This is a genomic window from Rhizobium sp. PP-F2F-G48, assembly GCF_004342335.1.
Taxonomy (GTDB): Bacteria; Pseudomonadota; Alphaproteobacteria; order Rhizobiales; family Rhizobiaceae; genus Ferranicluibacter.
Genome location: NZ_SLVH01000007.1, coordinates 57672 through 153381, shown reverse-complemented (window position 1 = coordinate 153381; position 95710 = coordinate 57672). Strand labels below are relative to the sequence as shown.

The window sequence follows — 95710 nt, the reverse complement described above, 5'->3', positions numbered from 1 at the left end:
AACGACATGGTGCGCATAGCCGAGTTCATCAAGAATGATGAAGTCGAGGCGATTGAGATAATCCGCCGTTCGTCCTTGCTTTCCGCTGCGTGTTTCCGTTTCCATGCGGTTGACCAGATCAACGACATTGAAGAAGCGGCCGCGTGTTCCGTTGCGAATGAGAGAACAGGCAATGGCAATAGCCAGGTGGGTCTTTCCTGTCCCTGTGCCGCCGACGAGGACCACGTTACCTTGGTCGGCGACGAAGGTGGAAAAGCGCGCCGGTTCTCAGCTCGAAGACGCTGCGCTCGACGACATCACGCGACGTGATCACTTCTCGCCGCCGCCTTTGAAGGGCCTCTCGGTCAGATCCGTCGGTATTTCACGCTGGTTCCATTCGTTTCCGTCAAGAATGAAGTAGCGAAGGCCATAGTCGAAGACATAAAGTTTTTCGTCACGCCCAAAAACTGCCGAAGGCTGTACTCTTGGGGAACCAAGCTTGACGCGAACTTTGGGCGAGAACGGCGTTGTAAGATGGCCATCAAAACGAAGCAGTTCCGAACCCGCCACCAGGATCAGATCGCCCCGCCAGAAAGCGCCGCTGGAATAGTGCTTTTCACGATCGGGAAGCGACCCGATCTCGGAAAAATCCACTGAAGGCATGGCTTCCATTATCAGGCCATCGGAACCAAAAATATAGTCCCTCCCGGTCTTGCCGCTGACCTGACCGGAGACATAGGGATAGGCGGGCAGGGAGCTGGCTATCCGCTGCGGAAGTTCTTGCCGCTTCCAGGCGCCGGGCCGCCCGGTAAACAAGGTCGTCAGCATTGGATAGGTCTTCTGCTCCGCATAGAGCTTGGCCTGGAGTTCGTCTTCCTCGTCTTCCGACATGTCATCCCGGTAAAGCTCGTGGCCGGGATAAAGGTTGAAGTAGCGCGTGTTCGACATTTCGACGGCAATGACGGAGATGTCGCCATTCGCATTCGCACCGAGGATCGACCATTTGGGAGGGCTGTAAGGATATTTCGTTTCCAGCTTTGGAGCGACGTCTTCCCAGGTCGTTGACTTTCCGAGCTTCATCACCCCGTCGCTTCCCGAAACCAGCCAGTTATCCCCGACCGGAAAGATGGAATTAAACTCGATATCGGGCGCATCCTCCGATTCCGCTTGCGTTCGCGGAATGACAAAATGCTCGGATCCTGCGGGGCGCACGACGTAGATATCGCCGCTTCGGCTGATGGTCACATAAGAAGGATAAGCGTTGCTGTCGGACGACGGCAGCACGCGAATGTCGCGCAGCTCCCGCCTTACATCCGAGCGCGAAAAAGTCTGGCCAACGGCGTCCCGCGTCAGGATGATGGTATATGGATCGTCCCAGCGCGTTCCGCCGAGGAGAAGCGCAAAATAGCGGTCATTTTCCGCCATTGCGGCGGCGTAGAGTTTCGGCTCCCACGCGCCATAAAGCTCCTCGAAATTCCCCTCGTCGTCCATCACGTCCGTCATTGAGTTTATTCTCCCTTTGTTACGGGTAGCGTCCGGCGCGCAGGTCATCGGCGATCTTCCCGGTCGGCAGCGGCTTTTCTTTGATTCGGCCGGGCGCTCTCATGCCGGTATTGGCCTTGACCTGCGGCTCGGCGCGGGCATTGGCCGCTTTGGCGCAAGCCGTGTCAATTCCTTTGGTCGCAAGCAGCGCTTCCTGCGACTTCTTGAGGATTTGCCGCATCGAAGCAGTTCCCGGAAAGTGAGGATGGTCTATCCCCTTGAGCGCTTTCAACATATTGTCATGCACCCCACCGGAGCCGCCTTTTCGGGTGTGCTCAGACTGTGTCAGACAAATTGCTTCCCCCTCGCCTTCCGTTGGGGCATTGAGAACGCGGCCCTTTGTTTCCCTGCCCGGGCGATCTCCCAAGCGATAGGTCATGTCGGCAGCGACATGGTGCGCATAGCCGAGTTCATCAAGAATGATGAAGTCGAGGCGATTGAGATAATCCGCCGTTCGTCCTTGCTTTCCGCTGCGTGTTTCCGTTTCCATGCGGTTGACCAGATCAACGACATTGAAGAAGCGGCCGCGTGTTCCATTGCGAATGAGAGAACGGGCAATCGCAATAGCCAGGTGGCTCTTTCCTGTCCCTGTGCCGCCGACGAGGACCACGTTACCTTGGTCGGCGACGAAGGTGGACAAGCGCGCCGGATCTCAGCGCGAAGAGGCTTCGCTCGACGACATCACGCGGCGGGATCTTCTGGAGAGCGGCGTCCAGGGACGAGAGGAAGAGCGCCGGTCGGGTGGACTGGCACCAGACCGGCATCGCATCCATTCCCCGAGGGTGCTTGGTTCCGACTCTCAATCTTGACGGGAACGGCAAGGTGCCGGCGCTCCGACCTGCAGCGAGACGCGTGTTCGTCGGACGGGCGATGTGCGGTCGCGAGCCTGTTTCCTCGGAATGGGCACGGGCATAAGCACGCGGCGGAGGGCCGGGCGTTGACGGGTCGTTTTATCCGGAGACCACGACCAGCTTGCGCACCGGCCTGATCGGACGCAGGCTCGTGGCCGGCGCGGGGCGACCGACATAATAGCCCTGCATCAGGTCGATCTTCAGCCGGTGCATGAGCTCGAACTGCTCCTCGGTTTCGACGCCCTCGACCAGGATCGTCGCCCCACGGTTGCGGGCCAGGCGCAGGATATCGTCGAGCATGGCACAGCCACGCCGCGTGTCGCAATCGTGCAGGAACGACTTGTCGATCTTGATGCAGTCGAAATCGATCAGCCGCAGCCAGGAGAGGCCGGCAAAGCCGGTGCCGAAATCATCGAGCCAGATCTTGATCCCGAGGGCGCGCAGGTCGCTAATGCAGCGCAGAAGGCTCGAATGGATCTCCATGTCTTGCCCCTCGGTGATCTCGAAGGCCAGACGATCGCCCGAAATCCCGAACTCGTCCAGCGTCTCTGCCACGAAGGCGACGAAGCCGGGTGTCTTCAACTGGAGCGGGGAAACGTTGACGCTGGCGACGGGGGCGAGATTGGTGACGAGCAACTCCTCGCAGACACGCCGCAGAGCCCACTGCCCGAGGCCGACGATCGCACCCGACCGCTCCGCCGCGGGGATGAACAGCGCCGGCGAGAGAAAGGCCCCATCCGACATCTTCAACCGCATCAGGGCTTCATATCCACAGGTCTTGCCGGTCGTCACGTCCTGCAGCGGCTGATAGACCATGGACACGAGGCCCTGCGGCACCGCGATCTTCAGCAAGGCGGCAATGTTTTCGCCGTCGTCCCGATTGTTCGGATCGTTGATATGGAAGAGCTTGACGCAATTGCGTCCCGACGCCTTGGCGCTGTAGAGCGCGCGGTCGGCCTGATGGATCAGCTTCTCCACTTTCGACAGCGTGTGATCCGCGGTAAAGGCAGCGCCGACACTGACCGTGACTTTCGACGTGCCATCCCGTCGCTGCTCGTGCAGGAGCCCGAGGTCCTCCACGGCGCGGCGCAGCGCTTCGCAAACCTCGGCGGTCTGCTGTTCGGACTCGACATGGGCGAGCAGGATAAACTCCTCGCCCCCGAAGCGGCCGACAGACGCCTTATGCTTTTCGGCCAATGCGCGCAGAGCCTCCGCGACCAGCACAAGACACTTGTCGCCGTCCAGATGGCCGTAATAGTCGTTGTATCGTTTGAAGAAATCGACATCGACCAGGATGATCGCGAAGGTCCGGCCGGCTTGCTGCCATTCACGCCAGACATCGCGCAGACGATTGTCGATCGCGCGGCGGTTCGCAAGGCCGGTCAGAGGATCGGTGTGCGACAGGCGGAGCAACGCCTCGCCGCGTTCGGCAGCCTGCCGATGTTGCGCCTTGGCCTCCAGCGCATTCAGAAAGACGTTGAAGCGCTCCTGGTTCAGCTTCCAGTTCACATACGACGTGAAGATGAAGCAGGAGATACAAAACAGGCCGAACGTAAACTTGTAGCTGTAGCCGACATTCGGAAACCAGACGAGGCCGGACAGGAAGATCACCAGGATGATGCCGGAGGCCACCACGGATATCCGGAACGGGAAGTTGAAGAACAGGTTCACGCTCATCATGAAAATGGCGCCGAACACCATGTAATAGGACATGACGACCGAGTGTTCGCTCATCATGCTGGGAATGAGCCAGCCGACATAAGCACAGATCAGCGCGATCGCCGCCGTGCTGTCGATCGCATCGGCCGACGATGGCCTGCGCACCTGAAATTCCAGCGCAAACAGCATGATGATCGAGATCGTGAACCGGGCCGTGACGGTATAGGGCGCGACGTCGCCGATCAGCCAAATGTCGCTGATCGAAAAGACGAGATAGACGAACACGGCGGCCCACAGACCGCGGCGGGTCGATTGCTTGTGCGCGCTCTCGGCATGATGCCGATAAAGATCGCGAAGCGTAACCTCCGGTTGTCTCATCGGATCTTGCGACGCGCCGAACTCGATGGTGTCGGTCGACCTGTGCATCATGCACCCTCCACCGTTTTCGTTGCCTTACCGATGTCCTCACCGGCCGTTCGGCAGCCCGTCCCTTAAGCAGGATCCGGGCACTCCGTTCCAATGTCTTATCAGACTTACCAACGCTCCAGAAAACATTAGCGGAAGTAGCTTAACGGTTCATTTCCACAGCGCCGAACCCTCGTTGCGTAAGGGGTCTCCTGCGCCGTTAACCACCTTTCCTAAAGATCGATGCAATTCCCTACAATTTGAGTCATCTCTTACGCTCTCTGTTAACTTTTTGCTAACCAAAGGATGTAGCGTGAAAAAGCCAATCGACGCATTTGACGGGCAAAGCCTGATCACGCCTATCGCTGTCAACAGGGAGGTTTTCCCCTCGGGCGCCGCCGTCAGCGACCGGCTGCTGCGGATCGCCAGAGACGAGATTGCCCTGATCCTGCAGGTCGCCTCCCAGCAGATCCAGCTGGACCAGAGCCCAGCCCAGATCATCGCCCGCCTGATACGATCCCTTCACGAGGCCCGCGAAAAATACTTCGCCGTCTGGCCGCAGCTCATCCCGCTGGTCCAGGATCACCCGGTGGCTGACTATTTCCACAATGATCCCTTTACCCGCTGGTCGTTCGAAAAACCGCGTGGCTATTCCGGGGATGCGAGCCTGATCGACTTCATTTACGGGCACCCGGATAGTGCTGCCGATGTCAGGAACGCCTCGCCGCTCGGCCGCACGCTCTATGAGTACACCCGCAATGCCCCCTCCGCCGTTGCGGTGCGGGAGCGCCGCGATCTCCTGACCCGCACGGTTGATGAAACGGCTGCCAGACGCGGCCCGGGGACGGAAGTGCTTGCGGTGGCCGCAGGACATCTGCGCGAAGCCGAAGCGTCCGGCGCTGTACGGGAGGGCCGCATCAAACGCTGGGTCGCGCTCGATCAGGACCCTTTGAGCGTCGGACGCACGATGCGCGATTTTCGCGGGACGCCGATCGACGCGATGGACGGTTCCGTCCGGGGGCTCTTGAAGAACGACTACAGCCTCGGCCAGTTCGACCTGATTTATGCGGCCGGCCTCTACGACTATCTTGCCGACAAGGTGGCGGTGAAGCTGACCCAGACATGCCTCTCGATGCTGAAGCCGGGCGGCATGTTCCTGTTCGCCAACTTCTCGACCGAAGTTCCCGACGATGGCTACATGGAAACGATGATGAACTGGACGCTTCTCCTGCGATCGCAGTCGGAGATGTGGTCGATCATCGAAGCGAGCCTCGACGGACAGCGGGCGGAAAAGCGCGTCTTCTTCGGCGCCAACCGCAACATCATCTACGGAACGATCCACATGCCGCAGTAAGCGCCATAGCGGAACCGCTTTCGTTCGGCCGCTTCGGCGGCCGAATTTTCGACCTTGCCGACATCGCGAAGAGCGCGAACCTGAAACTCTTTGCGCTGGGCTTTCGTCTTCCTCCATTCGGTCTGGAGGTCAAATGCATATTACGAGAGCACAATGGCTCAACCTCGCATCGGAGCCTCATTCTCTCCGGCGCATCTACAGCCTCTGCCTGCTCGTCCAGGGCGGCGACGTCTTCAGCTACAAGGAACGGCACCTCGCCGGCCGGCTGCTCCAAAAACTGGAAGGCATCGTGCATCTGCCGGTGACGGCGAGCGACGAGTCCCAGGCCATTGCAGGGGAATTCACACAGCTGGAAACCCAGGTCGTCAAGCGGCTGGATCGTTTCCAGCCGCCGCGCCGGTAAGACGTCTGATCAGGCATCCTCGGCGCGCAGGCGCATCCCGGCGGGATCAAACAGGCGGATCGCCTCCGGCGTCCATGAGAGGACGATGCGGTCTCCCGGCTTCACCGGGACCGGAGACCGGTATTCGACCGTCACGGCCTGACCGTCCGAGAGCTGGCAATAGAGATATTGCGTCCCCCCGAGATACTCGGAAAAATCGACGATCGCCGAAAGGGACCGCCCTTCGATCATCTCGTGACCGACGCCGAGATGCTCCGGGCGAATGCCGAAGGTGACGTCGGGCTCGGCTTCCCCTGTGGATGCCGGAAACGGTGCGGCCAGCACCGCATCCGCAAGCCTCAGGCTTTGCCGGCCCACGCGCTGGCCCTTCAACAAGTTCATGCGGGGCGAGCCGATGAAGCCCGCGACGAAGCTGTTGGCCGGGTTCTCGTAGATCTCGCGCGGGCTGCCGACCTGCTCGATGCGGCCGTCGCGCAGCACGACGATCACGTCCGCCAGCGTCATCGCTTCCGTCTGGTCGTGCGTCACATAGATCATCGTGTTGCCAAGCTCGCGATGGAGCCGTGCGATCTCGATGCGCATGGAGACGCGAAGCTCGGCGTCGAGGTTCGAGAGCGGCTCGTCGAACAGGAAGACATCGGGTTTGCGGACGATCGCCCGACCGATGGCGACGCGCTGGCGCTGGCCGCCCGAAAGCTGCCCGGGGCGGCGATCGAGGAGGTGATCCGTCTTCAGGATGGCGGACGCCGCGGCGACGCGGCGATCGATCTCCTCCTTCGGGGTGTTGGCCATCTTGAGGCCGAAGGCGAGATTGTCGCGCACGCTCATATGCGGATAGAGCGCATAGGACTGGAAGACCATGGCGATGCCGCGATCCGAAGGATCGAGATCCGTCACATCGCGTCCCTTGATGGCGATTAGCCCGTCCGTGACCTCCTCAAGCCCGGCAATCATGCGCAACAGGGTGGATTTGCCGCAGCCGGAGGGTCCGACGAAGACGGTAAAGGCTCCCTCCGGGATTGTCAGATCGATACCATGGATGATGCAAAGACTGCCGAACGACTTTCGGACCCCCGACAGGCGGACGCCGCCTGTCGCAGTGCCGTCCCCGTCGTCCGGCGCAACGGCCCTGCCCTCCCCGCGATCCTGAGCGAGGCTCATTTCGCCTCTCCCACGCCATCGCGCATCCAGACGAGCATTTCGCCGGGCTCCCGATTGTCCCAGAGATGGTAGGGCACGAAGCGCGCGGTCACGGGCTTCGCCTCCGGCGGGGCCTCGCGATACAGCGTTTCGCCCCAGTCGGCCTCATCCCGTTCGGCTGCGATCTCGAGCGCGACGGCATGGTTGAGTCCGGGCATCGTTTGTTCGCGTGCGGAGGACGGTTCGCCGGTGATTTTCAGATGCTGCAGGCCGTGTCCATTGTCCGTTTCCTCCACGCAATAGACCAGCGGCCCGCGGACGAGCGCGACCCGGCCGGCATCCTGGCGGATCAGCGGGTTGGCCCGCAGCAGCCGCGGCGCCAGCGGCAGATCGAGGGCAATCTCGTCCTTGTCTGACCACTCCTTCTCGATCCGCGCATAGCCATCGACCATAGCCTCATCGAGATCGACCGGCGTGCCGTTCACCGAGAGCATCGCGCCCGTGCACCATGCCGGAATCCGCAGCGACACCGTAAAGCGCGACGGCGTCGCGACACCCACCTCGAAGCGGATCGCGCCGTTCCACGGATAGTGCGTCTCCTGGCCGAGCGTCACCTCGGCACCGGCAACCTCGAACCGCGCCTTGCCCTCGCCGTAGAGATGAACCGCAATCTCGTCGTCCGACACGGCGTACATATACGAGCCGATCGAGGCGAGCAGCCGCGCGATGTTCGGCGGGCAGCAGGGGCATGGATGCCAGGTCCAGCGATGATGCTTGCCGGCGCTTTCGAGCGGGTTGTCGTAGAAGAAGCGCGTGCCATCGAGCGACAGGCCAACCATCGCGCCATTGTAGAGCGCCTGCTCCATGATGTCGGCATAACGGCGATCCGGTCCGCGGCCGAGCATGCGCGCGGCCCAGAACACGATGCCCACCGAGGCGCAGGTCTCGTTGTAGGCACTCTCGTTCGGCATGTCGTAAGGGTCCGTGAAGCCCTCGTTGGCTGCGGACGGGCCGATGCCGCCAGTGACATACATCTGCCGGGTGACGAGATCGCTCCACAGCGTTTCCAGCGCCCGTGTCAGGCTGTCGTCGCTGTATTCGGTCGCGATGTCGGCCATGCCGGAATAAAGGTACATGGCGCGCACGGCATGTCCGACCACACGGGTCTGCTCGCGCACCGGCTGATGGGACTGGTTGTACTCGAAGCTGTGGAAGACGAATTTCCGGCCCTCGCGACCATCGCGTCTGGCTTCCTCGAGAAAGAAATGCGGCTCGGTGCCGCGCTCGTCGATGAAGTATTTGGAGAGGTCGAGGTATTTCTGCTCGCCGGTGACACGCGCAAGCCGGACGAGCGCCAGCTCGATTTCCTCATGGCCGTCATAGCCGGGGATCTGGCCTTCGCCATGGCCGAAGACGGTGATCATATAGTCGGCAAAGCGCGCCATGACGTCGAGCAGCTTGCGCTTGCCGGTCGCCTGAAAATAAGCGACGGCGCCTTCGATCAGATGGCCGGCGCAGTAGAGTTCGTGAAAGTCCCGCAGGTTCGTCCAACGACGGCCGGGCTGCACGCGCTGGAACCAGGCGTTCAGGTAGCCGTCCTCGTCCTGAAGTTTTTCGTAGAGATCGGCGATCTGGTCGACGCGGGCCTCGAGTTCGGGATTGGGCGAGCGGAACAGGGAATAGGCGACCGTCTCGATCGACTTGCCGAGATCGCTGTCCCAGAACATCTGGGTCGAACCGTCCCATGGCTGGATCGGCAGAACGACGCCGGGGCTCGGGAGGCTGACGTCGATGGCTTTCAGCATACCGGCTTCCACGCAGCGGTCGAGCAAAGTCTTCGCCGTTTTTGCGCAGATAGCATCCTGCCGCTCTCCGAAAAGGCCGCCTAGCGTAACGCTCGGGACCGGCAGTGGCCGGAACTTTCGATCCTTGCGGCTCTGTTTCTGATTTTGGTTCTCGGCGTGCGCTTTGCTATCCATGGCTTTCACTTTCGTAAACTATCGGCATCACTTGACGGCGCCGGCCATGAGGCCGCGCATGTAGTAGCGTTGGAGGAGAAGGAAGATGATGAGGCAGGGGATCGTCATGACGACGACGCCGGCCTGGACCGCGCCCCAGTTGATGGCGCCGAGTCGGCCCGCACGCACCGCCATCATCAGGACCGGCATGGTGTAGTTGTTGTTGCTGGAGAGAAGCACGAGCGCTGCGAGAAACTCGTTCCAGGCATTGAGAAATGCAAAGATCGCAACGGTCGTGGCCCCCGGCAGGACGAGCGGCAGCAGCACCCGCACCAGCAGCTTCAGATCGCGCGCGCCATCGATGCGCGCGGCCTCCTCGATCTCCTTCGGCACGGCGTCGAAGGCGTTGCGCATCATGAACACCGAGAAAGGCAGCTGCAGCGTGACATAGACCAGCACCAGTCCGAAGAGCGAATTGTTGAGCCCGAGCTTGGCAAGGATGATGAACAGCGGCGTCAGGACCGACTGGAACGGGATCATCAGCGTGGCGATGATGAGCACGAACAGCGTGTTCTTCAGCGGGAAACGATAGCGCGAGAAGCCGTAGCCCGCGAGCAGGCTGATGGCGACGGTCAGGACGACGGTCGCGAGCGACACGATCAACGAGTTCAGCGTGTGCTGCCAGATGCCCGCGCCGAACGTATCGAGCGAGCGATAGGAATCGAGGCTGAACCCGGTCGTCGGCCAGGGCGGCAGCGGCGGGGTCATGCCTTCTGTGCCGCTGCGGAACGAGGCGAGGAACGCAATCGCGAACGGCGCGAGAAAGAAGAGAACAATGGCCGCGCCAGCCGTGTGGTAGGCCACCGCGCCGTTGCGCTTGCGGCGTGCGCGGGCGGCCTTCGCGGCCTCGTTGGCGGCAGTCGTCGACGGTGTGCCCGTCGGGGTCGGGGTCGGGGTCGGGGTCGGGCCTCGGGCGAGAGCGGGTTGCATCATGGTCATGCCTTGTCGTCTCCGACCTTCAGCAGCCAGAGCTGCACGATGCTGATGGCAACGAGAATGGCGAGCAGCACGATGGAGAGCGAAGCGCCGTAGCCGAGATTGAAGGACACGAAGGACTGGTTGAAGATGTAGTAGACGACAGAGATCATCCGGTTCTGCGGCCCGCCCGCGGTCATGATGTAGAACTGGTCGAAGGCAAGGATCGAGCCGGTGACGGAGATGATCAGCGCCAGTGCGATCGTGCGGCGCATCAGCGGCAGGGTCAGGTAGCGAAAGCGCTGCCAGCGCTTGGCGCCATCGATGCGCGCAGCCTCGACGATATCGGACGGGATGGCCTGCAGGCCGGTGAGCAGGATGATCATGGTGAAGCCGGCGATCTTCCAGACGACCATGACGATGATGGTGAGAAAGGCGCTGTCGAAGGTCGCAAGCAGGTTGGGGCTGCGCTCCACGATGCCGAGCGCCTTCAGGAGCGGCCCGATGAAGCCGCTGTCCACATTGGCAAGCCACACCCAGAGCAGGGACGCGGTCGCAAGGCCGACGACGACGGGCAGGAAGATGACCGTGCGATAGGCGCCGACAAAGCGCCGCTGCTTTTCGACGAACAGGGCCAGGGGGAAGGCCACGGCGAAGATCGCGATGGTGGCGACGACGGTATAGAGCGCCGTGAAGCGGAGGGCCGACAGGAACCGCGCGTCGTGGATCATGCGAATGTAGTTGTTAATGCCGATCCAGCGCTGCGCACCCATCAGAGGCCAGGCATGCAGGCTCATCCACGCGGTCACGATAACCGGGATGACGAAGAAGAGGATGACGAGCGCCATGGCGGGCGCGATATAGAGAAGGCCACGCCAGGCCGACGATCTCGGCCTTGGACGCCCGGGGGCGCGCGACAGGGTGGAAACGACAGTCATGTGCAGATCTCGCAGTTCACGGACACCCGACGACGCTTCGTCATGGGCCGCGGTCGCTGAAGGAGCGGGCGGAGGGGGCGCTTCTCCCCCTCCGCCCTCAGGCGTCCAGGGGGAGGATCACTGGCCGCTGTCGATGATCGACTGCATTTCGGACTGTGCCGAGGAGAATGCGCCATCGACGTCGTCGCTGAAGATCGCGGCGTTGAGGAAGGTCGCCCAGGGTCCGTTCGCGCTGTTGATCAGATCGTTGAACTGCAGGGTATAGGGCGTCTTTGCGACCGCGATCGCCTTCATGCCCACTTCCATGCGGGGATCGAGCCCCTTCAGCACCTGCTCGGCGATATCGCCGCGGGTCGGCAGGCTACCGTACTTCGCCATGATCTTCTGGCCTTCTTCCGAATAGATGTACTGGATGAAGGCCTTGACCGGCTCGAGCTTGGTCGTGCCTTTGGTCACCACCACATTGTCGCCGCCGGCAAAGGACGAGGGAGATCCGTTGACGCCGGGTATGAGCGTGACGCCGAAGTCGATCGTCGGATGTTCGGTCACGAGCGTGCCGATGGCGAAGGCGCCGAGGCTCTGCTGGCCGATCTTGCCATTGGTAAAAGAGAGGAAATTGGTGCCGTTGTCGCTGGCAGCTCCCGCGGGCACCAGATCCCTCTTGACCATGGTGCGATAGATATCCACCGCCTTGCGCATTTCCGGCGTATCGAGCGTCGCTGTCTTTCCGTCGGCCGAGAGGATATCCACACCGGCACCCCAGACGAGCGGTGTGAAAGTGAAGATCATGCAACCGCCGCAGCCACCGCCCGAGAAATAGAAGCCGTAGGTATCGTCGCCCAGTGCGCGGATCTTCTCGGCATTGGCGGTGATCTCCTCCCAGGTCGCAGGCGCCTTTTCCGGATCGAGCCCGGCCTTGCGGTAGAGGTCCTTGTTCCAGGCGAAGACCGACGTTTCCACCGACAGCGGCAGCCCATAGATCTTGTCGCCATACGTGCCGAGGCGCACATGCGACGGCGACAGGGAGTTGAAGTAGGGCAGGCTTTTCGCCCAGTCGGTCAGGTCTTCGAGCTGCCCCGCCGCGGCGAAGGCCGGGGTATAGATCAGGTCCATCGACAGGGCGTCGGGCGCCTGGCCGCCGGCGATCGACGTCGCATATTTCTGCACGAGCTCCGAGAACGGCACTTCGGTCAGCTCGACCTTGTCTTCGTGGCCCGCATTATAGGCGGCAACCACATTCTTGAAGGCGTCGCCGACGCCGGTGCGCACCCACATGTTGATGGTCTCGGCCGAAGCCAGTCCGGGGCTCAAGGACAGCGCGAGCAGGCTCGTCGCAGCAAGAAGCTGTTTCATCATGGTCATTCCTCCCTTGTGGCGCTCCTCAGCGCCGTTGTTTTTCATCTCCGGGGCTCCCCGCCCCGACGGAGCCGCCGGCCCCGCATGATTGCCGAACCACCAGTCGGCACGGCAATGTTCTCACACCCGGCTCCACCGCCTGACCTTCCGCCAAGGCGAGGATGGTCAGGCCCGCCTGACGCCCGAGTTCCTTCAGGTCCATATCCACCGATGTCAGGGGCGGACGCATCTGGGCCGCGACAATCTCCCAATTGTCGAAGCCGACGATCGCAACGTCCTCGGGCACGCGAATGCCGCGCTCGCGAAGAGCGTCCACGGCACCGCGGGCGATCTGGTCGTTGCCGCAGAACAGCGCATCCGGCTTGTCGCCGACCGCTGACCAGATCCTGTCGACGGCATCCCGCCCCCAGGTTTCCGACCATTCCCCGAAAAGAACGGTTGCCGCCGCCCCGGCCACAGCCCGGAAGGCGCCGCTGCGCTCTCGAACCGAGAAGAAATCCTCGGGGCCGGTGACGTGCAGGATCCGCTGCCGGCCGCTCGCCTTCAGCCATTCCACCGCGAGCGTCGCGCCATGCGCATCGTCCGAGCGGAAGGAGACGCTCTGCGGTCCACCCTCGGTAAACGCGTAGACCACGGGAACCGGCACATCCGACAGGTCGATCGGCAGGCGACGATCGACGCGTTTTCCGGTCGCGATGATGCCGTCCACCTGCTTGTCGAGCATGGCATCCACATGCACCTGCCCCAGCGCCGGATCGTCTTCGATGGCGCAAAGGAAGACGGAGACGCCGCGATCGACCAAGGCTTCCGAAACGCCGGCCATGACCGGCAGGGTGAAGCGACCATAGGTATCGTTGGTCAGCAGGCCGATCGTGAAACTACGCTTCGACAACAGGCCCTGCGCCAGCGCGTTCGGCCGAAAACCGATCTCGCGTGCCACGCGCTTGACCCGTTGGCGCGTTTCCTCGCCCATCCGGCCGGTATTGTTCAGCGCCTTGGAGGCCGTGGAAATGCTCACCCCTGCCAGGGCCGCAAGGTCGCGGATCGTCTGCCGTCCTCCCTTACCGCGCATATCCAAAGCAGCCTCCCGCATCATTCTTGAAAACGAGAAAACCTTTTCTCAGGCGAATGGTCAAATGAGAAAACGTTTTCTCATGAATTATTTTGCAGTATCGCTTTGGATGTCCCGCCGACCGTTGTCACGACAGCGCGTTAACAGGGAAGCAGATTCAACGATCCCGAGTGAGTTGAGGCACCGACACGGCGTTATCGAAATGCTGCGCAAGGTCGAGTCGCTGATCAATCCGCCTTGGCGCTCCGCAAGCGGCAATGCGATGCCGGTCTCCATCCTGCTGTCGAAGGTGAGCGGACCGAAGGACGTGTTCATTAGCGCCGGAGGCGCTCGATTTTGATGTGATGCCGGAAGCCACAGCGAAAGATCTTGCCCTCCTTCGACTCCGCCCCGATCTCCTGCGCTATGCACCGGATGTGGCCGCCCGCTTCGGGCTGACCCCGTCGGACGCGGAAACCTTTGAGGCGGAGGAAAATGCCGTGCTGGAAGAGGTGGACGCCGGGAGCGGTGCCTGAGATCGCCTTGAAAGCAAATGTCAGGCGGCGGTGACGCCTTCCAGCAACCGCTCCAGTTCCTCGATCAGCACGGGCTTCGTCAGATGGTGCGTGAAGCCGGCCTCGAGCGCTTTTGCCTTGTCCTTGTCCTGTCCCCAGCCGGTCTGGGCGATGATGGTCGTCGCCTTGAAGGCCTCCTCGCGTCGAAAGGCACGGCAGACCTCGTAGCCGTCCATGCCCGGCAGGCCGATATCGAGGAGGATGGCGTCCGGGTGGAAGCGCCGGGCCGCATCGAGCGCCTCGCGCCCGTCATGAATGGCTTCGCACTGATGCCCGATATCCTCCAGCATCCATCCGAGCGCATCCGCCACGATGACGTTGTCGTCGACGATCAGGACCTTCAGGGGACGATGGCCGGAAGCCCCGTCGCTCTGCGTTTGCTGTGCCGAAGGATCGACGACGGGCGCCGGCACCGGTTCGGTGGCAGGGGGTGGAGCCAGCGGAATGCGAACCGTGAAAAGGCTCCCCTTGCCTGTGCCGGCGCTCGTCACCTCGACCGTGCCGCCATGCAGTACGACGAGCTGGCGGACGAGGGCGAGCCCAATTCCGAGCCCGCCCTGCGCATGCTCCAGATGGCCGTCCACCTGGGCGAAGAGCTGGAACACGTCGGATTGCAGCGTCTCCGGTATTCCGATGCCGTTGTCGGAAACGTCGATGATCGCCAAGCCGTCGAGCGCCCGCGCCGCGATGCCGATCTCGCCGCCGGCCGGCGTGTATTTCGCGGCATTGTTGAGGAGGTTGGCGACGACCTGCGCCATTCGGGTCGGATCGGCTTCCAGCCAGAGCGGCTCGCCGGGCACATCGACCGTCAGCCGGTGACCGGAAGCGTCGATCAGCGGGCGGCTCGCTTCGATGGCGGATTGGATGACGGTTCCGATCGCGACTCGCTCCTTGCGCAGACCGATCTTTCCCTGGCTGACGCGGGAAACATCGAGGAGGTCGTCGATCAGCCGGACCAGATGCACCATCTGCCGGTCCATCATCTCGCGGATGCTTTCTGCGGAAGTGCCCGTCGGGTTGCGGCGCAGGACATCGAGGCCGTGGCGCAGTGGCGCCAGCGGGTTGCGCAGTTCATGCGCCAAGGTCGCCAGGAACTCGTCCTTGCGGCGATCGGCCTCGCGGAGCGCCTTTGCCTGGACTTCGAGCGCATCGCGCTGCTCGGCGATCTGCTGGCGCTGGCGGTAGAGTTCGAAGAAGACCTCCGCCTTGCTGCGGAGAATATCGGTCTCGATCGGCTTCTGGATGAAATCGACGGCGCCGGCCTCGTAGCCGCGGAAACGGCGCTGGCCATCCGTGCTGCCGGCGGTGACGAAAATGATGGGCACGCGGCGCGTGCGCTCGTTGCCGCGCATCAGTTCGGCAAGCTCGAAGCCGTTGAGGCCGGGCATCTGCACGTCGATCAGCGCCAGCGCCACATCGTGCTGCAGCAGCAGTTCCAGCGCCTGATCGCCCGATCGTGCCTTGAGAAGCGTCAGTCCGTCGCGGCGCAGCAAGGCTTCCAACGAGAGAAGGTTTTCCTCGAGATCATCCACCAGCAGAAAGGTCACGGGACTCATGCGCATACGACCTTCTGAAGAGACACCGCGATCGCGTCAAGCGACATGACCCGCGCGCCGGGACAGCGTGCGATTGCACCTTCGGGCATGGCCGCTGCAAACGCCGTTTTCGGGTCCTGAACGATGGCCTGACCGCCCGCATCCGTAATCGTGCGCAAGCCCCGTGCCCCGTCATGATTGGCGCCCGTCAGCACGATGCCGACCAAAGCCGGGCCGAAGGCATCGGCAGCACTTTCGAACAGGACATCGATGGACGGTCGAGAGAACATGACGGGTTCGTCGCTGGAGAGTGACAAGGTTTTATTGGCTTCGACGAGAAGATGATAGTTGGGCGGCGCAAAATAGGCGGTGCCGGCCGCCAGCGGCTCCTTGTCCTCGACCTCCAAGACCTTGATTCGGCATTTTGCGCGGAAAAGTTCGGCCAGCACGCTGCGCTTGTCGCCCGGAATGTGAACGACGAGCAGAATGGGGACAGGGAAATCTTCCGGCAGAGCCGGCAGGATGGTCGTCAGAGCCTCCAGGGCACCGGCCGACGCACCGATGACGACGGCCTGCGGGCTGACGTCGCTCATGCGCCGACCCTCTGGTAGATCTTTTCCTCGCGCACGAAATCGCGAAACGCGCCGGCATGCTCGGAAAACCGGATGCTTTCCTTCGCCCCGAGGCCGAGGAAACCCTTTCGCGGCAGAGAGTCCTTGAACAGGCCGAGTGCGCGATCCTGCAGGGTGCGATCGAAATAGATCAGCACATTGCGGCAGGAGATCAGGTTCATCTCGCCAAACACCGCATCCGTGACGAGGCTGTGATCGGAGAACACGACGTTGCGCCGCAGCGTCCGGTCGAAGGAGACGCGACCATAGGCCGCCTGATAATAGTCGGAGAGGGACGATTTTCCGCCAGACCTGCGATGGTTTTCCGTAAAAAGCTGCATGCGATCGAGCGGGTAGACGCCGGCTTCCGCGATCTGCAGGGCTTCCTGGCTGATATCGGTGGCATAGAACAGGGTTCGCTCTTCCAGCCCTTCCTCCCGAAAAAGGATGACGAGGGAATAGAGCTCTTCGCCATGGCTGCACCCCGCCACCCAGACTTTCAGCGACGGGTAGGTCCGAAGATGCGGGATGACCTGCTCGCGAATCGCGCGGAAATAGTCGGGATCGCGAAACATTTCGCTGACCTGGACCGTGAGATAGCCGAGCAGCTGCGGCAGCATGTCCCGATCGTGCAGCAAGCGCTCCTGCAGGCTGGAGATCGTGGGAATGGCGAGCTGTTCCAGCGCCTGACGCAGCCGCCGCTTGACCGAGGCCATGGCGTAGCCGCGGAAATCGTAGTGGTAGCGTGCATAAAGCGCTTCCAGCAGCAAGCGGATCTCGATATCCTCGACTTTCTCCACCATCGACGGATCCCTCATCGCGGCATCCAGACGCGGACGAGCGACAGCAGTTTTTCGACGTCGAGCGGCTTTGCCATGTAGTCGTTGGCGCCGGCTTCGATGCAGCGCTGCTGGTCGTCGGGCATGGCCTTGGCCGTCAATGTGATGATCGGCAGCTTCTTCCACGCCGCGGTCTTGCGGATCTCCCGCGTTGCGGTCAAGCCGTCCATGACGGGCATCATCACGTCCATCAGCACGAGATCGATGGCGGCATCCGGCTCGGCCGTCGATTTCGCCAAAGCATCGAGCGCCTCCTGTCCGTTCCGGGCAATCTGGATGACCGCGCCGCGCGGCTCCAGAATGTTGGTCAGCGCATAGACATTGCGGACATCGTCCTCGACGACGAGGATGCGGCGCCCCTCCAGAAGCGCATCCCGGCTGCGCGCCTTGCGGATCATCTTCTGCTGCTCGGCGGGCAGGTCGGACACGACCTGATGCAGGAACAGACTGACCTCGTCCAAAAGCCGCTCCGGCGACTTTGCGCCCTTGATGATGATGGATTTGGAATAGCGGCGGAGCTGCAGCTCGTCATCGGCCGACAGCACGCGGCCGGTATAGACGATGACGGGCGGAAACGCCCTCTCGCTGTCCTGGCTCAGCGTTTCCAGCAGTGAATATCCCGAGGCATCCGGCAGCGAGAGGTCGAGGACGACGCAATCGAACGTCTGTTCCTGCAGCAGCCTCAGGCAGTCCGCCGCCGTGCCCGCCGTCACCGTCTCGACATCGTGCGAGGTCAGAAGCCGCGCCACGGCCTCGCGCTGCACGTCGTTGTCCTCCACGATCAGGACGCGGTGCACGCGCTGGGAAAGCTTCGCTTCGAGCTTCTGCAGCACTTCGACCAGCTGTTCCCGCTTCACCGGCTTCAGCATGTAGCCGACGGCGCCGAGCGAAAGCGCCGTCTCCGTATGATCGTCGCCGGACACCATGTGAATGGGAATATGGCGCGTCTGCACGTCGCGCTTCAGCCGGTCGAGAACCGAAAGCCCGGACTGATCCGGCAATCCGACATCGAGCACGATGGCGCTCGGCATGAACTGGCGGGCAAGCTCCAGCGCCTCCTGGGCCGTGCCGGCGACGAGCGTGCGGAAGCCCATCTCGCGCGACAGATCCCGCAGGATCGCGGCAAAGGTCACGTCGTCCTCGATGATCAGGAGAACGCGCTTGTTGTCGGAGGGCGCCGTCCGGTCGTCTGCCACGAGGCGTGCTTTGGCGATCGCCGCCGTCTCGCGGACCTCCGCCACGGGTGCGGCAACCGGAGCCGGCACGCTCGCGATCGATGCGGACGCCGGTGCAACGGCATCGCGCGGCAGCCGCGTGGCGACCCGTGCGGGATCGTAGGTTTCCGGAAGGGTGATCGTGAAGGTGCTGCCCTTGCCCGGCTGGCTCTCCAGATGGATCGCGCCCCCGAGCAGGCGGACGAGCTCGCGGGAGATCGACAGGCCGAGCCCCGTCCCGCCATAGCGGCGGCTGATCGTGCCGTCGGCCTGGTGAAACGCCTCGAAGATGTGGCGCTGCTGATCTTCGGCAATGCCGATCCCGCTGTCGGTGACGGCCAGCGTGATCTGCCCCGCGCCGTTGCTCGACTGAGCCCGCCGAATGGCGACCGTCACACCGCCCGCGGAGGTGAACTTGAAGGCATTGGACAGGAGGTTCTTCACCACCTGTTCCAGCCTCTGAAGGTCGGTCTCGATGACGGGCGGGCATTCCGGCGCGATCTCCACCGCGAACGCCAGCTGCTTGTTTTTGGCAACGGGATCGAAGACCTGTCGCAGGTTGTTGGCCAGCCGCTCGACCGACACCGCCTCCGGGCGAATGTCGATATGGCCGGCCTCGATCTTCGACAGGTCCAGGATGTCGTTGATCAGTGTCAGCAGGTCGTTGCCGGAGGATTCGATCGTCTGGGCATATTTCACCTGTTCGCCCGTCAGATTGTCCTCGGAATTGTCGGCGAGCAGCTTGGCGAGAATGAGCAGCGAGTTCAGCGGCGTGCGCAGCTCGTGCGACATGTTGGCGAGGAAGTCGGACTTGTAGCGGCTCGCCTGCTCCAGCTCGCGGGCCTTCAACTGCACGGCAGAATTGACGCGCTCCAGATCGTCGCGCTGAAATTCGAGTTGCCTCGTTTGCTCCTCGAGCTGCGAATTGGTCTGTTCGAGCTCCACCTGCTGCTGCTCAAGCCGCGCCTGGGACTCCTTCAGCGCGCGACCCTGCTCTTCCAGCTCCTCGTTGGAGACCCGGAGTTCCTCGCTCTGGACCTGCAGCTCTTCGGACTGGCGCTGCGTTTCGCCGAGCAGATTTTGCAGGTTGGTGCGGTAGTTTGCCGAACGGACGGCCGTTGCAACCGAGGCGGCCGCCTGTTCGAGAAGCGCAAGCACGCGCTCGTCGATCGCGCGGAGAAAGCCGAGTTCGATCACGGCGTTGACCTCGCCGTCGATGATGGCGGGCGAGATGACGAGATGGCGCGGCTTGTCCCGTCCGAGCGCCGAGCCGAAGGACAGGTAGCCGTCGGGAACGTCGGAGACCAGCAGGGCCTTCTCTCCGGCCGCGGCCTGACCGAGAAGGCCTTCGCGCGCCTTGAACTGACGCGGAATGTTCGCGCCCTCGGGAACGCCATAGGTCGAAGACCGCTGAAACGTGCCCTTGTCGCCGACATAGATCGCGCCTGCCACGGCGCCGGCATAGTCGGCGAGAAAGGTGAGAATGCTGTCGCCCAGCTGCTCGGTGCGTTGGTCGCCCATGACGGCGGCGCTCAGTCCGACCTGCCCTGCCTGCAGCCATTCCTGCCGGCGGCGCGCGAGGGTGGCCCGCCGAATGAGCACGCCGATGGCGGTCGTGAGGAGGACGCCGAGAATGACGGAGAGGATGCTGCTGACGAGGGCAGTGCCGTAAGCCTCCTCCATCTCGCTCAGCCATTGCTGGCGCTGACGCGTTTCCTCCTGCCCCATTTCGGAAAGCTGAGAGCGGATGGCATCCATCGCCGCCTTGCCGCGGTCCGAATTGACCACGGTCAGCGCGGCCTCCAGCCCTTGCGTGCGGCGAAGGCCGATCGTGTCCTTGAGTTCGGAGAACTTGGCTTCGACGCTCAGCCGGATCGCCTCGATGCGTCGCTCCTGCGTCGGGTTGTCCCGCACCAATCGGGCGATGTCGTTCAGATGCCTGGGAACCGCGAGTACCGCGACATTGTAGGGATCGAGATAGCGGGAATTGTCCGTCAGCAGGAAGCCACGCTGTCCGGTTTCCGCATCCTGCGTGCTCGACAGAAGCTTGCCCAGTGCCACGATGACCTCGTGGGTGTGGACGATCCTGTCATTGTTGACGCGCAGCGTATGCAGGTTGAGATAGGCGATGGCGCCGCTGATCAGGAAGAAGACCAAGGCCCCGGCAAGGCTGAAGGCGACGACGGGATCGAGACCGAGCTTGAGGCTCGATGTTCCGGGCTGCTGGCTATCTGTCATCGGGTTCTCGGCATGAGGTGGGTGCGGCGGCGTCCAGCGACGGGTTGTGGCGAGGTTGTCGCGCAACGCGCTGTATCATTCCAGACTATCGCAGCACAACGCGCCGCGTCATCAACTCTCTCCCCGTTGCACAGCTGTTTTCCAAAGCCTGAGACCATCGTCCGGAACATCCGTCCGCGCGCCGGCCCGTCATCAGGAGACGGCGGCGTCGGCGTTCGTTCCCGTTCACGGACATTTGTCGACAGCCGTTCGAAGGGTCAGGACGCCGTCGCCAGAGGCGCGATCATGGGGCCGAGCGTGAAGGACAGACCGGCATCCGGAGCGTAGGCCGCATTGTCGATCGCGTAGAGGCCGAGGATGTCTTTTCGGGTCAGCCTGCAAAGCGTGCCGGCGTCGTCGTAGTGCGCTTCGTCGTCGGTCAGCACCACCCGCCGTTTCTGCAGGAGGACGACCAGGAATTCACGGTCCTTCGGGTTTGCCACATCGTGCAAGGGCGGCGCGAACGGATTGGTGTAGCGGCTGTCCCGGAGCCAGGCATTCGAGACGAGTGGAATGAGTTCGCCCTCGATCCGGGCATATCGACCGTCCACCTCGCTGCTGATCTCCATTGCCATCCGACCTTTCGCTTGACCATGTCCCTCATCCGGAACGAATCCACAGGCCGTCTGTTATCACGAGAGCTACCCCCCGTTCCCGGCCTCTTGCAGACGATCTTTTGGATCGTCTCGTGACAAGGACACAGGGGGTTCGGCAGGCATTGAAGGTTGAGAGGATCGCATCATGGACGACAAGACCACGACACCATCCAAAAAGATCGCGGAGGAGTATCTGGCGCTCGGGGGCCGCCGCAAGGCAAAGGTCGATGACAACATCGTCAGCACCCGCGCCTGGGAAGACGATGCGCCGGAGGCGGCCGCTTTCTGGAAAGACAAGGTCGAGCCGATGAGCGACGAAGAACGCCGCGAGGTGGAACTTCACCTGCCGTCCATGTCGGATATCTGAGGATCTGGATCTGGTGCTTGACCGAACAGTCTACTGTCCAGACATGGGAACAGAGAGCGGCGCCGCGCATTATCTGATCAGACCATAGACGCGGCGCTGACATGGACTTTCCCGGCATATGACCGGATAGCGATTGCTTCAGCGCCGCGCATGGTTTCTCTTATGTTTTTGGTTTTCGCCAAGTCTCCCCGGCTAGAACAATGCGCCTCCGGTCAAAATCTCCTCTGCCTCATCCCGGCTCATGTCATAGACCTTGCGGCCGATTTCGAGACTGAACCCACCGCGGGCAAAGGCGGAGAGTTCCTTCATCTTGCGTTTCTCATCCGGCGGCTCTCTGCGGAACGGGCCGAAGGCGCGCTTGCGGGCGAGAATGACGGCGGCCTTAAGGTCGTCGACATCGGCCACAGCGGCCGTCGCCGTGTCGCGGTCAATCCCCTTCGTCACGAGCTTTTGCGATATGGCCCGTTTCGACCGGCCGCTCTGCTGGCCGGATCGGGTGGCGACATCCGCATAGGCGACATCATCGAGGGCCCTGTTGTCGTAGCCGAAGGCGACGGCGAAAGCGGAGAGGGCGGCGACCTGCTCGTCGCTGATCGCCTCGAATTTCTCGCGGGCTTTACGGGCAATGGCCTGGGACAGTTGCTTCTCCGTGTGCATCCGTTTCCCCAAGCGATACGCCGCCGAGTTGCGGGCCCAGGACAGCATGCGCGGTGTGGGAACGGGAGAGGACGGGGTTTCCTCATGCTCGTCCTGTCCCTGGTCTTCCGGCCCGTACACCTGGTCGATCCTCCCTCGTCATCGCGACATGGCCCATCTGGCGTGACGGCATCACGCGAACGGGCCGATGTCAGGGCGAAACATGCTTTGGCTTGCCCTTTTGCTTGGTCGAAGCCATGTCCTCAAGGTCTTTCTCGCTCATGGACCGTTCCATGCTCTTCGAAGCGCCCTTGAGGTCGCTCTTCTTGGCATCGCCGCGCTTGGCGGCCAAGGCCGCACCGGCGGCTTTCTGCTGGGCTTGGGATTTGGCAGGCATCGTATCCTCCTTGTGTCGAAAAACCTCGAACGCGATCGCCATCGGCTTGTTCCCGCTCTCGCCCTCCCGCGAGCAGCGCGGTCGTTGCGAGACGGGAAAGGCCGGCGGGCTTTGCGAGGATAGCATTTTCCCGCGCGCATTGCCGTGCTATGGACCGGCAAAATGCACGGGATGCTGCGGCCGGATATCCGGCCCGATCGTTCTCGGCATATCGTTGAAACCGAAGAAGGGCCGGCCTTGTGCCGGGCGAAGAAGCGCATGGCCAAAATTCCGGAAATGACCAAGCACCGCGGCTTTCCGGCCGGATTGTCGGGTACGCAGTGGCAGTTCACGCTGCGCCGGGCGAATTCCAAGGTGACCGTCCTCGGACAATGGCGCCGGCACCCGACGCTCGACAAATCCGTCGGTCTTGCCGATACCGCCTTCGTGCATTCGCTCTGGCATTATTTCGGGACGGAGCCGTTCGAGCGCGGCAATCTCGACGGCGAACGCCTCTCCCGCCTCTTTGGCCGAGAGATTCTTCCGGCCGAACGGGATTTCGACCCCGCATCCTATCAGGCCCTTCTGAAGCTCAACGAGCCGCTGGCCCGCAAAAATTTCCCCGACGCGTTCGTCGACGTCCTCGACGTCTGAACCCTTGCAGACGCAGAAAAGCCTGGCGCGGTGGCCAGGCTTTTGCCGTCAGATGACCGACGTGATCAGTCGCGGTGCTCAGGCATGTCCTTGAGCTGATCCTTGGTCCAGGACGTTACGGCATGGACGTCGCCGTCTTCGTCACGCATGAACTGCAGATCGCTCAGCGGCACGCCGACCGGCTTTGCGCCGATGCCGAGGAAACCACCGACATCGATGATGGCCTTGCCGCCCATTCCACTGCCATGAATATGGTCGAGCTTGCCGACCTTATGGTCGTCGGCGCCGTAGATGGTCGCGCCTTCCAGAATGGCCGGGGTCAGTTCGGTCGGGGAGAGGCGAACGTGATTGGTGTGGTCCATGGGGTAGTCCTCCTTTTTCATTGCTACAATGCTTGTTGTGAGAGCATAACCCCTTGCTTACTATGTTGTTCCCATGGGCAGGCGTTCATTTTACAGCGGGTTTGAAACCCATCACGAAGGCAGCGACTTTTGCCGATGACATCTCGCAGGGCTTGAGTAGGCCGCCGCCGCGGGTGGTGCGATACAGGTTGAAGCTGACGATGTCGTTTCGTCCCAAGGCTCTCGCAAACAGCCAGACACGACGGCCATCCGCCGATCGGCGAAGGGTGGCGCCCCAGGGCTGCCCCTCGAACGAGCCCTCGACATAGCCGGTCGGAAATTGTGCCAGAGCCTCATCGAACCCGTTTGCAAACGGGGCGGAGGCGCCATCTTCCCTCATCGCCTGCGCACCGGCTCCGTGCTCTCGCGCACGCGTGCGGCACGGCGCGCCGGCCGCAGCTCCTCGATCGTCGGCATCCACCAAAGCCTCCGCGGCTCCGGTATCGCCTTCACCGGCCATGCCGACAGCAGCTCGTCCAATGCCGGTGCGCGCCAGAGGCCCCAGACATCGTCTTCGCCCGCGCCGGGATAAAATTCCGAGACCAGATCCGGATCGACCACTTCGCCGGTGATCTCTGTGAAAACCACGATCCCATAGGAAATCGCCACGGGCACGCCGAGCGGCGGCAGGGCGTCGGAGGGCAGCGGATAGCGGCGTTTGCGACGCTCCGACGAGCGCGCCTTCGATTTCACCTCGTCTTCGGTGCCCTTGCGCTCTTCAGCGCGTCGGGCCCGCTCGGCCGGCTCGTTCCGGCGCGCGGCGACCTCGATCGCGGACCAGTGGCTGCGAAGCTCTTCGAAGGAGCGAAACGGAACGTGCCAGAGGCGCAGATCGCCGTCCCACCGCGCGAACCGGATTTCGCGAAGCTCCTCGACCACGGTTCTGGAATAGGGCGTGCGGATCTGGAAGCCGGCGCGCCCGATGTCGAGATAGGGGCTGACGATCGGGTCGAAGTCGAACGCGTCGCGCCCACGGGCGTCGGCATGCGCATCCGCGTCCGCCTCCTGTTCGGCGAGCCACTGGCCGATCCGTCGAGACGCAGTCTTCCCCGGCACCCACCACGCCTTGATGTCATCGCGCCAGCGGGCGCGCGGAAAGCGATGCCGGAACTGGTCCACCGTCATCCGGTCGTAGGGAAACGACACCACGCCTCCGGACGTCTCGTCGTCGGCCGGTTCCGGAGGCGCCTCGCTGACCCCTGCCCTGATTGTCTGCGGCTCGTCTGCCATGGATTTTCCGTTCGTCCTCAGCAAGCTCAGCGCGGAGCTTTCACGGCATAGCGGACATGGATCGCGCCATGATCGAGCACGTCGCAGGACATCAAGGACAGCTCGACCTTGCCGGCAAGGCCCTCCTCCCCGAAGGCGATGACCCTGTCGCTGTTGACGCGGCCTTCGAGCGCCGGCGCGATGACGAGACTGATCTCGTCCACCAATCCGGCAGCGAGCATCGATCCGTTCACGCTTGCGCCGCCTTCGAGCAGAATGCGGGTAATGCCGAGTTCCTGCGCGAGGAGCGCCAGCATCGCGCCGAGGTCCATCTCCTTTGTGTCCGAGACAATGTAGGAGACGCCATCGCCGGCCAGCTCTGCAAGATGACGGTCCGGAACGTCGGGACCGAGCAGCACGACGATATGATCGCCGAACAGTTCGTCACCCTGGAAATGGAGTTTGCCGCCCGGATCGAGCGCGATGGCGAAGGACGACGCGCCGGGTCTGGCGAAATGGTGCGGACGCTGCACCTCGACGGCACCGGCTGGCGGATGCGCCTCCGCCTTCGACATCTCCGCCATCGTCACCCGTCCGACCATCCAGGCATTGCCCGCATGCTGGGCGTGGATCTTCTCGTAGAGCGCCGTCCAGTCGGACCGCTCGCCATCCGGGCTCTTCGTCCAGCGACTGGGGTGAAGACTGCCGTCCGGCGAGGTGATCATCAGGCAGATAACATGGGGTTTCATGGCGCCGCGGTCCTTTCCGTAAATCTCCGACGGGTAGATAGGGTCCGATCGAGCGCGCGGAAGAGCCGAGGCGTCGCCGCTCGCCTGCGCCGGCTGGCTTGGCCGGCTGGCGGCAGATCGTCTCCCCTTTGCCAAATCGCTGCGCAGACAGTATGCCGGACGGGAAACGGCAGACGGATACCGGATGTGAAGACCATCGCCATCGATTTCGAAACCGCCAACGAGCAGCGTGGCAGCGCTTGCTCGGTCGGGCTCGCCTGGATCGACGACGGACGCGTCGTGCGGGTCGAGGAGCGGCTTATCCGTCCGCGCGACATGCGGTTCTCCTCCTTCAATATCGCCATCCACGGCATCCGGCCGGAGCATGTGGAAGACGCCGGCGAATTTCCCGAGGTGATGGACGAGTTTGCTGACGAGTTCCGCAACGCGACGATGATCGCGCACAACGCGTCCTTCGATTTCAGCGTCTGGCGCGCCTGCCTCGATCTCTACCGGCAGAGCTATCCGGACCTTTCCTATCTCTGCTCGGTCAAGATGGCGCAGAAGGTATGGCCGCATCTCGGCTCGCATCGCCTGAACATTCTGGCCGGTCATCTCGGCCTCACCTTCCGACATCACAATGCGGCCGAAGACGCGGCAATTTGCGCCGAAGCCTCGATCGCCATGGCCAATGCGCTCGAGGTTGCCCATATCCGGGACGTGCCGCTGCGGATCGGCATGCAGGCCGGGCGCCTCTTTGCCGGCGGCTACGACGCGTGCCGTTGCCGAAAGATCTGAAGAGCCAAGCGTCATGCAGGGAAGCGTCATGCAGGAAACGGGGTCCGCCCCGGAAAGGACCGGGATGGACATCGTGAATGAGCTGATCGTGGCGCTGGTGACGGCGTCGAACGATGTGGAGACCTTGGAGCGTCAGGATGCCCGCCGCTTGATCGAAGCGGCGATCCGGCAGATCGGAGATCTCCAGGCGCAGCAGGGTGTCGGCGACGACGGCGCTGCGACCGCGCTGGAGCGCGTTGCCTCGGACCTGGAGCGGCTGACACCGGACGCCTTGCAGCGCGAGCTTCGTCATGGCGCGGACATTCTGCGGCGGCTCCAGCCGACCATCGATCCCGAACCGGTGTTGCCGGCCCACCAGCCGGACGGCGGAGATGGCGGCAATTACTGATATGTGATCGCGGCTGACGGCCAAGTCCGCGCAGGCCGTGAATTCCGGCGTTGCCCTTTTGACCATGGCTTCCGTCTGCCGGGTATTCCGCTCGATGGATTACGGAGCGAGGCCCTTGCCGAGCACCGTCTCGATCAGGACATCGAGATCGGCATGGGGGATCATCTGCGTCATCGCGGACAGGCGCCCGTCAACGACCAGGGTCGCGAGCCCATGAACGAGCGACCAGCGGGTGGTGGCGCGGACGAGGTCCGGCATATCCGCCGCATATCCCGCGACGCCATCGTCTCGCTCTTCCTTCAGAAGGAACGCGAAGGCCGCCGGTCCCGCCAGATCGAGGGACGGCGCCGACCAGTCGAGACGCTCGGAGCGGAACATCAGGAGAAAGATCCCCGGATGCGCCCGCGCGAAGCCGACATAGGCGCGGCCAAGCGCCGGCACGTAGCCCGCGGGATCGTCGGTCTCGTCCGAGGCTTCTTGGAGGGCGTCGCGAAGACGCAGGAACCCCATCGCCGCCAGCTCCGTCAGAAGGCCGGTGATATCGCGAAAATGGTGGGCCGGTGCGCCATGCGACACGCCCGCCTCCCGCGCGGCGGCGCGCAAGGTGAGCGCCTCGATGCCATCGCGGTCGAGGATGGTCTCGGCTGCGGCGAGCAGCGCCTGGCGCAGCGCGCCGTGATGATAGGACTGAGTCATCCATAATCCTTACACTGACAAGATGAGGCTTGACGAGAGGTCGGACGCGTGACATCAATCTAGACACCGTCAAGATAGTCTCGTCTTTGTAAAGTGGCTCGACCGGCGGCGTCCCGAGACAATGAGGAAGAGGCATGACCACGCAGTCCGTCTACGTATCCATCACGGGTCTCCAGTTGAAAGCACGGCGGCATCAGCCACGCTTCTGGTGGCATGCGATCCGATCGATGATCCAGGCGCGCAAGGCGCCCGGCAATCTTTCGACCGATGCCCGCCTCATCGACGGCGTCCACCACACCCGGACGGCCTGGACCGACGAGGCCGCCATGCGACGCTATCTGGTCGCCGGCGCGCATCTTCAGGCGATGAAGGCTTTCGGGGCGATCGCAACCGGAAAAACCCTCGGCTTCACGACGGATGCGCTTCCGGATTGGGACGAGGTACATCGGCTCTGGCAGACAGAGGGCCGCAGTGTGGGGAGGACAGCGACGGAGGCTCGCGCGGGCGGAATCGGCAAAGCCATCCGGTAAAAGCTGCAGGCAGCACACTCGACCATTCCGTAGCGATGCTTTAGCGCTGTCCCCGCTCGGGCCCGCCCGCAAGCCTGGCCTGACGAGCATGGAATGGCGGAGGACGCCCGAATGTCGACACGGATCGAGGATTACGCACTGATCGGCGATTGCGAGACCGCCGCGCTGGTGGGCAGAAACGGCTCGATCGACTGGCTTTGCCTGCCCCGGTTCGATTCGCCCGCCTGCCTCGCATCTCTTCTGGGAGACGAGACAAATGGCCGGTGGAAGATCGCACCGGCGGACGACGCCGCAAAATCGCAGCGGGCCTACCGCGACGATACGCTGATCCTCGAGACGACCTTCGAAACCGCGACGGGCATCGCCGTCCTTCGCGATTTCATGCCGCTCCGCGACGGTTCGAGCAACATCATCCGCATCGTCGAGGGGATCGAGGGCACGGTCGCCTTCGATTTCGAATTCATGGCGCGTTTCGATTACGGGCAGACCGTTCCGTGGATGGCATTCGAGGAAGAGGGCATCGTCACGGCGATTGCCGGACCGGATATGCTGATCCTGCATTCGGATGTTCCACTTGGCGGCAACGACGCCCGCGTGACCGCCGGCTTCACCGTCGGCAAGGGCGATAGGCGCACCTTTGCCCTCACCTTCTGCTCGTCCTACCTGCCACGGCCGAAGCCGGTCGATCCGGAAGCCGCACTCCTGGAGACCGAGCGCTTCTGGCGCGAGTTCACGGCGCGGTGCCCGGATGTCGATGGCTGGACGGGACCCGTCAAGCGATCGCTGATCACGCTGAAGGCCCTCACCTATATGCCGACCGGCGGCATCGTCGCGGCGGTGACCACGTCGCTGCCGGAGAAGCTGGGCGGCACGCGCAACTGGGACTATCGGTATTGCTGGCTTCGCGACGCCACGCTGACGCTCCTCGCCTTGATGAAGCTCGGCTACTACGAGGAGGCGAGCGCCTGGCGGAACTGGCTTCTGCGGGCCGTGGCCGGCGCACCCGAGCAGATGCAGATCATGTACGGCGTGGCCGGAGAGCGCAATCTGCGGGAATGGGACGCCAGCTGGCTTCCCGGCTACGAAGGCTCAAAGCCCGTGCGGATCGGCAATGCCGCGTCCGAGCAGTTCCAGCTCGACGTCTATGGCGAGGTTGCGGATGCGCTGATGCAGGCCTCGAAGGGTGGCCTGCCGCGCCACCCTCGCGGCCAGGCGATCGGCGATGCCCTGATGCCCTTTCTGGAGCGCGTCTGGCGCGATCCGGACGAGGGCATCTGGGAGGTTCGCGGCGCGCGGCAGCATTTTACCTATTCCAAGGTCATGGCCTGGGTCGCCTTCGACCGTGTGGCGCTGATGGCACAGGACCTGGGCGATGAGGAGACCGCACGCCGGTGGCGCAAAGTGGCGGACGAGATCCATGCCGAAGTCTGCGCCAAGGCGTTCGATCCCGCGCTCAACAGCTTCGTGCAGGCCTATGGCTCGCAGGCGCTCGATGCGAGCGTGCTGCAGATCGGCATGGTCGGCTTCCTGCCGCCGGACGATCCGCGCTATGTCGGAACGGTGGAAGCGATCGAGCGCCACCTGACGCGCGACGGCTTCGTGCTTCGCTATCGCACCGGCGACACCGACGACGGATTGCCGTCCGACGAGGGCGTCTTCCTCGCCTGCTCCTTCTGGCTTGCGGATGCGCTCGATCTCGTCGGCCGGAGAGACGATGCGCACGCCTTGTTCGAGCGTCTGCTGGCGCTCTCCAACGATGTCGGTCTCCTCTCCGAGGAATACGACCCGGTGGCCAAGCGCATGCTCGGCAACTTTCCGCAGGCCTTCAGCCATATCGGCGTCATCAATACAGCGCTTAACCTGTCGCGACGCAAGGGACCGGCCGAAGAGCGCTCCGATGCAAACCCCGCGGTCTCGGTCGAGCTGGGCGCCTGACCTGACGAGAAGACGACCTTGCGAGATGAGAGAGGACGAACATGGAAGGCGTGACGATTTCGCTGTTCCTTCTGCTGGCGGTGGTGATCAGCGGCATGCTGGCGCGGCTGTCTCCGATCGCCGTGCCGGTGCCGCTCGTCCAGATCGGGCTCGGCGCGCTCCTGGCGACGCTGACGGGTTCCGCGATCACGCTGGAACCGACGCTGTTCTTCCTGCTCTTCCTGCCGCCGCTCCTGTTCCTCGACGGGTGGCGCATCCCGAAGGAGGGGCTGTTTCACGACAAGGGCACCATCCTGGAGCTGGCGCTGGGGCTCGTCATCTTCACGGTCCTCGGCATCGGCTTCTTCATCCACTGGATGGTGCCCGCCATTCCGCTGTCCGTCGCCTTCGCGCTGGCCGCGATCCTGTCGCCGACGGACCCGATCGCCGTTTCCGCCATCACGGCGCGTGTGCCGATCCCCAGGCGCGTCATGCATATTCTAGAGGGAGAATCGCTCCTCAACGACGCCTCGGGCCTCGTCTGCATGCGTTTTGCCGTGGCCGCCACGCTCACCGGAACGTTTTCTGCGGGAAGCGCGGTGCTGACGTTTCTGTGGCTCGCGATCGGCGGCATCGCGGTCGGCCTCGGCGTGACATGGCTGGTGACGCGGGCGAAGGATCTCGTGTCGCGCAAGCTCGGCGAGGAGACCGGATCGCAGATCCTCATCAGCATCCTCATTCCCTTCGGGGCGTATCTACTGGCGGAACACCTTCATTGCTCCGGCATTCTCGCCGCCGTCGCGGCCGGCATCGCCATGAGCTACGAGGAGCAGCGCGGCCGGGTGCTCGCCGTCACCCGCGTGCGCCGCGCCGCCGTCTGGGACACGGTGCAGTTCACCATGAACGGCATCATCTTCGTGCTGCTTGGCGAGCAGCTTCCGGGCATCGTGTCCGGGGCCGCGCGGATCGTCAGCGACACCGGTCATCTTCACCCGATCTGGCTCGGCGTTTACGTCGTCGCCATCACGCTGGCGCTCGGCGCGCTGCGTCTCGCCTGGGTCTGGGTGTCCCTGCGTTTCACGCTCTTCAAGGCGGCGCGTCGCGGCGAAGTGATCCACACACCGAGCTGGCGGCTCGTCGTCGCGATCTCGGTCGCCGGCGTTCGTGGCGCCATCACGCTTGCCGGTATTCTCACCTTGCCGCTGGTCATGAACGACGGCACCCCCTTCCCGGCGCGCGATCTGGTGATCTTCCTTGCCGCCGGCGTCATCATCGTTTCGCTCGTGGCGGCGAGCGTCGCGCTGCCGGCGCTGCTGCAGGATCTCGAGCTTCCGCCCGAGCCGTCCCACCAGCGGGAGGAGGACGAGGCTCGGATTGCCGCAGCGGAAGCCGCGATCAAGGCCATCGAAGTCACCCAGCACCGGCTCGGCACCGGCCGCAACGATGCCGATCTCTATGCCGATGTCGGCACGCGCCTGATGGAGGTCTATCGCCAGCGCATCGATGGGCGCTCGCGATCCGGCGACGAGAACGACCAGATCCGCAAGGTGGAGGAAATCGAGCGCGTGCTGCGGCTTGCCGGTGCCCGCGCCGAACGCGACCAGATTTTGAAAATGGTTCGCGCCCGCAAACTGCCCGAGGAGATGGCCCGCCGGATCGTGCGCGACATCGACCTGACGGAAGCCCGCCTCAGCGCGGTGCCCTGAGGGTTGAAACGGACCGTGTCGGAAGGGAGGTTCCCTCGGGCGGGAAGCGGCCTACATAGTGCCTGCCGCCAGCAACCGGCGACAGAAGCAAGAAGGTTTCAAACCAATGCAGATCGGAATGATGGGACTGGGCAGGATGGGCGCCAATATGGTGCGCCGCCTGCTGCGCGGGGGCCATGAATGCGTCGTCTACGATATCAACCCGGCCAGCGTCGCGGCGCTCGTTGCCGAAGGCGCCGTGGGTGCCGCCTCGGTGGAAGAGCTCGTGTCGAAGCTCGCCAAGCCGGCTGCGGTGTGGCTGATGCTGCCGGCAGCGATCACCGATGAGAACCTCGAACGCGTCGCAGCCCATATGGTGCCCGGCGACATCCTCATTGACGGCGGCAACTCCTTCTATCACGACGACGTCGATCGCGCCGAACGCCTGACGGCCCGGTCGCTCAATTACGTCGATGTGGGAACGAGCGGCGGCGTCTGGGGTCTCGATCGCGGCTATTGCCTGATGATCGGTGGACCTGACGATGCCGTGCGGCATCTCGATCCGATATTTGCGACGCTCGCTCCGGGCGGCGATGTCGATCCCGCCGATATCACCGAGAGCATGAAGACCGCGGATCGCGGCTACCTGCATTGCGGACCGAGCGGCTCCGGCCACTTCGTCAAGATGGTTCATAACGGCATCGAATACGGTATGATGGCCGCCTATGCCGAGGGCATGAACCTGCTGAAATCCGCCAATGCCGGCAAGGCCGACCGCGCGGCCGACGCGGAAACGAGCCCGTTGCAGCAGCCGAAATACTATCAGTTCGATCTCGATCTCGCCGCCATCGCCGAAGTCTGGCGTCACGGCAGCGTCGTCAGCTCGTGGCTGCTCGATCTCACGGCGGGCGCGCTGAAGACCGATCCGGAACTTGCAAACTTCAGCGGCCGGGTATCGGATTCCGGCGAGGGCCGGTGGACGGTGAAGGCGGCGATCGACACGGGCGTTCCGGTGCCGGTGCTCTCGTCCGCGCTCTACCAGCGCTTCACCTCGCAGGGCGAAGCCGAATTCGGCGACAAGCTGCTCTCGGCCATGCGCTTTGCTTTCGGCGGTCACCACGAGAAGCCGAAAAGCTGATCGTTGCATAAAAATTGCCGGAGCGGGCAGAACTCTGCCTGCCTGCTCCGGCTTCTGGTCGAGTCCGATACGGATATCAGCCGAGCGAGGCTTGCCGCGTTTCCGCATCGATCAGGCGGGCGGCGAGCGCCGCGCAAACGAGAAGGGCGGCAAACAGACCGACCGCAACGCCGACGCCGAACGTGACGACGACCGTCATCAGGGTCGGAGCGATGAGACCGCCGAGCCTTGCCACGGCACCGGCCGCCCCCATGCCCGTCGCGCGGGAAGCGGTGGGATAGAGCTCCGGCGTGAAGGCATAGAGCGCGCCCCAGGTTCCCAGCAGCGCAAAGCTCATGACGAGCAACGAGGCGCCGATCAGCAGATCGTCCGGAGACAGGACGAAGAGGAGGCAGCCGAGCGCCGACAACAGGCAGAAGCCGATCAGCGTCGGGCGCCGACCCCAGCGCTCCACGCCGAACGCGGCCAGTGCATAGCCCGGGATCTGGGCGAGCGCCACGAACACCAGGAAGCCATAGCCGCGCACGAAGCCGAAGCCCTCGCTGGCGAGGCGCGCCGGCATCCAGGTGAAAATGCCGTAATAGGACACGGACACCAGAAACCAGACGGCAAGGATGAGCAGGCTGCGGCGGCGGAGAGCGGGTGAGAAAACGCCTTCGGATGCCGTTGCAGGCGCGGCGACCAGCCGATCGTTTTCCGAGAGAACCGGCTTTCCATGCAGGGCCAGCATGCGATTGACGATCGCCTTCGCCTCCTCGGCACGCCCCGCGCGCAGCAGATAGAATGGCGATTCCGGAACGAAGAAGCGCAGGCCGACGCCGATGATCGCCGGCAGTGCGGTGACGGCGAAGATATAGCGCCAGGCATCGGCAACGCCGGCAATGCTCGCGGCCCAGGCGGCAAGGGCGATCACCAGCGTGCCGACGGCCCAGAACCCTTCCAGCATGACGAGCCAGCGGCCCCGGTTTCGCGCCGGCAGGAATTCCGCCATCATGGCATAATCGACGGGAAGTGTGCCGCCAACGGCGATACCGGTGAGGAACCGCAAGACGAGCAGGCTCGTGAAATCCGGCGCGAAAATGGACAGCGTCCCGAAGACGGCATCGCAGGCGACGGTGAGGAGCAGCACGCGCCGGCGACCCCACCGGTCCGCAAGCCGACCGAAGACGACCGCACCGATCAACATTCCAAGGAAGAACAGGGTGCCCGTCTGCAGCGCCTGGGGCACGGTCAGTTGAAATGTGGCGGCGATGGAGGCCGCGGTGAATCCGACGGCCAGCACCTGCATGGCGTCGGCCGTCCAGACGAGACCGAAAACCCCCAACAGCCTGCGCTGGAAGCGGCCTGTTCCAGCGCGGTCCAGAGCTTCGTCCATCGTCATCATCGCATCATCCCCACTCTCGCCATGCCTGTCTCCAAGGCCGAAGCCCTCGGCAACTTCGAGTCCATTCAGGAGGAGACTTTATAGACGCGCCGACGGCGGAGATAGCCCGGCCGGGCGTCGAGCCGTCATCTGTTTGCGGACGAGCCTGCTCGCGGCGACAGCACGACCCTGTTCCGACCCGCCTTCTTGGCGCGATAGAGATTGCGGTCGGCAATTTCGAGGATTTCGTGCGGGATACCGCCTTCCGACGAAAGCGCAATGCCGATGCTGACAGTTACGGACAGACCGGATGCGACCGGCGACCAGTCATGGCGGGCGATCGTCAGGCGGATGCGCTCGCACGTCTTCTTCGCCTGCCCGACCGTCACGCCGGTCATCAGCAAGACGAACTCTTCGCCACCGAAACGAACCGCGAGATCCGGCGCCCGCAACGCGCCCCTGATCAGCGCGCCGAGTGCGATCAGCACGCGATCGCCGACGATGTGCGAAAGCTTGTCATTGATCGCCTTGAAGTGATCGACGTCGAGCACGGCCAGCATGTAGCCTTCGCCGGAGGCTTCGACCGCGTCCATCGCCGCTTCCAGTCGGCGGCGATTGCCGAGACCGGTCAGGGGGTCGGTATTCGCCGCCTCCGTCAGCATCGTGGTCTGCTGCTGCAGCGCCGCAAAAGAGCGGGCGATCTCGGCCGTCCGCCCAGCCTCCGTGTCGAGCAGCATTCGCAGCTTCTTCGTCTCGTAGCGAATGTCGGCAAGCCGCGCATTGCGCTGGGTCCGCTCGGCGGTGAACTGCTGGTGGAGGCTGTGATAGCGCTTGTGAAAGTCGAGCGCCGGTTCGAACGCTCCGAGGTGTTCGTGCGCCCTGGAGAGATAGAGGCAGGCGAACATCAGCGTCTCGACATTGCCGCTGCCTGTGGCGAGCACATGCGCATGCTGAAGCGGCACCAGTGCCTCTTCATAGCGCCTCAGCGAGATCAGCGTCCGACCGAGAATGTCGAGATAGTGTCCCTCGCCCCGCAAATCGTCTTCGTTGGCAATATCGCGATAGCGGGCCAGAAATTGTTCTGCGCTGAGGAAGTCTTCGGCGGCATTGCAGTATTCGGCAAGGTTTCCGAGGCAGAGACGCTCCGCCCAGGTGTCTCCGAGCGAGCGGGCGAGGTCGTTGGCGCGATGGGTCACCTCGATCGCCGGACCGATGGCGGCGTCGAAGGCCGCACGGTCTCCGGCCTCCAGCGCCATGTAGGCCGCCTCCGACTGCGCGCCGCCGAGATTGATGAGCCACCAGCACTCGAAACTCCGGTCGCCGGCTTCCTGCGCCAGCGCGACCGCGCGGCCGCAATAATCGATTGCCAGAGGCGGCTGCCGGGACAACCAGAAGATGACGCCGGTGACGTTGATGGCGAGGGAACGCGCACGCAGATCGCCGCTCTGATCGGCGATATCGAGTGCCTCCGCCGCCAGCGCAACGGCCTCTTCCAGCTGCCCAAGCTCCATGTTCAACCAAGCTTGAATGCTGAGCGCCTGCGCCTCGAAGGCGGGTTGGTCGAGATGACGCCAGAGCGTGACGGCCTGTTCGGCATAGTCGAGACCCATTTCGGACTTGCCGAGCTGGAAGCAGTACCACGAAATCTCGTACGCGCTGCGCGCCTGCACGTGAGGGTCGTTGCGCTGAACCGACGCCGAATGAACGCCGTGTGCAATCTCCAGCGCGAGGGTCGATCGTCCCGTGCATCCCATCTGCCACGCACGGTCGAGTGCCTGCATGTCCGAGGCCCGCATGTCCGGAGCCTCTTTGTCAGACCGCTTGCTCTCGGCAGAAATCACGCTGGAAATCCGTTTTCATCTCGACAGTGGTTGCAGGATCGCCAGTGTGGCTGCAAATCCTGAAGATGGCACTAAGAAAAACGCGGGATCGGAAGCGGTTGGCCCTGACCAACCTTAAGATATTCTATCGCACCGCCATAAAAACACAGGTTCGCAAATTATCCGCCTCGGGGCGTCTTCCGCCGCAGATCGCCCTTGCAGCGCTCCGAACACGTCTTGACGTTGTCCCAATCACGCGCCCACTTCTTCCTCCAGGAAAACGGCCGGCCGCAGGCGGCACAGACTTTCTGCGGGAGACTGGATTTGGTGTAACGCGGTTCCTTCATGGGCCGGAACCTGTGGCACGACGGAGCGACGTCAAGCGGGACGCTCAGGCGGCGCTGTTGCGCCCCGACCGGCAACGGTGCGGCAAGGCTTGATCTCGCCCGCGCCGACGCCAGATCCCGGCCATGATCTACTTTACCGGCGACACCCATTTCGGCGATCCGCGCGTCCTGCGCATCGATCGCCGCCCCTTCCGGACCATGGCCGAGCACGATGCCGCGCTGATCGCCAACTGGAACGCGGTCGTCGGAGAAGAGGACGAGGTCTGGCATCTGGGCGACGTCATCTCGAAGCGCGGCGATTGCGTGCAGATGCTCGCCGCCTTGCATGGCCACAAACATCTGATCGTCGGCAACAACGACCCGGAAACGACGATACAGGCCAAGGGGTGGTCGAGCGTTCAGGCCTATGCAGAGATGCGGCTCGACGGCCATCATCTCATCCTCTGTCACTACGCATTCCGCACCTGGAACCAGATGGGCAAGAAGTCCATCGATCTGCATGGCCACTCGCACGGGCGCCTGAAACCCATGCCGCGGCAGTTCGATGTCGGGGTCGATGCGCAAGGATTGCGACCCGTGACGCTGGCGGACCTGCTGGCCGGGAAAAGCCGCACGCCTTGAGGACAAACCCCGGCCGATAGACCGCACAAGGTCGCGGGACTTGCCATTCGAGAGCGACATCCCGATAACCACGAGATGGCCTTCACGCTCCGCCAGCTTCAGTTCTTCGTCGCCGTTGCCGAACAGGGCTCCGTCACCCGGGCGGCGCAGAACCTGTCCATTTCGCAATCCTCGATCACGGAGGCGATCAAGGAGCTTGAAAGCGACCTCGGCGTCGCCCTCTTCGACCGGCACCCGCGCGGCCTCAACATCACCCATAACGGCCACCAGTTCCTGCGCCATGCGACGAAGATCCTGGCCGGGGTTCAGGATGCGCGCCGTTCGTTCAGCCAGACCCCGGAAACGGCGACCGGCAAGCTCAATCTCGGCGTGACGTCGCTGGTGGCGGGCTACGTTCTGTCGGATCTTCTGGCGCGCTACCGGCGGGCCTTTCCCTCGGTCGATGTCAGCGCCATCGAGGACAATGGCTCCTATCTCGAACACCTCCTGATCGGCGGCGAACTCGACGTCGCCGTCATGGTCATCTCCAATCTGCGCGACCGGATGGCGCTTCAAGCGGAGATCATCGAGACCTCGCCCTACAGGCTCTGGCTGCCGCTCGGCCATCGGCTCGTCTCGGCCGATATCATCTCCGTTTCGGATGTCGCGCGGGAACCGCTGATCATGCTGACGGTGGACGAAATCGAGGAGAACACCGGCAAGCTGCTCGCCGCCCTCGGCGCGCGTCCGCATGTCGCGTTCCGTACGCGCTCGGTGGAGGCCGTGCGCAGTCTGGTGGCCACCGGCGCGGGCATCGCGCTTTTGCCCGACCTCGTCTACCGCCCCTGGTCTCTGGAAGGCGACCGGATCGAGAGCCGCGACGTCTCCGGTGCCTTGCCCGTCGTGCAGGTCGGCATGGTTTGGCGGAAAGGCTCCAGCCTGCCGCAGTCGGCGCGCGATTTCATCGGCGTCGTGGAAACGCTGCGCAGCAGCCGCGGTCGCGGTTAGGTTTCGGAAAAACCGATACCGACTATCTGTTTAATGAATTTGCGAATGCGGCAGAAGCGCGGCACGTTTCGACCGGGAACAAATGAGCCGAACATCGGCCGAACCGGGAGACCACAGATGATCAAGATTCTGAAGTCCTGCACCACCCTTGCCGTTTCGCTGGCCTTTGCCACATCCGCCCTCGCCCAGGAACCTTTGAAGACGCTCGGCAAGGGCGAAGGCGAATTGTCGATCGTTGCCTGGGCCGGCTACATCGAGCGCGGCGAAACCGACAAAGCCTATGACTGGGTGACCGACTTCGAGAAATCGAGCGGTTGCAAGGTGTCGGTGAAAACCGCGGCGACATCCGACGAGATGGTCGCGCTGATGAACGAAGGCGGCTTCGACCTCGTGACCGCATCGGGCGATGCGTCGCTGCGGCTGGTTGCCGGCAAGCGCGTGCAGCCTGTGAATACGGATCTCATTCCCAGCTGGAAAACGCTCGACGCCCGGATGCAGGATGCTCCCTGGCATACGGTGAAGGGCGTCCATTACGGCACGCCCTATGTCTGGGGCCCGAACGTCCTCATGTACAATACTGACGCCTTCAAGGGCGAAGCGCCGAAGAGCTGGAAGGTCGTCTTCGAGGAGATGACCCTGCCCGACGGCAAGTCCAACAAAGGTCGCGTGCAGGCCTATGACGGGCCGATCCATGTGGCGGATGCCGCCAACTATCTGATGGCGCACAAGCCGGAACTCGGCATCAAAGACCCTTACGAGCTCAACGAAGACCAGTACAAGGCCGCGCTCGATATCCTGCGCGTCCAGCGCACGCTGGTCGGCCGTTACTGGCACGACGCCATGATCCAGATCGACGATTTCAAGAACGAAGGTGTCGTCGCCTCCGGCTCGTGGCCGTTCCAGGTCAACCTTCTGACGGCGGAGAAGCAGCCGATCGCCGCCGTCTTCCCCGAGGAGGGCACGACCGGCTGGGCCGATACGACGATGCTCTCCTCCGAAAGCGCCCATCCGAACTGCGCCTATATGTGGATGGAGCACTCGCTCTCGCCCAAGGTCCAGGGCGACGTCTCCGCCTGGTTCGGCGCCAACCCCTCGGTCGGCGCAGCCTGCAAGGGCAATGCGCTGTTGACGGACGAAGGCTGCAAGACGAACGGCTACGACAACTTCGAGAAGGTGAAATTCTGGAAGACGCCGGTCGCCAAATGCGCGAGCCAAAGCGAGTGCGTGCCCTACCACCGCTGGGTATCCGACTATATCGGCGTCATCGGCGGGCGGTAATTCGCGGTCGCCTGAAACGTCGTTCGTTTCCCAAGCTGCTCGGGCAGGCAAGCTTCGTCCGGGCAAGCTTCGGCACCGTCTGTCCTTTTCCCCGCCTGCGAGGAGAAGGTCGCGGCGGCGTCCGACGTCCATGCCACTCTCTTGGCTTCGACAGGATTTCCTATGAACGCCATCCTCTTTGAAAACGTCTCGCGCCATTTCGGCAGCGTCCGCGCCGTCGATGGCGTCGATCTCGCGGTTGCGGAAGGCGAGTTCTTCGCCATGCTCGGCCCTTCCGGCTCCGGCAAGACGACCTGCCTGCGGCTGGTCGCCGGCTTCGAGCAACCGATCTCCGGGCATATCGAGATCTTCGGCGAGACCGCGGAAGGCGTGCCGCCGTACCGGCGCAACGTCAACACCGTCTTTCAGGACTACGCGCTGTTTCCGCATCTCTCGATCCTCGACAACGTCGCCTATGGGCTGATGGTGAAGGGGATGGGCAAGATCGAACGACGACGGGCGGCGGAAGAGGCGCTGGCCATGGTCGCGCTGCCCGGCTATGGCGCGCGCAAGCCCGGCCAGCTTTCCGGCGGCCAACGCCAGCGCGTGGCGCTGGCCCGCGCGCTGGTCAACCGGCCGCGCGTGCTGCTGCTCGACGAGCCCTTGGGCGCGCTGGACCTGAAGTTGCGCGAGCAGATGCAGGAGGAGCTGAAAACCCTGCAGAAGACGCTCGGGCTCACCTTCATCTTCGTCACCCATGACCAGAGCGAAGCCCTGTCGATGGCCGACCGGGTGGCCGTGTTCCACGAGGGCAAGGTGCGCCAGGTGGGCACGCCGGAGGAGATCTACCGCCGGCCGAAGACGCGTTTCGTTGCCGATTTCGTCGGCTCCTCCAACGTGCTCTCCCGCGCCCAGTGCGAGCGTCTGGGCCTCGACGCGCCGGCCGCCAGCCTGCGGCCGGAGTCGATCGTGATCGGGACCCCGGCCGCAGGCCAGCTCGGCCTCGTCGGTGTTCCGATCGCTGCCAGCTTTCTCGGCCCGGTCAACCGGCTGACGCTCGATTGCGGCGGCGAGCGCATCGTGGCCTCGCTTGCCGCGGGCACGCCGCTCCCCGCGGCAGGCGAGCCCGTGAGCCTCGCCTTCGACAGACGGGACCTCCATGTGATGGAGGATGCCTGATGGCGCTGGTGTCGCAGGGCGGGGAGAGGCATGCGGCAGCGGTGTCGGGCACGCGCGGCCATGGCCGCCTGTCCGATAGGCTGTGGCGGCACCCGACGCTTTTTCTCGCGCTGCTTCTCTGCCTGCCGCTGCTCTGGCTCGGGGTCGTCTATCTCGGCTCGCTCGCGATCTTTCTTGCGCAAAGCCTTTTCGCCATCGATGATTTTTCCGGCCTCGTCACCTACGAGCCGACGCTGGCCACCTATCGGCAGCTTTTCTCGGACGCCAATTTCGACATCATCCTGCGCACCGTGACGATGGCAGCGAGCGTGACGCTGGCGTCCATCGTCATTGCCTTTCCCGTCGCCTACTACGCCGCGCGCTACGCGAAAGGCGCCTGGAAAGCCGTGTTCTATCTCGGCGTCATGCTGCCGCTCTGGTCGAGCTACCTCGTGAAGATCTATGCCTGGAAGCTGATCCTTGCGAAGGAAGGCATCCTCACCTGGCTGTTCGCCAAGCTGCATCTGCTCTGGCTGCTCGATGCCTGGCTGTCCATCCCGGTCATCGGCGGCAACTCGCTGTCGGTCAGCTATACCGGCACCTTCCTCGTCTTCGTCTATGTCTGGCTGCCCTTCATGATCCTGCCGATCCAGGCAGCGCTCGAACGGGTGTCCGGAAGCCTCGTGGAGGCCTCGGCGGACCTGGGCGCCCATCCGCGCCAGACGTTTCGCCATGTGCTGCTGCCGCTGGCTTTGCCCGGCATCGTCGCCGGCTCGATCTTCACCTTCTCGCTCACGCTCGGCGACTACATCATACCGCAGATCATCGGCTCCTCGCGCCTCTTCATCGGCCAGGCGGTCTATGCGCAGCAGGGCACCGCCGGCAACATACCCCTCGCCGCCGCCTTCACGCTGGTGCCCATCGTCATCATGGGCGTTTACCTCTGGGCCGCCCGCCGCATGGGAGCTTTCGATGCGCTCTGATCGTTTCGACCGGGCGCCGCTGCCGCTCAAGATCTCCGCCTGCCTCGGTCTCCTTTTCCTGCACCTGCCAATCCTGCTGATTTTCCTCTACGCCTTCACCACGGAGGAGAAGAGCTATCGGTTTCCGCCGCCGGGGCTGACGCTCGAATGGTTCGCCGTCACCTGGAACCGACCGGATGTCTGGGCGGCGCTGACCCTGTCGGTCAAGGTCGCGAGCCTGGCGACCGCCATCGCGCTCGTGCTCGGCACGCTCTGCGCGGCGGCCGTCTCCCGTTCCGCCTTCTTCGGTCGGGAAGCCGTCTCGCTGCTCGTCATCCTGCCGATCGCCCTGCCCGGCATCATCACCGGCATTGCGCTGCGGTCAGCCTTCTCGATGGCGGATATCCCGTTCTCGTTCTTCACCATCGTTCTCGGCCATGCCACCTTCTGCATCGTCGTCGTCTACAACAATGCCGTCGCGCGCTTTCGCCGGCTGTCGGGCTCGCTCGTGGAAGCATCGATGGATCTCGGCGCCGACGGATTCCAGACGTTCCGCTATGTCGTCCTGCCGAACATCGCGACGGCGCTTCTGGCCGGGGGCATGCTCGCCTTCGCCTTGTCGTTCGACGAGGTGATCGTCACGACGTTTACGGCCGGACAGCAATCGACGCTTCCGATCTGGATGCTGGAAGAACTGATCCGCCCACGCCAGCGGCCGGTCACCAATGTGGTCGCCATGGTCGTCGTGCTCGTGACGCTCCTCCCGATCCTCGCCGCCTACTTCCTCACCCGCGATGGCGACCAGATCGCCGGCGCGGGCAAATGACCCGAACCTGAACAGGAGATCGACCATGGATACGGACCTTTTGATCGGCGCACGCTTCGAGCCGGGCACCGAGGTGGAAGAGCAGATCTTGAACCCGAAGACCGGGGCGAAGATCCTGTCGCTCGCCGAGGCATCGCATGCGCAGATCGACGCCGCTGTTGACGCGGCGGAGCGCGCCTTCACGACATGGTCGCGCACGACACCCGCCGAGCGCTCGACCTATCTCCTGCGCATCGCGGACGCGATCGAACGCGATGCGGACGGGTTTGCGAGCCTCGAGGCGCTGAACTGTGGCAAGCCGCTGCACGCCGTGCGCAACGACGAGATACCCGCGATCGTCGATTGCTGGCGGTTCTTTGCCGGCGCCATCCGCATGCTGAACGGCCCGGTTGCCGGTGAGTACCTTCCGGGCCACACTTCGATGATCCGGCGGGACGCCATCGGCGTCGTCGGCTCCATCGCGCCCTGGAACTACCCGCTGATGATGATGGCCTGGAAGCTTGCCCCGGCGCTGGCCGGCGGCAACACCGTCGTCTTCAAGCCCTCCGAACAGACGCCGCTGACCGCGCTGAAGATGGCCCGGCTTCTGGCCGACATCCTGCCCGAAGGCGTCGTCAACATCATCCTCGGGCGCGGCGACACCGTCGGCAATGCCCTGATCAATCACCCGAAGATCGCGATGGTGTCGATCACCGGCGATATCGCCACCGGCAAGAAGGTGCTGACTGCGGCGGCCAAGACCGTCAAGCGGACGCATCTGGAACTGGGCGGCAAGGCGCCGGTCATCGTGTATGACGATGCGGACCTTGACGCCGTGGTCGCCGGCATCCGCACCTTCGGCTTCTACAATGCAGGGCAGGATTGCACGGCCGCCTGCCGCATCTACGCGCAGGACGGCATCTACGAGAAGCTGGTCGCCGACCTCACCTCCGCCGTGTCCAGCATCACCTTCGGCTCTGAAAACGATGCGGAGAACGAGATCGGTCCGCTGATCTCCGCCCGCCAGCGCGACCGGGTTTCAAGCTTCGTCGAGCGCACCAACGAGGCGCGGCACATGGAGGTGACGACGGGCGGCGCGCGCGGGCCGGGCGACGGCTTCTTTTTCCAGCCGACCGTGATCGCCGGTGCGCGGCAGGACGACGAAATCGTTCGCCGCGAGGTCTTTGGCCCGGTCGTCTCGGTCACGCGCTTTGCCGAATCCGAAGAAGCCGTGACCTGGGCGAACGACAGCGACTACGGCCTCGCCTCCTCCGTGTGGTCGAAGGACATTACGCGGGCGATGCAGGCCGCCGCTCGCCTGCAATATGGCTGCACCTGGATCAACACGCACTTCGCACTGGTCAACGAAATGCCGCATGGCGGCCTGAAGCAGTCGGGCTATGGCAAGGACCTCTCGGTCTACGCGCTCGAAGACTATACCGCCGTGCGCCACATCATGATCGCCCATGGCTGATGCCACGACCGGAAGTTGCACGGCTTTGAAGAATTCGGGCTGAAAACCTTGTCGGGCGGAAACGCCCGGCACACCCTCCGGCGCGGCCGATCGCGCCCGATCCCGCCGCCGAATGCACCTGTGGCGTCATCGAGACTGCAGACGCAACCGGCTGCGAAGGCGAGGTCTCGGCAGCGCGGCGCGGTGAGGACGATCGTTCTTCCAAGCCGGGCTTTTCGATCTTGCGATGCATGTCGAGCTCCATCCTGCGTTGCCGGATGTCGGAGCGTCGGCGGCTGATCCGTCGTCCGCGTCAAGACACGGCAGGCGCGCAATTCCTCTCTCGATGAAGAGGCAAACGACCCGCCGTGCTGGCGACAGGCGTCGTTGCGGTGCGCCATGCAGAGCGCGTCATTCTGATGAATATCCATCCCTCCGCCTGCGCACGATCGGACGATCGAGGCCCTCTCTTCGGTGTCGGAACGCCGTCGCCGAATGACGGTTCCTGCGTCACGGACGGCATCGCCTCCACCCGACCTGTCCCCGACGCCTTGAAACGCGGATTTCATCCTCCAAAAGCTTGGATTTTAACCATCACTATTTACCTCACTCTAACATTCGATTTCTCGCAGTGAGATTATCTATCCACTTTAATCAACCTGAAATAGGTTCGAAATCGCAAAAATGAGAACAAGATAAGGTAAATGCATATTTAAAGAGCTATTTGCTCACGAATCGACTCAGTACATCTATTTTATGTCGAATTTTAAATATTGACCCGTTTTTCTACTTAAACTACTTACTAATATGTAAACCAGAGGATGTTATTGTCATGCGTATATTATCTCTCTTCATTTGGATCACGTCCGCGGCGGCAATATTTGCATTTGTTTTGCAGCCGGTCGGGCCCGACGTACAATTACTTGTTTCCGCTCTTACGATCGCGTTTCTTTTCGTGATTACGCGCTTCAATAGATCAGGACCATTGCGTTACATTGCGCTTGCGACTGCAAGTATTATTGTCCTGCGCTACGCTTACTGGCGCACGACGAGCACGCTGCCGCCGATCGACGATCTGATGTCGTTCATCCCGGGCATCCTGCTTTACGTCGCCGAAATGTTCTGCATTTTCATGTTTTTCATCAGCGTGTTCGTGGTCGCCGATCCGGTCGAGCGTCCCCGCGCTCGCCAGCTTTCCGATGAGGAACTGCCGACCGTCGATGTGTTCGTACCGTCCTACAACGAGAGCGCCGAGATCCTTTCGCTGACTCTGGCTGCAGCGACCGGCCTCGACTACCCCTCCGACAAGTTCACGGTCTACCTGCTCGACGACGGCGGCACCGACCAGAAGCGTAACAGCACCGATCTCGAAACCTCCCAGGCGGCGATCGACCGTGGCAACACGCTGCGGACCCTGTGCCTCGATCTCGGTGTCCACTACCTGACCCGGGCACAGAACGTTCATGCCAAGGCCGGCAACCTCAATGCCGGGATGGAACGCACGTCCGGCGAGCTGATTGCCGTCTTCGACGCCGACCATGCCCCGGAGCGCGCCTTCCTGCGGGAAACCGTCGGTCACTTCAGCGACGATCCGGATCTCTTCCTGGTCCAGACGCCGCACTTCTTCGCCAATCCCGATCCGGTCGAGCGCAATCTCGGCACCTACAAGCACATGCCCGCCGAGAACGAGATGTTCTACACCATGATCCAGAAGGGCCTGGATCGCTGGAATGCTTCCTTCTTCTGCGGCTCTGCAGCGGTCCTTCGCCGCGAAGCCCTGGACGAAGTGGGCGGCTTTTCGGGGATCACGATCACCGAAGACTGCGAGACGGCGCTCGAACTGCACTCCCGCGGCTGGAACAGCGTCTACGTCGACAAGCCCCTCATCACCGGCCTCCAGCCGGAAACCTTCGCCAGCTTCATCGGTCAGCGTTCGCGGTGGTGCCGGGGCATGATCCAGATCCTCATCCTGAAGAACCCGCTCTTCAAGCAGGGCCTGACGCTTCCCCAGCGCCTGAGCTACATGTCGAGCTGCTTCTTCTGGCTCTTCCCCTTCGTTCGCGCCACCTTCCTCGTCGCACCCATTCTCTTCATTCTCTTCAACCTGAAGATCTTCAATGCCTCGGCCGAAGACTTCCTGGCCTATACCGTCACGTACCTCATCGCGTCCGAAATCCTGCGCAACTACCTCTACGGCAAGATGCGTTGGCCCTGGATTTCCGAGCTGTACGAATATGTGCAGTCGGTGTTTCTGGTCCGGGCGATCATCAGCGTCTTCCTCAACCCGCGTAAGCCGACCTTCAACGTCACCGACAAGGGCGTATCGCTGACCCAGCGCCAGCTTTCCAACCTCGCCTGGCCGTTCTTCGCCATCTTCGCCGGTCTCGGAATGGTCCTGTCCTATGCCATCTACCGCTACCAGACGGAGCCGGCCCTGGGTGACCTCATCGTCATCACCGGTGCCTGGAACCTGCTCAACCTCATCATCGCCGGTGCAGCACTCGGCATCGTCACCGAGCAGCCGAACGACGCCGACGGCATCAGCCTTCCCTCGGCAAGAGCGGCCGAGCTTGAAGTGGGCAACCAGACCGTGCCCGTCATCATTCGCCAGATCTCTTCGGAAAAGGCGACCATCGAACTGAAGAAGAACGCAACCACACCGCTGCGTGCCGGAGAATACGGCCGTCTGCTTCTCATCGATCCCCCGGCCAACGTCATCCTTCCCTCGGTTCCCGTCTTCATCGGCAAGCCGTCCGGCAGCGATCACCGCAGCTTCGTGGTCGAACTCGATGCCGAGGCCTGCCACTTCCCGGCGATTGCCAGCCTCATGCTTGCCGATCTCGACCTTCCCCGCGCTCTGCGTGACGGTCGCCAGAAGCGCCGGTCCTACCCGGTCGCCCTCCTGACCCTCATCCGCTGGGCCATCTTCAGCCCGTTCCTCGCCATCACGGCCGGCCTTTCGTCCAAATCGACGGCCGAGCGAACGAGCCGCCGCCGTCGTCCGACGGTCGAAAAGCCGCAACCCGTCGTCGAAGCCGCGTGACCGGAAAGCCAGAGGAAATCAACATGATCAAGTCATCCACCCTCGCCCTCGCGCTGCTGCCGTCCATTCTTCTGGCCGGCCTCTCCAGCACGGCGCTCGCCCAGTCCCTGACACAGACCCAGCCGCTGGCTCAGGCGGCGGTCCCCGGGCCGTTCCGCTTCAACACAGCGTCGCCGGCCGCCGCGCCGGCGCAGCTCTCCAATGTCGGCGGCTCGCTGCGCAAGATTGCCGCCAGCCCCTACGATCTCTTCTTCGACGGCGAGTTCGCGAGCCGCAAGCTCTCCTTCTTTGCCCGCCCCGACGAAGCCTCGAGCGCCTCGCAACTGGTTCTCACGCTCCAGACGGCCATCTCGGCCGCGCCGGAGCGGTCGAACCTCGCCATCCAGATCAACGGCCGCGAAATCGGCACCACCAACCTCGTGGCCGGCGACCCGCGCCGCGTCACCTTCGACATTCCGGCAGGCGTCATCCAGCCGGGCTATAACGCGGTTGCCCTTGCCGCTAGCCATCGCCACCGCGTCGATTGCAGCGTCGAGGCAACCTACGAGTTGTGGACCAAGATCGACCCTGCCCAGAGCGGCTTCGTCTTCCCCTCGGCCGAGGCCGGCACCCTCACGATGATCGACCTGATGCCGCTCGGCGGAACGCGGGAAGGCCGTACCAACCTGCGCGTCATTCTGCCCCGCGGCGCGCAGATGCCGGATTACGACCGTGCCCTGAACGTGGTCCAGGCGCTCACGATCGCTGGCAACTTCAACCATCCCCAGGTCGAGTTCGGCTCGACGCCGGGAACCGGCGCCGGCATCGACATCTATGTCGGCGCGGCCAAGGACGTCACGGCCCTGCTCGGAAACGACGCTCCGGTTCTCGCCTCCGGCGAGACGGCCATCGTTGCTGCCGGCGCCACGCCGGATCGCAAGCGCCTGATCATCGCCGGTCTCGATACCGCCGATCTGGACGCAAAGACCCAGCTGTTCGTGCAGCAGGCGATCCGCGACCGTCCCGTCGGCACGCCCGAAGGCCTCGCGGCCCTGACCAACATGAAGGGGCGTCTCCTCGTTCCCGGACAGAAGGTCACCCTGTCGGATCTCGGCTTTGCGGCAAAGCCCTTCGACGGCCGGTTCGTCCAGTCGAAGGTCAACTTCACCATGCCGTCGGATTTCTACCCCGGCGCCTATTCGAACATGAACTTCCACCTCAATGCGCTTTATGTCGGCGGCCTGTCGCCGGAAGCCGTCCTGACGGTGAAGGCGAACGACAAAGTCGTGGCCAACATCCCGCTCAGCTCGCCGCTGGGCGGCGCGATCCGCGACCAGCGCCTGCCGATTCCGTTCACGGCGCTGCGCCCGGGCCAGAATACGCTGGAAGTCGAAGCCCGGCTGCCCTCGAAGCTCGATGCGGCCTGCGAGTCCGTCGACAAGGCGACATCGACAATCCGCCTCTCGATCGACGGCAATTCCTACCTGGATATCCCGAACTATGCCCGCGTCGGCCGCTATCCCGATATCGCCGCGCTGACCTCGGGCCTTCCCGCCCCGGTCGAAGGCGACACGGGTGCCGCGACCACGCTTCTCGTGCCGAACTATAACGTCCAGAGCATGGATGCGGCGGCGACCTTCGTCGCCAAGATGGCCTATTCCTCCGGCCAGGTGAAGCCGATGCAGTACACTTCGCTGCTGCCGACCATGGACACGGCCAACCTCATCGCGTTCGGCGGCTACGACACGCTGCCCTCCGAGCTGGTCAGCCGCATGAACCTCGACTTCGTCAACATCCGCAACATGGCGGGATCGGCAGCTTCGCCCTACGAGTTTGCCGCTCTCGAAAACTTCGGTCCCCAGAGCGACATACAGCGCCAGATGACGACGAGCGTCGTCGGCACGGCGGTGGATCTCTCGCAGACGGCCGGCGGTTTTCTCGCAGCACCCCTGCAGCGTTCGACAGAGATGCTGATGGCGATCCGTCAGAAGACGGTCTCCGAACTTTCCAAGCTCAACATCGCGCCCCTTCGCGCCATTCTGGGCGACGAGATCAAGCCGGAAGCCTTCTCCCCGACCGCCGAAACCACGCTCGTCATCGCCCAGAACGCCGGCGGAAACGGCGGCCTCTGGACGGTTGTCGCCTCCAAGAGCGCCAACGGCATCGTGGCCGGCACGGATGTGCTGACGGACCTCAACGTGTGGAACACCCTCGGCGGATCGGTTCAGGCCTTCTCCGAGACCGGTATCAAGCTCGACCAGCAGCTTGCGACCAACCAGACGCTTTACCGGACGCAGCCCCTCAGCCTGTCGAACATGCGCCTGGTCACGGCAAGCTGGCTCGCCAACAACGCCACCGTCTATATCTTCGCACTGCTGACGGCCGCCATCCTCCTCGGCATCGGCACCTACATGGTTCTCTCGACCGGACGCCGCAATCATGGCTAAGTCGCTCGCCCTGGTCACATGGAGCCTCACGGCCGCCATGACCGTCCTCCTCTCCGCCATGCTGCCGACAAGCGGCCTGGCGGCGAACAAGACAAACCGCGTGAAGAGCGCGGAGACCTTCCTGCCGGCAGACTACATCGCCGGCGCCTGGTGGCTGTACAAGTCCATCTTCGTGGAAAATGGGCGCGTCGTCGACCGGTCGAACGGCAACGTATCGCACAGCGAAGGCCAGGGTTACGGCATGCTGATCGCGGTGGCTGCGGACGATCGGGAAACCTTCGACGCACTCTGGACCTGGACGCAGGAAAACCTTCAGGTTCGCGAGGATGCCCTCTCGGCCTGGCGGTGGAGCCCGGACGCGGCAACGCGGGTTGCCGACACGAACAACGCCTCCGACGGCGACCTGCTGATTGCCTGGGCTCTGTCGCGCGCTGCGACACGGTGGAAGGAACCGGCCTATCTCGCCGAAGCCCGCAGGATCCTCAAGGATCTCAAGGCAAAGGCGACGGTCAAGGATGCGACCTATGGAACGCTGCTCCTTCCCGCCGCGCAGGGTTTCGGCGGCAGCGCCGAGCAGCCCGGGATCGTCGTCAACCTGTCCTACTGGATCTTCCCCGCGCTTGAAGAGCTGGGCCTTGTCGATCCGTCCTTTCCTGCGGCCGACCTGATCGCAAGCGGCAAGTCGCTTCTCGAAAAAGGCCGTTTCGGCAACAGCGACCTGCCGGCCGACTGGCTTTCGCTCAAGGGCGCGCATCCGCAGCCGGCACCCGCTTTCGCCGCCACCTTCGGCTACGAGGCGGTCCGGGTTCCGCTCTACACGGCGTGGTCCGGCGCCGCACCCCTGTCGCTTCTGACAGGTGTGCAGAAGCGCTGGAACGAAAACGGCGCCAACGTCATGCATGTCATGGATCTGGCGACCGCCGCCGCAATGACGGCCATGCCCGATCCCGGTTACCGTGCCGTCAGCGCGCTTCTTTCCTGCGGTCTCGGCAGGGCTGGACAAGATTCCAGCATGCCACCCTTCGAGCCGACCGAATATTACCCTTCCACGCTCCATCTCCTGAGCATCATCGCCATCTCCGAGAGGTATGCATCATGTCTGCCAAGTCAAAACTGAAGTTCTCGCTGCTCGCAGCCACCGCCGTCCTCCTCATCAATCCCGGCTTGGTTCTGAAGTCGCTCCAGAACGACGATTCCGAACTGCGGGCCCAGGAAATGTCGTGGACCCTGCCGGCCTCCCAAGGTTTGGGCCAAAACTCTGGAATGACGCTGGACGCGAACGATCCGCTGCTGGCGCCTGTCGGTGCCGTCTCCTCGTCCGCAGCGGTCTCCGGCGCAAACAGCGCGTTTGTCGCGCCGACCGCAAACAGCGCTCCGACGATCGATAGCGTCGCCGTCAATCCGAAGGCGGCACCGGGCGACAACCCGTTCATGCGCACGACGGCAGCGGCATCCGCCACCCAGGGGCGCCTGCCCGCAGCCCAGCCGGTCTCGGTCGTCGTTCCCGCCGCGCCGATCGACGCCCTTCGCCCGGCCGCAACGCCCGTGTCCGCCCCCGTACTGACGCCTCTTCCCGGGTCCGATGTCGTCAATCCGTTTGCCGCGACGACGGCGCCGGCTTCCGGGATCAATTCGGCGCAACCGGCCACAGCCGCGTCCGTGGATATCTCGGCTCTTCGCTACTACGCCTCGACGCGCGACCTGAAGCGCGTCGGCGCCGAACTGCGCCGCCTGAAGGATCTCTATCCGGACTGGCAGCCACCGAAGGACCTGTTCACGCCGGTTTCGCAGTTCGATGAGCAGCCGTTGTGGAACATCTACGCGACCGGCAACTATGCCGCCGTTCGCGCCGGCATCGCTCGTGCCCAGAGCGTCAATCCGAAGTGGCAGCCGTCCGACGATCTCATGAGCAAGCTGCAGCTCGGTGAAGCCCGCAGCCTCATCGATGGCGCCATGGCCCAGAGCCGCTGGAAGGACGTGATTTCCACGGCACAGGCCATGCCATCGCTCATGGTGTGCGGCGAGATGCAGGTCCAGTGGAATGTCGCGGAAGCCTTTGCGCGCACACGCAGCTATGCCGACGCGTTCGACGTCTATCGCTACATCCTTTCGAGCTGCGACGATCCGGCCATGCGCCTGTCGACGGTCCAGAAAGCCTCGCTGCTCATTCCGCCGGTCGGCTTCACCTCGCTTCTCGCCCTCGGCCGGATGACGCAGGATGGCCATCCGGAGTTCGAGAACCTCGGCTTCGACGGAATCCGTCGCCAGATCGGCTCCTTCATCGAGCATGGCGATTTCTCGGAAATGCCGGCCAACGAAGAGATCACCCGCTTCGTCGATTTCATCCAGCGAAACGCCTCCGTCGAGGATGCAAACCTCGTCGGCTGGTACTTCTATTCCCAGAAGGACTGGGCGAACGCCAATGCCTGGTTCCTGCAGGCAACCCGGTTCAAGCGCGACCCGAAGAGCATCGAAGGCCTGATCCTGACGCTGCGGCAGATGGACAAGACGGAGGATGCGCTAAAGCTCGCGCGCCACTATCTGAAGATGTCGCCGGATGTCGCGCGCCAGTATATCGAGATCGTGGCCAGCGATCTTACGTCGGACAAGCCGACGATCGCCCTCGACGAAACCGAGAACAAGCTGTTCCAGGACACCGTGACGGCGCAGAAATCCGCCCTCGGCGCACAGGCCATCGGCTGGAAGTACCTTGCAAGCAACGACAAGGCGACGGCAAAGACCTGGTTTGCGGACTCGGTGGAATGGCAACCGACGGAAGGCGGCGTGGTCGGTCTGGCCGTTCTCGCGGCCCGCTCCAAGAACGCGCCGGCTTTGAAGGCACTGAAAGTCAACTACGGCAAGACCTTCACCGCACTCGAGGACTTCAAGGTCTATACGCCGCGCTATGTCGCCAAGAAGCCCGTCAAGGCCCGGTTGAAAGCGTCGAGCAAACCGAAGACGTTGATGGATTATCTGCGCGCCGACCGGTCGGACACCTGACCCACGGCCGGCATCGCAGACAGGCAAAACCCTGCCGCACCCGCGGCAGGGTTTTGCTCCTGAGATTTGCCTATTTATTGATCATGCGTATTTCGTAAGGGCTCGCTTGCTGCAGTCATCCCGGTAACCCCGCCGTTCGTCCATCCTCTGCCATGACGGATCCTCCTCCTTTTTGAAGACGGATCAAACTGCGGAAACGCATGACGCATCTCACATGGCATGAAACCTGCTTTCTCAAGTCAGCCTGGGCGGACCGCTCGGCACCGCAATTGAGGGAACAGAATGACGCCGACATCCAGATCCATCTTCCGCAGCCGTTCGATCCGAGACAGTGTGCGGAGCGCACTGATCGCGGGATCAGCAGCGCTTGCGCTCGCTGCCGCTTCGGCGAGCGGAGCGCTGGCCGCCGGCACCCTGCGCATCGGCATGACCGCATCCGACATTCCGCTGACGACCGGGCAGACGGACCAGGGCGGCGAGGGCCAGCGGGTGATGGGCTATACGCTCTACAACGCCCTGATCGAGTGGGACCTTTCGAGCGCCGACAAGGCCGCGACCCTGATCCCGAGCCTTGCGACATCCTGGGATGTCGATGCGACCGACAAGACCAAATGGACTTTCAAGCTGCGCGACGGCGTGAAATTCCATGATGGCAGCGCCTTCAATGCCGATGCCGTCGTCTGGAATCTCGACAAGCTTCTCAAAAGCGACGCGCCGCAGTTCGACAAGCGCCAGTCGGCGCAGGGCAAGTCGCGCATCCCGGCCGTCGCCTCCTACAAGGTCGTCGATCCGCTTACAGTCGAAATCGTGACGAAGACGCCGGATGCGACACTGCCCTACCAGATCAGCTGGATCCTGATGTCCTCGCCGGCCAACTGGGCGGCGCAGGGGAAGAATTGGGACGCGGTGGCGCAGAAGCCATCGGGCACCGGTCCCTGGAAGCTCGAAAGCGGCTTCACCCCGCGCGAGCGCGCGGAACTGACCCCCAATGCCGACTATTGGGACAAGGCCCGCATCCCCAAGCTCGACAAGCTGGTCCTCATCCCCCTGCCCGAGCCGAACACGCGCGTCGCAGCGCTGCGCTCGGGCCAGGTCGACTGGATCGAGGCGCCGGCCCCCGACTCCGTCGCGTCTCTGCGCGATGCCGGCTTCAAGATCGTGACGAACTCTTATCCGCACAACTGGACCTGGCACCTGTCGCGCGTCGAGGGCTCGCCCTGGAACGATATCCGCGTCCGCAAGGCGGCGAACCTCGCCGTCGATCGCGAGGGCCTGAACGAGCTTCTCGGCGGCCTGTCGATCCCGGCACAAGGCTACCTTCCGCCGAGCAGCCCCTGGTTCGGCAAACCGACCTTCAAGCTGAGCTATGATGTCGAGGAGGCCAAGAAGCTGATGGCGGAAGCCGGATACGGCCCGGACAAACCGATCACGACCAAGGTGGTCATCTCCTCGTCCGGTTCCGGGCAGATGCTGCCGCTTCAGATGAACGAATACATCCAGCAGACGCTCGCCGAAATCGGCATCAATGTCGAATTCGAGGTCGCCGACTGGAACACGGTGATCAACATCTGGCGCGCAGGCGCCAAGGACCCGAGCGCCAAGGGGGCGACGGCCGTCAATTACAGCTACTTCATCCAGGATCCCTTCACGGCCCTCATCCGGCAGTCGCAGTGCAACCTCGCGCCGCCGGCCGGCACCAATTGGGGCTATTACTGCGATCCTGAGATGGACGACCTGTTTGCCAAGGTCCGCACCGCCTTCGACCCTGCCGAACAGAACAAGGTGCTGCAGCAGATCCACGAGAAATACGTGAACGAGGCCCTGTTCCTGATGGTCACGCACGACGTGAACCCGCGCGCCATGACGGAAAAGGTCAAGGGCTTCGTCCAGGCGCAGAACTGGTTCCAGGACTTCTCGACCATCAGCATGGAACCCTGATCTCCACATGCCACACCCGATTGCGCGGCGCCGCGCGCGGCGCAATCGGGATGCCTCGAGACTATCCGTCTCATGAGATCCTTCGTTGAGAGGGGTCCTAGCGCAACGAGAACAGCATGCTGGCCTATGCCCTAAAGAGACTTCTCCACGTCATTCCCGTCGCGATCGGGGTGAGCATCGTCTGCTTTCTCCTGATCCATATCGCGCCCGGCGATCCGCTTGCCGCCATCCTCCCGTCCGACGCCTCGGCCGAACAGCAGATGCAGATGCGCGTCTTCTACGGGCTCGATCAGCCCTTGCCGGTTCAGTACGGGCTCTGGGCATGGCGCACGCTGCATGGCGATCTCGGGGTGTCCATCGCCACCGGCCGTCCGGTCCTGAGCGAAATTCTGGACGCGTCGATCAATTCGATCATCCTCGCGGTCGTCGCGACAGTGATCGGCTTTTCGATCGGCTCCGTGCTCGGCTTCGTGGCCGGCGTCTTTCGCGGCGGCTGGATCGATCGCCTGGCCTCCGCCATTGCGATGCTCGGCGTCAGCGTTCCCCACTACTGGCTCGGCATGGTGCTCGTCATCGCCTTTTCCGTCACGCTCGGCTGGCTGCCGGCCATGGGCGGCGGGCCGGGCGGTTCGGATGGGCGGGCCTTCAGCTGGGAGTATCTCCAGTTTCTCATCCTGCCGGCCGTCACCATGTCCGTCATCCCCATGGGCATCATCGCCCGCACCATCCGCTCGCTCGTGGCCGACATCCTGTCGCAGGACTTTACCCAGGCGCTCGCCGCCAAGGGCCTGATGTCGCGCCAGATCCTGCGCCATGTCGTGCGCAATGCGGCGCCCACCGCCATTTCGGTCATGGGCTTGCAACTTGGTTATCTGCTCGGCGGCTCGATCCTGATCGAAACGGTGTTTTCCTGGCCGGGCACGGGCTTTCTCCTCAACGGCGCGATCTTCACCCGCGACCTGCCCATCCTGCAAGGCACGATCCTCGTGCTTGCTTTGTTCTTCGTCTTTCTCAACCTCATCGTGGACGTGCTGCAGAGCGCGATCGATCCGCGCATCCAGCGGAGCTGATCCATGGCCGTCATCCCTGCAGACATGGTCGCGCCTGTCCCCGTCATCCTCAAGTCGCCCGGTTTCTGGCGCGGCGTCGTCCGCAGGCTCTGTCGGGACCCCGTGGCCCTCACGGCGCTCGGCGTCGTCGTCCTGCTCGTGCTCATCGCGATCTTTGCGCCCTATATCGCCCCTTATGATCCTTCGAAGGGCAGCGTCATCCGCCGGCTGAAGCCCATCGGCACGCCCGGCTATCTTCTCGGCACAGACGAACTCGGACGCGACATGCTGTCCCGGCTGATCTACGGCGCACGCCTGTCCCTCACCATGGGCGTCATTCCGGTCCCGATTGCCTTCGTCATCGGCTCGGCCATCGGCATCATCGCCGGCTATGCCGGCGGCATCGTCAACACGCTGATCATGCGAACGATCGATGTGTTCTACGCCTTCCCGTCCGTGCTTCTCGCCGTCGCCCTGTCCGGTGCACTCGGCTCGGGGCTGACCAATGCGCTGGTCTCGCTGACCGTCGTGTTCATCCCGCAGATCGCGCGCGTCGCCGAAAGCGTGACGACGCAGGTGCGCAAGCTCGATTACGTCGACGCCGCCCGGGCATCCGGCGCGCCCGCCCGCACCATCATCCGCGTCCACATTCTGGGCAATGTGCTGAGCCCCATCTTCGTCTTCGCCACCAGCCTCATCTCAGTCTCCATGATCCTTGCCTCCGGCCTGTCTTTCCTCGGCCTCGGCGTGCGCCCGCCGGATGCGGAATGGGGACTGATGCTGAACACGCTGCGAACCGCGATCTACAACAATCCGTTCGTCGCGGCCCTGCCCGGCCTGATGATCTTCGTCACCTCCGTCTGCTTCAATCTCTTTTCGGACGGGCTGCGCACCGCCATGGACGTGAAATCATGAGCGCCGTCGTTTCACCCTACAATGTCGATCCGGGTATCGGCGCGCGCGGCGGTCCCGCGCAGCCCCTCATCTCGGCACGCGGCCTCCTCAAACACTTCCCGGTGAAGAGCAGCGGCTTCTTCGCGCCGAAAAAGGTCGTTCGGGCCGTCGATGGTGTCGATTTCGACATCTTGAAAGGCGAGACGCTGGGCGTCGTCGGCGAGAGCGGCTGCGGCAAGTCCACGACCGCGCGGCTGTTGATGAACCTTATCGTCCGCGATCAGGGCAGTCTCCTGTTCGACGGGGAGACCGTCGGCGAGACCCTGCCGCTCGCGCAGTACCGCCGACAGGTGCAGATGGTCTTTCAGGACAGCTATGCCTCGCTCAACCCGCGCCTGACGATCGAGGAATCCATCGCATTCGCGCCACAGGTGCACGGCGTGCCCGCGGCCAAGGCGATCGCCCGCGCGCATGATCTGCTCTTTCGGGTCGGGTTGGAGCCCGGACGCTTCGCCGGCCGCTATCCGCACGAGCTTTCCGGGGGCCAGCGGCAACGCGTGAATATCGCCCGTGCGCTCGCGCTCGAACCGAGGCTGATCATTCTCGACGAGGCCGTGTCCGCCCTCGACAAATCCGTCGAGGCGCAGGTCCTCAACCTGCTGCTCGACCTGAAGCGCGATTTCGGGCTGACCTATCTGTTCATCTCCCACGATCTCAACGTCGTGAAGTTCATGTGCGATCGGGTCATGGTCATGTATCTCGGCAAGGTGGCGGAGATCGGCACACGGGCGACGATCTTCGGGCAGGCCGGGCATCCCTATTCGGCAGCCCTGCTCGCCTCGATGCCGAAGATGGACCCGTCGGAGCGGACCATGGAGCCGCCGCTCTCGGGCGACCCGCCGAACCCGATCGACCCGCCGAGCGGCTGTCGTTTCCACACGCGCTGTCCAGTCGTGGAGGACGTCTGCAGCCGAACCGTTCCGCCGCTTGCCAGCCTGTCCGCGGACCAGTCCGCAGCCTGCCACATGGCGGTGCCCGGCTCCGGCCATAGCCGCGCACCGAACCTTGGGGAGACCGTGTCATGACCGGGACGATGATCGATATCGACAACCTCTCCGTCACCTTTCGCCGGGGCCGCCGGTCGGTCAAAGCCGTCAACGGGGTCAGTCTGAAAGTCCGGGCCGGCGAAGTCGTGGCACTGCTGGGGGAATCCGGGTCCGGCAAGAGCGTCACCATGCGCTCGCTTCTGCGCATGCACCCGAAAGGCACCAGCATCGAAGGTTCAATGTCGGTGGCGGGGCATGACGTGACGGGGCTTTCGACACGGGAGCTCGGCAATCTCCGGGGCGCCGTGGTGTCGATGGTTTTCCAGGAGCCGCGTCTCGCGCTCGATCCCGTCTATACGCTCGGCCGGCAGATCGAGGAAACGATCCTGCGGCACGAGCGGGTCTCGAAGGCGGAGGCTTCCGCACGCGCATTGGCCTTGTTCGAGAAGGTGCGCATTCCATCGCCGCAGCGGCGCCTGCAGAACTATCCGCACGAAATGTCGGGCGGAATGCTGCAGCGGGCGATGATCGCCATGGCGCTGGCCTGCAATCCGAAGGTGCTTCTGGCCGACGAGCCGACGACGGCGCTCGATGCGACGGTGCAGATCCAGATCCTCCTGCTCATCCGCGAGTTGCAGAAGGAATACGGCCTGTCCGTCATCTTCGTCACGCACGATATCGGCGTTGCCGCCGAGGTCGCGGACCGGATCGCCGTCATGTATGCCGGACGGATCGTCGAGGAAGGCACGGCCGGCGATATCATCCGAAATCCGAAGCACCCCTATACGAAGGGCCTGCTCGGTGCCCGCGTGGAGCTGGCCGATGGCCGCGACCGGCTGATCACCATTCCCGGGGCACCGCCGGATCTGGCCGACCTGCCGCCCGGCTGCGCCTTTGCGCCGCGCTGCGCCGACGTCATGCCCCCCTGCCGGGTCGCCGTCCCGCCACTGGTGGGGAATGCGGGATCCTCAGAGCGGCCCGGGCAGGTCGCATGCCTTCTCTATGCCTGAGGAAAGGGCGGTTTCCGTGCGGGATCGTCACGACAGCATGAAGCACATCGTCGTCATCAACCCCAACACGTCGGCGGCGACCACCGCGATGATGACGGATCTCGTGCGCTGCGTTCTTCCGGCCAATGTCAGCGTCGAGGGAATGACCGCGGTTTCCGGCGTGCCGATGATCCTCAACCCGGCGCAACTGGACGCGTCCGTTGCCGGCGTTCTGGACATGGGTATCGCCGCCGCCCGAAACGCGGACGGTCTCATCGTCTGCGCCTTCGGCGATCCCGGGCTGGAACCGCTGCGAAACAGTGTCGGCATTCCCGTGGTCGGCCTCTGCGAGGCCAGCATGATCGAGGCAGCAGCGGGCGGACGCCGGTTCGGCATTGCCACGGTGACGCCGGACCTGGTCGACAGCTTTGCGCAGAAGGCTGAGAGCCTCGGCTTCGCCGACCGCTTTACGGGCACGCGCCTGACGGACGGCGATCCGCAGCGCTTGGCAAGCGAGCCGGATCGGTTGCGCGAGGCGCTGTCCATCGCGGTCCGGCAATCGCTCGACCGCGATGGCGCTGACGTCGTCATCATCGGCGGCGGGCCGCTCGGGCGGGCTGCCGCCGCGCTGCGGGAACAGCTGTCCGCTCCGATCATCGCCCCCATCGCATCCGCATCCGCCTTGCTTCTCAGGCTGATGACCGAGGCAGACGATGCGGCGGGTGCGTGACGTCTGCCGGCTCGCGGATGCGCCTCAGCGCGAGCCGCGGCGCCGGAGCTGGTCGAAATAGACGATGACGATGATCAGAGCGCCGGTGATGATCCGCTGCCAGAACGAATTGAGGTTCAAGAGGTTGGCACCATTGTTGATGGTCGCCAGAATGAAGGCGCCGAGCAGCGGCCCGTGGACGGAGCCGACCGCACCGAAGAGGCTCGTGCCGCCGATGACGGAGGAGGCGATCGCCTGAAGCTCCCAGCCTTCCGCCTGCGTGGCGTTGCCGATGCCAATGCGCGAAGCGAGCAGAATTCCGACGAAGGCGGCGCAGGTCGAAGACAGGATATAGGCGAGGTAGATGGTGCGTTCGACATTGACGCCCGAGAGGCGCGCGGCTTCGCGGTTCGACCCGACGGCGAAGAGGTAGCGTCCCCAGCGGCTGAGATGCAGGAAGATATATGCCGGTATCGCGACCACCACGACCATCCAGAAGAGGCTGGGCACACCGAGAAAATCCGCGCGGGAGAAATTGGCAAAGCTCTCATCGGTGATCGAAATGGTCGAGCCGTTGGTGATCAGCAGGCCGATGCCGCGCAGCGAGGTCAGGGTCGCCAGCGTGATGATGAAGGCGGGCAGGCCCATGCGCACGATGCCGAAGGCGTGGAAGGCGCCGATCAGCACGCCGATGAGCAGCGTGATGGCGATCGCCGGCCAGAGCGGCACACCATGCGCCATCAGCCAAGCGATGGTGACGCTGGAAAACCCGACCACGGCGCCGACCGAGAGATCGATGCCTGCGGTGATGATGACGAAGGTCTGGCCGACGGCGAGGATCGCCGTCATGGCGCCCTGTCGCAGCAGATTGCTGATATTGTTGGAGGTCCAGAAGCTGTTGGTCGAGAGACCCAGGAGAAGCCAGAGAAACAGGAGAAGCCCGAGAAGCGTCAGCCCGAACAGGATGTTCATGCCCTTCTTCGGCACCGGTGCCGCCTCGGTCGTGGTCTCTACGCTCATGATTGTCCTCCACCCATCGTCAATTCCGGTCTTTATCTTGTTTAGACGCCGATCGCCTGCGTCAGCACGTCCTCGTGAGACGCGGTGCGATAGGCATGGCTCGCCACGAGCCGTTTCTGGCGGAACACATGCAGCGTGTCGGCGAGTTCGTAGACTTCCGGCAGGTAGGACGAGATCAGGATGATGCCCGCGCCCTGCTCCAGGAGCTTGGAAAACAGCCGGTAGATCTCGGCTTTCGTGCCGACATCGACGCCGACGGTCGGCTCGTCGAAGATGAACAGCTTGGCGCCGTGGCTGAGCCACTTGCCGATAACGATCTTCTGCTGGTTGCCGCCCGACATGGCCGAAGCCAGCACACGCCGGGTCGGCGTCTTGATCTTCAGATCGCTGATCTGCCGGTCGGCATTGGCGATCTCCTGCTTGCGGTTGATCGTCAGGCCGTTCGAGAGGCGGTCGAAGACCGGCAGGTTGATGTTGAGGCCGATCGGCAGGTTGAGGCAAAGGCCCTGGTCGCGACGGCTCTCCGGCGCCAGGGCGATTCCGAGATCCATGGCGATGCGCTCATTGCGGATATCGACTTTCTGCCCCTCGAAAAAGATCTCGCCGGACGTGACCTTCTCGCGTCCATATAGGCCCAAGGCAAACTCGCTGCGTCCTGCGCCGATCAGGCCATAAAGGCCGACGATCTCGCCCGCACGCACGGTCACCGAAATATCCTCGAAGCCCGGGCCGGACAGACCGCGGGTCTCGACGATCGGCTTGCCGATCGGGTGCGTTTCCTTGTGGTAGACCTGCTCGATCGAGCGGTTGATCATCATGGAAATGAGTTCGGCGTCGTTGGTCTCGCCGATCAGCCGTGTGCCGACATGGGTGCCGTCGCGCAGCACCGAAACGCGGTCGGCCAGCTCGAACACTTCCTCCATGCGGTGGCTGATATAGACGATGGTGACGCCCTGCGCCTGCAAACGGCGGATCAGCCGGAAGAGCTGGGCCGATTCCTGCCGCGTCAGATAGGCGGTCGGCTCGTCGAAAATGAGGAACTGCGTGCCGCGCATGGCCGCGCGCGCGGTGGCGACCAGCTGCTGCTGACCGATCGTCAGGTCGGACAGCAGGGCGTCGGCCGGCAGGTTGAAGCCGAGATCGTTCAGCACGGCCTGGGCGGCCTCCGTCATCGCGCGTTTGCGCATGAGGCCACGCCGGTTCATCTCGTCGCCGAGGAACATGTTGGCCGCAACCGTCAGATGCGGGCAGAGAACGACTTCCTGGTGCACGGCATTGATGCCGCGAGAAATGGCTTCGTTCGGATCGGACAGCGGCACGGTCTGGCCGCACCAGACGATCTCGCCCGAGGTGCGCCGGATCACGCCGGTCAGGAGCTTGATCAGCGTGGATTTTCCAGCGCCGTTCTCGCCGACAATCGCGTGGATCTCGCCCGAGAGAAACGTGATGGAGGCGGGCCGCAGGGCTTCGACCGTTCCGTAGCGCTTGTGCAGGCCGCGCAGTTCGAGGATCGGCGCGCCTTTGGCGACGGGTCCGCCTGAAAGGGCTTCGACCTCCGCGTCATGCCGGTGGCTCACATCGTTCAATCCGGTCATTCGGCTTTCCTCCCGAGGTCGCGCGCGGTCGCGGCAACCCGCCTGACAAGACGTGCGCCGCGGCCGCGAGAATCGATGGACGGCGGGGCTCTGCCTCTGCAGAACCCCGCCGTCACGCGTCTTAGTTGATCTTCGGATTGAGAAGAGCGTCGATCTTCGGATCGGCCATGTTGGCCTTGGTGACGAGGTTTGCGCCGGTATCGACGTTGGCTTCGACCTTCTCCTTCTTGGAGACGGCGAGCGCGGTCTTGATGCCGTCGTAGCCCATGCGATAGGGATCCTGCACCACGAGACCGGCAAGAACGCCTTCCTTCAGGAAGCCGACCGTCTTTTCATCGCTGTCGAAGCCGATGACCTTGACCTTCTCGCCCAGCTTGTTTTCGGCGATCGCCTGGCCGACGCCCTGCGCCATGATCAGGTTGGAGGCGAAGACGCCGACGAGGTTCGGGTTGGCGGTGATAAGGTCGGTCATGATGTTGAGGCCCGTGGAGGCCTGACCATCGGCGTACTTGTCGGCCACGACCTTCAGGCCCGGATACTTGGACTTGATCTGGTCGAGGAAGCCTTCCTTGCGCTGTTCCAGCGAGCCGGCGCCGGGCGTGTTGGTGATGATGGCGATTTCGCCCTCGTCCTTGCCGGTTGCTGCCTTGATGGCGGCTGCGAGACCATCGGCCGCGATGCGTCCGCCCTGGACGTTGTCCGTGGTAAGGAACGAGCTGAAGGCCTTGGAATCGGCGCCCGAGTCGATGCCGATGATCGGAACGGACTTGGCGGCCTCATCGACCGGCTTGCCGAGCGCCTTGAATTCGGTCGGCGAAATCACGATCGCGGCAGGGCTGCCCGCAACCGCGTTTTCCAGGATGCTGATCTGGCCGTTCACGTCGGTTTCGGCCTGTGCGCCGAGTTCCGGAACGTTGACGCCGAGGTCCTTGCCGGCTTTGCGCGCGCCGGCGAGAACGATCTGCCAGTAGAACGAGGTGGTGTCCTTGACGATGATCGGAATGGTCACGTCCTGGGCAAAGGCACCCATCGGCATCATGGTGGCGATAACGGCAGCGCCGGCAACGCTTGCAAGCGAGCGACGTGCAAAGGCGCGACGCGACAGAATATGGTTCAGCAGTGTCATGGTGTTGTTCTCCTCCAACAACGTCTTGTTTCGTTTTCCTCCGACCGTACCGAAGACGCGGCGATGCGGTCTTTATCTATAAAAAACATTTTCCAATCCGACGCTAGCCCAAGAGCAATCTGTTTGCAACTGGCTTTCCCGACGTCGCACGCTCTCTTTTCGCGGATCTTCAGACCCGAACGGCGTCGGTGCCCAGAGGCGGCGCAACCAGCGTATGCGCATCGTAGGGCGCAAAATCTTCCGGCTGCAGCCGATGCGCTTCCAGCGCCATGTTGCGCGTGAGGCTCGAAGGCTTGGCGGTGCCGAGCAGGACGGATGCCACCAGGGGATTCTGCAGTGGATATTGCATGGCCGGCGCTGCCAGGGGCACGCCTTGCGAGGCCGCGATCTTTTCCATGGCGCCGACCTTGGCGAGAACGTCCGGCGAAGCCGGTCCGTAATCGAAATGTGCGCCCTCTGTGGCGCCGGTGGCAAGAATGCCGGAATTGAAGACGCCACCCACGACCAGAGAGGTCTTTTTTGCAGCACAGAGCGGCAGCAATTCGGCGACACCGGTGCGATCGAGCAGCGTGTAACGTCCGGCAAGCAGGATGCAGTCGAGATCGGCTTCGCGCATCACGTCGAGGCAGACGGGCACTTCGTTGACCCCGAGACCATAGGCGGAAATGGCACCGCTCGCCTTCAGTTCGGCCAGCGCCTTCAGGCCGCCATCGAGCAATTGCCTGAGATAGACCGCATTGCGTTCCGCGCCATGCGTGTAGACGCCGATATCGTGGACGAACAGGATGTCGAGCCGGTTGAGACCGGTTCGGGCGTAGCTGAACTCGACCGAGCGCATGATCCCGTCATAGGAATAGTCGTAGTCCGTCTGGAACGGCAGGGGATCGACGAATCCGAAGTCGGGAACCTTGTCGTCCGCGACCGGACGCAGGAGCCGCCCGACCTTCGTGGACACGACATACTCCCCCGACGGCTTGTCCCGCAGGAAATCGCCCACCCGCCGTTCTGCCAGACCGAAGCCGTACCACGGGGCCGTATCGAAAAACCGCATGCCCGAATCCCAGGCGGCCTGCAGCGTCTCCATCGCCGTATCGCGCGGGCAGGTCCGATACATGCCGCCGAGCGGCGCGGTCCCGAAACTGTATTCCGTGACGGACAAGTCCGTGGTGCCGATCTTGCGGGTCTTCATGGCATAAATTCCGTCTGCATTGCCTTGGTCGAAGATCGTCACCGATCCGCTTGTTTGTTATTTTATCTACAATAGACAGTTTTCCGTCAACTTGTATTATGCGCCTTGGAGGACGCGCCCATACCCCTGTAAGAACCGGCCGAAACAGGTTGCTCGGGAGGAGGTGCGAAAAGAGGAATGGCGAAACAGAACACGGTCTTCAAGGACGCCTTCAACCGGTGTCTGACGCTTGTCGCGGAAAGCGAGGGGCTTCCGTCCGAGCTTGAGCTGGGGACGACGCTCGGCGTCAGCCGCACGACCGTGCGCGCCATTCTCGAGCGGCTGAAGGCGCTGGAGATCATCGCCTGGGACAAGCGCTCCAAGGCCATGCTGCGCCCGCCGCGCCCTTCGGATTTCTTTCCCGCCGAGGAGACGAGCTCGCTGTCCGACATCATCGAGCGCAGTTTCATGCGCCGGATTCTGGCCGGTGGCGCGGAGCCCGGCATGCAGATCAACGAGTTGGAACTGGCCCGCGACATCGGCACGGGAACGACGAGCGTCCGGGAATTTCTCATCCGCTTCAGCCGTTTCGGGCTGATCGAGAAACGGCCGAACAGCCATTGGGTCCTGAAGGGCTTCACCCGCGAATTCGCGCTGGAGCTGACGGAGATCCGGGAGATGTTCGAGCTCCGCTCGGCTGCGGGATTTGCAGCCCTTCCCGAAGATCATCCGGCCTGGCGGGATCTCGCGGAGATGGAGGCGCTGCACCGCGACATGCTCGCAAACATCGACACCCGCTATCGCGATTTCTCCGAGCTCGACGAGCGGTTTCACCTCCTCGTCCACCGCTCTTCGAGCAACCGTTTCATCATCGATTTCTACGACATCATCACCATCGTGTTCCACTATCACTACCAGTGGAACAAGGCGAACGACCGCGAGCGCAATGCGCGCGCGGTGGAAGAGCACCTGGATTACATCGCGGCCCTGAAAACCCGTGACCTGGCCAAGGTCGAACAGGCCTGCCGACGGCATCTGCGCTCCGCGCGCGAAACGCTGCTGCAATCGATCCAGCAGCCGGACGCCTGACGATACGATATCAATGACGATGCCAAAGACAGACAAGGACATACCCATGCCAACAGAGATCTCCCTTCCCCGCTCCGGCATCTTCATCGGCCGGGTCTGGCGACCGGACATCGGCCCGGCCGTGGTCACTGTGCGCGACGGCATGTTGTACGACATCACCTGCCGCGACGTGCCGACGGTCCGCGACCTTCTGGAGAGCGACGATCCGGCAGCGCGTGTGCGAGAGTTAGAGGGCGAGCCTCTGGGAACGCTGGACGCGGTCGCGACGTCGTCGCGCGATCATGACGCGGACAGGGCCCACCTGCATCTGCTGGCCCCCTGCGATCTGCAGGTCGTCAAGGCCTGCGGCGTCACCTTCGCCCGCTCGATGATCGAGCGCGTCATCGAGGAAAAGGCGGCGGGGAACCCGTCTCTTGCCGCGAAAGTGCGCGAGCGCGTGACGGCGATCATCGGCGACAGCCTGCGCGATCTCAAAGCGGGATCGCCCGCAGCGACCGCCGTAAAGGCGGCGCTGGTCGAGGAGGGCATCTGGTCGCAATATCTCGAAGTCGGCATCGGCCCGGACGCAGAGGTCTTCACCAAGGCGCCTGTTCTCTCCTCGGTCGGCTGGGGGGCCTCCGTCGGCCTTCACCCGATCTCCAGATGGAACAATCCCGAGCCGGAGATCGTCCTGGCGGTCGACAGCCAGGGCCGGGTCAAGGGCGCGACGCTCGGCAACGACGTCAATCTGCGCGACGTCGAGGGCCGGTCGGCCCTGTTGCTCGGCAAGGCGAAGGACAACAATGCATCCTCTGCGCTCGGCCCCTTCATCCGGCTGTTCGACGAGACCTACGGGATCGACGACATCCGCACGGCCGACCTCGACCTTGCGATCCGGGGCACCGATGGTTTCGAGATGGGCGGCAAAAGCACCATGCGCGAAATCAGCCGCGACCCTCTCGACCTCGTCGCCCAGACCATCGGACGCCATCACCAGTATCCCGATGGCCTGATGCTGTTCATGGGAACGCTGTTTGCGCCCGTCGAGGACCGCGATGTTGCCGGGGAAGGGTTTACGCACAAGATCGGCGATGTCGTGACGATCTCCAACCCGGAACTCGGCGCGCTGACCAACACCGTCGCCCTGTCCACCCATGCGCCGGAATGGACCTTCGGTCTTGCTGCCTTCATGCGCAATCTCGCGTCCCGCGGGCTGATCTGACGGCCGAGGCGTGCGGCAGGGCTTGGGTTCAGACGACGGCGACGTTTTCGGTGTCGTCGTTGCCGCCTGCGGCCAAAAGCATGCAGACGGCACCGGGCAGCTTCAGAGCCGCCGCCGCCGCAACGCGTTCGGGCGTGTAGAAACCCGCCTCGTGCAGGCAGTTGATGGTGCCGATCACTGTCCCGCCGACCACGATCGGCACGTTGATGACCGACTGGCACCCAAGCGAATCGATCAGTTCGTAGTCGCCGAACACGGCGGCGATCTCCTCGATCGTATTGGCCACGAAGGTCTTCTGCTGGGTCAGCGTGATGTCGGACCAGTGCGTCTCGTTATAGGGCTTCGTGCCGGAGACCGGATACTGCTCGGGCATATTGGAGTAGACCCGCTCGGCCACGCGGGTCGTCGTGTCGCTCGTCATGATGGTGAAAAGCTTCACGCCGACCAGCGCCTGCGTCAGCGCCTCCAGGGCCGCATAGGCGGCCATCGGCTGTCCCTCGCCCGCGAGTGCGGCAACGAAGGCCGTGTAGTCCGTGGTGGTCATGAGCCATCTCCCTCAACGCGCGATCTGGAACGCCGCCTAGCATCCGTCGCGGCTGCAGATCAAGCAGCCTCGTTTCCGGCCATCTTGTGACGCCCGATCGGCAGCATCATCGGGCGCCTGGACAGGGGATCGGAGATGACGCGGCTTTCGAGCCCGAAGACCCTGCGGACCATGTCTTCCGTCAACACCTCTTCCGGCGTTCCGAAGGCATGTATCCGCCCGCCGGCCATCGCGACGAGCGCATCGGCATAGCGCGCGGCGAGGTTGAGATCGTGCAGCACCATAACGATCGTCGTGCCGCGCTCGCGGTTGAGGTCGGTCAGGAGATCGAGCACGTCGATCTGGTGGTTGATGTCGAGAAAGGTGGTGGGCTCGTCGAGGAGCAGGATGTCCGTCTCCTGGGCGAGCGCCATGGCGATCCACACCCGTTGCCGCTGCCCGCCGGAAAGCTCGTCCACCGGTCTCTCGGCGAGATCGAAGGTCTTGGTCGCGGCCAGCGCGCCATCCACGGCCTCGTCGTCCCCACGCGTCCAGCGGGAGAACAGGCTCTTGTGGGGATGACGCCCCCGGCTGACGAGATCGGCGACGGTGATGCCTTCCGGCGCGATCGGCGCCTGCGGCAGGAGACCGAGCGTACGGGCAAGTTGGCGCGCCGGCATGCGGTGGATCGAGGCTCCATCGAGGAGGACATGGCCTTTCGTCGGAGCAAGCAGCCGCGACAGGGTCCGCAGGAAGGTGGACTTGCCGCAGGCATTGGCGCCGACGACGACCGTGATCCGGCCCGAGGGGATGGCAAGATCCAGGCCCTGCAGGATCTCCTTGCCGTCATAGCCGGCGGAAAGACCTGTCGCAACGAGGGTGTGATCGGTCACAGGGAACCTCCGGTCCGGTTGACGCGGACGATCAGGAACAGCAGGTAGGGCGCGCCGAGAGCGCCGGTGATGACCCCGACCGGATATCGGCTGGGAAGCAGGACCTGCCCGAGATAATCTCCGGCGAGCACGAGGATGGCCCCGACGAGACCGGCCGGCAGGAGCAGCGAACCGTTCGCGCGGACGATGCGCGCGGCGATCGGCCCCGAGAGGAAGGCGACGAAGGAGATGGGCCCGGTGACGGCGGTCGCCACCGCGATCATGCCGACGGCGCAAACGATCACCACCATGCGCGTCTGCGCGACCCGGACGCCAAGGGCCGAGGCGGTATCGTCGCCGAGCCGCAGCGCATCGAGATCGCGGGCCCGGCTGAGGAGGACCCCGCCGAAGACACCGAGCGCGAGAAGGAGCGGCAGCGCCTGCTGCAACTGCGCCCCGTTGACGCTGCCGGTCAGCCAGCGCATCGCCTCCTGCAGGCTCCAGGACGGCGCTGTCGAGAGGATCGTGGCGATCACGCTCTGCAGCATGGCGGAGACGCCGATGCCGACGAGGATGAGCCGTGTCCCGCCGACGCCGTTGCGGAACGACAGCCCGTAGACCAGCATGGCGACGCCGAGTCCGGCACCCACGGCCAGAAGAGAGACCATCGGACCGGACATCTGGAGCACGACGATCGCAAAGACCGCAGCAGCGCCGGCACCGGAGGTGATGCCGATGATGTCGGGGCTGGCCAGGGGATTGCGCAGCATGATCTGGAAGGCGGCGCCGCCGAGGCCGAAGCAGAGGCCCGAGAGGACCGCAAGACCGGCGCGCGGCAGGCGCAATTGGCCGACGGTAAAGGACGCTCCGGCAACGGGCTCACCCATGAGGATGTGCAGGACGTCCACCGGCGCGACGATGCTCTGTCCAACCGATAGGGTCAGGCCGAAGAGGAGAACGACAAGGATCAGAAGTGCCAGAACGGCCGTCCCGTGACGCCGCGTCCGGCGTCGGCGGTTGAGCGCCAGGCGTTCGATGGTCGGCTGCATCACGGTCACAGCTCCCGCACCCGCTGCCGGCGCACGATCCAGATGAAGAACGGTGCGCCGATGAGCGCGGTGATGATGCCGACATCGAGTTCGCCCGGTCGCGCGACGATGCGCCCGAGAATATCGGCCGCGAGCAGGAGAGCCGCGCCACCGAGCGCCGAAAACGGCAGCAGCCAGCGATGATCGACGCCGACCAGCACGCGGCAGAGATGCGGCACCATGAGGCCGATAAAGCCGATCGGCCCGCAGATGGCCGTGGTCGCGCCGCAAAGCAGGATCGCGCCACAGGCCGCGACGGCGCGGGCGGCCGCGACGTGTTCCCCGAGCCCGGCGGCCACATCGTCGCCCAGCGCCAGCGAATTCAACTTGCGCGCCGAGAGAAGGCTGATGGCAAAGCCAATTCCGAGAAAGGGCAGGACCGGAAGGACGCGGTCATAGGTCGCACCGCCGACGCCGCCGATCTGCCAGGCGTGAATGCCACCGGCGATATCGCCGCGGGGGAGGACGACGGCCATGACCAGCGAGGAAAAGGCGACGGAGGTGGCGGCACCGGCGAGCGCCAGCTTCAAGGGCGTCGCCCCGCCCCGCCCGAGCGAACCGATCGTGTAGACGAAGAGCGCGGCACCCGCCGCGCCGGCAATCGCGCTCCAGATATAGGCCTGCGCCGATGCCATGCCGAACCAGGCGACGCCGATGACAACGGCAAGCGACGCACCCATGTTGACGCCGAGAATGCCGGGGTCGGCGAGCGGATTTCGCGTTACGCCCTGCATGATCGCGCCGGCGAGACCCAAGGCCGCCCCGGCCAACAGGGCAAGAAGCGTGCGCGGAATGCGAAGGGCGACAGCCGCCTGTCCGATCGTTTCCTGCGCCCCGCCAAGCGCCGCCGCGATCTCCGCCCCGGCGACATCGCGGGTGCCGATGGTGACCGACAGGATCGTAAGGACGACAAGCGCGGCGACGAGAAGGGCAAGCCAGAGACCGCGCGACCTTTTGGAGCGCGCGACGCTGTCATGCACAGACTTCAGGGCCTTGACCGAGACCGCCGTCATTTCCGCGATGTCGCCGCCTCGCTCAGCCGCGCCACGTAGTCCTTGAGGACCCAGCGGATCGACAGCGGCGTGGGATTGGCGGCGTTGCCGACCGGATCATTGCCGAGCATGACCAGCGCTCCCTTCGCCACCGCCGGCATGTGTCGCGTCAGAGGATTGGATTTCAGCGTTTCGAACAGGGCCTGATCGCCATAGGTCACGAGAATATCGACATCGTCGAAGGCGTCGATCTGCTCGGCGCTGACGGAGCCGGAATACTTCCCCGGTTGCGACGCCTGAAGAACGCTCTTCGGAGAGGCGAGGCCGAGATCGCCGAAGAATTTCACGCGCGTGTCGTTGGTCGTGTAGAAATTGATGATGCTTAGATCCGACGCGCTCAGATGCGTGATGAACATCGCCGTCTTGCCCTTCAACTCCGGATGTCCGGCCAGCGTGCCGGCGATCTCGCTCTCGATGGCATCGATGAGCGCTTCGCCCTCCGTCGCCATGCCGAGCCCGGCGCTGTCGAGCCGGATCGTCTCGCGCCAGTCGGTGGACCAAGGCGCCTGCGGAAATGCGATGACCGGCGCGATCTGGCTCAACGTGTCGTAATCGGCCTGGCCGATGCCAGAATAGGCCGCGAGGATGACATCCGGACGGGTTGCCGCGACGGCCTCGAAGTCGATGCCGTCGCCTTCATCGAACAGCACGGGCGGGGCGCCACCCAGCGCGTCAAGGCGCGCCTTGACCCAAGGAAGGATGCCATCGCCGTCGTCGTCGCCGAAATTGGCCCGCGCCATGCCCACGGGCACGACGCCGAGCGCAAGCGGGACCTCGTGGTTCGCCCAGGCGACCGTCGCCACCCGCTTCGGCTTCGTCTCGATGACGGTCGTTCCGAACGCATGCCGGATGGTGATCGGGTAGTCGGTGGTCTCGGCAGCCTGTGCCGGAGCCTGCGCGAGCAGCCAGACGGCCATGACAAGATGCGTGGCGAAGCGGAGAAATCTCATCGCGATCCCTTTGACGGACAAAAGTTGACTTCCACTCTCAGCTTCACCGCGTGGCGTCAACGCCAAAGCAGCGGGCTCTTGAAAACTGTGCCGAGTTAACCGCGGGATTCTACAAAACCGCAGGAATCCACAATACTCGATAAATTTCCTCCAGTTATACGGTCGGCGGGACAGCGCGCGGCCGTTTGCGTCGCGGCGGCGCCCACACAGCGACCGGCCCTGCCTCACGACAATCTGGATACTGCACATGGACATCGACAGAACAGCCACCCCCCGGCGGCCAGCCTTGCTCTCCTACCGGAGCGCGCTCCTGCTCGGCTGCACCGCACTGGTCGCCCTTTCGCCGGCGGGCGCGCTCGCCCAGGACGCCGCGGGTGGCGCGACGGTGCTCGAAAACATCGTCGTCCGTGGTAGCGGGTCGAGCGGAACCGTGCTGAACACGGATGGCGACGCGACCTCGATCGTCGCCACGGAGACCACCGCAACCGGCAAGCTGCCGACCGACATTCTCAAGGCGCCGGCTTCGGTTTCCGTCATCACGTCGAAGGAAATCGAACAGCGCGCGGCCGACAGCGTCGAGCAGGTGGTGCAGTACACGGCCGGCGTCGTCACCGATTTCTACGGGTCGGACGATCGCTACGACTATTTCGACATTCGCGGTTTCACGCCCTACACCTATCGCGACGGGCTGGCGATCGGCCGGACCTTTGCCGGAACGCGCGAAGAGCCTTATGCCTTCGAGCGGATCGAGGTGCTGAAGGGCGCAAGCTCCTCCGGCTTCGGCGCGGCGGAACCGGGCGGATCGGTCAACTACGTCACGAAGACACCCAAGCGGGAACGGTTCGGCGAAGTCTACGGCACCGGCGGATCGTTCGCGCACAAGGAACTCGGCTTCGACGTCGGCGACAACCTCACCGGCGACGACACGCTGTCCTACCGCCTGACAGGCAAGCTCCAGCGCGCCGACGCCGAATACGACTTCTCGCAGGACGACGAGACCTTCATCATGGGCGGACTGACCTGGCGTCCGGATGCGGCCACAAACCTGACGGTCGTCTTCGACCATCTCGACAGGGACGGCGTTCCCGGCAGCGGCGGCCACCCGCTCGGCACGGATTTCGACCGCGACACGTTCTTCGGCGAGCCGGACTATTATTTCCGCGACACGAACCGCAACACCTACAGCGTCATGTTCGACCATGATTTCGGCAACGGCTTCAGTTTCGGTTCCAACGCCCGCTACAGCAATCTCAATGACGGGTTCGGCAGCGCCTATATCGGGGGAACGCCGACCGACGGCACGACGACGGCAAGCCGGTACTTCTTCGGCAGCGAAAAGTCCTCGGAGCAGTTCATCATCGATGCCAACCTCGTCTACGAGGCCAGCACCGACACCGTCGAGAGCCGCACGCTGGTCGGCACCGAGTACAACACCTTCAAGTCCGACACCGACAATTTCTATACGGCGGCGCCATCGATCGATCGGGAAAACCCGATCTACACCGGTGGGCCGGGCAGCCTCTCACCCTTTTCCAGCGTCAACAACGACCAGAAGACGGCCGCGATCTATCTTCAGCAGGACCTGACCTTCTTCGACAAGCTGACGGTGAGCGTCGGCCTGCGAAACGACTGGCTCGACCTCAGCGAAACGGACCTTCTCGCCGGATCGACGGCGTCCGGAGACCACAGCGAGTTCACCAAGCGGATCGGCGCGAGCTACAAGATCACCGAGGAACTGGCGCCCTACATCAGCTACGCCGAATCCGCGGCCCCGCCGGCCTCGGGCGCGGACCCGACGACCGGCAAGCAATACGAAGTCGGCATCAAATATCGCCCGGAAGCCTTCCCGGCGCTGATCACCGCCTCCGTCTACGATCTCACGAAGGGCAACATCACCGTCTACGATCAGGTGACCTACCTGCCGCAGTCCGTGGAAAAGGTCCGGCATCGCGGGTTCGAGCTGGAAGCCAAGGCGGAGGTGACGGACCACATCGCGCTCATTGCGGCCTACAGCTATATCGACTCTCAGATCGAGGAACCAGGCGGCGCCAATGACGGCAACCGGCTGATGCGGGTGCCCAAGCACCTCGCCTCGATCTGGGGCACCTACACGCTGGAAGGCCAAGGCGCGCGCGGCGACATGACCTTCGGCGTGGGTGCGCGCTACCTCGACTCCTATTACACCGATATCGAGAACACCAAGTCGTCCGAGAGTGCGGTCGTGTTCGATCTGGCCTACACCTACAAGGTCCAGGAAAACACGACGCTGCAGCTGAACGTCAACAACGTGTTCGACGAAAAGCATATCGCGAGCACCGATTCGGGCGCCGTCTACTACAATCCGGGCCGCAAGCTCATGGCCACGCTTCGCCAGACCTGGTGAGAGACGGAGACGGAGGCCCGCTTGCGCGTCATGCGCCGGCGGGCGTTCCCGACCCTCTGATCTGTTGTAGACGCCGCCACGCGGCCGGCGTTTCGCCTTCCACATGCCGAAAGACCTTCGTCAGGTGCGCCTGATCGGAAAACCCGAGTTGGGCGGCGATGCTGGCGACCGGAAGGTCGCTTGTTCCGAGCAGTTGCTTGGCCTGCCCGATCCGCTTTCCGAGCTGCCATTGCAGCGGCGTCTGGCCGGTCGTCTTCTTGAAGACGCTCGAGAACCAGCTTTCCGACAGGCCGACGGTCGCGGCCATGTCGGCCACCGACATGCGGTAGCCGCCGACCTTTTCCGCATGACCGACGAGCTTGTTCATTTGCGCCTGCGTCAGACGGCCGCCCGCCCTCACATCCTCTTCAGCCGGAATGTCGAGAAGACCCGCCACGATGCTGCCGACAAGGCTCTCGGCATAGACGGCATGCCGTGTCGGCGACCGGATCTCGTTCGCCAGAAGACGGGCCAGCATGTCGATGCCGGCGATGTCGTGGAGCTCGGCCGGACGGCGAAGCGCTGCCTGCGCCGATGCGCTGCCGATCGAGGGCGCGAGATAGCGAAGGATCGTATCCTTGTGCAGGTGAAGATTGAGGTGGCTGAAGCGGTGGGCGCTCCGGCTCGTGGTCCACATCGGCATGCCGGCGGGCACGTAGACCGCACGCGGCATGGCGCGGGCGTTGCGGGTGAAGTCGTCGCTGCGGTTGGAGATGCGCACGTTCTGGGAAACGTCGTTGAAGAACAGCATGATGCGCGGATCGTCCGCGAGATAGTAGCCGCTCGCCCCGGCCCGGCTCTCGGCTTCCCAGAGCACCGTCACCATCCCGTCGAGCTGGCGCCACTGCACCGGCGCCGAGACGGTGATGCCGTCCGTCTTCCACGACATCCGATGCCAGAAGCGCATGATGCGGTGCCCGTTTCGTTGAAAGCCTCGTCGTCGACCAGCCGAGCGCTCGCCGTCTTAAGATGACACTCGTTGTCATATTTACCTTGGCAAGGCAAGACTGGCAGCCGCAGTCCTCCGAGCCCTCGGCCTGCCATCCTCGGGAATCCGGCTCCGCAGCATCACTGTCTCGCTAAAGGCTTGGACAATCACGCGTTCGCGGATAGGTTAAGCCTGCTAACCAAGGAGGCAACATTGAACCGCAACACCATTATCGCAGCCGTCGTCGCTGTCATCGTCGTCATCGTTCTCTGGAGCGTCATGCGCAGCCCCGCTCCGGCGCCCACACCGCCCGCCACGCCGCCGGCCGCTTCGACCCCGGCTCCGGCACCGACCACGACGCCGCCGGCCACCACCACACCGGCTCCGGCAACCACGACACCGCCGGCTAACTGACCCTGACAGCGGCCGCCTCATCAGCAGGCGGCCGCCGCTCCCCCTGCCCCGCCGGACGCGACCGAGGCTCCAGAATCTCGGCGTGCCGGCGAACGGACTATTCGAGCACACGTGCCTGCGGCGTGACGTCGTGAACAGACGCGAAATACGCCGGTACAGTCGCTTGAATGCGCAGTCTCACCGACACCGTCAGCCCCGTCTCTCGCCGAAGCTTCGAGCGAAGTTCGGTTTTGCCGTTCCCTTTCGCCGCGCGACGCCTACATCGATCAGCGTGGACCAGAGGCACGACCAGACCATGCGCGGGATCAAAGGCTGACATGACATCACCTAGCAAAGACGACATCGAGAACCTCGTATCTTCCTCGATGCTGCACCAGGCACGCCATTTCGCCGAGAGTTACGGTGGACAGGGGCGTTTCTGGCAGCGGCCCTATGCGGAGCCGCGCCCCCGCTCGGCCTCGGCCATCGCCTCGGTCTGGTTCACCGCCTATCCCCCTTCCGTCATCACGCGCGAAGGCGATTCCGTCTTGAAGACGCTCGGCGACCCGCAGCTCTGGTCGGCGCTCTCGTCGATCGGCGTCCGCGGCATCCATGTCGGCCCCACGAAACGGTCCGGCGGCCTCAAGGATGGCGCTTACACACCGACGATCGACGGCAATTTCGACCGTATCGGCTTCGACATCGATCCGGCCTTCGGCACGACCGAGGAATTCGTCGCCATCAGCCGCATGGCCGCCGCCTTCAATGCGATCGTGATCGACGACGTCATTCCCTCCCATACCGGCAAGGGGGCGGATTTCCGTCTCGCCGAAATGAAGCACGGCGCCTATCCCGGCCTCTACCATATGGTGGACATCCCCGAGGAGGAGTGGTCGCATCTGCCCGACGTGCCGGAAGGGCGCGACGCCGTGAACCTCGGCGCGGAGACCGTCGATTATTTCAGGGACAAGGGGTTCATCGTCGGCCAGCTTCAGCGCGTCATCTTCTTCGAGCCGGGCGTGAAGGAAACCGACTGGAGCGCGACGGCGCCGGTCGAGGGCGTCGACGGGAAGTTGCGGCGCTGGGTCTACCTGCATTATTTCAAGGAAGGGCAGCCGAGCCTCAACTGGCTCGACCCGACCTTTGCAGCCCAGCAGATGATCATCGGCGATGCCCTCCATTCCATCGACCAGCTCGGCGCCCGCGGCCTGCGGCTGGATGCCAACGGCTTTCTCGGCGTCGAGCGCCGCCCGGACGGGCCGGCCTGGTCTGAAAGCCATCCTCTGTCGCTGACCGGCAACGCCCTGCTTGCGGGAATGGTGCGAAAAGCGGGCGGCTTCTCGTTCCAGGAGCTCAATCTGACGGTCGACGATATCGCCGCCATGTCCAAGGGCGGCGCCGATCTTTCCTACGACTTCATCACGCGACCGGCCTACCACCACGCGCTGCTGACGGGGAATACCGAGTGGCTGCGCATGATGCTGCGCACCGTACACGAGTTCGGCATCGATCCCGCTTCGCTCATCCACGCTTTGCAGAACCATGACGAACTGACGACCGAGCTCGTGCATTTCTGGACCTTGCATGCCGACGATATCTACAGCTTCAGCGGCCAGACCTGGCAGGGCCGGACACTGCGGATGCACCTGCGCGATGTGATCCGCGAGCGGCTGTCCGGCGCCAACGCGCCCTACAATCTGCCTTTCGTCACCAACGGCATCGCCTGCACCACCGCCAGCGTCATCACGGCGGCGCTCGGCATCGCCGATCTCGACACGATCGACGACGAGGCGGTCGCCCTGATCCGCAAGATCCATCTGTTGCTGGTCATGTACAACGCCTTCCAGCCCGGTATTTTCGCGCTCTCCGGCTGGGATCTCGTCGGCGCCCTTCCCGTCCGCCCGGAGGATGTCGAGCATCTCATGGGCGATGGCGATACGCGGTGGATCGAGCGGGGCGCCTACGACCTCACGGGCCAGTCGGACGCCGGGCAATCGGCAGAAGGCGTTCCGCGCGCCCGTGCACTCTACGGCCCGGTGACGGAACAGCTGACGCAGCCGGATTCGTTTGCAAGCCAGCTGAAGCGGCTTCTTGCGGTGCGCGAGGCCTACGGTCTTGCTGCCAGCCGCCAGGTCCTGATCCCCGGCACGGACACGCCCGGTCTCCTGGTCATGGTGCACGAACTGCCGGACGGGCGCGGCACGCAGGTCACCGCCCTCAACTTCGGCAGCACCGCGCTGCAAGAGGTGATCACCCTGCCGCAGGTCACCCCCGGCCCGGTGGTCGATATGATCGGCGAAACGATCGAAGGCGACCTTCAGGAAGACGGCGCCCTGACCATCACGCTGGACGCCTATGAAGGCCTCGCGTTGCGCATCGTCGGGACCTTGCCCGTTCTGGCCTGATCACGACGGATATCGGAGCGCGGCATCGATCTGTCGCGCTCCGATGGATGCCTTCAATGTTCGAAGCCGGCACACAGCCGCGGAGGCTCATCGGTGTTCACCGGGCGATCTCAGGCCTCGGGGTAGTCCGCACCGAGCGTGACGGACTCCCAGCGATCGATCTCGGCTATGAGTGTGGCCAGTTTCCCTCTCACCAGCTTCAACCCCGGCGCGCCGAGGATCAGGTTTAGCGGAGGCTCGTCGCTCTCGACCGCCTGAAGGATGGCCTCCGCCGCGCGGACAGGGTCGCCCGGCTGATGGCCACTCTGCTGCGCGACCTGATCGAGCCGCTCGTGCACGGTCTTCGCATAGGCGTCGATCCGTCCGGCAGACGACTGAAGCGAGCGGCCTGCCCAGTCCGTCCGGAACGGCCCGGGCTCGACGACCGTTACCTTGATGCCGAGGGCACCCACTTCCTTCGACAGGGCCTCGGACATGCCGACCACGGCGAATTTCGTTGCGGCATAATAAGAGGAGCCGGGATTGCCGACGAGACCGCCGACAGAGGCGATATTGACGATGTGGCCGGTTCCGCGCTTTCGCATGGACGGCAGGACAGCCTTCGTCATGGCAATCAGCCCGAAGACGTTCGCCTCGAACTGCGCCCGGTAGCCGGCCTCGTCCCCCTCCTCGAAGGCTGTGAGGTAGCCATAGCCCGCATTGTTGACGAGGACATCGACCCCGCCCGCCTCTTCGACGCGCGCGGCGGCAGCGGCGATGTCGTCATGCGAGGTCACATCGAGCTTCAGCGAATAAGCGTTGGCGTGGCCCTCGACCAGATCCGCGATCTGCTCGGGATTGCGGGCGGTCGCAAACACGGTGTCACCACGCGCGATCAGGATCTTGGCCAGAGCCCGCCCGAACCCGGTCGAGCAGCCTGTGATGAGCCAGGTTCGTTTTGATGTCGGCATATCGATCTCCTCGTCACGCTTGTCGGCGCTTGGCGTCTCGCAGGCGCAGGGTTTGATGGTCGTCATTCAGGAAAAGGCGTGACGATCGAACCCGACCCCGTCTTTGCCGGATGCTTTGACGCGGTAGAGAAGCGTGTCTGCATGCGCGATCATGCGGTTTAGGTCGCGATTGGTCACGGCCCAGACACCGCCCATGCTAGCGCGCACATCGACCGGGGCATCCGCGTCGCGGAGCGAAAACGACGTTCGCATCGCACTCACCATGCGGTCGGCGACGGAAATGCCCGTTTCCCTGTCGCCGGCAATGACGACGACAAACTCGTCCCCACCTGCCCGGCAAACGAGATCATCGAAACGGACGCAGGACGTCAATCGGCGTGCCGTTTCCACCAGCACCGCATCGCCGGCCGCATGACCGTAGCGATCATTGACCTGTTTGAAACCATCGAGATCGATGACGAGAACCGCAAACCCCGCGGATGATGCCAGCTGCGAGAAGCGCGCTTCGAGGCCGCGGCGATTGAGGAGCCCCGTGAGACTGTCGGTCTGCGCGTTGCGCTGCAGATCTTCGATCTGGCGGTGCTCCTCCGTAAAATCGATCGCCATGCCGACGATCTTCAGCGGCTTGCCGTCGGCATCGCGCAGGAGGCGTCGATCGCATCGCATCCACCGCTCTCCGGCGATCGTTTCCAGCCTGTATTCGGCTACGTTCTGATCGACCGTACCACGGATGAGCGGGCTAAGATCGGCCGAAGGCCTGTCGAGCCCGTTGATCTTGCTCACATACGTATCGATATCAAGCCCCGTCGCATCCGGGCCGTCGATATACTGAGCGAGCCGATCGGATGTTTCGAAGGCCTGGGCCGCTATATCCAGCTGCCAGAAGCCGCCGCGCACCGTCTCCAGTGCCAGTTCCAGCTGGGCCGCGCGTTCGGCGAGCTGCCGCTCCGCTTGCTTCGCCTGGGTGATATCCTCGACCTGGGTGATGAACCGAACGACCTCGCCGTCGCTGCCGCGCATCGCGGCGACGTGAATCCGCACAGGGAGATGCGACCGATCGGGGCGGATATAGCGTTTCTCGATCGTATACCCATCGCGCTGCCTCGCCAGCACCTGGTTGAACAGCGCAAGATCGGCGTCGAGATCATCGGGATGCGTGAAATCCGCGAACTGCACGCCATTGAGATGGTCGGGCGAGATGCCGACCATTCTGGAGAAGGACCGGTTTCCGCGGACGATCCGCCCCTCCGTATCCACCAGCGCCATGCCGATCGGCGCATGCCGGAATGCGAAGTCGAACAGCGCCAGGCCCTGTTCCGAATCGTTTTCCGGCACATCCATCACAGAACCTCTCGCCGCGAAAAAGGAGGCAGGTTTGCGCCGAGATGCGGCGCGGGCGGGTGTGAAACGCTGATCATGATCCATCACCATCAAAACGTTCGATGTTGACATCAAGTTGCACCCGGAAGAGCAAAGTCCCATCGGCCCGCTCGCCGATCACGGCGGTCGTCGCCGGAAGCCCCGTCGGCTGAAGATCCCTCAGCCAGTCGCAAAGAGCGCCGAGCGCCTCCTGTTCCGCGGTCGCCTGGTCAGGAAGCAAAACGCCGCCACTCTCGTCGATCCGGCCGCCCTCGTCGGTAAAGAATCGGATTCTCATGCTGGACCGCTTGCCGTTTCGTGATTCTTGCTGCCTGTCGCTTTGGCAAGCCGCTGGGCCCGCAGCCGCTCGGTCTTCTGCCGACGCTCGTCTTCTTGGCGGCGCTGCATTTCCATGACGGTCTGCTTGGTTGCTGTAATGTCGCCCAGCGCACCTTGCCCGCGCGTGCGACGCTTCTTTGCGATGTCTTCCATATCGCCCTCCATCGTCGTGAAAAGAATGAGATTGGCCTCCGGAAGAAAAAATCAATAATCTACAAGTCTAAATTCTGTATATCCGTTCTTCTTAAAACATGTATATTCGAAAATAACGGCCTAATTTCGCCTATAGCAATCCTCCGTTGGGCGTAAGATCTATCTCATGCGCTTCCGATGTACGGACCCGAAATATAGGATTCGTCAAAACACGGTCATTACCATCACACCGTGTGCACCGTGCTCTCGAAGATGCCTGCTGCACCTGGCGGCACTCTCGGGTGCCAAAGGGTGCCGCCGGCTCGTTCGCAGCCCACTCTCGGTTGATCCCGCACTTTCGGCAGACCGAAGACGCTGACGCGCGCGACGATCGCCATCGTCAATGCCGCATGCGGTTCACGTTTCGATATAATCCGTCACGTTAAATGACTTTCCATTGCGGCGAACTCCGTTCATGTGATGATCAACGACTGTTGCGGCCTGCGCGCAACGACCCACGACCTGAAGACATGACCATGGAAAACCCGATCGCACTGGAAAGCATCGCCGGCAACACGCTGTTTCGGAAGGGCGACATCTTCGTTCTCTTCGGCGAGTTGTTCGGCCGCGGATATGCGACAGGCCTTCTCGATCAGGCCCGCAAGGTCGGTATGCAGATCGTCGGCATCACGGTCGGCCGTCGCGATGAAAACAATGCGCTGCGTCCGCTCACCCCAGACGAGCTTTCGGCGGCCGAGGCGCGGCTGGGCGGCACGATCATCAACGTGCCGCTGATGGCCGGCTTCGATCTCGACGGCCCGGAGGGTGGTCCGACACCGACAGATCTTCTGGCGGACCTCACGCTTCAGACGTGGCAGGATGCAAAGATCGACTGGGATCATATCGAGACTTGCAAGGCGATTGCGACGAACCGGTTCGAGACGGCGCTGGCGCAGGTCATGGCGACTCTCGACGGCATGATTCCGGAGGGGCGCAACGTCTTCTTCGCGCACACGATGGCTGGCGGCATCCCGAAGGCCAAGGTCCTGCTCGTCGTCGCCAACAGGATCTACAAGGGTACCGGCGCCCGCCACATGTCGTCGCAGACCCTGCTCGATAGCGACATGGGCAAGCTGATCCTCCAGAACTTCGATGAAGTCTCGGCCAATACTTTCCGTCATCTCATCGACGCCAGCGCCGCGATCCGCACGCGGGTGGAAGCCTCGGGCAGTGCCGTGCGCTATACCGCCTACGGCTATCACGGGACCGGCATTCTCATCGGCGACGCGTATCGCTGGCAGACTTATACGAACTACACGCAGGGCTACGCCAAGATGCGGCTTGAGGCCATCGCATCGGAAGCGTGGGACGCCGGCGTGACGGCGACCGTCTACAACTGCCCTGAAATCCGCACCAATTCTTCCGACGTCTTCACCGGCATCGAGCTTCCCCTGATCCCGCTTCTGCTGGCCTTGAAGCGCGAGAATGGCGGACGTTGGGCGGACGAACAGTGGCAGGCCTGCGAAGCTCTTCTGGCCGACGGCCACTCGGTGACCGATGTGCTAAGCCGGATCAAGGATCTGCAGGCGAGCGCCGTCATGGTGCCGTTCTATGATTTCAGCGCCTGGCCGATGCCCAACAGCCAGGCCCAGGCGGATCTGACGATCGGTACCTCCAACGACATCACCGCCATGCACCGCGACGGCAAGGAATTGATCAGCGATCTCCTGAGTACGCTGGTGGTGGAGGCAACCGGCCGGCTCATCTTCGGCGCAACCTCAGCGCCCGCCGGTCCCGTGCGCTGGATCCATCACGACCTGGTCGCCCGCTGCCTGAATGCCGCGCATCGCGACGACGCGGGCCAGACTCAGGCATCGCGGCTCAGCGCCGTCGCCTGATCGGCAGATCCTCCAGGGTCTGCCGGCGAACCAGCTTTTAAAACGCTTCTATCTTCATCGGCGCTGCGTCTCCGGCATCGCCATGCTCCAGCGATCCGCCGAAGGCTGAGATGTCTCGCCCGGCGGTTTGGCGATCATCGCCATCGTCTCGTCGAAGAGTGGCGACAGGAATCTCGCGCCGGTCAGGGAGAGATGATCGCTGTCGCGATAGAGGATGCCGCCATTGGCAACCGGATGGCATCGCGTCGCGTCGCAGAGCAACGCGAAAGGATCGACAATCGAAGATCCCGTTTCCCGCGCAAGCCCGAACAGCATGTCGCGCGCCAGCCTCTGCCGCTGCAGCGTGTAGCTGAGGGGCAGGCTGAAATCGACATTCTCGTCGGTCATTTTCGCACGCGCCAGCGCCTCCGGCACCTTCACGCCCATTTCGGGTACATCCTGAACGAGGATCGCTCGCGTGCCCTGCTGCGCAAACGCATCGATGGTCGCCTTCAGGCTGTCGCGAACCGGCGCCGACCAGTCAGGTAGAGGCAGCGGTTCGGATGTGTTGAAGAAGACGCCTTCACCGGGCAGTTCGGTACGGTGAACATATTTCGGCCAGTAACCGACCATGAAGACATAGGGGATCTTTTTCTGCTCGATCAGGCCGAAAGTCGCTGCCAAGGTCTCACGGCAGCGATTGACGACGCGCTCTGGCCCGAAGACAGCGTCAGGGAGAGGCGGACAGGACGCCCGCGCAACGAAAAGACCGGAGACACCTGCCTTGCGCGCGGCTGCATCGATGGCCGGCGCTATTGCCGCCGCATGAGAGTCCCCCCAGACGATGAAGCGCGGCGCCCCTGTCGCCGCAGCGCCTATCGGGCAGACAGCACCGTCCCGGATGGATTGCGTCTGCAATCCCTGACCATCAGTGTCGGTGAAGCAGTTCGGTGCAAAGAAGGGGCTCTGGTCATAAGTCGCAGAATAGATCGCATAGACATCGGCGGGCAGTCGCTCAGGAATGCCCTCATACCGCGTCACGACGAAGCCGAACGTCGCGGCCGAGGCCATTGTCGTTCCCAGCAACGACAGGACGAGACCGCGCGACCGGAAGACCGCGGCGGTGCGGGCAGGCTGCTCGATGAACCGCCACGACAGCGTTGCACAGATGAAGGACAGGACGACGACCATCAGACTGTCGGTGAGCGTCAGGTGGTGGCCGGTCTCGTAGCGATAAAACACGATGATCGGCCAGTGCCAGAGATAGAGCGAATAGGAGATGCGGCCAATGAAGAGAGACGCGCCATGGGTGAGGAAGCGGGCGGGAAACCAGCGCGTTGACCGGGCATGGATCACGAGGGCTGCGCCCAGCACCGGAACAGCAGCAGAAGGCCCGGGAAAAGGCGTCGCGGAGGAATACAGGAAGATCGCGGCCAGGATCGCCGCAAGGCCCACGGTGCTGAGGAGAGCCGCCACCCGCTCGCTGTAGTTCGGCCGTGGTGCGAAGGCGACCAGCGCACCGATCAACAATTCCCAGACGCGGAAATGCAGAAGGAAAAACGCCTTCTCCGGGGAATGGCTCGTCGCCCAAAGGCAGGCACCGAACGAGATCAGGATGAGAGCACCCGTGATGTGCAGGATGAACCGCCGGGCGAAGGTGAAGGCGAGAAACAACGAGATCGGAAACAGGATGTAGAACTGCTCCTCCATGGACAGGGACCATGTGTGCAGCAGCGGCTTCATTTCGGCCGAAATGTCGAAATAGCCACTTTCCTGGCGGAAGAGAACATTGGCCGAGAACAGTGCGGCGGCTCGCACGCTGTCGCCGAAATAGCGGAACTCCTGCGGCATCAGACGGAACCAGGCAAAGACGGCCGTGATTGCCATCATCGCGAACAGCGCGGGAATGATCCGCCGGATTCGGCGAATATAGAAGGCTGGAAAGGAAAATGTCCCCGCCTTGAGATCCGACAGGATGATCTTCGCCATGAAATAGCCCGAGAGGACGAAGAACACATCGACCCCGACGAAGCCGCCGCGGAACAGCGCGACATCGGCATGGAAAAGAAGAACCGGCAGAATGGCAAGCGCACGCAAACCATCGAGGTCGGGGCGATAATCGAGATGCTTCCCGCCTATGACATGTTCCGATCCAGCCGAAGCGGCCATGGGCTGATTTCCCTATCCCAGACTCTGTACGTCGTCTTGTACAGAAGAAAGTAAAAAAGCGGTTCTCGATGAGGCCGCAGTCCTTCGATTGTCTTCCGGACGCCCTGTTGTCGCTATTCGCTTACAAAAAAACGGCATGACATCCTGACCTGTCCGGGGCATATCGGTCCTATCTGTGCGTTATTCACGACAGATCCGGCCGACGCCCGCAGAGGGAGAAGCCGCAAAATGAGACTTTATCGTGGTGCCCGTCGGACAGGTCACCGCTTCCCGGGACGGCAAGATGAAGAAGCAAGAGTTGCAGGCATTGAGAGAGACCCACCGCCGGTGGCTTGCGAAGCTCAAGATTCTCGATCGGCCATGGCTCGTGCTGGGGTCCGCACCCAACCCGACGCTGCCGTCTGACATCGTCGCGCACTGCGCCCGAATGGACGTGAACAATGCCGGCAAGACGGCCAACATGCTCGGGCTCCCCGCGGCGGACCTGACGTTTCGAAAGCGCAAGAAGTCCTGGGAGGAACATCCCGATGTCCGCACGCGCGGGCTCCTATGGCTCCATACCCGTCCGCTCTGGGTCATGCGCCTGAAGTTGCTCATGAAACCTAGTGTTCGCTACCGAAGCCTCATGCGTGCCACCAAGGAGGAGCGTGAGGCGATCGTCGAGCACATGTGCGGCGGCATGCCAAAGGACATCGGCGAAACCGGCCACGTCACGAATGGCGTCGCTGCCCTGTGCTACGCGCTCTTCATGGGCGTGCCGTCCATCACGCTGGCGGGCTTCTCGCTCACTGTCATGGGCCACTCCTATAACGAGAAGGGCAACACGCGGCGCCAGATCGCAGAAGACGCGTATGTCCTGTCGAAACTCCGGGAGCGCTCCGATGTCTTCACGACGGAAGAGGGCTTGTCTGCGTCCATTGGCATCCGCCACGTTTCACGCCTCGAAGACATTCGAGACGCGTCCATGACCGATCGCAAAGCCTGAAACCGTGCCGGCCCGTTGCGATGTCGCGATCCTTCATAGGGTTGCAGCTTACGAAAGCCGCTGATATCCCATAGAGATGGCCACGACGAACCATGTCGCGCGGCGGATCCTTCAAGGGGACGAGCGGCCTTCATGAGATTGCGCCGTGGGCCCGCCGGCATCGACCAGACGACGCGCCCCCAGCGATGGGAAACGCACCTGAGGAATGAGAGAGATATGACCGAAATTGCCAATGTCTTCATCGGTTTCGATACCAAGGAAGTCGCCGCGTATCACGTTCTTTGCCAGAGCATTCTTGAGAAGAGCTCCATCCCCGTCAAATTTACGCCGATCGTGCTGAGCAATGTCAGCAACATCTTCACACGCGAGCGCAATGCGCTGCAGTCGACAGAATTTTCTTTCTCGCGCTTCCTCGTGCCTTACCTAAGCAATTTCGAAGGCTGGTCGCTCTTTGCCGATTGCGACATGCTCATGCGCACCGACATCGCCAAGCTTTGGGAGTTGAAAGAGGATCGTTACGCAGCCATGTGCGTCAAGCACAACTATGTTCCGAAGGTTGAAACGAAGTTCCTCGGTCAGGTCCAGACGAAGTACGAGAAGAAGAACTGGTCAAGCGTCATCCTGTTCAACAACGCCAAGTGCCGCAAGCTCGACCTTGACTACGTCAACACGGCAACGGGCCTGGAGCTTCACCAGTTCAAATGGCTGGAATCGGAAGAGCTTATCGGCGAATTGCCGCCAGCCTGGAACTGGTTGGTCAATGAATACGAGCGCAGTGAGGATGCGTCCCTCGTGCATTTCACGGATGGTGGCCCGTATTTCGAAGAATACAAGAATGACGACTACTCGGAAGAGTGGTTCGCCACGCGCGAGCGCATGCTCCACGTCCAGCAGCGCTGATCGACAGCGTGCGGCAGCCGCGATTGCGGCTTGCTGCATGTCTTTGTCCGCCTCCGAACCCTCATCGGATCACCTTCCCTGAGAAGGAGACGGCACTTGCTATCGGGAATGGCGCACGAGCTGCGCGACGACCGTAAGGGCGAAGCGTCACACAGTCCGTAAGGGACCGGAATATGATGTCGAAAATATTGGACGCAAGCGGTGGCGTGAAGCAGATCATCTGCATCAATTGGGGCACGAAATACGGCCCTCCCTTCATCAACAGGCTCTACGCCATGGTGCAGCGGAATATCACGCCGCCCTTCACGTTCACGTGTTTCACCGACAACCGTGACGGCATCCGGCCGGAGGTCTTGTGCGAGGATCTTCCGGAACTCGATGTGGTGATGCCGGTCAATTCCCGCGGAATCTGGCCAAAAGCGCGTCTTTGGGGCGCGACGCTGGGGAAACTCAAAGGCGCCGTGCTGTTTCTGGATCTCGATCTGGTGATCGTCTCGTCGCTCGACGACTTCTTCACCTTCGGCGAGCCGGACGATGTGGTCATGGCCAAAAACCAGACCACGCCGTTCGAACGCCTGGGTCAAACGTCGCTGTTTCGTTTTCCCGTCGGCAAGTTGGTGCCGATCCAGGCAAAATTTCGTGCCGATCCGCAAAAGGTTGCGGATGAGTATCGTTACGAGCAGCGCTTTGTAACGAAGAACGCACCGGGTGGCGTTAAATTCTATCCCAGACGCTGGGTTCTGCATTTCCGCCAGGATTGCCGCCGGCCCTTTCCGCTGAACTATTTCTTGCCGCCCAAGCTGCCGAAATCGGCCCGCGTCGTTATCTTTCCGCGTGGCCTGCTGCCACAGCATGCTTTCGAGGGAAAGTACCGCGGCAAGCAGGTCGCGACGACGCCCGCAACCTATTTCATGGACGTGATCACCGGCCGAGAACGCAGACATTCCCTCTTCAGCGACCTGCGTCACTACATCAAGCCGACGCTTTGGGTCGGCGACCATTGGCGGGAATAGGTAAACCGGAGCCGGGCGAAACGGCGTGCGCTCAGATCTGCCGCTTCACGCTGACCGTAACTCCGCGCGGACCGCTCCGCTCCCGGTTGGCCAGCGCTTCCGCAACGATGGTGCCGATACGCGCTGTTTCGTTCAGCGGCTCGTAGACATAGGGCGCTAGGTCGCCGTCGAAGGCTTTGGTCAGCTTCAGGGTTTCGCAAAGGTCGGTATGATAGGTCTCGAACTTTAAAAGCCGCTCCCCGGGCACGTGCGTGAGATCGAGCGTATAGACGGGCTTGCCCGTCACGAGCGCCTCACAAGGCATGGTGATCGAGTCCTTGGCGATCAAGAACGCATCGGCAGCGGCCATGAAGTCGAGATAGGGATTGTCCCCCGTCCGATCCCAGACGGTCACATTGCCGGACCGCAACGTCAAGGCGGCCTGCAGCGTTTCCGCGCTCGACCGTCGCGAGACGGAAATCACGATCTTCCAACCGGCAGCCTCGAGATCCCGCACGGCATTCCCGATCGTCAAATGACACGCAGCGTCATAGACATAGGCACCATTCGACCCGCCGAGAAAGACGGCCGCGACCCGGTCGGCAGGACCAGCATATTGCGACCTGCTGCCGGCATGTGCCGCCAGTCTGTCCGGCGTAATCTGGTGGGGTACGCCGACCATCTGCCGGACATGGTCGATCCCGTCCAGTTCCGGCACCCAGTCGTGTCGGGAAACGAAGACGAGATCGTAGCCATCCACACGCGGTCGCTGCAGGTGCACCGCGAACGGACGGCCGCCGAACGCGCTCTTGATGGCAAGAACCGGCTCCTCCGCGCGAAAGCCGCAGGAGACGATGAAGGTGGGCTCCTGTTCGCGTGTCGAGAACAGCCGCGGCTTGAACCATTTCCGCCAGCCGCGCGGCTTCGTCACGATCTTGATGACGGGCGCTGGGTCGATCTGCTTGGCGATGCCGAGGCATTGCGTCAGCGTACCCGCCTTTTCCTCGGTTACAGCCCAGCCTTTGGGAGCGCGCCGAAGGCCGCTCGGACGATCAGGATGTCCGGTCATGTCTCTGCTCCGGCAATGGGATCACGGACTGTCCGAGATCGATCTTGTTCTGCGCGATGAAAACGGCCATGCCGCGATCCTCGACGACGTCGCGTTCGATAGAGCGCGCGGTCTCGGCGACCTTCTGACGATATTTTGCGGCAGTGTCGTCGAATGACCAGCCGCGCGCCACCTTCTCGGCAAGCTCCTGCTCCGACTTCAGATAGTAGTGATTGAGCTGCAGATACTGCGCCGAAAAGAAGGCCTCTGCCTTTCGATCCCGCACGGACGCGACCATGCCGGCATCGTTCGACGTCCGATCGCCGAAATCCTTGGTGCAGAAGCGGTGCACGCTGACACCTGACACGCGTGTCGGATCGACGATGCATTTGAAGTTGCTCGCATTCCCGTCCTGACGTTCCGGGTGGGCCACACGCATCGTGTAGCTGAGACAGACGGGCCCGGCCGGGCGTAACCGATGGCCACCATGCCCGAACATGTGCCAGGGCAGCGAGATATTTGGAAAACCCTTCGCGTGCCTCAGCGCTTCCCCCAGCGTTCGGTCGCGTCGCGGCAAGAGGAACTCGTCCACATCGATGAAGGCCATCCAGTCGTATGCGCCACCGAAATTGAGGAGAGCGTGCGCGAAAGCGATGGCTTGGCCGTTCAGAACCACCGACGTCGCCTGGTCGCGCATGCGCATGACCCAGGGAACGATCGTCAGGAATTCCGCAGACAGAAGCGACCGCAGCGTGTCCATCGTGCCGTCCGTCGAGCCGTCGTCATAGATATGAAAGTGCCGAACGCCGATCGATCTGTGAAAACGGACCCATTCCTCGATATAGGGTGCTTCATTCTTGACGCAGGCCACGATGGAGATGCCATGACGACCGGCCAGTGGATCTGGCGGCGTTATGACGAGCTCCCGCGTGAAACTCCGTTTGCTCTTCCATCCGAACATATTGTAAGAACCCGATAACGATAGAGCGAGGCCGAGCCTTACGCCGACCGCGTTCACATGGCCTTACTATCTTTGCGGGTCATCGTTCAACAGCGTCAGTTCCGATGAACGGAGTTTCACCGGATATCGTCTGAAAGCGGTATGATTTATGGACTTTCCCGAGGATAGAGACATCAAGACGACGTCCGGCTTGGTAACCGAACGGGACTGGCGGGCGTTTTTCTCCCGCTTTTCCCAGGTCGTTCTGGTCGCCAACAGCGAGCAGGTCGAGGTCGCCGCGCTCAAGCGGGCCTATCCGGATGATTCCCTCTTCATCTTTTTCAACAAGGCCTACAAGGTTCTGCAAAAGCCCTTCGCCGGCCAATCCATGCTCGTTTCCCGCGCGCAGCCCCGCGGTGCAAACATCGTCTATCGCGGCGAGGTCGAGCAGGTGGTTGGCCTCTTCGCCCCCGAAACGTTCCACGGCATTTTGAACATGCGTCTCGCCGACAGCGAAACGCCCAATACGCAGGCCGATTACGGTGGCACGGCAACCGGTCATCTCGACCTGACATCGTTAGGCGACGGCATCTATCCGTCGGACAAGCTTCCGACGTCGGGCTTTGCGCTTGCCTATTGGCTGCTGGCGCAGCGCCTGCCGCTGAAGGTCGTGCTGGCAGGATTTTCCGGCAAGAGAAGCGAGAAATGGCGTGTCGTGGCCGTCCACGATTGGGCTTTCGAGCAGGTGTGCCTCAAGGTTTTTGCAAGATCCGGCAAGCTTTCCCTTCACGAGACGGATCTGTCCGATCCCTATGCAAAGCTCTCCGCGCGTTTTCCGGACATTCCGGCCACCGAAATTTCCCTTACGGTTGCCGACGTCCTCTCGCAACGCATGGGAAATACCGATGCACAGGTGGACAGGCTGATCTCCCTGACGGGCATCTTGAAGTCCGCCGATGTTTTTCTGCGCAACCTCAAACCTGGCTTCCTCAAGAAGCGATGACGCACCTTGCGTGGCAAGCAGCATGAAGGTGCTTCGATGACGACCGTCAAGAAATGGCTCACGCAGACCCGCCAGCGCCTCCACAGGTCGCTGAAATATCGGCTGAACCGCCCTCTCCCGCCAGCCTCCAGCCATGTCTTCAGGGGGCCCGTGGTCGTGGTCGGCTCCGCCCCGGTGATCCACAAGCCGGAAGGCTGGGACGCGGATTTCAGCGTCATGACGATCAATGGTTCGCAGTCCGCCATACGCGGCTGGGGGATCGACGTGCCCGACATCAGCTTCATGATGTTCAATCAGGTCGAGGGTACCTCCGCAAATGCGGTGGAGGTCCGCCGCGTTCTCTCCGATCAGCGGACGCGCAGCCTCTATGTCCTGCTCTGGCGCAAAAACCAGCGCCAGAGGCTGGCGGATGGACTGAAGGCCTTCGGTTACAGTTATGACAATCTTACAATCATCGACCGCTATGAGCGAATGTCGCTGTTCGAAGAAATAACAGGCCGCAAGAATACCGAGGTGCGCACCGAGGACAAATGCTCGAACGGCCTGAATGCCGTTCTCTTCGCTCTCTATCACGGCGCGCCGCAGGTCATCATCACGGGCATCAATCCCAATTCGACCGGACATTCCTACAACCAGACGGGTCTCGCTCGGGCTCATGTGCAGATGGACAAGACCATCATCGAGCAGCTTCTGGCAGAAGGACGGCCCTTATACACCGCCGATCCGCAGGTCTCTCGCGATCTGAACATTCCCTTGTGGACGGGCCGGCCGAAGGCGTAATCGACGCCTCGACTTGCGGTTCAGAAGATAAATCGTCCCGTATCGCCAAGCCAAGGCCCGAACCGCATCCGTTCATGAGACAATCCTTACGAGATCGCGGCCGTCATCTGGCGCGCACCGGTCTTCTCCTGCTAAGCAACCGCCTGTCCGTCGCGAAACCATAAGCGGCTGGAGCCGAGGGATGTGGGAGATGCTGCAGCGAAAGACATTCGACGCCGGTTTCCGGGCAGAACTGGCGCAGCTCCTGACATGGCGTCGCGATGTCCGGCTTTTTCGCACCGATCCGCTTCCTGGTGGGACGGTGGAGCGCCTGGTTCAGGCGGCCTGCCTCGCCCCATCGGTCGGCCTCAGCCAGCCGTGGCGGTTCGTGCTCGTGGACGAGACCACACGCCGCGCGGCCTTACGGCGCGTATTCGAGACATGCAACGCCGCGGCTCTTGCGGGATATTCGGGTGACAAGGCAGAGCGCTATGCGCGGCTGAAACTCGCAGGGCTCGAGACGGCACCTTCCCAGTTTGCCGTCTTCTGCGACCGCTCCGTGGCACAGGGACACGGGCTCGGTCGCAAGACGATGCCGGAAACGCTCGATTACTCGGTGGTGCTTGCGATCCACACGCTGTGGCTTGCCGCCCGCGCGGAAGGGCTCGGGCTTGGCTGGTTGTCGATCCTCGACCCCTCAGAGATCGTCTCGGCCCTCGACACTCCCGACAGCTGGCATTTCATCGGCTATTTCTGCCTCGGCTATCCTGCAGCAGACGACGACACGCCTGCACTGGAGCGCGCGGGCTGGGAGCAGCGTTGCGATCCCGAAAGCGTGATCCTGCGGCGCTAGAGCCTGTGGTCTCGGAAAAGCAAGATCCGGGCGCGCTGAGGCCCACAGTCCGTTTGCAACGCCCACGCGTCCGAAGTTGGGCGTTGCAAGGATCGGGTGATCAGGCTGCCCGCCGCGCAGCCGCCGGGTATCGCGCCGCGCCGTCGTCATCGAGCTTGAACTGCTCGAGCAAGGCGTTGAGCGCTGCGGCTTCGCCTGCGAGCCCGTGGCTTGCCGCCGTCTGCTCCTCCACCATGGCCGCGTTCTGCTGCGTGCCCTGGTCCATCGTGTTGACGGCCGTATTGATCTCCTGGAGCCCGGTCGATTGCTCGCGGCTCGCGGTGACGATCGCTGCGATATGCGCGTTGATCTCCTGCACCTGGCCCGCAATGGCCTGAAGCGACTGGCCGGTCTCGCCGACGAGCGACACGCCGGCGCGCACCTGACCGCTGGACGTGTTGATCAGCGCCTTGATCTCCTTGGCAGCCTTCGCGGAACGCTGTGCGAGTTCGCGAACCTCCTGCGCGACGACGGCAAAGCCCTTGCCCGCCTCGCCGGCACGCGCCGCCTCGACGCCCGCGTTCAGCGCCAGAAGGTTCGTCTGGAAGGCGATGTCGTCGATAACGCCGATGATGTTGCCGATTTCGTTGGACGAGGTCTCGATGCCCTGCATCGCGCTGACCGCCTTGCCGACGATTTCGCCGGAGGTCTCGGCCCCGGCACGGGCGCGGGCGACGAGCTGGCCGACCTCTTCGGCACGGCGCGCGCTGTCGCGCACGGTGGTGGTGATCTCCTCCAGTGCGGCTGCGGTTTCCTCGACGGAGGCCGCCTGCTGCTCGGTGCGGCGGGCCAGATCGTCTGCGGCGTGGCGGATCTCGCTCGCACCGGCATCGATAGCACGCGCATTGCTGCCGACGGCCCGCATCGCGTCGTGCAGCTTCGAAACGGCGTGGTTGAAGTCGGCGCGGAGCCGGTCGAGATGGAGGACGAAAGGCGTCGCGATGCGATAGCCGAGATCTCCGTCCGCAAGCCGGCCGAGCCCCGTCGCCAGTGCCTCGACGGCATGCTGGACGTCAGCGGTCTCCTGCGCCTTCGCGGCCTCCCGCGCGCGCTGTTCGCGCTCCGACAGCGACCGGCCGCTTTCGGCTTCGCTCTCCAGGCGTGTCCGGTCTATGGCATTGGTGCGGAACACGGCAACGGCTGCGGCCATGGAGCCGATCTGGTCGCGGCGCTCTTGGCCCGGAATCTCCGTCTGCAGGTCGCCCGACGCCAGCTTTTCCATGGCACGGGTCATATCGGTGACCGGACGGATGACGAGGCGGCTGAGAAGGCTCGCGAGAAAGACGATCATCGCGCCGACGGCGAGAAGTGTCGCGATGGTTGCGGCAATCCGGAACTGGCCGATGGCGGAATAGACCTGATCCTCATCGACGGCGAAGCCCACATACCATTCGACGGTGGGAAGGCCCGCAACCGGCACGAAGCTGACAAGCATCGGCTTGCCGTTTGCTTCCGTCTCCATGATGCCGCTGCCGATCGCCGGCGTCGATGCCGGGAAGGCATCGGCAAGCGTCTTCGTCACGAGCTTGGCATCGGGATGCACGAGAATCTGGCCGGACTTGTTGACCAGGAAGGCGAAGCCACCGGTTCCCGCATCGATCGACCGGATCATCGAGACCAGCGTCTTCAGCGAGAAGTCGCTGCCGGCGACACCGGTCAGGACGCCGTTCCTGATCAGAGGCACGGCTGCGCTGATGATCAGGTCGCCGCTCGACGCGTCGATATAGGGGTCGGTGAGGATGTCGCCCTTCGCCTTCGCCGCATCCTGATACCACGGGCGCTTGCGCGGATCATAGTCGGCCGGCATGTCGGAGGCCGGCGACATGGTGAAGGTGCCGGCCTCGTCGCCGACATAGGTCGTCATGAATTCCTTGACCAGAACATCGTTCTTCAGGACAGCGAGGAGGGCCGCAGGGTCCGCCGCGTTGGCGGCAGCATTGGCGGCCATCGCCGTCAGCGTGACGCGGCCGTTCAGCCAGTTGGCGACGCTCTGCGCGGCTTGCTTTCCGGAAAAGGCGATATTCTCCTCGACCGCACGTGTCGTTGCGCTTCGCTGCAGCGTGTCGATGTAGAACGAGAAACCGGCGAAGGCGGCGGCAACGAGGACGGACGCGGCAAGGAGGATGCGCGTCATCAGATTGGATGTTTTAGGCACGGATGTTCCTCAATGTCGGGCGCTCTGCAGGCAAGGGAGGATGCGGCGGAAGGGAGGCTGCGGGGACATGCCGTTTCCGGCGGGAAAGGGCGCGCATCATGCCGCCGGACACGAAGTCGGTTGATCTTCATGCGCGGACACTACCGTTACGGACTTAAATGGTCGTTAAGTCGATGTTTCCGTTTTCTACGACTTACCTTCCCGAGTGCCCCGAGATCGCCTTTGCGATCAGCGTCGCTTCGCGGCGGGTCTGGTGGAAGAACGAGGTCAGGCTGGGCGTCAATCCCATATGCCAGAGGCCGGTGCCGCCGTCGCTGCGCGCCAGCGCAGACGTGCCGTAGCCCGTCGCGACGATGACGACATCCGGCACCAGCAGGCTCCCGTCTTCCAGGATCACGGCCTTGCGGTCCAGGGAACGGACGCCGCGAACGACGCTGATCTGTTTGCGCCGGATGGCGTCGATCGCTCCATCGTCCACCGGAATGGCGATCTGCTGGTCGACAAGCCGCGTGGCCGCGTCGTGCGGCCCTTTGGGAAAGCCGAGCCGGGAGAGACGCCCGAAGGCGAGGTACTGCGTGGCGGCGATCATGCGATCGACGAGCCGCGTCGGCAAGGCCTGCATCAGAGGAGACAGGCGATGGACCGCGAAGCGGAACAGCCGTTTCGGGAGAATGGACGGGCCGCGCCGCACGGAAAACCACACCGGTCCCGTCTTCACCCGGCTGAGGTGGTTGAGAACGTCGAAGCCGGAATTGCCGCCGCCGACGACGAGGACGGATCGGCCGGCATAGGCCTGCGCATCACCAAAGTCGGCGGCATGTCGGATGTCGCCCTCGTAGCCGTCGAGCCCCGGCCAGGGAGGTAGCTGCCTCTCCGTATCCCGCCCAACCGCCATGATGACATGCCGCGCGTGGAAGTCGCCAGCGCTGGACGCGATCCGGAAGACGCCGGGCGCGTCTCGCGTGATGTCATCAACGGAGACCCCATGGCGGATATCGAAGGCGTGCGTGCGCGCAAAATCCTGGAGATGCCGCACGACCACATCCCGTTTCGGAAAGGCGCCGGTTCCCGCGGGATAGCGGGTGTCGGGAAGCGTCGAGAGGTCGCGATGGGTGTTCAGCGTCAGTTGCGGATGCCGCCGCTGCCAGGAGGCACCGATTTCCGGCTCCCGTTCGAGCAAGATTGCCGAGATCCCGTGCTGTCTCAGAACATAGGCTGCCGTCAATCCGGCCAGACCCGCACCGACGATCATCACCTCGTGGACATTTGTCGACAAAATCAGCTTCTTTCCAACGCTTTCAGCAGTCCGAGGGACTGTGCACGGCGGCGACAAAATGGCAATGTCTGCGGCGGATTGGTAAGCGTCTAATTTCTACTGCGTCGACGTCATCTGGCCCGCCTTCGCCTTTTCCGGAGCCCTGTGAATGTCAAGCCTACGCAAGAGGATGGACGCGATCCTGAACGCGCGCCTTCCCCAGTTGCCCGCTGCCGCGCTCGACGCGCCGGCCCGCCTCGAGCTTCTGCGAAAATACGGCGATTTCTCCGTGGCCTATTCGACTTATGCGCAACCGGACCTGCAGTATTTCGGCGATGCGGAGGGCTATATCGCCTACGCAACCAAGATGGGGCACACCTTCGTGCTCGGCGATCCCGTCGCCGATCCCGCACGCCGGGCGGATTATATCCGGCGTTTCGTCGCCGCCTCGAATGCGCCCTGTTTCGTCCAGACCTCGCGCGAAACCGCCGCCGTTCTGGAAACGCTCGGCTATCGCATCAACCATATGGGCGTCGATACGAAATTGTCGCTCGATACGCATTCGTTCTCCGGCAAGCGGAACGAGACGATCCGCTATTCCGAGCGCTGGCTCCTGAAGAAGAACTACCGGCTGATCGAATGCGACGGCAGCATTGCGGATGCGCAGAAGGTGCGGGATATCTCGTCGAACTGGCGCAGTGGCCGCATCGTCAGCCGCCGCGAGATGCGCTTCCTCAATCGGCCCTTCGGCGTCCAGCTCGCGCCGTTCATGCGCCGCTTTCTCATCATCGACCCCGATGGCCATCCGGTGGCCGTGCTCGATTTCGATCCAATCTTCCGCACCGGCGAGGTGATCGGCTATACCGTCGCGTTCAAGCGCAAACTGGCGGGAACGACGCCGCATGCCGAAATCGGGCTGACGAAATTCGCAACCGATCGCTTTGCCGCGGAGGGTCGGGCGATCGTCACCTTCGGCCTGTCGCCGCTTGCGGCGATCACCGAAAGCGGCTTTCTGGAAAGCCGTATCTGGCGGAGCCTGTTCGAGCGCGCTTTCCACTCGAAGAGGGTCAATGCCCGGATTTTCAACCTGCAGGGACAGGCCGCCTTCAAGCGCCGCTTCCATGGCGAGGAGATCCCCACCTATATCGGCTTCAAGCGCCGCACCCCGCTCGAAATCCTGTCGCTCCTGCGCCTGCTGAAAACGCTGTAGGAGTTCGCCGCGCAGGCCTAAGCCCAGGCCCGCCGCCAGCCGATCACCGTCGTCGGCAGACCGGAAGCTCTCGACTGTCGGGCGCACTGCCATAGATCTGCACGGGCAATCGATCGTCACGGGTGACCCCGCCCGAGGATCCCTCTTGCGATCGACCGTCCATTTCATAGTCCCAGGAGCCTCCGCCATGGCAAAGACCGCAGCCGATCTCGTGACCGAGGTTCTTCATCAGGCGGGCGTCCGTCGCATCTACGGCCTTGTCGGCGAT

The 95710-nt window shown here is 63.3% G+C and carries 85 protein-coding genes and 2 pseudogenes (1 of these 87 running past the window's edge); 43 read left to right on the top strand and 44 right to left on the bottom strand.

Going from position 1 to position 95710, the window contains the following annotated elements; all coding sequences use genetic code 11:
* The 4 genes and pseudogenes from C8J36_RS16700 to C8J36_RS16685 all read right to left on the bottom strand — a co-directional run.
* Positions 1–246: pseudogene (locus tag C8J36_RS16700) on the bottom strand (ATP-binding protein); the annotation flags it as partial.
* A 63-nt stretch (positions 247–309) separates the two neighbouring features.
* Positions 310–1482, bottom strand: coding sequence for a hypothetical protein (locus C8J36_RS16695; protein ID WP_245506595.1), 1173 nt, complete (start codon positions 1480–1482; stop codon positions 310–312).
* 439 nt (positions 1483–1921) lie between these two features.
* Positions 1922–2152 (bottom strand): annotated as a pseudogene (locus tag C8J36_RS16690) (ATP-binding protein); the annotation flags it as partial.
* Positions 2153–2471: 319 nt separating this feature from the next.
* Positions 2472–4460 (bottom strand): GGDEF and EAL domain-containing protein, encoded by a 1989-nt coding sequence (locus C8J36_RS16685; RefSeq protein ID WP_132536537.1) that lies wholly within the window; start codon positions 4458–4460, stop codon positions 2472–2474.
* A gap of 289 nt (positions 4461–4749) precedes the next feature.
* On the opposite strand from C8J36_RS16685, the gene C8J36_RS16680 reads away from it, so the two are divergent.
* Together C8J36_RS16680 and C8J36_RS16675 are read left to right on the top strand one after the other, a co-directional pair.
* Complete coding sequence (locus tag C8J36_RS16680) at positions 4750–5790, top strand: class I SAM-dependent methyltransferase (RefSeq protein WP_132536535.1); 1041 nt, start codon at positions 4750–4752, stop codon at positions 5788–5790.
* Between the two features lie 133 nt (positions 5791–5923).
* The gene (locus tag C8J36_RS16675) at positions 5924–6193 is read left to right on the top strand and encodes a hypothetical protein (RefSeq protein ID WP_062596141.1); all 270 of its coding nucleotides are present in this window, start codon (positions 5924–5926) and stop codon (positions 6191–6193) included.
* A 9-nt stretch (positions 6194–6202) separates the two neighbouring features.
* On the opposite strand, the gene C8J36_RS16670 is transcribed toward C8J36_RS16675, so the two are convergent.
* The 6 genes from C8J36_RS16670 to C8J36_RS16645 all read right to left on the bottom strand — a co-directional run bounded on the left by C8J36_RS16670 (position 6203) and on the right by C8J36_RS16645 (position 13632).
* Positions 6203–7354, bottom strand: coding sequence for an ABC transporter ATP-binding protein (locus C8J36_RS16670; RefSeq protein ID WP_132536533.1), 1152 nt, complete (start codon positions 7352–7354; stop codon positions 6203–6205).
* Entirely contained in the window at positions 7351–9312 is a 1962-nt protein-coding gene (locus tag C8J36_RS16665; protein ID WP_132536531.1) for a beta-L-arabinofuranosidase domain-containing protein, read from the bottom strand. Before C8J36_RS16665 ends, C8J36_RS16670 begins: the two co-directional genes overlap by 4 nt.
* A gap of 27 nt (positions 9313–9339) precedes the next feature.
* Entirely contained in the window at positions 9340–10290 is a 951-nt protein-coding gene (locus tag C8J36_RS16660; protein WP_245506594.1) for a carbohydrate ABC transporter permease, read from the bottom strand.
* A complete protein-coding gene (locus C8J36_RS16655) occupies positions 10287–11204 on the bottom strand; it encodes a sugar ABC transporter permease (RefSeq protein ID WP_062596139.1) in 918 nt (305 codons plus the stop codon). The genes C8J36_RS16660 and C8J36_RS16655 overlap by 4 nt, the downstream gene beginning before the upstream one ends.
* A gap of 117 nt (positions 11205–11321) precedes the next feature.
* Positions 11322–12560, bottom strand: a complete 1239-nt coding sequence (locus C8J36_RS16650; protein WP_132536529.1) for a sugar ABC transporter substrate-binding protein — start codon at positions 12558–12560, stop codon at positions 11322–11324.
* A gap of 25 nt (positions 12561–12585) precedes the next feature.
* Positions 12586–13632, bottom strand: coding sequence for a LacI family DNA-binding transcriptional regulator (locus C8J36_RS16645; protein ID WP_245506593.1), 1047 nt, complete (start codon positions 13630–13632; stop codon positions 12586–12588).
* A 64-nt stretch (positions 13633–13696) separates the two neighbouring features.
* Here C8J36_RS16645 and C8J36_RS25170 point away from each other — a divergent pair, with 64 nt between their 5' ends.
* Entirely contained in the window at positions 13697–13972 is a 276-nt protein-coding gene (locus C8J36_RS25170; RefSeq protein WP_132536527.1) for a hypothetical protein, read from the top strand.
* A gap of 4 nt (positions 13973–13976) precedes the next feature.
* Entirely contained in the window at positions 13977–14147 is a 171-nt protein-coding gene (locus tag C8J36_RS16635; RefSeq protein ID WP_207897535.1) for a hypothetical protein, read from the top strand.
* A gap of 20 nt (positions 14148–14167) precedes the next feature.
* Here the strand turns inward: C8J36_RS16635 and C8J36_RS16630 are convergent, their stop codons facing one another.
* The 5 genes from C8J36_RS16630 to C8J36_RS16610 form a co-directional block, all read right to left on the bottom strand.
* Complete coding sequence (locus C8J36_RS16630) at positions 14168–15742, bottom strand: response regulator (protein WP_245506592.1); 1575 nt, start codon at positions 15740–15742, stop codon at positions 14168–14170.
* A complete protein-coding gene (locus C8J36_RS16625; protein WP_132536523.1) occupies positions 15739–16314 on the bottom strand; it encodes a chemotaxis protein CheB in 576 nt (191 codons plus the stop codon). The genes C8J36_RS16630 and C8J36_RS16625 overlap by 4 nt, the downstream gene beginning before the upstream one ends.
* Complete coding sequence (locus C8J36_RS16620; RefSeq protein ID WP_207897533.1) at positions 16311–17150, bottom strand: CheR family methyltransferase; 840 nt, start codon at positions 17148–17150, stop codon at positions 16311–16313. Before C8J36_RS16620 ends, C8J36_RS16625 begins: the two co-directional genes overlap by 4 nt.
* Complete coding sequence (locus C8J36_RS16615) at positions 17147–20623, bottom strand: response regulator (RefSeq protein WP_132536519.1); 3477 nt, start codon at positions 20621–20623, stop codon at positions 17147–17149. Before C8J36_RS16615 ends, C8J36_RS16620 begins: the two co-directional genes overlap by 4 nt.
* Positions 20624–20880: 257 nt before the next feature.
* Complete coding sequence (locus C8J36_RS16610; protein WP_132536517.1) at positions 20881–21237, bottom strand: hypothetical protein; 357 nt, start codon at positions 21235–21237, stop codon at positions 20881–20883.
* A gap of 166 nt (positions 21238–21403) precedes the next feature.
* Between C8J36_RS16610 and C8J36_RS16605 the strand changes: the two genes are divergently transcribed.
* Positions 21404–21625, top strand: a complete 222-nt coding sequence (locus C8J36_RS16605) for a hypothetical protein (protein WP_132536515.1) — start codon at positions 21404–21406, stop codon at positions 21623–21625.
* 192 nt (positions 21626–21817) lie between these two features.
* On the opposite strand, the gene recX is transcribed toward C8J36_RS16605, so the two are convergent.
* Entirely contained in the window at positions 21818–22402 is a 585-nt protein-coding gene (gene recX / locus C8J36_RS16600; RefSeq protein WP_281029244.1) for a recombination regulator RecX, read from the bottom strand.
* A gap of 70 nt (positions 22403–22472) precedes the next feature.
* Entirely contained in the window at positions 22473–22658 is a 186-nt protein-coding gene (locus C8J36_RS16595; protein ID WP_132536646.1) for a DUF3008 family protein, read from the bottom strand.
* A gap of 258 nt (positions 22659–22916) precedes the next feature.
* On the opposite strand from C8J36_RS16595, the gene C8J36_RS16590 reads away from it, so the two are divergent.
* Positions 22917–23291 carry a hypothetical protein gene (locus tag C8J36_RS16590; RefSeq protein WP_062596226.1) on the top strand — a complete coding sequence of 125 codons (375 nt, stop codon included), beginning with the start codon at positions 22917–22919 and terminating at the stop codon, positions 23289–23291.
* Between the two features lie 65 nt (positions 23292–23356).
* On the opposite strand, the gene C8J36_RS16585 is transcribed toward C8J36_RS16590, so the two are convergent.
* From C8J36_RS16585 to C8J36_RS16570, 4 genes are all read right to left on the bottom strand, one after another.
* Entirely contained in the window at positions 23357–23653 is a 297-nt protein-coding gene (locus tag C8J36_RS16585; RefSeq protein ID WP_062596131.1) for a PRC-barrel domain-containing protein, read from the bottom strand.
* A gap of 85 nt (positions 23654–23738) precedes the next feature.
* Positions 23739–24032, bottom strand: a complete 294-nt coding sequence (locus tag C8J36_RS16580; protein WP_132536513.1) for a hypothetical protein — start codon at positions 24030–24032, stop codon at positions 23739–23741.
* Positions 24029–24922, bottom strand: a complete 894-nt coding sequence (locus C8J36_RS16575) for a hypothetical protein (RefSeq protein WP_245506591.1) — start codon at positions 24920–24922, stop codon at positions 24029–24031. Before C8J36_RS16575 ends, C8J36_RS16580 begins: the two co-directional genes overlap by 4 nt.
* A 26-nt stretch (positions 24923–24948) precedes the next feature.
* Complete coding sequence (locus tag C8J36_RS16570) at positions 24949–25650, bottom strand: dihydrofolate reductase family protein (RefSeq protein WP_132536511.1); 702 nt, start codon at positions 25648–25650, stop codon at positions 24949–24951.
* Between the two features lie 186 nt (positions 25651–25836).
* Here C8J36_RS16570 and C8J36_RS16565 point away from each other — a divergent pair, with 186 nt between their 5' ends.
* Together C8J36_RS16565 and C8J36_RS16560 are read left to right on the top strand one after the other, a co-directional pair.
* A complete protein-coding gene (locus C8J36_RS16565; RefSeq protein ID WP_062596127.1) occupies positions 25837–26427 on the top strand; it encodes a 3'-5' exonuclease in 591 nt (196 codons plus the stop codon).
* A 64-nt stretch (positions 26428–26491) separates the two neighbouring features.
* Complete coding sequence (locus C8J36_RS16560; RefSeq protein ID WP_132536509.1) at positions 26492–26815, top strand: hypothetical protein; 324 nt, start codon at positions 26492–26494, stop codon at positions 26813–26815.
* A gap of 99 nt (positions 26816–26914) precedes the next feature.
* Here C8J36_RS16560 and C8J36_RS16555 read toward each other — a convergent pair whose 3' ends face one another.
* Positions 26915–27511, bottom strand: coding sequence for a WHG domain-containing protein (locus C8J36_RS16555; protein ID WP_132536507.1), 597 nt, complete (start codon positions 27509–27511; stop codon positions 26915–26917).
* A 134-nt stretch (positions 27512–27645) separates the two neighbouring features.
* Between C8J36_RS16555 and C8J36_RS16550 the strand changes: the two genes are divergently transcribed.
* The 4 genes from C8J36_RS16550 to gnd all read left to right on the top strand — a co-directional run bounded on the left by C8J36_RS16550 (position 27646) and on the right by gnd (position 32778).
* The gene (locus tag C8J36_RS16550; RefSeq protein ID WP_132536505.1) at positions 27646–28041 is read left to right on the top strand and encodes a hypothetical protein; all 396 of its coding nucleotides are present in this window, start codon (positions 27646–27648) and stop codon (positions 28039–28041) included.
* Between the two features lie 111 nt (positions 28042–28152).
* Complete coding sequence (locus C8J36_RS16545; RefSeq protein WP_132536503.1) at positions 28153–29976, top strand: glycoside hydrolase family 15 protein; 1824 nt, start codon at positions 28153–28155, stop codon at positions 29974–29976.
* A gap of 41 nt (positions 29977–30017) precedes the next feature.
* Positions 30018–31661, top strand: coding sequence for a Na+/H+ antiporter (locus C8J36_RS16540; RefSeq protein WP_132536501.1), 1644 nt, complete (start codon positions 30018–30020; stop codon positions 31659–31661).
* A gap of 106 nt (positions 31662–31767) precedes the next feature.
* A complete protein-coding gene (gene gnd / locus C8J36_RS16535; protein ID WP_132536499.1) occupies positions 31768–32778 on the top strand; it encodes a phosphogluconate dehydrogenase (NAD(+)-dependent, decarboxylating) in 1011 nt (336 codons plus the stop codon).
* A 76-nt stretch (positions 32779–32854) separates the two neighbouring features.
* Here gnd and C8J36_RS16530 read toward each other — a convergent pair whose 3' ends face one another.
* From C8J36_RS16530 to C8J36_RS16520, 3 genes are all read right to left on the bottom strand, one after another.
* Positions 32855–34162, bottom strand: coding sequence for an MFS transporter (locus tag C8J36_RS16530; RefSeq protein ID WP_132536497.1), 1308 nt, complete (start codon positions 34160–34162; stop codon positions 32855–32857).
* Between the two features lie 125 nt (positions 34163–34287).
* Positions 34288–35937 carry a GGDEF domain-containing protein gene (locus C8J36_RS16525; RefSeq protein WP_132536495.1) on the bottom strand — a complete coding sequence of 550 codons (1650 nt, stop codon included), beginning with the start codon at positions 35935–35937 and terminating at the stop codon, positions 34288–34290.
* Between the two features lie 203 nt (positions 35938–36140).
* Positions 36141–36308 (bottom strand): DUF2256 domain-containing protein, encoded by a 168-nt coding sequence (locus tag C8J36_RS16520; protein ID WP_132536493.1) that lies wholly within the window; start codon positions 36306–36308, stop codon positions 36141–36143.
* A 123-nt stretch (positions 36309–36431) separates the two neighbouring features.
* Between C8J36_RS16520 and C8J36_RS16515 the strand changes: the two genes are divergently transcribed.
* The 17 genes from C8J36_RS16515 to C8J36_RS16435 all read left to right on the top strand — a co-directional run bounded on the left by C8J36_RS16515 (position 36432) and on the right by C8J36_RS16435 (position 58666).
* Positions 36432–36929: a metallophosphoesterase family protein gene (locus C8J36_RS16515; RefSeq protein WP_132536491.1), complete on the top strand. Its 498-nt coding sequence runs from the start codon at positions 36432–36434 to the stop codon at positions 36927–36929.
* Between the two features lie 75 nt (positions 36930–37004).
* Positions 37005–37916: a LysR substrate-binding domain-containing protein gene (locus C8J36_RS16510; RefSeq protein WP_132536489.1), complete on the top strand. Its 912-nt coding sequence runs from the start codon at positions 37005–37007 to the stop codon at positions 37914–37916.
* A 117-nt stretch (positions 37917–38033) separates the two neighbouring features.
* On the top strand, positions 38034–39194 hold the full coding sequence (locus C8J36_RS16505) for an ABC transporter substrate-binding protein (protein WP_132536487.1): 1161 nt from the start codon (positions 38034–38036) through the stop codon (positions 39192–39194).
* A 162-nt stretch (positions 39195–39356) separates the two neighbouring features.
* Positions 39357–40352, top strand: coding sequence for an ABC transporter ATP-binding protein (locus C8J36_RS16500; protein WP_132536485.1), 996 nt, complete (start codon positions 39357–39359; stop codon positions 40350–40352).
* Complete coding sequence (locus C8J36_RS16495; protein WP_132536483.1) at positions 40352–41314, top strand: ABC transporter permease; 963 nt, start codon at positions 40352–40354, stop codon at positions 41312–41314. Before C8J36_RS16500 ends, C8J36_RS16495 begins: the two co-directional genes overlap by 1 nt.
* Complete coding sequence (locus tag C8J36_RS16490) at positions 41304–42119, top strand: ABC transporter permease (protein WP_062596113.1); 816 nt, start codon at positions 41304–41306, stop codon at positions 42117–42119. The genes C8J36_RS16495 and C8J36_RS16490 overlap by 11 nt, the downstream gene beginning before the upstream one ends.
* 25 nt (positions 42120–42144) lie before the next feature.
* Complete coding sequence (locus C8J36_RS16485) at positions 42145–43572, top strand: gamma-aminobutyraldehyde dehydrogenase (RefSeq protein WP_062596112.1); 1428 nt, start codon at positions 42145–42147, stop codon at positions 43570–43572.
* Between the two features lie 811 nt (positions 43573–44383).
* Entirely contained in the window at positions 44384–46594 is a 2211-nt protein-coding gene (gene bcsA, locus C8J36_RS16480; protein ID WP_062596111.1) for a UDP-forming cellulose synthase catalytic subunit, read from the top strand.
* A gap of 23 nt (positions 46595–46617) precedes the next feature.
* Positions 46618–49020, top strand: a complete 2403-nt coding sequence (locus C8J36_RS16475) for a cellulose biosynthesis cyclic di-GMP-binding regulatory protein BcsB (RefSeq protein ID WP_132536481.1) — start codon at positions 46618–46620, stop codon at positions 49018–49020.
* Positions 49013–50137 (top strand): glycosyl hydrolase family 8, encoded by a 1125-nt coding sequence (locus C8J36_RS16470; protein WP_132536479.1) that lies wholly within the window; start codon positions 49013–49015, stop codon positions 50135–50137. Before C8J36_RS16475 ends, C8J36_RS16470 begins: the two co-directional genes overlap by 8 nt.
* On the top strand, positions 50116–52020 hold the full coding sequence (locus tag C8J36_RS16465; protein WP_132536477.1) for a hypothetical protein: 1905 nt from the start codon (positions 50116–50118) through the stop codon (positions 52018–52020). Before C8J36_RS16470 ends, C8J36_RS16465 begins: the two co-directional genes overlap by 22 nt.
* Before the next feature lie 282 nt (positions 52021–52302).
* Positions 52303–53958 (top strand): ABC transporter substrate-binding protein, encoded by a 1656-nt coding sequence (locus C8J36_RS16460; RefSeq protein WP_132536475.1) that lies wholly within the window; start codon positions 52303–52305, stop codon positions 53956–53958.
* 116 nt (positions 53959–54074) lie between these two features.
* Positions 54075–55028: an ABC transporter permease gene (locus C8J36_RS16455; protein ID WP_132536473.1), complete on the top strand. Its 954-nt coding sequence runs from the start codon at positions 54075–54077 to the stop codon at positions 55026–55028.
* A 3-nt stretch (positions 55029–55031) separates the two neighbouring features.
* Positions 55032–55922 carry an ABC transporter permease gene (locus tag C8J36_RS16450; protein ID WP_132536471.1) on the top strand — a complete coding sequence of 297 codons (891 nt, stop codon included), beginning with the start codon at positions 55032–55034 and terminating at the stop codon, positions 55920–55922.
* The gene (locus tag C8J36_RS16445) at positions 55919–56986 is read left to right on the top strand and encodes an oligopeptide/dipeptide ABC transporter ATP-binding protein (RefSeq protein ID WP_132536469.1); all 1068 of its coding nucleotides are present in this window, start codon (positions 55919–55921) and stop codon (positions 56984–56986) included. Before C8J36_RS16450 ends, C8J36_RS16445 begins: the two co-directional genes overlap by 4 nt.
* Positions 56983–57957: an ABC transporter ATP-binding protein gene (locus C8J36_RS16440; RefSeq protein ID WP_207897531.1), complete on the top strand. Its 975-nt coding sequence runs from the start codon at positions 56983–56985 to the stop codon at positions 57955–57957. Before C8J36_RS16445 ends, C8J36_RS16440 begins: the two co-directional genes overlap by 4 nt.
* A 37-nt stretch (positions 57958–57994) precedes the next feature.
* Positions 57995–58666 carry an aspartate/glutamate racemase family protein gene (locus C8J36_RS16435; RefSeq protein WP_132536644.1) on the top strand — a complete coding sequence of 224 codons (672 nt, stop codon included), beginning with the start codon at positions 57995–57997 and terminating at the stop codon, positions 58664–58666.
* A gap of 24 nt (positions 58667–58690) precedes the next feature.
* On the opposite strand, the gene C8J36_RS16430 is transcribed toward C8J36_RS16435, so the two are convergent.
* The 4 genes from C8J36_RS16430 to C8J36_RS16415 form a co-directional block, all read right to left on the bottom strand.
* Positions 58691–59665 carry an ABC transporter permease gene (locus tag C8J36_RS16430; RefSeq protein ID WP_062596103.1) on the bottom strand — a complete coding sequence of 325 codons (975 nt, stop codon included), beginning with the start codon at positions 59663–59665 and terminating at the stop codon, positions 58691–58693.
* A 41-nt stretch (positions 59666–59706) separates the two neighbouring features.
* Positions 59707–61260, bottom strand: a complete 1554-nt coding sequence (locus C8J36_RS16425) for a sugar ABC transporter ATP-binding protein (RefSeq protein WP_132536467.1) — start codon at positions 61258–61260, stop codon at positions 59707–59709.
* A gap of 121 nt (positions 61261–61381) precedes the next feature.
* A complete protein-coding gene (locus C8J36_RS16420; RefSeq protein ID WP_062596223.1) occupies positions 61382–62386 on the bottom strand; it encodes an ABC transporter substrate-binding protein in 1005 nt (334 codons plus the stop codon).
* A gap of 169 nt (positions 62387–62555) precedes the next feature.
* On the bottom strand, positions 62556–63575 hold the full coding sequence (locus C8J36_RS16415; RefSeq protein ID WP_132536465.1) for an aldo/keto reductase: 1020 nt from the start codon (positions 63573–63575) through the stop codon (positions 62556–62558).
* 177 nt (positions 63576–63752) lie between these two features.
* On the opposite strand from C8J36_RS16415, the gene C8J36_RS16410 reads away from it, so the two are divergent.
* A complete protein-coding gene (locus C8J36_RS16410; protein ID WP_132536463.1) occupies positions 63753–64643 on the top strand; it encodes a GntR family transcriptional regulator in 891 nt (296 codons plus the stop codon).
* Positions 64644–64689: 46 nt separating this feature from the next.
* Positions 64690–65844 (top strand): fumarylacetoacetate hydrolase family protein, encoded by a 1155-nt coding sequence (locus tag C8J36_RS16405; RefSeq protein ID WP_132536461.1) that lies wholly within the window; start codon positions 64690–64692, stop codon positions 65842–65844.
* A gap of 28 nt (positions 65845–65872) precedes the next feature.
* On the opposite strand, the gene C8J36_RS16400 is transcribed toward C8J36_RS16405, so the two are convergent.
* The 5 genes from C8J36_RS16400 to C8J36_RS16380 are packed head-to-tail and all read right to left on the bottom strand — an operon-like array spanning position 65873 to position 70329.
* Positions 65873–66388: a GAF domain-containing protein gene (locus C8J36_RS16400; RefSeq protein ID WP_207897529.1), complete on the bottom strand. Its 516-nt coding sequence runs from the start codon at positions 66386–66388 to the stop codon at positions 65873–65875.
* Positions 66389–66447: 59 nt separating this feature from the next.
* Positions 66448–67260 (bottom strand): ABC transporter ATP-binding protein, encoded by an 813-nt coding sequence (locus tag C8J36_RS16395; protein ID WP_132536459.1) that lies wholly within the window; start codon positions 67258–67260, stop codon positions 66448–66450.
* Entirely contained in the window at positions 67257–68288 is a 1032-nt protein-coding gene (locus C8J36_RS16390) for an iron ABC transporter permease (protein WP_132536642.1), read from the bottom strand. Before C8J36_RS16390 ends, C8J36_RS16395 begins: the two co-directional genes overlap by 4 nt.
* A 5-nt stretch (positions 68289–68293) precedes the next feature.
* Complete coding sequence (locus tag C8J36_RS16385) at positions 68294–69340, bottom strand: iron ABC transporter permease (RefSeq protein WP_165915084.1); 1047 nt, start codon at positions 69338–69340, stop codon at positions 68294–68296.
* Positions 69337–70329 carry an iron-siderophore ABC transporter substrate-binding protein gene (locus C8J36_RS16380; RefSeq protein WP_165915083.1) on the bottom strand — a complete coding sequence of 331 codons (993 nt, stop codon included), beginning with the start codon at positions 70327–70329 and terminating at the stop codon, positions 69337–69339. Before C8J36_RS16380 ends, C8J36_RS16385 begins: the two co-directional genes overlap by 4 nt.
* Positions 70330–70576: 247 nt before the next feature.
* Here C8J36_RS16380 and C8J36_RS16375 point away from each other — a divergent pair, with 247 nt between their 5' ends.
* Positions 70577–72712: a TonB-dependent siderophore receptor gene (locus C8J36_RS16375; RefSeq protein WP_165915082.1), complete on the top strand. Its 2136-nt coding sequence runs from the start codon at positions 70577–70579 to the stop codon at positions 72710–72712.
* Between the two features lie 28 nt (positions 72713–72740).
* Here C8J36_RS16375 and C8J36_RS16370 read toward each other — a convergent pair whose 3' ends face one another.
* Entirely contained in the window at positions 72741–73658 is a 918-nt protein-coding gene (locus C8J36_RS16370) for an AraC family transcriptional regulator (RefSeq protein ID WP_132536453.1), read from the bottom strand.
* 234 nt (positions 73659–73892) lie between these two features.
* Between C8J36_RS16370 and C8J36_RS16365 the strand changes: the two genes are divergently transcribed.
* Positions 73893–74093, top strand: a complete 201-nt coding sequence (locus C8J36_RS16365) for a dynamin (RefSeq protein ID WP_132536451.1) — start codon at positions 73893–73895, stop codon at positions 74091–74093.
* 317 nt (positions 74094–74410) lie between these two features.
* Positions 74411–76477 carry a maltose alpha-D-glucosyltransferase gene (gene treS, locus C8J36_RS16360; RefSeq protein ID WP_132536449.1) on the top strand — a complete coding sequence of 689 codons (2067 nt, stop codon included), beginning with the start codon at positions 74411–74413 and terminating at the stop codon, positions 76475–76477.
* Between the two features lie 110 nt (positions 76478–76587).
* Here treS and C8J36_RS16355 read toward each other — a convergent pair whose 3' ends face one another.
* The 4 genes from C8J36_RS16355 to C8J36_RS16340 form a co-directional block, all read right to left on the bottom strand.
* Complete coding sequence (locus C8J36_RS16355; protein WP_132536448.1) at positions 76588–77427, bottom strand: oxidoreductase; 840 nt, start codon at positions 77425–77427, stop codon at positions 76588–76590.
* A 66-nt stretch (positions 77428–77493) separates the two neighbouring features.
* Positions 77494–78768: a sensor domain-containing diguanylate cyclase gene (locus C8J36_RS16350; protein WP_165915081.1), complete on the bottom strand. Its 1275-nt coding sequence runs from the start codon at positions 78766–78768 to the stop codon at positions 77494–77496.
* Between the two features lie 73 nt (positions 78769–78841).
* Entirely contained in the window at positions 78842–79084 is a 243-nt protein-coding gene (locus tag C8J36_RS16345; RefSeq protein ID WP_132536444.1) for a hypothetical protein, read from the bottom strand.
* On the bottom strand, positions 79081–79278 hold the full coding sequence (locus C8J36_RS16340) for a hypothetical protein (protein ID WP_132536442.1): 198 nt from the start codon (positions 79276–79278) through the stop codon (positions 79081–79083). Before C8J36_RS16340 ends, C8J36_RS16345 begins: the two co-directional genes overlap by 4 nt.
* Before the next feature lie 515 nt (positions 79279–79793).
* Here C8J36_RS16340 and C8J36_RS16335 point away from each other — a divergent pair.
* Entirely contained in the window at positions 79794–81155 is a 1362-nt protein-coding gene (locus C8J36_RS16335) for a hypothetical protein (protein WP_132536440.1), read from the top strand.
* Between the two features lie 54 nt (positions 81156–81209).
* Here the strand turns inward: C8J36_RS16335 and C8J36_RS16330 are convergent, their stop codons facing one another.
* On the bottom strand, positions 81210–83303 hold the full coding sequence (locus C8J36_RS16330) for an acyltransferase family protein (protein WP_132536438.1): 2094 nt from the start codon (positions 83301–83303) through the stop codon (positions 81210–81212).
* 283 nt (positions 83304–83586) lie between these two features.
* Between C8J36_RS16330 and C8J36_RS16325 the strand changes: the two genes are divergently transcribed.
* The 3 genes from C8J36_RS16325 (at position 83587) to C8J36_RS16315 (ending at position 86201) form a co-directional block, all read left to right on the top strand.
* On the top strand, positions 83587–84288 hold the full coding sequence (locus C8J36_RS16325) for a hypothetical protein (RefSeq protein ID WP_132536436.1): 702 nt from the start codon (positions 83587–83589) through the stop codon (positions 84286–84288).
* 216 nt (positions 84289–84504) lie between these two features.
* Positions 84505–85188, top strand: a complete 684-nt coding sequence (locus tag C8J36_RS16320) for a glycosyltransferase (RefSeq protein WP_132536434.1) — start codon at positions 84505–84507, stop codon at positions 85186–85188.
* Positions 85189–85361: 173 nt separating this feature from the next.
* The gene (locus C8J36_RS16315; protein ID WP_132536432.1) at positions 85362–86201 is read left to right on the top strand and encodes a glycosyl transferase; all 840 of its coding nucleotides are present in this window, start codon (positions 85362–85364) and stop codon (positions 86199–86201) included.
* Positions 86202–86232: 31 nt separating this feature from the next.
* Here the strand turns inward: C8J36_RS16315 and C8J36_RS16310 are convergent, their stop codons facing one another.
* Both C8J36_RS16310 and C8J36_RS16305 read right to left on the bottom strand, forming a co-directional pair.
* The gene (locus tag C8J36_RS16310; RefSeq protein ID WP_132536430.1) at positions 86233–87249 is read right to left on the bottom strand and encodes an ELM1/GtrOC1 family putative glycosyltransferase; all 1017 of its coding nucleotides are present in this window, start codon (positions 87247–87249) and stop codon (positions 86233–86235) included.
* Positions 87233–88189, bottom strand: coding sequence for a glycosyltransferase family 92 protein (locus C8J36_RS16305; RefSeq protein ID WP_132536428.1), 957 nt, complete (start codon positions 88187–88189; stop codon positions 87233–87235). The genes C8J36_RS16310 and C8J36_RS16305 overlap by 17 nt, the downstream gene beginning before the upstream one ends.
* Positions 88190–88337: 148 nt before the next feature.
* Between C8J36_RS16305 and C8J36_RS16300 the strand changes: the two genes are divergently transcribed.
* The 3 genes from C8J36_RS16300 (at position 88338) to bluB (ending at position 90783) form a co-directional block, all read left to right on the top strand.
* Positions 88338–89171 (top strand): 3-deoxy-manno-octulosonate cytidylyltransferase, encoded by an 834-nt coding sequence (locus C8J36_RS16300; protein ID WP_132536426.1) that lies wholly within the window; start codon positions 88338–88340, stop codon positions 89169–89171.
* Positions 89172–89207: 36 nt separating this feature from the next.
* Positions 89208–89951: a membrane-anchored protein gene (locus tag C8J36_RS16295; RefSeq protein ID WP_132536424.1), complete on the top strand. Its 744-nt coding sequence runs from the start codon at positions 89208–89210 to the stop codon at positions 89949–89951.
* A gap of 190 nt (positions 89952–90141) precedes the next feature.
* Entirely contained in the window at positions 90142–90783 is a 642-nt protein-coding gene (bluB, locus tag C8J36_RS16290; RefSeq protein ID WP_132536422.1) for a 5,6-dimethylbenzimidazole synthase, read from the top strand.
* 100 nt (positions 90784–90883) lie between these two features.
* Here the strand turns inward: bluB and C8J36_RS16285 are convergent, their stop codons facing one another.
* Both C8J36_RS16285 and C8J36_RS16280 read right to left on the bottom strand, forming a co-directional pair.
* Positions 90884–92956 carry a methyl-accepting chemotaxis protein gene (locus C8J36_RS16285; protein ID WP_245506602.1) on the bottom strand — a complete coding sequence of 691 codons (2073 nt, stop codon included), beginning with the start codon at positions 92954–92956 and terminating at the stop codon, positions 90884–90886.
* A 214-nt stretch (positions 92957–93170) separates the two neighbouring features.
* Positions 93171–94253, bottom strand: a complete 1083-nt coding sequence (locus C8J36_RS16280) for an NAD(P)/FAD-dependent oxidoreductase (RefSeq protein ID WP_132536418.1) — start codon at positions 94251–94253, stop codon at positions 93171–93173.
* Positions 94254–94401: 148 nt separating this feature from the next.
* Between C8J36_RS16280 and C8J36_RS16275 the strand changes: the two genes are divergently transcribed.
* On the top strand, positions 94402–95442 hold the full coding sequence (locus tag C8J36_RS16275; protein WP_062596082.1) for a phosphatidylglycerol lysyltransferase domain-containing protein: 1041 nt from the start codon (positions 94402–94404) through the stop codon (positions 95440–95442).
* A gap of 187 nt (positions 95443–95629) precedes the next feature.
* Positions 95630–95710: the beginning of a ubiquinone-dependent pyruvate dehydrogenase gene (gene poxB, locus C8J36_RS16270; RefSeq protein WP_132536416.1), read on the top strand. The gene runs 1662 nt beyond the window's last position; 81 of the gene's 1743 nt are visible here — the first part of the coding sequence; the start codon lies at positions 95630–95632; its stop codon lies off the right edge, out of view.

What these genes read in the sequence shown, in the direction of transcription:
- C8J36_RS16695 (WP_245506595.1), bottom strand. Translation starts at nt 1,482, where the DNA reads ATGACGGACGTGATGGACGACGAGGGGAATTTCGAGGAGCTTTATGGC.
- C8J36_RS16685 (WP_132536537.1), bottom strand. Translation starts at nt 4,460, where the DNA reads ATGATGCACAGGTCGACCGACACCATCGAGTTCGGCGCGTCGCAAGAT.
- C8J36_RS16675 (WP_062596141.1), top strand. Translation starts at nt 5,924, where the DNA reads ATGCATATTACGAGAGCACAATGGCTCAACCTCGCATCGGAGCCTCAT.
- C8J36_RS16670 (WP_132536533.1), bottom strand. Translation starts at nt 7,354, where the DNA reads ATGAGCCTCGCTCAGGATCGCGGGGAGGGCAGGGCCGTTGCGCCGGAC.
- C8J36_RS16665 (WP_132536531.1), bottom strand. Translation starts at nt 9,312, where the DNA reads ATGGATAGCAAAGCGCACGCCGAGAACCAAAATCAGAAACAGAGCCGC.
- C8J36_RS16660 (WP_245506594.1), bottom strand. Translation starts at nt 10,290, where the DNA reads ATGACCATGATGCAACCCGCTCTCGCCCGAGGCCCGACCCCGACCCCG.
- C8J36_RS16655 (WP_062596139.1), bottom strand. Translation starts at nt 11,204, where the DNA reads ATGACTGTCGTTTCCACCCTGTCGCGCGCCCCCGGGCGTCCAAGGCCG.
- C8J36_RS16650 (WP_132536529.1), bottom strand. Translation starts at nt 12,560, where the DNA reads ATGATGAAACAGCTTCTTGCTGCGACGAGCCTGCTCGCGCTGTCCTTG.
- C8J36_RS16645 (WP_245506593.1), bottom strand. Translation starts at nt 13,632, where the DNA reads ATGCGCGGTAAGGGAGGACGGCAGACGATCCGCGACCTTGCGGCCCTG.
- C8J36_RS25170 (WP_132536527.1), top strand. Translation starts at nt 13,697, where the DNA reads ATGAGAAAACGTTTTCTCATGAATTATTTTGCAGTATCGCTTTGGATG.
- C8J36_RS16635 (WP_207897535.1), top strand. Translation starts at nt 13,977, where the DNA reads ATGCCGGAAGCCACAGCGAAAGATCTTGCCCTCCTTCGACTCCGCCCC.
- C8J36_RS16630 (WP_245506592.1), bottom strand. Translation starts at nt 15,742, where the DNA reads ATGAGTCCCGTGACCTTTCTGCTGGTGGATGATCTCGAGGAAAACCTT.
- C8J36_RS16625 (WP_132536523.1), bottom strand. Translation starts at nt 16,314, where the DNA reads ATGAGCGACGTCAGCCCGCAGGCCGTCGTCATCGGTGCGTCGGCCGGT.
- C8J36_RS16620 (WP_207897533.1), bottom strand. Translation starts at nt 17,150, where the DNA reads ATGAGGGATCCGTCGATGGTGGAGAAAGTCGAGGATATCGAGATCCGC.
- C8J36_RS16615 (WP_132536519.1), bottom strand. Translation starts at nt 20,623, where the DNA reads ATGACAGATAGCCAGCAGCCCGGAACATCGAGCCTCAAGCTCGGTCTC.
- C8J36_RS16610 (WP_132536517.1), bottom strand. Translation starts at nt 21,237, where the DNA reads ATGGCAATGGAGATCAGCAGCGAGGTGGACGGTCGATATGCCCGGATC.
- C8J36_RS16605 (WP_132536515.1), top strand. Translation starts at nt 21,404, where the DNA reads ATGGACGACAAGACCACGACACCATCCAAAAAGATCGCGGAGGAGTAT.
- C8J36_RS16595 (WP_132536646.1), bottom strand. Translation starts at nt 22,658, where the DNA reads ATGCCTGCCAAATCCCAAGCCCAGCAGAAAGCCGCCGGTGCGGCCTTG.
- C8J36_RS16590 (WP_062596226.1), top strand. Translation starts at nt 22,917, where the DNA reads ATGGCCAAAATTCCGGAAATGACCAAGCACCGCGGCTTTCCGGCCGGA.
- C8J36_RS16585 (WP_062596131.1), bottom strand. Translation starts at nt 23,653, where the DNA reads ATGGACCACACCAATCACGTTCGCCTCTCCCCGACCGAACTGACCCCG.
- C8J36_RS16580 (WP_132536513.1), bottom strand. Translation starts at nt 24,032, where the DNA reads ATGAGGGAAGATGGCGCCTCCGCCCCGTTTGCAAACGGGTTCGATGAG.
- C8J36_RS16575 (WP_245506591.1), bottom strand. Translation starts at nt 24,922, where the DNA reads ATGGCAGACGAGCCGCAGACAATCAGGGCAGGGGTCAGCGAGGCGCCT.
- C8J36_RS16570 (WP_132536511.1), bottom strand. Translation starts at nt 25,650, where the DNA reads ATGAAACCCCATGTTATCTGCCTGATGATCACCTCGCCGGACGGCAGT.
- C8J36_RS16560 (WP_132536509.1), top strand. Translation starts at nt 26,492, where the DNA reads ATGGACATCGTGAATGAGCTGATCGTGGCGCTGGTGACGGCGTCGAAC.
- C8J36_RS16555 (WP_132536507.1), bottom strand. Translation starts at nt 27,511, where the DNA reads ATGACTCAGTCCTATCATCACGGCGCGCTGCGCCAGGCGCTGCTCGCC.
- C8J36_RS16550 (WP_132536505.1), top strand. Translation starts at nt 27,646, where the DNA reads ATGACCACGCAGTCCGTCTACGTATCCATCACGGGTCTCCAGTTGAAA.
- C8J36_RS16545 (WP_132536503.1), top strand. Translation starts at nt 28,153, where the DNA reads ATGTCGACACGGATCGAGGATTACGCACTGATCGGCGATTGCGAGACC.
- C8J36_RS16540 (WP_132536501.1), top strand. Translation starts at nt 30,018, where the DNA reads ATGGAAGGCGTGACGATTTCGCTGTTCCTTCTGCTGGCGGTGGTGATC.
- gnd (WP_132536499.1), top strand. Translation starts at nt 31,768, where the DNA reads ATGCAGATCGGAATGATGGGACTGGGCAGGATGGGCGCCAATATGGTG.
- C8J36_RS16530 (WP_132536497.1), bottom strand. Translation starts at nt 34,162, where the DNA reads ATGATGACGATGGACGAAGCTCTGGACCGCGCTGGAACAGGCCGCTTC.
- C8J36_RS16525 (WP_132536495.1), bottom strand. Translation starts at nt 35,937, where the DNA reads ATGCGGGCCTCGGACATGCAGGCACTCGACCGTGCGTGGCAGATGGGA.
- C8J36_RS16520 (WP_132536493.1), bottom strand. Translation starts at nt 36,308, where the DNA reads ATGAAGGAACCGCGTTACACCAAATCCAGTCTCCCGCAGAAAGTCTGT.
- C8J36_RS16515 (WP_132536491.1), top strand. Translation starts at nt 36,432, where the DNA reads ATGATCTACTTTACCGGCGACACCCATTTCGGCGATCCGCGCGTCCTG.
- C8J36_RS16510 (WP_132536489.1), top strand. Translation starts at nt 37,005, where the DNA reads ATGGCCTTCACGCTCCGCCAGCTTCAGTTCTTCGTCGCCGTTGCCGAA.
- C8J36_RS16505 (WP_132536487.1), top strand. Translation starts at nt 38,034, where the DNA reads ATGATCAAGATTCTGAAGTCCTGCACCACCCTTGCCGTTTCGCTGGCC.
- C8J36_RS16500 (WP_132536485.1), top strand. Translation starts at nt 39,357, where the DNA reads ATGAACGCCATCCTCTTTGAAAACGTCTCGCGCCATTTCGGCAGCGTC.
- C8J36_RS16495 (WP_132536483.1), top strand. Translation starts at nt 40,352, where the DNA reads ATGGCGCTGGTGTCGCAGGGCGGGGAGAGGCATGCGGCAGCGGTGTCG.
- C8J36_RS16490 (WP_062596113.1), top strand. Translation starts at nt 41,304, where the DNA reads ATGCGCTCTGATCGTTTCGACCGGGCGCCGCTGCCGCTCAAGATCTCC.
- C8J36_RS16485 (WP_062596112.1), top strand. Translation starts at nt 42,145, where the DNA reads ATGGATACGGACCTTTTGATCGGCGCACGCTTCGAGCCGGGCACCGAG.
- bcsA (WP_062596111.1), top strand. Translation starts at nt 44,384, where the DNA reads ATGCGTATATTATCTCTCTTCATTTGGATCACGTCCGCGGCGGCAATA.
- C8J36_RS16475 (WP_132536481.1), top strand. Translation starts at nt 46,618, where the DNA reads ATGATCAAGTCATCCACCCTCGCCCTCGCGCTGCTGCCGTCCATTCTT.
- C8J36_RS16470 (WP_132536479.1), top strand. Translation starts at nt 49,013, where the DNA reads ATGGCTAAGTCGCTCGCCCTGGTCACATGGAGCCTCACGGCCGCCATG.
- C8J36_RS16465 (WP_132536477.1), top strand. Translation starts at nt 50,116, where the DNA reads ATGTCTGCCAAGTCAAAACTGAAGTTCTCGCTGCTCGCAGCCACCGCC.
- C8J36_RS16460 (WP_132536475.1), top strand. Translation starts at nt 52,303, where the DNA reads ATGACGCCGACATCCAGATCCATCTTCCGCAGCCGTTCGATCCGAGAC.
- C8J36_RS16455 (WP_132536473.1), top strand. Translation starts at nt 54,075, where the DNA reads ATGCTGGCCTATGCCCTAAAGAGACTTCTCCACGTCATTCCCGTCGCG.
- C8J36_RS16450 (WP_132536471.1), top strand. Translation starts at nt 55,032, where the DNA reads ATGGCCGTCATCCCTGCAGACATGGTCGCGCCTGTCCCCGTCATCCTC.
- C8J36_RS16445 (WP_132536469.1), top strand. Translation starts at nt 55,919, where the DNA reads ATGAGCGCCGTCGTTTCACCCTACAATGTCGATCCGGGTATCGGCGCG.
- C8J36_RS16440 (WP_207897531.1), top strand. Translation starts at nt 56,983, where the DNA reads ATGACCGGGACGATGATCGATATCGACAACCTCTCCGTCACCTTTCGC.
- C8J36_RS16435 (WP_132536644.1), top strand. Translation starts at nt 57,995, where the DNA reads ATGAAGCACATCGTCGTCATCAACCCCAACACGTCGGCGGCGACCACC.
- C8J36_RS16430 (WP_062596103.1), bottom strand. Translation starts at nt 59,665, where the DNA reads ATGAGCGTAGAGACCACGACCGAGGCGGCACCGGTGCCGAAGAAGGGC.
- C8J36_RS16425 (WP_132536467.1), bottom strand. Translation starts at nt 61,260, where the DNA reads ATGACCGGATTGAACGATGTGAGCCACCGGCATGACGCGGAGGTCGAA.
- C8J36_RS16420 (WP_062596223.1), bottom strand. Translation starts at nt 62,386, where the DNA reads ATGACACTGCTGAACCATATTCTGTCGCGTCGCGCCTTTGCACGTCGC.
- C8J36_RS16415 (WP_132536465.1), bottom strand. Translation starts at nt 63,575, where the DNA reads ATGAAGACCCGCAAGATCGGCACCACGGACTTGTCCGTCACGGAATAC.
- C8J36_RS16410 (WP_132536463.1), top strand. Translation starts at nt 63,753, where the DNA reads ATGGCGAAACAGAACACGGTCTTCAAGGACGCCTTCAACCGGTGTCTG.
- C8J36_RS16405 (WP_132536461.1), top strand. Translation starts at nt 64,690, where the DNA reads ATGCCAACAGAGATCTCCCTTCCCCGCTCCGGCATCTTCATCGGCCGG.
- C8J36_RS16400 (WP_207897529.1), bottom strand. Translation starts at nt 66,388, where the DNA reads ATGACCACCACGGACTACACGGCCTTCGTTGCCGCACTCGCGGGCGAG.
- C8J36_RS16390 (WP_132536642.1), bottom strand. Translation starts at nt 68,288, where the DNA reads ATGCAGCCGACCATCGAACGCCTGGCGCTCAACCGCCGACGCCGGACG.
- C8J36_RS16385 (WP_165915084.1), bottom strand. Translation starts at nt 69,340, where the DNA reads ATGACGGCGGTCTCGGTCAAGGCCCTGAAGTCTGTGCATGACAGCGTC.
- C8J36_RS16380 (WP_165915083.1), bottom strand. Translation starts at nt 70,329, where the DNA reads ATGAGATTTCTCCGCTTCGCCACGCATCTTGTCATGGCCGTCTGGCTG.
- C8J36_RS16375 (WP_165915082.1), top strand. Translation starts at nt 70,577, where the DNA reads ATGGACATCGACAGAACAGCCACCCCCCGGCGGCCAGCCTTGCTCTCC.
- C8J36_RS16370 (WP_132536453.1), bottom strand. Translation starts at nt 73,658, where the DNA reads ATGCGCTTCTGGCATCGGATGTCGTGGAAGACGGACGGCATCACCGTC.
- treS (WP_132536449.1), top strand. Translation starts at nt 74,411, where the DNA reads ATGACATCACCTAGCAAAGACGACATCGAGAACCTCGTATCTTCCTCG.
- C8J36_RS16355 (WP_132536448.1), bottom strand. Translation starts at nt 77,427, where the DNA reads ATGCCGACATCAAAACGAACCTGGCTCATCACAGGCTGCTCGACCGGG.
- C8J36_RS16350 (WP_165915081.1), bottom strand. Translation starts at nt 78,768, where the DNA reads ATGGATGTGCCGGAAAACGATTCGGAACAGGGCCTGGCGCTGTTCGAC.
- C8J36_RS16345 (WP_132536444.1), bottom strand. Translation starts at nt 79,084, where the DNA reads ATGAGAATCCGATTCTTTACCGACGAGGGCGGCCGGATCGACGAGAGT.
- C8J36_RS16340 (WP_132536442.1), bottom strand. Translation starts at nt 79,278, where the DNA reads ATGGAAGACATCGCAAAGAAGCGTCGCACGCGCGGGCAAGGTGCGCTG.
- C8J36_RS16335 (WP_132536440.1), top strand. Translation starts at nt 79,794, where the DNA reads ATGGAAAACCCGATCGCACTGGAAAGCATCGCCGGCAACACGCTGTTT.
- C8J36_RS16330 (WP_132536438.1), bottom strand. Translation starts at nt 83,303, where the DNA reads ATGGCCGCTTCGGCTGGATCGGAACATGTCATAGGCGGGAAGCATCTC.
- C8J36_RS16325 (WP_132536436.1), top strand. Translation starts at nt 83,587, where the DNA reads ATGAAGAAGCAAGAGTTGCAGGCATTGAGAGAGACCCACCGCCGGTGG.
- C8J36_RS16320 (WP_132536434.1), top strand. Translation starts at nt 84,505, where the DNA reads ATGACCGAAATTGCCAATGTCTTCATCGGTTTCGATACCAAGGAAGTC.
- C8J36_RS16315 (WP_132536432.1), top strand. Translation starts at nt 85,362, where the DNA reads ATGATGTCGAAAATATTGGACGCAAGCGGTGGCGTGAAGCAGATCATC.
- C8J36_RS16310 (WP_132536430.1), bottom strand. Translation starts at nt 87,249, where the DNA reads ATGACCGGACATCCTGATCGTCCGAGCGGCCTTCGGCGCGCTCCCAAA.
- C8J36_RS16305 (WP_132536428.1), bottom strand. Translation starts at nt 88,189, where the DNA reads ATGTTCGGATGGAAGAGCAAACGGAGTTTCACGCGGGAGCTCGTCATA.
- C8J36_RS16300 (WP_132536426.1), top strand. Translation starts at nt 88,338, where the DNA reads ATGGACTTTCCCGAGGATAGAGACATCAAGACGACGTCCGGCTTGGTA.
- C8J36_RS16295 (WP_132536424.1), top strand. Translation starts at nt 89,208, where the DNA reads ATGACGACCGTCAAGAAATGGCTCACGCAGACCCGCCAGCGCCTCCAC.
- bluB (WP_132536422.1), top strand. Translation starts at nt 90,142, where the DNA reads ATGCTGCAGCGAAAGACATTCGACGCCGGTTTCCGGGCAGAACTGGCG.
- C8J36_RS16285 (WP_245506602.1), bottom strand. Translation starts at nt 92,956, where the DNA reads ATGACGCGCATCCTCCTTGCCGCGTCCGTCCTCGTTGCCGCCGCCTTC.
- C8J36_RS16275 (WP_062596082.1), top strand. Translation starts at nt 94,402, where the DNA reads ATGTCAAGCCTACGCAAGAGGATGGACGCGATCCTGAACGCGCGCCTT.